This window comes from Longimicrobium sp., from assembly GCF_036399255.1.
Taxonomy (GTDB): Bacteria; Gemmatimonadota; Gemmatimonadetes; order Longimicrobiales; family Longimicrobiaceae; genus Longimicrobium.
Window position 1 is genome coordinate 1 of the sequence record NZ_DASWNM010000047.1, and the last position, 84,347, is coordinate 84,347.

Genomic DNA, 84,347 nt, shown 5'->3' on the forward strand with positions numbered 1-84,347 from the left:
AATCTACTTTCGGATTGCTGGAGGGCAGACGCGGTAGCCGTGCCTGCTTCGCGGCTACGACACGGGCGGACAGAGCCAGTGCCGGAGCGGTGCGGCGGGGCACCAGCAGCAGACAGTAGATTTCTCAGTCGGCGCGCAGGATTTCGTGCGAGCCGATGGTGCGGTGTGGCGCCTCCTTCGAAATGACAGATCGGTGCGAGCGCAGGGGGATTCTTAGACACACTCTGAGGGAGCGCATACGCGTAACCAGAAGTCACACTACAGATTGCGCGCGACCGAAGGACCTGCTCTCCGGCGAAGCGGGGCCGGCTTCATGCCGCGGGACCAGCCCCGTCGTTCTGCTGGCGAGGTCCTTCGGTCGGCGCCAAGGTGCAGTGTACAAGCGAGGTACAGGGCGGCGCCTCCCTCAGGAAGTCAATCACGCAGGAGGTTTGACAACACCCTCTGAGGGAGCGCACTACGTGTAACCCGATTCCATACAACCGCCTGCGCGCGACCGAAGGACCTGCCCTCCGGCGAGGCGGGGCCGGCTCCATGCCGCGGAACCAGCCCCGTCGTTCTGCCCGCGATGTCCTTCCGTCGGCGCCAGGGTGCAGTGTACAAGCGAGGTACGGAGTGGCGCCTCCCTCAGGAAGTCAATCACGGGGTCAGGTTTGGCAACACCCTCTCAGGCCGCCGGTGAGGGCCCGACACCTTTCCTCCCCCCCTGCCCGCCGATAGTTTGCCGCGCGTCCCTGACCACGCGGTGTGCCCAGAACGGAGCGGAGATGAGCGACAGGCGTGTATCGACCATGGCGGGCGGCCTGGTGGGGTCCGAGATCCTGAAGATCGCGGCGGACATCCGCGCCATGGTGGCCGGCGGAACCCAGGTGTGCAACCTGACGGTGGGCGACTTTTCGCCCGCGCAGTTCCGCATCCCCCCCATGCTGGAGCGCGAGATCGTGGACGCGCTGCAGAAGGGCGAAACCAACTATCCGCCCTCCGAGGGCGTGCCCACGCTGCGCAAGGCGGTGGGCGACTTCTACCGGCAGTGGCTGGGGCTGGACTACCCGGTGGAATCCATCCTGGTCACCGGCGGCTCGCGGCCCGGCATCTACTCCGTGTACACGGCGCTGGTGGATCCGGCCGACACGGTGATCTACCCCGTGCCGTCGTGGAACAACAACCACTACGTGCACATGAGCGGCGCGGTGGGCATCCCCGTCGTGTGCCGCGCGGAGGACGCGTTCCTGCCGACCCGCGCCCTGCTGGAGCCGCACGTCCGCGGCGCGCGCCTGCTGTCGCTGAACTCGCCGCTGAACCCGTCGGGCACGGCGTTCACCGCCGAGGCGCTGGGCGAGATCTGCGACCTGGTGCTGGAGGAGAACGCGCGCCGCGGCCCGGACGAGCGGCCGCTGTACGTGATGTACGACCAGGTGTACTGGATGCTCACGTTCGACGGCACCACGCACGTGAACCCGGTGTCGCTGCGGCCCGGGATGCGGGACTACACGGTGTTCGTGGACGGCATCTCCAAGGCCTTCGCGGCCACCGGCGTGCGCGTGGGGTGGACCGTGGGTCCCGAGGACGTGACGAAGCGGATGATGAGCGTGCTGGGCCACGTGGGCGCCTGGGCGCCGCGCGCGGAGCAGATCGCCACGGCGCGGGTGCTGGAGGCCACGGACGCCATCCGCGAGTACCACGCCGGGATGACGGCGCAGGTGCAGGCCCGCCTTCACGCGCTGTACGATGGCGTCCAGGCGCTGGGGGCGTCGGGCTACCCGGTGGAGGCCATTCCGCCCATGGGCGCCATCTACCTCAGCGTGCGCTTTTTCCTGCACGGCTGGCGCACCCCCGCGGGCGCCGAGCTGCGCACCAACGACGACATCCGCAACTACCTGCTGGATTCCGCCGGCCTGGGCGTGGTGGCGTTCCAGGCGTTCGGGATGATGGAGGACACCGGCTGGTTCCGCCTCTCCGTGGGCGCGGTGTCGATGGACGAGATCAAGACCACCTTTGCGCGCCTGGGCCCCGCCCTGGAGGCCCTCGCCCGTCCGGACGCGGCGTAGGACGGAGGGTTCTGCGCGAGCGGCAGGGCGCCCCCACCGGCTCGCCCAGGCTCGCCACCTCCCCCAAAACCGCTGGGGGAGGTTGGGGGGACAGATGGATCGCGGTTCGGCGACGAAGGCCGAACCGCGCCCGACGGGGTGCCCCTCCCCCGGCCCCTCCCCGTTCGTTCCTCACGGAGAGGGGAGAATTCGATCCCGTGCCGGCTGGGTTCTGCGCGAGCCCCGGGCGCCCCCACCGGCTCGCTTAGGCTCGCCACCTCCCCCAAAACTGCTGGGGGAGGTTGGGGGGACAGATGATCGCGGTTCGGCGACGAAGTCCGAACCGCGCCCGACGGGGGCCCCTCCCCCGGCCCCTCCCCGTTCGTTCCTCACGGAGAGGGGAGAATTCGATCCCGCTCCGGAGGCTGTGGATCGCGTCACCCTCCCCCGCGCTGTTTGCGGGGGAGGGCCGGGGTGGGGGGCGCCGGCGGACGCAGTTCGATCCCGATCGACGAACCGCAAACCGGCCCCACACCCAACCTCCCCCGGCAGTTTCGGGGGAGGTGGCGAGCCTGGGCGAGCCGGTGGGGGCGCCCGCGGGTCGCACCCCACCCCGCCGACACACGCACCCTCCCCCGCCCCGCGCGGAAGAGGGTGAATCCCGCCCGACGGCCTGCCGAGCGCGGCTTGCTGTAACCTGTCCCCTGTAACCTGTAACCTATCCGTCCGCCTATTCCGCCGCCGCCTCGGCCACGCTGCGGCCAAAGCGCTGCGACAGGCGGCGCAGCACCAGCTCGCTGATCCCCTTGAGCGTGTCGAAGACGCCGATGCCGCCCAGCGCCTGCGCCTCGAAGCGCGGCAGGTCGCGGTAGTTCAGCAGGTCGTCCATCTCGTCCAGCGACATCACGTCGGGCAGGTCGCGCTTGTTGTACTGGATGACGATGGGGATCGTCCGCGGGTCCACGCCCTGCTCCAGCAGGTTCACCTGCAGGTTGCGGAAGCTTTCCACGTTCTCGTCGCGCTGCGCCCGCTGGCTGTCGGCCACGAACACCACGCCGTCCGCGCCCTGCAGCACCAGCTTGCGGGTGGCGTCGTAGTACACCTGGCCGGGCACCGTGTACAGCTGGAACCGCGTCTGGAACCCCGAGATGGTCCCCAGGTCCAGCGGCAGAAAGTCGAAGAACAGGGTACGGTCGGTTTCCGTGGCCAGCGACACCATGCGGCCGCGCCGGTCCTCGGGCACCTGGCCGTGGATGTACTGCAGGTTCGTCGTCTTTCCGCTGCGTCCGGGACCGTAGTACACGATCTTGGACGTGATCTCGCGGGTGCTGTAGTTGACCAGCGACATAAGCCTCTATCAGTCAGGCGGACGCGCCGCCGAACAGGTTTTCCAGCCCGGCTTCCAGGTCCCGCTCGAACGCCCGCGCATTGGCCGTGGGCCGCACCTCGCTCCACCCCGGCAGCCCCGCCACCTGCGCGGTGAACTGCGCGAAGAACACCTGCACCAGCCCGATGGACGAGTCTTCGCCGAACACCGCGATCACGATCAGGTTCTCGGCCGGCGTGCGAAAGGGGCCGATGAACACCTGCGCCTGCGCGCCGCCCTGGTGCAGGTGCCCGAACCCCTCCATCCCCAGCAGCTCCGCCAGCGCGCGGGACGACGCGTGGATGCCGGCGCCCAGCGCGGCCACCCCCATCACGTCCAGCGCCCGCGCAAAGCCGCGCTGGGCCAGCACCTGCCCGCTCTCGTTGATCAGCAGCACCAGCCGCAGCCCGGCCTCGCGCGCAAAGCGCTCCACCGGCGCCTCCAGCGCGCCCACGAAGTCGGCCAGGTCGCCGCGCCTCATGCCAGCGCCTCGACCACCTTCTGCGCCTCGAGCCGCACCAGGCCCACGTTGGTCCAGCTTTCCGCGATCACCACCAGCAGCAGGTCGCCCAGCTGCGGCGGCGCGGCGGCAAAGAGCAGCCCGTCCTCGCCTTCCACCTGCATGTACGCCGCGCTCCCGAACTCCGCCGCCTGCACCGACCGCCGCGCGCGGCGAAAGAGCGAGGCCACCAGCGCCGCCGCCGCCGGCCCGGGGACGCCGACCATCAGGTCTTCCTCGACGATCAGCCCGTCCTCGGCCGCCACAACCATGGACCCGCGCACGCCGGTGATGCGGTTGACGCGCTGCAGCAGCGCCCCGTACGCGCTCACGCCCCGCCTCCCGCGCCCAGAAAGCGCAGCGCCGCGTCGCGCGCCCGGGCGGCCACGCGCAGCGTCCACCCCGTGGGCACCTCGCGCCGCCCGGCGACGGCGATCATCCCCTCCCCCGCGGGCGCCAGGCGCACGACGGCGTCCGGGGTCTCCACCAGGATCCCCTTCCACGCGCCCAGCCCCAGGTGCCCCAGCGCGCGCCCCGCCTCGGACGACGCGCCGGAGAGCACGGCGGCGATCTCCGCGCCCCGGTCCACGCCGGACACCATCATCTGCCCCGCCAGCACGAAGCCCTGGTCGTCCAGCAGCACCGCGCCCACGATCCCCCGCTCCGCCGCCAAGGCGTCGAACTCCCCCAGCACCGCGTCGAAGTGCGACTCGCCCGGCGCTCCACCCGGCGCGGCCGCCGGGATCGGCTGGACCGCGGACGGAACCGGCGCGGCGGGCGGAGCGGCATCCGGCGTCCTCGCAATCGCGGCCGCCGGCGCGGGCGCCGTCCGCGGCGGCAGGGCGGATTGGGCGCCGCGGCCGGCACCCTTCGACTTTGCCCACGCGTCCTCCAGCGCGCCGCGGACCTCCTGGTCGAAGGCGTCGTTCTCCAGCGCCTTTTCCAGGTGGCGGACGGCGGCGGCATGGTCGCCCCGCGCGTGGGCCACCAGCCCGATCTCGCGCCGCGAGCCGTGGTGCTCCGGGTCCAGCGCCAGGGCGATGTCCCACTCGTCGAACGCCTTGAGCGCGTCGCCACCCTCGCGGTAGAGGAGACCCAGGAGGTAGTGCGCCTCCACGTGGTCCGGATGCTTTTCGAGCCCGCGGATGCACAGCTTGAGCGCGGCGTCGTGGCGCCCCTGCCGGCGGTACGCGTCGGCCAGGGGGAGGAACGAGAGGGAGGCGGGGTCCGCCGCCACCTCGTCGCTCCACTGGCGCACCTGCGCCGGGGTGGCGGCGCTCACTGGCCCTCCTCGTCCATCACGGACAGCAGCGCGTCGGCCGCGTCGCGCGCGCGCTCCGCACGGGCACGGCGGGGGGCGTCGCCCGCGTCGTCCAGGCGCAGGTACGTGTCCCACGCCTCGCGGGCGCGGTGCAGGTCGCCCGTGTGCGCCGCCGCGAAGCCCATCTGGTAGTGCACCTGCCCAGCGAGCGGGTCCAGCCCGGCCGCGCGGCCCAGCGCGATCAGCGCCTCGCCCCAGCGCCCCAGCCGGCGGTGCGCCTCGGCGAGCAGGGTGTAGACCTCGGCGCGGTCCGGGTGCGCCCGCGCCAGGTCGTCCAGGATGCGCCGCGCCCGGTCGGACGCGCCGTCCGCCAGCGCCAGCTGCGCCTCGCCCAGGGCGTCGCGCAGGGGGCGCTCCAGCGGGGCGGCGGCGGCGGGGGCCGGCGCCTCTTCCAGCACGTCCACCACGCCGGTCGAGGCCAGGCCGTAGACGATCTTGGCGACGTCGAAGTCGCTGCGCCCCAGCGCCGCCGCGATCAGCTTGAGCGGCCGGGTGCCGTCGATCTCGGCCAGCACCTCCCACTCCGTCGGGTGCAGGTCCAGCGTGGGCCCGTCCGGCGAATCGGCGACGAGGACCGGGATGACCCCCATGTGGGGGACCTTGGTCTCCAGCGTGGACCACTCGTCCACCCGCCGCGCCGCCTCCATCAGCAGCGATTCGGTGGATACGCGCACCGAGACGTTGCCGTTGGAGCCCGGCGGCCCCTCCTCGAAGCGGAAGTAGCCGTCCTTCCACTGGATGAGCTCGAAGACGATCTCCTGGATCTGGAAGCGCAGCTGGCGGCGGATGTCGTCTTCCGACACGATTCCCTGCTCCACCAGCACCGTGCCCAGCGCGCGCCCGGGGGCGATCTGCTGCGCGCGGCGCGCCGTCTGGATCTGCGCCTCGGTCACCTTGCCGGCACGCAGCAGCAGGTGGCCCAGCCGGTCGTGCACCGACGACAGCTCCGCGCCCACGACGGCGCCCCGGTCGAAGCGCACCAGCGCCGGCCGGTGACGCCCGCCCTCGGGGGCAATGCTCAGCGTTCCCGTCTTGCGCGACAGGTCCAGCAGCTGGAACACGTCGGTCAGCGCCAGCTCGCGCAGCGGCCCTTCGATCGCCATCCGCTACACCCCCACGCCCGCCTCGGTGTGGAACACGCGCGCCATGTCCAGCGCCATCGCCACGTTCTGCCGCGCCCCTTCGGCGTACGGCCCGGCGGGGTCCGCCTGCACCGCCGTGCGCCAGTGCTCGATGGCCTCGCGAAAGCGCCGCTCCTCGGCCGCCAGCACCCCCAGCTGAAAGTGCGCGTCCGCCCGGTCGGGGTCAAAGCGCAGCACGCGCGTGAACGCCCGCCGCGCGTCGTCCTTGCGCCCGTCGTCGCTCAGCACCTGGCCCAGCAGCACCAGCGCCTCGAAGTGGTACGGATCGCCCGCGAGAAGGTCCACCAGCGCCCCCACCGCCTCGCCGAAGCGCCCGCCGCGGCGCAGCGCCGTCGCCAGCAGGTACGCGGCCTCGGAATACGTCGGCAGCACGTCCAGCGCCGCGCGGCACTCCGCCACCGCCTCGTCCACCCGTCCGGCGGAAAGCAGCAGCCGCCCCAGCTCCACGCGCGCCGCCACGAAGTCGGGGTCCAGCTGCACGGCGCGGCGCAGCGCCCGCTCGGCATCCTCCTGCCGCCCGGCGGCCAGCGCGGCGCGGCCCAGGTGGCGCAGCAGGCCGGGGTCGCGGGGAGACAGCTCGCAGGCGCGGGAAAGCACGCGCACGGCGCCCTCGGACTCGCCCTGCAGCAGCAGCACCTCGCCCAGCACCTGCAGGTTCTCGCCGTGGTCGGGCTCGCGCGCGTGCACCACGTCCGCCGCCTCGCGCGCGTCCGCCAGGCGGCCCAGGCGCAGCAGGGCGCGGGCGCGTCCGGAGAGCGCCTGCGCGTGCTCCGGCGTCCAGCCCTGCCCCTCGAGCCTCGCGTGCGCCGCGTCGAAGCGCTCCAGCGCCTCGCCGTCCAGCCCCTGCCGCAGGAAGATGCGCGCGGTGAGCAGCGCCGCCTGCACCGGGTCCGCCCCGGCGACGGCCACGCGGCGGATCTCCGCCAGCGCGCGGTCCAGCAGCCCCTTGCTCAGGTAGTCTTCCGCCAGCGCGAACGCGTCCGCCGCCGGCTCGGGCGCATCCTCCTTCTTCGGCTGCAGCTCGGCGAAGATGGAGTCCAGCGCGCCTTCCTCGAAGCTGAAGCTTTCGACCCCGCGCTCTTCGCCGCTGATGCGCTCCGCCGCGTCCAGCTCCGGCGCCAGCACCTCGGCGTACTCGAACTGCAGGTCGATGGACAGCTTGTAGCGCGGCGTGGTGTAGTACGGGTTCAGCTCCAGCGCCCGCTTGGTCTCGCGCAGCGCGCCTTCGAAGTCGCCCAGGTTGGAGAGGACGAAGGAGAGGTTGTAGCGCGCCTCCGCGTGGTCCGGATCGCTTTCCACCGCACGGACGAAGGCGTTGCGCGCCTCCTCGTAGCGCCGCGTCTCCATCAGCACCGCGCCGATGCCGTTCCACGCGGCGGCGGCCTGCGGGTTGGCGCGCAGGGCGGCCCGGTACGCGTCCAGCGCGGCGCCGTGGCGGCCGCGGCGCAGGTACATCAGCCCGCGGTTGCACCACGCGTCGGTGAAACCCGTGCGCAGCGTCACCGCCTCGCGGAACGACGCCTCCGCGCCGTCGGGGTCGCTGCGATGGAGCCGGACCACGCCCAGGTTGTTCCACGCCAGCGCGTACGCCGGGTCCATCTCCAGCGCGCGCCGGTAGCTGACCTCGGCGTCGGCGATGGAGCCGGACTGGTGCAGGCAGACGCCGCGCTCGTTCCACAGCTTGGGGCTGCGCTCGTCCTCGGCCAGCAGGCGATCGTACAGGTCCAGCGCCTGCCCCGCCTTGCCCTGAAGCAGGTGCACTTCCGCCATGGCCTGGCGGGTGAGCCCCGGCTCTTCGCCCGCCTCGAGCGCGCGGGTGAACTCGCGCAGGGCCTCTTCGTACAGCCCCTTCTGGCGAAAGGCGATGCCCAGGTTGTAGTGGGCCAGCACCTCGCCGGCGGCCACCTCGGGACGGCGGACGCGCCCGCCCACCAGCTCCTGGTAGCGCGCGGACGAGTAGCGGTCCAGCGACAGGTTGGTCTGGGCCTTGGCGTAGTTGGGGTTCAGCACCGTGGCGCGGCGGCTGCTGGCGCCCGCGCGGTCCATGTCGCCCATGTCGCCGTGCACGAAGGCCAGCACGTAGTGGGCGTCGGCCAGGTCGGGATTCAGGTCGATGGCGATCGTCAGCTCGCGCAGCGCCTCTTCGTTGAGCCCGCGGTTGTAGTACAGCTCGCCCAGGGAGAAGTGGAGCACCGCGCTGTCGGGGTCCATCGCCAGCGCGCGGTGGAACCATTCCATGGCCGCCTCGAAGTGCCCCCCCGCCTTTTCGGCCTGCCCCAGCTGAATCAGGGTGGCCAGGTCGTCCTGGTCGGTGGCCAGCACGCGCCGCAGCTCGGCGACCGCGCCCGCGCTGTCGCCGGTGTTCAGGTACGCCTGGGCCAGGCGCCGACGGGCGTCCGCGTCCGTGGGATCTTCGCGCAGCCGCTCGCGCAGCTCGCTGATCATCCGGTCGTAGAAGCCCGTGTTGAAGTAGGCGATCTCCAGGTTGCGCTGGGCCACCTGCATCTTGGGGTCGATGGCCAGCGCCCGCTGGAACTGGGCGATGGCCTCCTCGTACATCCCCTTGTTGAAGTACAGGACGCCCAGGTTGTTGTGGGCGCCCGCGTCGGCCGCGTCGATGCGCTGCGCGAAGCCGCGGAGGATGCGGAGGTCCCGCTCCGAGTGGGGCGGCCGGGCGGCCGCTTCGGGGGCGGCGGGTTCCGTCACGTCAGGCCAGACGGATGGATTGCAGGATGATCTGCAGCGACTCCACGTCGGGAAGCAGCAGGAACTGCCCCATCACCTTGTCCTCGTTGGCCATCTGGAACTCGGTCTGAATGCAGAACACCACGTCGCGCTCGTGCCCGAAGTTGGTGTACGCGGTGGTCATTACCGCGCCGCACAGGTCGATGACCAGCGAGGGCACGCTGGGCAGCAGCATGAGCCCCATGAAGTCGCTGATGGCGTTCATGTAGGCGGCGCTCAGGATGTTGCCCGCCTCCTTGATGGCGCTCTGCTCCAGCTCCCCGAAGACGGTGGCGCTCCCCTTGGGGCGGTGCAGCAGCATCTCGGCCAGGCGCATGGCGGCCGGGCGGGGAAAGATGAGCAGCGTGCGGCCGGTGAGGTCGCCCAGCATGTGCATCAGCACCGCGGCCACCACCTCGTCGGGGCTGCCGATGGCGTCGGGAACCTCCTCCAGCGGCACCACCTGCAGCCGGGGGACGTTGATCATGATGCGGGTGTTGGTCATCTGCGACAGCGCCGTGGCCGCGTGACCCGCGCCCATGTTCGACACTTCGCGAAGCCCGTCCAGCTGCACCGCCTGCAGGTCCCGCAAGTCGATCGTCATCGGACGTTGATTCCCGTGTACAGTTCGAGTGCCGCCGTCGAGTACCACGTATCCACCACCATCACTCCGTCGCGCTCCGGCAGGGTCCGGGCTGCGTCCGCGGGCGCCCCCTCCGCTCGCTCAGGCTCGCACCTCCCCCAAAACTGCTGGGGGAGGTTGGGTAGCCGATGGATCGAGCCTCGGCGAAGGGCATCACACTGCGCCCGCGGGGGTGCCCCTCCCCCGGCCCCTCCCCGTTCGTTCCTCACGGAGAGGGGAGAATTCGACTGCGCTCCGGAGAGTTCCTCGCTGCGTCCGCGGGCGCCCCCTCCGGCTCGCCTAGGCTCGCCACCTCCCCCAAAACCCTTGGGGGAGGTTGATCTTCACGCGCTCCGGGCCCCGTGTCTCGCGTCACCCTCCCCCGCGCAGTTTGCGGGGGAGGACCGGGGTGGGGGGCGCCGGCGGACGCAGCTCGGAGCTTTCTCAAGCGCCCCAAGACCAGCCATGCAGTCCGCGAAGGCGGACTTTGCGCCTTTCCAGCGGCGAATTCATTCGCTCCTGGGGCGGACGCGCGCCGCGGGTTAGCTCAGTCGGTTAGAACACCGGTCTTACACACCGGGGGTCCAGGGTTCGAATCCCTCAGTGCCCGCCGTCGCCCTACCCCGCGTGCGCCGCCGCGCCCAGCAGGCTCCCGGCGTCCAGGATCAGCGCGGGGCGGCCGTCGGAGAGGATGGTGGCGCCGCTGAACAGGCGCAGCGTATCCGCGGTGGCGTCAAAGGCCTTCACCACGATCTCCTGCTGGCCCAGCAGCTGGTCCACCTCAAGCCCCACGCGCTGCTCGCCCACTTCCAGGATCACCGCGGCGCGCTTGCCCTCGGGGCGCGTGCCGTTGGTGCTCAGCAGGGCGCGCAGCGAGTGCAGGGGAATCACCTCGTCGCGCAGGTACGCCACCGGGCGCCCCTTTACCGCGCCGATCTCCTCCGGCTGCAGGTGCACCGTCTCGCCCACGTGCGTCAGGGGCAGCGCGTAGGTCTCGCCGCTCTGGCGAACCAGGAGGGCGCGGACGATGGCCAGCGTCTGTGGCAGCTGCAGCGTCATCGACGTGCCCTGCCCCGGCTGGCTGGCGATCTCCAGCATCCCGCCCAGCGCCCGCACCCGCGTGGCCACCACGTCCAGCCCCACCCCGCGGCCCGACACGTCCGTCACCGTCTCGGCCGTGCTGAAGCCGGGGCGGGTGATGAGGCGCGCCACGTCGTCGTCGCTCATCCCCCGCGCCTCTTCAGGGGTGACGAGCCCGTTGGCGAGCGCCTTGGCCAGCACCTTTTCGCGCATGATGCCGCGGCCGTCGTCTTCGACGCGGATGACGATGCGGCTGCGCTCGCGGGCGGCGGACAGGCGCAGCGTCCCCGTCTCGGGCTTGCCGGCCGCGCGGCGCTCGGCGGGCGACTCGATGCCGTGGTCCAGCGAGTTGCGCAGCAGGTGCACCAGCGGGTCGCCGATCTCGTCGAGCATCGAGCGGTCCAGCTCGATCTCCTTGCCCTCGATCACGAAGTCCACGCGCTTGCCCAGCGACCGCGCCGCGTCGCGCACCAGGCGCGGAAAGCGGTCGAACACCTGCCAGACGGGCGCCATGCGGGCCTGCATGATCTCGTCCTGCAGCTCGCCGATGAGGCGCGCCGCCTGGTCGATGGCGTCGGCCAGCTCCGGCTGCGCCACGGACGAAAGGCGGCGCATGCGGTCGCGTACGATGACCAGCTCGCCCACGCCGTTCACCAGCGCGTCCAGGCGGCGCAGGTCCACGCGGATGTTGCGCGCCCGCGTCGCCGCACCGCCCTGCGCGGCCGCGCCGCCGTCCGCGGCAGCCGCTTCCTCTGCGGCGGCGGGGGCGTCCATCAGCCCCTCGGCGATCTCTACCTCGCGGATCTCGCCCGCGGACCGCAGCGCCGCCTCGATCTCGTGCCCCGGCGCGGAGGAGCGGAGGACGAAGCGCACCGTCCCCGCGAAGCCGGGCTCCTGCATGGCCGCCTCGGACGGCTCCAGGCTGGTCACCGTCCCCAGCGCGCGGGCGGCGCGAACCGCCATGAAGGCGCGCACCCCCGGCAGCGCCGACCCCGGGTCCACGGTGATGCGCACCCGCATCGCCGCGTCCTCGCCCGCCTCCGCCACCTCGTCCGCGGCCCACGCAATGGCCGGAGCCGTAGAGGCCGCCGGCGCGGCGGACGCGATCGGCGGCGCGGGCGCGTCCGACCGCGATGGCGCGCCGGTGCCGCCCAGCAGGGCCCGCAGCCGCGCGACGACGGGGGCCACCGTGCCGTCGTCCTCGCCGTCTTCCACCGCCAGCTCGATGCTCTGCTCCAGCGCGTCGCAGGCGGCGAACAGCGTGTCGATCAGGGGGGCGTCGGCGGTCATGCGCCCCTGCCGCACGCGGTCCAGCAGGTCTTCCATCTCGTGGGCCAGGTCCGCCACGGCGCGGTAGCCCATGGTGGCCGACATGCCCTTGATGGTGTGGACGGCGCGGAACAGCCCCTCCACCGCGTCCCGGGAGCGCGGATCGCCCTCCAGGGTGAGCAGCAGGTGGTTGATCGCGGAGACGTGCTCGCGCGACTCGCTCAGGAAGAGCTCTGCGTACTGGGACAGTTCCACGAGGGCAGTGCGTTAGTGCGTGAGTGCGTCGGTGCGGAAGTGCGTGCGGAGCGGGATGCCGGCTTCCGCGGAGGAAAGCCGGCCGCCGTTCAACTCCCGCACTCACGCACTGCCGCACTCCCGCACTTTCATCCCAGAACCCGCTGCACCGCCTCCAGCACGCGCGACGGCTGGAACGGCTTGACGACGAAGTCCTTGGCGCCGGCCTGGATGGCCTCGATGACCAGCGCCTGCTGGCCCATGGCGCTGCACATCAGGATGCGCGCGGCCGGGAACTCCTTGACGATCTCGCGCACCGCGTCGATGCCGCCCATGTCGGGCATCACGATGTCCATCGTCACCAGGTCGGGCTTGAACTCGCGGTACTTCGCGACGGCCTGTACGCCCGTCTCGGCCTCGGCGACGATCTGGAACCCGGCCTGGGTGAGGATGTCGCCGATCATCGTCCGCATGAAGATCGCGTCGTCGCAGATCAAGACGGTCTGGCTCATTGGGCTTCCGTTGGGGGTGCCGGGTTGGGGCGCAGAGTGCCCGGTTCAGGCAGACAGGATGGGGGCTAGGATCTCGTCGGGATCCACCGCGACGAACAGCTCGCCGTCGGTTTCTCCCACGCCGCGCAGGTACGCGCGGTCAATGCGCAACGCCCGCAGCGCGTCGGCCGCGTCCCGCAGTGCGGCCGTGTCGACGCTCACGATGCGGGCGACCTCTTCGACGGCCAGCCCCGCCAGCTTTCCCCGGTGCTCCACGATGACGATGCTGTGGTCCGGGTTGGCCGACGCGGGCGCAAGGCGAAGACGGGCGCCCAGGTCGACGACGGTGACGATGCGCCCGCGCAGGTTGATGAGCCCGCACACGTGCGGTCCGCTTCCCGGCAGCGGCGTGTACGGCCGGGCCGGGATGATCTCGCGGATGCGGTCGATGGCCACCGCGAAGCGGTGCTCGCCCACCACCAGCAGCGCCATGCGCTCCAGGACGGCCTCGTCCGCGGCTCCCCCCGGCGGTGCCGCCTGCGTGTCGGTTGGGAACATCAGCGCCGTGACGTGTCGCCTGGAATGTGAGCCGACAGTATAGCGGGGGCGCGTGGCGGCGGTCAAGAAAGGTGCGGGAGTGCGGGAGTGCGGGAGTGCGGGAGTGCGGGAGTGCGGGAGTGCGGGAGTGCGGGAGTGCGGGAGTGCGGGAGTGCGGGAGTGCGGGAGTGCGGGAGTGTGGGAGTGCGGGAGTGCGGGAGTGTGGGAGGCTGGATGCGCGACGGGTCTCCGTGCCCGAGGGCGGCGGACACCCGTGCGCTTGGAGACGGACCGCGGTCAGCGCACCGCGGTGCCGGTCGCAGCAGCAGTCAAAGCTGGCCGGGCAGTCGCACGGACGGCAGGTTCCAGCGCGAGACACCGAGGCGGCGTCATGCTCGCCTGGCGCCCGGCGCCCGCACTTCACAACGGGTGGCAACATCCTCTTACGGACGAGGGGCCGCCTGGCTGACGCCAGACGGCCCCTCCAACGGCCACGGCTTTTGCCGCTCCGCTACTGCTGGTAGTCGATGCAGTCGCGCGGCCGGCACGAGTCATAGCACGACGCGCCGCACGTGTCGTAGCAGGTGGCGCCCACGCACGTGCCGTTGCAGCTGGCGGCGCAGGTGGGGCACGCCGGGCAGGTGGCGTCGTCGCAGGTGTACGCGCAGGTGTTGTAGCAGGTGGGGCATCCCGGGCAGGTGCACTGGGTGTTGCAGGTGCAGGTGCCCTGCTCGCCCACCACGGTGCCCTTTTCCCTGACCGTGCAGGTGGTGTCGAAGCTCTCCACCCCCAGGTCGTCCAGTTGCAGCTTCAGCTTCTTCACTGTGGATCTCCGGTCGCAAGGTGATGATCTCCGCCTTCATCCAGGCTAATTTTTTAGCACACCCGCCGGCGGAGCGTGGCGCGTGCAGGTGAACGATGCCGCATCACCTCCATCATGCCAATCTTTGTGTGACGGCCCGTGCAGTGGCATGACGAGAGGCGGCGGGGCTGGGCGAACGGCGCGGACCCTACATGCCGCAGAGGCGTGGGCGGCAGGTTTCGTAGCAGGTACGGCCGCAGGTGTCCCAGCAGGTGAACTCGCACGTCCCGCCGCAGCTCACCGACCGCGTGGCGGTGCGGGTCCGCGGGCGGGGCGCGGGCCCGGCCACCTCGAAGCTCTCCACCTGCACTTCGTCCAGCCTTGGCCTGGACTTGCTCACGAGACGGACTCCGGTCGCGACGAAAGGTGGATGCGGCTCCGGACGCACAGGCGGAGGGGACATCCAGAGAGACCAGACGCAGAGCGGGGCCGCCCGGCGAACGGATCCGGGCGGCCCCATTCATACCTCAGCGCATCACGGGCAGATGGCGCTGGGGTTGCACCGCGGGTTCCAGCAGGTTCCGCCGCACGAGTCCAGGCAGGTGTAGCCGTCGCAGGTGCCGTTGCAGCTTTCCGCGCAGCTGGGATCGTCGCAGGTGTACACGCAGGTGGCGTCGTCGCACGTGATCGCGCAGGTGTGATCGTCGCAGGTGTAGGCGCAGGTGCACTCCTCGCCGAACACCGTCCCCTGGCGCTTCGCGGTGCGGCTGGTGTCGAAGCTCTCCACCGTCAGGTCGTCCAGGTGCAGCTTGAGCTTGTTCATGGTGCCGTCCTTCGCTCGAGGTTCGGTCCGCCCGCGCGGGCGGACCGGGTGGGGAGGGGGCGCCGGCGCTGCCGCCGGGTGCCCCGCTCCGTGGGTCGGGCGTCCTCAGCTTCGGTGAAGATCCCGCGGGCCGTTCGGCGCCGCGGGCGGGCGCCGGTCCGGGGGCCGGCTCAGGGGCAGATGCTGCTGTCGTTGCAGCGCGGGTTCCAGCACGTGCCGCCGCACGACTCCGCGCACGAGTAGTCGTCGCAGGTGTTGACGCAGGTGTCCGCGCAGGTGGGGCACGCCGGGCAGGTGGCGTCGTCGCAGGTGTACAGACAGGTGTTGTAGCAGGTGGGGCATCCCGGGCAGGTGCACTGGGTGGCGCAGGTGCACGTGCCCTGCTCGCCGAACACGGTGCCCTCGCGCTTGCGCGGCTGCGCGGTGGTGTCGAAGCTCTCGATCGCGAGATCTTCCACGGACAGCTTCAGCTTGTTCATGACCGGTCTTCTCCGCGTGAGGAGGGTGGCATTCGCTCCGTCCTGGTTGGCCGCACACGCGTGACGGAGCCCTCGTGTGCAGCTGGATGATGCCACCGTCTGGCGCCGCTCTCTACGCTTGCGTGACGAACGGTGCGGAGGCGGGATGGACGGCGATCCGGCGCGCGGAATGGAGAGCGGACGATGGCAGGATTCCGCCGGAGCGCGCCGTTCAGGGAGATCCGCCGTACGCCGTCCATCACGAGCCGGCGCTCCGGGCGGATGCGATGGGGCCTCATCGGCCCGGAACGAAAAATCTCCGGCGCCGCGGGGGGCGGCACCGGAGACGAGAGGGAGCGGGAGCTACGTGCCTGCCAGCCCCGCGGTCCTGAAAACGACACGACCCACCGGGGCTGATCAGCGCTCCTAGAGCGGTTTGCGATCTGGTTTGCAGTCGGTAGGCCGCGTCGATCTCGCGAATTTCCACGGTTTGTGCCCGGCAGGCGACTACAGACTGCCCTGCAAACCGCTCTAAAGCAGCGGAGCCAACGGAAAGCTTTCCTCCGTTAACTCCGTTGACTCCGTGTGAGGCGATCTTTGGGGGGACTCGCGACGGGATCAGCCGCCGCGCGCCCACTCCGCGGCGGCGGCAAGGTCCGGCGGCAGCGGCGCGTCGAAGCGCATGGGCTCGCCGGTGCGGGGATGGGTGAAGCGAAGCTCGGTGGCGTGCAGGAACTGGCGGGGGACGCGCCGGGCCAGCCCCGCCGCCCACGCGCGCTCCGGCCCGCCGAAGCCGCGATGCCGGTCCGGCGCGTAGGTGCGGTCGCCGACTACCGGGTGGCCCAGGTGCAGCAGGTGCACGCGGATCTGGTGCGTGCGCCCGGTATCCAGCTCCGCGCGCAGCAGCTCCGCCGCCCGCCAGCGCTCCAGGCGAATCCGCACGTGCCGACCGTGAGTGACAAAGCGGCGGAGGCCGCATTCCTGATCGCGGCCGTGCGCCGGGAAGTTGCGCGGAGCTCTATCCGTGCGGTCGCCACGAAGGCGGGGGTAAGCCACGGCGGTATCGCCAATCTCGTGACCGGGAAGTACCGCAGCCTCTACGGAACGACCCTCAGCAAGCTCCGGACTGGTATCTGCGCCAATGGGCCTCCGGCGGCGACGGCCTCACGCCGGAGGTTACCGCCTATTTGATCGAGGAGATGCTTGCAGCGGTTGCACCAGGCGAACGCAAAGCCGCTGCGCTAGAGCTGGTGCAGGGGTTGGAGCGGATCTATGCAACCCACGGCGTACCTCGCCCGGCGTGGCTCAGCGTCGTGCGGAATGAATATCAGGGGACGGCGACACAAGGGCCGGGGACTGAGAGAGAATCCTAGAGGGGGTTCGGGTTCGGCGCCGAGCGGGGGGCTTGTCCCCCCAGCCCGGCGCAACGGTCTTTCGAACCAGCGGGGGCGCCGCGGCGGGTGTGGCGCGCCCCCTCCGCTCGCCTGGGCTCGCACCTCCCCCAAAACTGCTGGGGGAGGTTGAACTTCGATCCCGATACAACACGCACTGGTCTGCGTCAGCGGGGGCCCCTCCCCCGGCCCCTCCCCGCACAAACTACGTGCGGAGAGGGGAGAACGGCGGGTGCGTCAGCGCGCGGGCGGGGGCGGGGAGGCGAGGATGGCAGCTTTGAACGCGTCCCAACGCTCCCAGTCCAGCTCGCGCATGGGCTCAGGGTGCTCGTAGTAGGCGTAGACTACGTTGGTGTCCACGAGTGACGCCACGTAGACCACCACGTACCGGCGGCCGTCCTTCTCCCCCTCCACGATCAGGACCGGGTAGCCGTTGATCCGGTGGCGTTCCAGCGACACGGCCGTAAAGCCCCGCGCCTCGAAGTTGGCCTTCATGGTGCTGACGTCGCGCCCGTCGTCGCCGATGAAGCGGTCGGTGTCCACGTCGTAGCTCACGTTCGGGGTCAGGGCCACGGAGTAGAACCCGTCGTGCATGGTGTGCAGGTTGGCGGCCAAGGCGGCGGTGTCGGCGGGGCTGGCCCAGAACGTCCGCGTCGCCTGGTCTCGGGACCGCACGGCCACGTAGCCGGCCGGGATGCGAAAGCTCACCGGCAGGTCGTACAGAAAGCCGCCGCGCGTAAACTCGCCAAAGCCCACGTCGCGCATCGGCTCGGGATCCTGGGCGCGGCCGCGGGCGCCGCTGCATCCGATCCGCTCCCCGGCGCACCGGTCGCGGTTCGGCCCGCGGGCAGTCGCCCTCACCTGAAGCGTTGCCGCGTCGAGGCGCACCTCGTACGATGCGGTCGCGGTGATCGCCGCCTGGTCGGTGCACGAGCGGCTGGTCCCGCGGGTGCAGTATTCGTTCACGCTGAACGTGAGCACGTCCGTGCTCCCCATCCACTGCGGCTCGCTCGTGAGCCGCCAGATCTTCGTGCCGACGACGCGTTTCAGTTCGTTGGGATCGACCACGGCGGGCTCCCAGCCGAGGTGGTTTCCTATGAGGACTCTCCTCGACTGCAGGTCGATGCTCACGAACGAGTCGCCTGAGTACGAGCAGTGCACGACCATGTGCCGCTGGGACGGGCTCAACAGCGTACGTTGTGGGGTGCAGAGGATTTCCCGCCGCGACACGAACGTCTCGGTATCCAGGAGGTACAATACATTCGCGCCATCGGCGTCGACGGCGATCGCGGCAGCGAGCGGCGAGGACGGAGACTGGGAAATCCTGAAGCGCGCCACGTGGGGGTGGGCGGTCACGGCTGGCGAGAACGCCCTCCCCCGATACTGGAGAGCTCCTTGCTGGGTGTAGGTGAAGCCGTTGAGGGACGCTCCTTTCGTGACTTCGAAGTCGGCGCCCTGGGCGTGCACCAGCGAAGGGGTGGCGATGATGGCCAGGAGCATGATGACGAACCGCATGGCTGCCTCACTTTCGTGCGGATGAAGGCTCGCTCGCGCGTTGAAACACGCAGAAGAGTGCTCGTCACGTGAGCGACGAAAAAATGCTCGCCCGGTCGGTCAAGGCTGGTGCGAGACCCGCTGGAAGGGGTACGGAGTGGGCGATTGGATATATTGGGAAACTCCCCTGGAATCAACGCGAGACCGGTCGAATAAACGGCAGCGATGGAGTGGAGAAGAGTGTAAAGTAGAAATTGATGTTCCGCAATCGAAGGTCCTTGCGTTTCTTCGTCAGTTCCCGTTCCAGGTCCGCCTGTTCCCCTTCATCGGCGTTCAGCAGCTCCATTCCCAGCAGCGACCACGCCCGCGGGCGTTGCGTCTCTGAAGCGGGGAAGGAGGCGGGGTGTTCGCAACCGGCATCGCCCGGCCGGGTTATGGGACAGGTTCTGGGATAGGTTTACCGCAAAAACGCGGCATTTCAGCGCGGGAAGTCCGGTTGGCCCTTCCGGAACATCAAGGATTCACAGGGTTTTCGGCATCCGCGCCGATTCCTTTGACTCCGTGTGAGGCGATCTTTGGGGGGACTCGCGACGGGATCAGCCGCCGCGCGCCCACTCCGCGGCGGCGGCAAGGTCCGGCGGCAGCGGCGCGTCGAAGCGCATGGGCTCGCCGGTGCGGGGATGGGTAAAGCGAAGCTCGGTGGCGTGCAGGAACTGGCGGGGGACGCGCCGGGCCAGCCCCGCCGCCCACGCGCGCTCCGGCCCGCCAAAGCCGCGGTGCCGGTCCGGCGCGTAGGTGCGGTCGCCCACCACGGGGTGGCCCAGGTGCAGCAGGTGCACGCGGATCTGGTGCGTGCGCCCGGTATCCAGCTCCGCACGCAGCAGTTCCGCCGCCCGCCACCGCTCCAGGCGAATGAAGCGCGTGCGCGCTAGGCGGCCGTCCGGCACCACCGCCATCCGCTTGCGCTCGGTGGGGTGCCGGCCGATCGGCGCATCCACCGCCACCTCGTCCTGCGGCAGGTGCCCCCATGCGGCCGTCAGGTACGCGCGCCGGATTCGCCGCGCCTTGAGCTCGGCAGAAAGGGTGCGGTGCGCGTCGTCGTGCTTGGCCACCACCATCAGCCCCGACGTGTCCTTGTCCAGCCGATGGACGATCCCCGGCCGCAGCACCCCGCCGATCCCCGACAGGTCACCCACGGCGTGCAGCAGCGCGTTCACCAGCGTCCCCGTGGGGTTGCCGGGCGCGGGGTGGACGACGAGGCCGGCCGGCTTGTCGATCACCAGCAGGTCGTCGTCCTGGTGGACGATGGCCAGCGGAATGGCTTCGGGGGCAAGGTGCGACGGGGCCGGCGGGGGGATGCGGACTTCGATGCGGTCGCCCGGGGCCGGGCGGTCGCGTTTTTTGGGCGCCGCGCCGTTCAGGGTGACGCGGCCTTCCTCGATGAGCTGCGTGGCGCGCGAGCGGCTTACGTCCAGCTTTGCGGCGAGCCACGTGTCCAGCCGCTCGCCCGCGTCGTCGCCGGCCAGCAGCTCGATGCGCTCCTCAGCCGCCATCGCCGCCACTCGCGACACGGGAACCTGCAGGAGCCCCCGCCGTGTCATCCTGAGAGAGGCGCCCCCCCGCACGCCCGGAGACACGAGGCAGCCGGTGCGCCGACCGAAGGATCCTTGTCCGGAGCGCCCCGGACGTTGCCTTGCGTCGGCCCAAGGATCTTGCCTGCATCACGGAAGCACCGGGCGGGACGCCGCCTCAGACGGTGGCATCCGTCTCGTGCTCCAGCTTCTGCTCTTCGCGCCACAGGCTCACGGCCAGCAGCAGCGCGCCCACGGTAACGCCGATGTCGGCCACGTTGAACACCGGCCAGCGCACCGACCCAAAGCCGATGTCGAAAAAGTCCACCACCCCGCGCGAGCTGCGGATGCGGTCGATCAGGTTGCCGATGGCACCGCCCGTGACCAGCGCGATGGAGACCAGGCGCGTCCGGTCCGCCCAGGGCGTCTGCCGGTACATCATGTACAGCAGCACCGCCGCGGCCACGGGGAGGATGCTGAACGCGATGCGCGACCACTCGCCCAGGTGAATTCCGAACGCGGCGCCGCGGTTGAAGATGTAGGTAAGGCGAAAGAAGTCGCCGATCACCGGCACGGGATCGTACAGGCGCAGCGAGCGCTCCACAATGTACTTGGTGAGCTGGTCGATGGCGATCAGCCCCAGCGTGAGCGCCAGGTACAGCGCGATCTTCTTGCGCGCCTCTTCCGGCGTGTCGGGCCGCACCACCGGCCGCGTATCCGTCATCGTTTCGCTCATCTGGTCACTGTCTGAAGATGCATCCAACCGGCTCGCCCGCCCCGACGTCCCGGGAGAGGTGCCGCACAGGCCTTTCCCCTGCCCCAAGGCGCGCAGGCAGCCGTGTGGCTTCTGCCGGTCGCGCGAGCGCCCCCTGACGTCACTCCTCGCACCCCCATCTGTCATTCCGAGGGAGCACACCCCGGCACCTTGCCCTACCACAGGATCCGGCGCGCGACCGAGGAATCTACTTTCCGTTTCCTCGTGGCGTGTCGCGACACCCCGAACCGGCCCTGTCTGGCCGTTTCGCCGCCGAAGCGATCGTGCGGGCTGCCGCGTCCGGCCTCACCCGAGCCGACGGTAGATTCCTCGGCCCTGCAACCTTCAGCACATTCGTCCGGTCCCAGTGCGGCCGGGCCTCGGAATGACAGTTCCCGGTTCAAATCAGCAGGGGTCCAGTACGCCGCTCACTCAGGAAGTCACTGGACCCACCCCCATCTGTCATTCCGAGGGAGCGCACCCGGCACCCTGCCCTATCACAGAACCGGGCGCGCGACCGAGGAATCTACTGTCCGTTTCCTCGTGGCCGGCCGCGGCACCCCGAACCAGCCCTGTCTGGCTGTTTCGCCGCCGCAGCACTGGCGCGGGGCTGCCGCGTCCGGCCTCGCGCGAGCCGACAGTAGATTCCTCGGACCTGCAACCTGCGGCGCGAGCGTCCGACTGCAGTGTGGCCGGGCCTCGGAATGACAGTCCCCGGTTCAATCAGCATGGGCACAGTACGCCGCTCACTCAGGAAGTCACTGGACCCCACCCCGATCTGTCATTCCGAGGGAGCGCACCCCGGCACCTTGCCCTACCACGGAACCCGGCGCGCGACCGAGGAATCTACTTTCCGTTTCCTCGTGGCCGGCCGCGGCACCCCCGAACCGGCCCTATCCGGCTGTTTCGCCGCCGCGGCACTGGCGCGGGCTGCCGCGTCCGGCCTCGCGCGAGCCGACGGTAGATTCCTCGGCCCTGCAACCTGCGGCGCGAGCGTCCGATTGCGGCGTCGCCGGGCCTCGGAATGACAGACGCTGCTTCGTTCAGCAAGGCGCGACGCGCTGAATGACGCAGGCTTCACCGCATGCGGAGTGAGGAGCGTGCCCCTCCACTCCGCCTGCGCGGTCAGCGCGCCACGCGCGCGATGGCGACGTTGCCCGTCACGCCGTCCAGGTCCACCTCGCGCGAGGCTTCGTATCCCTCGAAGTCCGTCACGGAGCCCGTCTCCAGCTCCACGGCCAGCGTCTCGGCGGCCACGAACTCGCCCCAGGCGCGGGACACGTCCAGGATCTCGCCGTCGCCAAAGATGCCCAGGCGAATGCGGTCCTGCACCTGCAGCCCGCTTTCCTTGCGCAGGTTCTGCACCCGGTTCACCAGCTCGCGCGCCAATCCCTCCAGCCGCAGCTCCGGCGTGATGGTGGGGTCCAGCGCCACGGTGAATCCGCCCTCGTCCATGGTGGCGAAGCTTCCCTTTGCGCTCTGCACCACGTCCAGGTGCTCCGGCGCCAGCGCCACCGACTCACCGTCCGCATCCACCGACAGCGGCTCGCCGCGGCGGAAGGCGGCCAGCGCGGCCGAGTCCAGCGCGCGGATGGCATCCGCGATCTTGGGCGTACGCTTGCCGAACGCCGCGCCCAGCGCCTTGAAGTTGGGCTTGGCGCTCAGCGTCACCAGCTCCTCCGCGCGGTCCATGAACTCCACCGCGTGGACGTTCAGCTCGTCGCGCAAAATCTCCAGCAGCGCCGCGTCCACGCCGTAGCCGTCGGGGACCACCGCGTACAGCGCGCCCAGCGGCTGGCGGACGCGGATGCTCACCGCGTCGCGCGCCGCGCGGCCCAGCGTCGAGAGCGTGCGCACCGCCTGCATCCCCCGCTCCAGCCCGGCATCCACGGCGGCGGAATCCGTCGCCGGGAAGTCCGCCAGGTGCACGCTTTCGCCCGTCAGCGCGCGGTGCAGCCAGTCGGGAAGGAAAGGGGCGAACGGCGCCATCAGCCGCGCCACCGTCACCAGCGCCTGGTGCAGCGTGGCAAAGGCCGAGCGCGTGTCGGCCGCGTCGGCGCTCCCCCAGAAGCGGTCGCGCGAGCGGCGCACGTACCAGTTGCTCAGGTCGTCGATGACGAAGTCGCCGATGGCCCGCACCGCGTGCGTGAGGTTGTATCCCTCCAGGTCGTCCGTGACCTCCGCCGTCACCGACGCCAGCCGCGAAAGCAGCCAGCGGTCCAGCAGCGAGCGCTCCGCCGGCGCGTCCGCGTCCGCCGTCCATCCCTCCAGGTTGGCGTAGAGGGCAAAGAAGCGGTACGTCTGGCGCAGCGTGTCGAACGTCTTGCGCTGCACCTCCTTTACGCCTTCGGGATCGAAGCGCTTGGGAAGCCAGGGGTTGGACGACGACAGCAGGTACCAGCGGATGGCGTCGGCGCCGAACTGGGCTATGGCCTCCGCGGGGTTCACCGTGTTGCCGCGGGACTTGCTCATCTTGAGCCCCTTGGCGTCCAGGATCAGGTCGTTGACGACCACGTTCCGGTACGACGGGCCCCGCCCCAGCAGCGTGCTGATCGCCAGCAGCGAGTAGAACCACCCGCGCGTCTGGTCTACCCCCTCGCAGATGAACTCCGCGGGGAACTGCCGCTCCTGCTCGTCCTTGTTCTCGAACGGGTAGTGGTGCTGCGCAAAGGGCATGGCGCCGCTGTCGAACCACACGTCGATCACCTCCGGCGTGCGCCGCATCGTCCCGCCGCACTGCTCGCACTTCCACTCCAGCTCGTCCACGTACGGACGGTGCGGATCGGGAAGCTCGCTGCGCCCGCTCTTGCGCTTCAGCTCGTCGAACGAGCCGATGAACTCGATGTGGGAGGGCTCCGCGTCGCACACCCACGCGGGGAGCGGCGTGCCCCAGTAGCGGCTGCGGCTGATGGCCCAGTCCACGTTGTTCTCGAGCCACTCGCCAAAGCGGCCGGCGCCCACCTCGGGCGGATACCAGTTGACCTGCGCGTTGTTGGCCAGCAGCTGCTCGCGCACGGCGGTGGTGCGGATGAACCACGAGTCGCGCGCCATGTACAGCAGCGGGCTCTGGCACCGCCAGCAGTGCGGGTAGCTGTGCTCCTCGCGCGACGACTTGAAGACCAGCCCGCGCCCCTTGAGGTCGATGAGCAGGTCCGTGTCCGCGTCCTTGACGAAGCGCCCGCCCACCAGCGGCAGGTCCTCGCGAAACGCCCCGCGGTCGTCCACCGGCCGCAGCACGGGAAGGCCCACGCTCTGCCCCAGCGCATAGTCGTCCGCGCCAAAGGCGGGGGAGATGTGTACGATCCCCGTTCCGTCGTCGCTGCTGACGAAATCCGCCGTGTACACGTGCCACGCGTTGCGCACCTGCTCGTCCGGAACACCCGTGGGCTGCACCCAGTCGAACGGCCGCTGGTACGCCAGCCCCACCAGCTCGTCCGCGCGGTACGAACGCGTGATCTCGGCCTCTTCCGCGAACAGCGCCGGGACGCGGGCGCGGACGAGGATGTAGCGCCGCCCCTCGCGCGCCACCTCCACGTACTCCTCCGACGCGCTGATGGCGAGCGCCACGTTACTGACCAGCGTCCACGGCGTCGTCGTCCAGACGAGCAGCTCGCGGCCGTCCGGCTGCCCGTCGTCACCCAGGACGGGCATCGTCAGGTACAGCGACGGGTCCTTGACGTCCTTGTAGCCCTGCGCCACCTCGTGGCTGCTGAGGCCCGTGCCGCAGCGCGGGCAGTACGGCAGGATCTTGTGGCCGCGGTAGAACAGGCCGCGCTTGTTGATCTCGGCCAGCAGCCACCACACCGACTCCACGTAGTCCGGGTGATAGGTGACGTACGGGTCGCTGTAGTCAAGCCAGTACCCGATGCGGGCCGAGAAGCGCTCCCACTCGTCCGTGTAGGTGAGCACCGACTCGCGGCACACCTCGTTGAAGCGGGCGATGCCGATCGCCTCGATTTCGCGCTTGCCGCTGATCCCCAGCTTTTTCTCGGCCTCGATCTCCACGGGCAGGCCGTGCGTGTCCCAGCCGGCCATGCGGGGCACGTAGCGCCCCTGCATGGTGCGAAAGCGCGCCACCGTGTCCTTGATGGTGCGGCTGAGCACGTGGTGAATGCCGGGGCGCCCGTTGGCCGTGGGCGGGCCCTCGTAAAAGACGAACGGCGTGCCGTCCGCCGTCTTTTCGAGGCTGCGGCGAAAGGTGTCCTCGGCCTGCCAGCGGCCCAGGACGTCGTCTTCCAGCGCGGTAGCGGTCGGAGGCAGCTCGGGAAACTTGCTCATCGGGTCCGGTCTGATCTTTTTCTTGCTGGGATTCAGAACCGCTGAAGTTAACAAGTGGGGGAAGATTCGGACACCGGGGCGGGGGTTGCGCCGGGGGATAGGGGATCGGCGACGGAGTTTGAACTGCGTCGGAGAGTGGCCCCTTCTCCTGACCTCTCCCCCAAACTGCGGGGGAGAGGTGACGCGAGCCGGACGGACAGTGCGTCTGCGGCTGTGTTCAGGTCACGTCCGGGATGGCGCATTTAGCTCATGTGCCAAATGCAAGGCTGAACAGACGAGTGCGGAAGTGCTAATGCAGGAGCGTTGCAGCCGCCATACGCTCATTGAGGAATCGCTCGCGGTCGAACGTATCTTCCCAATTTACAATCCTTGTCCCCTCGACGCTGCGTAGGGCAGCGCCGCCAATCTTCTGCGCATACTCATTCGTGGCTGCTGTTGTGTAGTGCACAATTGCCACTAGATCGACATCGTACGCAGCAGAATTAGCCTGCCTAATGTCTCCGAACATGAATGCGGTTGCAAGCGCGTGCTCCCGTACCTTGTCCTCCCCGTACGCGCTGAAATCCACGTCCTCCATAACGGTTAGCTTTCCGTTCAATTGGGAGAAACTAGGACGGTGGGGCTCCGGAAGGCTGCCAGAGACAGGCGCATTCACCTTGATCAGCGGCGTGAATTCATCAGCAGGCGCACCTCGACGCACTTGATGGATTAATCCGCGCTGCTGAAACGTGCTCTTGACGGCTCGGAACAAGTTCGTCCGCACAACAGGGGCATCTGGAGCTTGATCTACGTCCTCCACACCGCTAGCACCCACCAAACGCCCGTAGAGAATACGCGCCACGTCCTCACATGTAGCTTCATCTTCCTCCGGGACGTACGTGCCGCCGGTATGAACGGAAAACATATCGCCACCATCCGCCAGGAAAGCAGCAATCGCACGATCTGCAAACACACTAGGGAAAAAACGCGCGCTATTAACGCGCTGAACGGTACGCTGCCAATGGGCGTGCCACTCAGCATAAATAGCCCCGTGCTCCTGGAGATCGGGCGTGAGCCGCAAATCTAGATCCCCATTGCGCTCGCCTGCGAAACGCATTGCCGCGCGCGTCTCGCTCGCCACAAACACACCAATGTTCCGGGGCTCGCGTCGGAACAGGTCCGGCGTGTACTTGGCTACGGCATATCTCATGTTGCCCATAGCAGCCCCCAGTCAGTGACCCCTCTGAAAAGTTTTTTGTTTTCACGCACCAATGCGTCAATATTATCCCGTCTATGCAGCAGATAATCGTATCCGTCTCGCTGCACGTGCTTCGGCAAACCTAGGCTATCTGCATTGCTTAGAATCTCCTTAACGTAATCATTGTTCACGTTTTTGATTCTCGCAACCCACTTGTCAAAGTAATCTGGATTTGGTAGTACGTCAAGCAAACAGTGACGGGCACCGAACTGGCCAATTATGCCGAGCTTACCAGCGTGTCGCCTTCGGTAATCCGTGTAATAGAAAAGAGAATGCGAATGATCAAAAATGGTGAGTTTGTGTGGCGGACGCTCACGCTGATAGCTGATATTGCGCCGGTGCCGATCATCGTTTGCAATCCAAATGTCAAACAAGAGCACGCCTGCACAAAGATCCGGCGCTTCGGCCATGGCAATGATGGGATCGATAGGCGGGAGCTTTGCGCCTGCCAACGTGGCGCTGAGCGAACAAAACACCGGGCGGGTTGTCCGCTTGATGTATGCACAAAAGTGCGGGGGCATGGGGAGCCGGATATGCTGCGCCAATTCCGCCGCAATATACTCGTTCGCTACAGCGAAGGGCGGAGGTGTGTCCATCTTGGCATAGATACCCGCCTCCGTGCGAAACGTCTCGAACACCCCCGACTCCTCGGGCGATAGCTCTACTAGCGTTCCGGTCAATTCATAAAATCCAACTGACACAATAGAGTCGGGTGGAGGTGGGAGATTAGAGCGATTCACGGGGTTACTCCAGCCACTCCGCCCGGGCGCCCCTCATTTCCTTATGCGTTGCGCGGAGCACATCCAGCCCCCACCGCCGCACCGAGTTCGGTTCTCGTTAGGCAAAGCATCCACGAGGCTAACTAGCCCTAGCGCCGCATCAGTCCTAGGCGGGCTCTCCGAAATTTGGGTGCAACGGCAGGCCTCCGTCCACTGGACGGCTACAGCCGCTCGACCACGCCCTCCACCAGCGCCGTCAGGCTGGGCTCGGCGCGGCCGGCGGTGGCGATGATCTGCGCGATGTTGGCGGGCTCCAGCGCGTCGGGAAGGCACTGGTCGGTGATGATGGAGACGCCCATCACCCGCATTCCCCCGTGCACCGCCACGATCACCTCGGGCACCGTCGACATCCCCACCACGTCCGCGCCCATCGTGCGCAGCATGCGGTACTCGGCGCGCGTCTCCAGGTTGGGGCCGGGGACGGCGACGTACACCCCGCGGCGCAGCGTGACCTGCCGCTCCAGCGCCACCTCCACCGCGAGCTTCTGCAGCTCCAGGTCGTACGGCTGCGACATGTCCGGAAAGCGCGGGCCCAGGTCGTCCGCGTTGGGCCCGATGAGCGGGTTGTCGCCCAGCAGGTTGATGTGGTCCGCGATGAGCACCAGGTCGCCGGGCCCCCAGAACGGGTGCATCCCCCCGCACGCGTTCGAAACCAGCAGCGTGTCGGCCCCCAGCGCCCGCATCACCCGGACGGGAAAGGTCACCTGCTCCAGCGTGTACCCCTCGTAGCGGTGGAAGCGGCCCTGCATGGCCACGACCGGCTTGCCGCCCAGCGTTCCCAGCAGCAGCCGCCCCGTGTGCGTCTCCACCGTGCTGAGCGGAAAGCCGGGGATCTCCTCGTAGGGGATGGACGCCTCCACCTGGATGCGCGCCGCCAGCCCGCCCAGCCCCGTTCCCAGGATGATGCCGATGCGCGGCTGCGTGGTGCTCCGCGCGCGGATGGCGCCGGCCGCCGCCGCGATGCGCTCCGCCAGGCTCGCCTCCGCCATCACCCCCCCTGCCCGTCGGAAGCCAGCGACGACTCGTCCGCGTCGCCGCGGCCGATGGAGGCGGTGCGGTCCTCCTCCTGCTCGATGTCCTGCAGCTGGCGCTCGACCAGCGTGCGGAACAGGCGCAGAAAGCGCACGCGCTGGCCCTGGATGCGGCGCAGCGCCTCGGCGGCGGCGGTGGCCTGGCGGCGCGCCTCGCCCACGATGCGGTCGGCCTCGGCGCGGGCCTCGCGCAGCACCAGGTCGGCCTCGCGGGCCGCCTGCTCGCGCATCTCCTCGCGCAGCTGCTGCGCGCTCACCAGGGCCTCGTTCATGGCCCGCTCGCGCACGCGGTAGTTGCCGATGGACTCGGTCATCGACTCCAGCCGCGCGCTGGCCATCACGTTCTCGCGCACCAGCTCTTCCATCCGCGCGCTGACGGTGTCCAGGAAGTCGTCCACCGCGGCCGTGTCGTAGCCGCGCACGGCGCGCCGGAAGTCGCCCTTCTTCTTCTTTACGTCCAGTGGTGTAAGGTCGATCATCGCCCGCGTTCTCCGAACAGGGTGGAGCCCACCCGGACGAGGGTGCTTCCCTCCTCCACCGCGGCCTCGAAGTCGTTGCTCATCCCCATGGAAAGGTGCCGCCCGGTGAAGGCCGGCACCTGCCGCCGGGCCTCGTCGCGCAGCCGCCGCGCGCCCGCGAAGGTGCGGCGGACGACGGCCCCGTCGTCCGTGAACGGCGCCATCGTCATCAGCCCCTCCAGCCGCAGCCCCGGCAGCGCCGCCATCCGCCCGATGGCGTCCACCGCCTCGTCCGGCGCCAGCCCGAACTTGCTCTCCTCGCCCGACGTGTTCACCTGCACCAGCGCGGGAACCACCACGCCCCCCTTCACCGCCTCGGCGGAAAGGGCCTCGGCCAGGCGCAGCGAGTCCAGCGAGTGCACCAGGTCGGCGATGGCCACGGCGCGGGCGGCCTTGTTGCGCTGCAGGTGGCCGATCAGGTGCCAGCGCACGGCGCCGCGGCCGATCTCGCCCACCTTGTCGTCCATCTCCTGCACGCGGTTCTCGCCCACGTCGGCCACGCCGGCCTCGATCGCCGCGCGGACGATGTCCGCCGGATGGGTCTTGGTCACCGCCACCAGGGTGACCTCGTCGGACCGGCCGGCGCGCGCCCGCACGGCCTCGATCCGCTCGCGCACCTCCGCCACCCGCGCCCTCAATTCATCTGCGTTCATAGCCCTGGGAACGTACGTGGCGGCGGGAGCGCGAGCAAGCGATCCGGGAGCGGTGCGACACGAGGGCACCGCACGCGGGCCGCGCCGTGCCCGCCCCCCGCGGCTCCCCGGCTCCGAGGAACGAAACAGATGACGATTGCCAGTGCGGCTGTTTTCCGTCATGTTTGTTCCCCCGCCGGGCGTCAACGCCTCACCGCCCGGCCCACCCGGCCGTTGCGCACCTTTCTTTCGCCGCGGCGGGCCGCGACTCCGCGCACGCGTGGAACGCAGCGACGCGACAGGAACATCCTCCATCCCAACCATCAGGTGGGTCCGCCCCGGCAGGCTCCCCGTCCGCCAGGGTCCACGTACAGAAGGAGCTGGAATGCACACGCAGACCCCGCCACCCGTTCCCCCGGGCGCCCCTCGCGCGACCCCCATCCCCGCCCGGCTGCGCGCCGCCGCGGGCGCGCTGGCCCTTCTGCTGGGCGCCGGGTGCGTGGACCGCACCGCCACCGGGCCGGAGCTCCTGCCGCCTCCGGACGCGCCCGGGCGCACGGCCGTGCTGGCCTGCCGCGCGAACGTACGCACGGGCACGGTCGAGTGCGCGTCCCCCGCTCCCGGGCCGGGCGGCGGATCGGCCGTCATCCTGGGCGGGCAGGGGCTCAACGTGCGGCTGCGGAGCAGCAATCCGTCGTATGACGGGGCCGACACGTTCCGCGTGGACGTGACGGTGGAGAACCTTACCGGGCAGGCGCTGGGAACCACGGACGGCGCCACGCCCGCGCCCGAGGGGGTGCGCGTGTTTTTCGCCAGCGGTCCCGTCTCGGCCACGGGCGAGGTGGCGGTGGCCAACGCGACCGGCCAGGCGGCCTTCATGGCGGCCGCGCAGAAGTACTTTCAGTACGACGGACTGCTGGCGCCGGGCGACACCACCGCGCCGCTGGAGTGGCGCTTCAGCATGCCGCCCACGGTGGAGTCGTTCGAGTTCGGCGTGTACGTGGCGGCGGCCGTCCCGCACGAGGAGGGATGGCTGCGCCTTGCCCCCTTCCTGCCCAGCGTGGCGGTGGGGGAGTCGATGCCGCTTTCCGCCCAGCGCATGGACGTCGCCGGGCGGCCGCGGGTGAACGGCCCCGTCACCTGGAGCAGCGCGGACAGCACCATCGCGCGGGTGGCGGCGGACGGCACGGTAACGGGGATGGCCGCCGGCACCACGAAGGTGATGGCCACGGACGGCACGCGCACGTCGAGCGTGGAGGTGCACGTGTTCGCGGGGGGTGGCGACGTCGTCCCGCCCACCGCGCACGGGCTCACGCTGGTCCCGGCGCGCGTCTCCGCGAACGGCGCGGACTCCGTCACCGTGTCGCTGCGCCTGACGGACGGGGGGACGGGAACGCGGTTCATGCAGGTCTCCCTGTCCAGCCCCTCGAGCGCGCACACCGCCTCCTGCTCCAGCTGGGAGCCCGCGACGGGAACGCGCGCGGACGGCACGTTCACCTGCCGGGCGCCCATCGTGCCCCACGCCGAGGGCGGCGCGTGGCGCGTGAGCCAGCTGTGGTTCGAGGACGTGGCGGGCAATCGGCGCACGGCCGGCGTGGGCCAGGTGCGTGAGGCCGGCATGCCCTCTCGCGTGTACGTCCACAGCCCCGCGGCGGACCTGCAGGCGCCCACGGTCGCGGGCGCGGCCTTCACCCCCGACAGCGTGGAGGCGAACGGGGTGGACTCGGTGACGATGACGCTGCAGGTGGAGGACGCCGGCTCGGGTGTGGCGCACGTCCAGGTGTGGTTCCGCAACCCGGCCGGCAACACCTTCGAAGGGTGCGAGACCGCCTCGCCGTTCACCGGGACCACGGCGGCCGGCACCTTCCGCTGCCGGCTCGCCATTCCGTCCGGCGCGGAACCCGGCAACTGGCTGCTGGACGCGGTCGCGACAAAGGACGTCACCGGGAACGCGCAGATCCTCTCCACGGCGGCGCTGGATTCCGCCGGGTTCGCCACCACGCTGCAGGTCACCGGTCCACCGGCAGACACGCAGCCGCCCACGCTCACGGACTTTTCGTTCTCCCCCGACTCGGTCGCGGCCAACGGCGCGGACTCGGTCACCATCCGCATGGAGCTCACGGACGCGGGCTCCGGCGGCTACCGCGCCGAGGCAACCTTCAGAAGCCCCTCCAACCAGACGGTCGACTGCCTGGGCTTCCCCGAGGTGACGCCGCACCCCGGAAGCCAGGAGATCACGTGCCGCGTCGCCATCGCGTCCGGCCGCGAGACGGGCGAGTGGCGCGTGCAGATGGTGTGGGTCGACGACGCGAATGGCAACACCCGCCGCTACGAGGCTGAAGAACTGGAGACGCTGGGCTTTCCCGTCACCCTGACGGTCACGGCACCCTGAACTGGAAAGCCCGGGCGAAATTCGGCTCCCGGTCGTGAACGCCTTGTGAAACAAAGGGGGGATGCGGATGAAGTCATACGCATCCCCCTGTTTCTGCGCCCCCGGTATAACGCCGGATCCGGAACGGCCCGCGTCAGCTCCCCGCCAGGCGGCGCGCGGGCGGGGGTTGATGGGGGGGCAGGCCTCCCATCAGCATCTCCTTCAGCTCCTCGGGAGAGAGGCTGCCGAACAGGCGAGGCGCCGCCACCACCCCCTTGACGACAAACCTGAACCCAATTCCGGGGCAGCGCTGCACCAAGTGCGGCGTGTACGCCTCACATCCTCCCCCGTCAGGACTGCCGCCAAACACCTGCGAAATAATGATTTAGGGGATATGGCACCCCGGTCCGTGCGTTGCATTGGGGCCATTACGTTCCAGACCACTCACCGTCCGGACGTCTCGCCGGCAGCTCCGCCGGCGAATCCCTTTCATGAGACGAGGACCACGGAATGCACCATCGTACGCCGCGCGCCCTTGCGGCCGCCGCCGCGCTCGCGCTCACCCTCGGCGCCTGCTCCGACGTGCCCACCACCGCGCCCGGGCGCATCGCCTCCGCCGGCCAGGTGGCCCACACGGTTTCTCCCTCGGGCGCCACGCTCATCTCCAACACGGTCAAGTACCGCGACGCCGGCGGCAAGCCCGCGAAAGGCCGTTCCGGCTCCGCGGCGCTGAAAGCGTTCGCGCTGCAGGGAAAGGACGGCGTGACCGAACTGGAGATCCAGGCGATCCCGGCAGATCCTTACCAGTGGAGGCCCGGAACCATCACCCGTGCACACGTGCGGGCGCTGGACGTGGACAGCACGCCCATGTTCTCGCTAAACCGCAACCAGATCGATACTTGGGCGCACAGCGAGCAGTTCACCACGCTCATGCACGGCCAATTCCTTCAGGTGCAGGCCAACGTCACCGGGATTGATCCCCATCGCACGGACGTGGTGACCGTCGTCGAGCGCGTCAAGCGGCGCCCCGACATCGCCGTAACGCTGGGCCAGATGGCGCCGGAGGTTCCCACCCTGCAGCCGGTTCCCATGCACGCGACGATCAGCGAGTTGAACGGCGACGTGGGCGCGCACGTCGACTGCATGCTGCTGGTGAACGGCATGATCGAAGACTTTGCCTTCGGCGTGTGGGTGGATGCCGGAGACGCGGTCACCTGCGCGTTTACTTACGCGTTCTCTCCCGGCACTCACAATGTGCAGGTGGAGGTGGGCAACGTGTCGCCGGGCGACTGGGACGATGCCAACAACCGCAGCGAGGTGATGCACGTGGAGGCGGTGGGCGGGCCCACGCGGTTCAGCTACGACGCGCACGTCTCCTCGTCGCAGTCGCAGAGCTACTGGAAGGACGAATACCGGTGGCACAATCCCGTCACGCAGGTCCGCGGCGAGAACCTGTCGGAGCACGACGAGGCCATCATCGAAGAGTTTGCCTCCATGTCCGGCTGGATTCCCCGGGCGGTCTCGGGAGAGTTTTTGCTGGAGGTGTCGCAGGCCACCGGCGGGCGCGTGGTGCACACGGATTCGTGGACGGCGTGGGGGCAGGGCTGCACGTTGCGCTCGAGCGGCGGGGTGGCCTTCTACCTGTGCAGCTTCGGCTCCAGCGGGTGGGCGGACACGTGGTTCAAGTACACCCGGAACGCGGGCTCCGTCACCTATCACAGCCGGTCCTACTACCGCGAGTGGGATGAAGGCACCGGCGAGGACCTCTACTACTACCACGACAACGAGTCGTCGGAACAGGACTTTGGCCCCCTCGCCGGCTTCGGTGACGACTACGCCTTTCACGTCCGCGTGACCGACGGTGACGTGGTGCTCACGGCCGACAGCGAGTTCCCGCTGGTGCCCTACGAAGAGTCGCGGGACGACACGTACTGCAGCGGCTGGACTGATCCCTGGGACGGCTTTACCTCCGAGTGGTGCTCCGTGATCCGGCAGTCCACCCGGGGGCGCAGCGGATCGGACCGCAGCGACTGGTGATCGCGCCCTCCACGTGCCCGTGAAGACGCCCGCCCCCAAACCGGGGGCGGGCGTGATCGTTTTACCGCCGACCGTGCCCGTCAGCTCCCCGCCAGGGCGGCGCGCGGGCCGGGGTTGATGGGGGGCGGGCCCTCGATCAGCATCTCCTTCAGCTCGTCGGGCGAGAGGCCGCGGAACAGGCGGCCGCCGTGGGCCAGGGTGATGGCGCCCGTCTCCTCCGACACCACCACGACCAGCGCGTCCGTCTCTTCCGAAAGGCCCAGCGCGGCGCGGTGGCGCGTGCCCAGCGAGCGGTCGGTGACGGGCTGCTGCGTCAGCGGCAGGATGACGCCCGCCGCCACGATGTCGTCGCCGCGGATGACCGCCGCGCCGTCGTGCAGCAGGGAGTACGGGGTAAAGATGTTCAGCAGCAGCGCGTCGTTCACGCGGGCCTGCAGGGGCGTTCCCGTCTCCAGGTACTCGCCCAGCCCCACCTCGCGCTCGATGGCGATGATGGCGCCCACCTTGCCGCGCGACATCTCTTCCACCGCCTGCACCACCTCTTCGGCCACCGCCGTCTGCTCCAGGCGCGAAAAGAAGCGCAGCAGCCGGTTCTGCCCCAGCTGCGCCAGCGCGCTGCGCAATTCGGGCTGAAAGACGACCAGCGCCGCGATCACGCCGAACTGGAACACCGTCTCCAGCAGGTACTCCACCAGCGACAGGTCCAGCACCCGCGCCGCCGCGTAGATGGCCACCACCACCACCAGCCCCAGCAGCATCTGGATGGCGCGCGTCCCCGCCAGCACCAGCAGCACCCGGTAGACCACCGCCGCGACGATCAGGATCTCCAGCAGGTCCTTCCAATCGGGCGCCAGGAAGCCGATGCGCTCCACCAGCCCGTTCACGGCGCCCTCGCCGGAATGCGGAGGACGGCCCAGGCCACGTCCAGCGCCTGCCGCGCCGCGCGCACGTCGTGCACGCGGAACAGGCGTGCCCCGCGCGCCAGCCCCGCCACGCACGCGCCCACCGTCCCCGCGTCGCGGGCGTCCGCCGGCACGCCGCCCAGCAGTGCGCCGATGAACGACTTGCGCGACGCCCCCAGCAGCATCGGCCGCCCCAGCTGCGCGCCGATGCGGTCCAGCGACGCGATCAGCTCCAAGTTCTGCTCCGCCGTCTTGGCGAAGCCGATCCCGGGGTCCAGCACCACCCGCTCCCGCGCGATCCCCGCCGCGTCCGCGCGGGCCAGGGATTCCGCCAGCTCCGCCGCCACGTCGTCCACCACGTCCCCGTAGTCCGTCAGCCGCTGCATCGTCTCGGGCGTGCCGCGCATGTGCATCAGCACCAGCCCCGCGCCCGAGGGCGCCACCACGGACGCCATCTCCGCGTCCGCCAGCCCCGACACGTCGTTGACGACATCCGCCCCCGCCGCCAGCGCCTCGCGCGCCACCGCCGCCCGGCGCGTATCCACCGACACCGGAAGGTCCAGCGCCTCGCGGAGGGCGCGCAGCACCGGCACCACCCGCGCCGCCTCCTCGTCCGCCGAGACCGGCGGCGCCCCCGGCCGCGTGGACTCGCCGCCCACGTCGACGATGTCCGCCCCCTCCGCCGCCATCCTTCGCGCCTGCGCCACCGCGTCCGCCGGATCCAGGAACCGCCCGCCGTCGCTGAAGCTGTCCGGCGTCACGTTGAGGATGCCCATGACGACCGGGCGCTCCAGGGCCAGCGCGCCGCGGCGAAGCTCCCAGCGCCCGGTCGTGAGTGCCGAGTGCCGAGGATCGAGTGCCCGGTGCCCAGTGCCCAGTGCCCGGTGCGAAGCGCGCGGCGATCCCTCCGCCGCGTCGTCCTGGGCACCTGAACCTTGAACCTGGGCACGGGTCGTCATCATACCCGCGAACCTAGCGAACGCAAAAGCGCAAAGGCAAGCCGTGGGAGAGGATCCAGGGCTCAGTGCCCGAGATTGTGGCGACGGAAGGCGAATCCTCAGACCAGATTCGAACAAACTCTCACCTGAGAGGGGGCGCTACGCGATGCTTCCTTTGCCCGGGAGCGCGACGCCGACCGAAGGATCTTTATACCGAACCGGGAAAAACAACACCTTTAGAGTACAGAGGAACAGAGTCAGACAGAGGAACTAAGATGATATTTCAGCTCGCATTCTCTGTCTGACCCTGTTCCTCTGTACGATCATTCTTTTCAGGATCTGGTATTACGCTGGACGGCGGGATCGTTCCGTGACGCGGGATTTCCGGGCTCTGCCCGGAAAGGGGTTCCGCGCGAGGGGAGGGAGATTCTTCGGTCGCGCCAACCGGCTCCGCGGTTTTCCCGGAAGGCTGGGGCGGGCGCTCCCTCAGAATGACAGGTGTTTCCTCCGGATCTGGTCCACCAACGAAAACGCGAAGGCGAGCATCGCTCGCCTTCGCGTTCCGTGTGCGGCGTACTTCCGCACTCACGCACCTGCGCACTCACGCACTTGTCCCTACGCCAGCCGCGGCTTGAGCTCCGGCGTAGGCGGCTTGGCGCGCTCGGGCGTGGGGGCGGGAAGCTCGGCCACCTCGGGCGGGCCGGGGATGTCGATGCTGCGGATGGGCGGCAGCGGCTTGCCGGCCAGCAGCAGGTCCACCTCTTCGCGCGTCAGCGTCTCGCGCTCCAGCAGGTTGTTGGCGACGGCGTGCAGCAGGTCCACCTGCTCGTGCAGCGTCTGCCGCGCGCGGCCCAGCGCCTCGTTCAGCACCCGCGCCACCTCGGCGTCCACCAGCTCCGCCGTCTTTTCCGACACCTCGCGGCGGTGGCCGATGTCGCGCCCCAGGAACACCTCGTGCTCGCCCTCGGCGATGGCCACCGGGCCGATGGCGTCGGAAAGGCCCCACTGCGTCACGTAGCGGCGGGCCAGGCTGGTGGCCTGCTGGATGTCGCTGCTGGCGCCCGTGGTCACCCGGTCGCGGCCAAAGACCAGCTCCTCGGCCGCGCGGCCGCCGTACGTCATCACCAGCTTGGCCTCCAACTGCTGGCGGGTGATGGAGACGCGGTCGTCCTCGGGAAGGGTGAACGCCAGCCCCAGCGCACGGCCGCGCGGCACGATGGTCACCTTGTGCAGCGGGTCGTTGCCCGGCACCGTCATGGCGCACACCGCGTGGCCCGCCTCGTGGTACGCCGTCAGCCTGCGCTCGTCCTCCTTCATGACGTACGAGCGGCGCTCGGCGCCCAGCATCACCTTGTCCTTGGCGTCCTCGAAGTCCGCCATCTGCACCTTCTCGCGCCCCCGGCGGGCAGCCAGCAGCGCCGCCTCGTTCACCAGGTTGGCCAGGTCGGCGCCGCACATCCCGGGTGTGCCGCGGGCCAGCACGCCCACCTTCACGTCGTCGCCCAGGGGCACCTTCAGCATGTGCACCTTGAGGATCCCCTCGCGGCCGCGCAGGTCGGGCGCGTCCACCACGATCTGGCGGTCGAAGCGGCCGGGGCGCAGCAGCGCGGGGTCCAGCACGTCGGGGCGGTTGGTGGCGGCGATCAGGATGACGCCGTCGTTCCCCTCGAACCCGTCCATCTCCACCAGCAGCTGGTTCAGCGTCTGCTCGCGCTCGTCGTGCCCGCCGCCCAGCCCGGCGCCGCGGTGGCGGCCCACCGCGTCGATCTCGTCGATGAAGATGATGCAGGGCGCGTGGCTCTTCCCCTGCTCGAACAGGTCGCGCACCCGGCTGGCGCCCACGCCCACGAACATCTCCACGAAGTCCGAGCCCGACATGCTGAAGAACGGCCGCCCCGCCTCGCCCGCGACCGCGCGGGCCAGCAGCGTCTTCCCCGTTCCCGGGGGACCCACCAGCAGCGCGCCCTTGGGAATGCGCCCGCCCAGCCGGCCGAACTTCTTGGGGTCCTTCAGGAACTCCACGATCTCCTGCAGCTCGGCCTTGGCCTCTTCGGCGCCGGCCACGTCGTCGAACGTCACCTTGGGGGTGTCGCCCGTGAGCATGCGCGCCTTGCTCTTGCCGAACTGGAAGGCCTTGTTGCCGTTGGCCTGCATCTGCCGGAAAAAGAAGATCCACAGGCCGATGATGAGCAGCCAGGGAAGCGCGCGCACCAGCACCTCGGCCACGCCCACCTGCGGCTCGCGGGCCTTGATGCGCACGCCGGCCGCTTCGAGCCGCTTGATCAGGTCTTCGGAGTCGCTGACCGGCGCGCGGGTGCGAAAGCTGTTCACCGTCAGCTTGCGCTGCTCGTTGCGCCACGGCGTCTTTACGCGGCCCTCCAGCAGCTTGCCGTCGATGACGGTGACCTCCTGGACGTTGCCCGAGGCCAGCTGCGCCAGGAACTCGGAGTAATCCAGGTCGCGCACGGGCTGCGTGCGGCTGCTGGTGACCTGCACCGCCAGGATGGAGACCATCACCAGCAGCAGCCAGAACCCGGCCGTGCGAGACACCTTGCCCAGCCGGGGGGGCTGGGGCTTGGGCGTGCCCTTTTCTTCGTCTGCCATGGACTATCCTTCTGCACGCGGGCGCCGGTGGGGCGCCGCGCTCAAGATTGCGACGAACCCCGCAACGCGCCGTTCAGGGGTCGATGACGCCCACGAACGGGAGGTTGCGGTACTTTTCGGAATGGTCCAGCCCGTACCCGATCACGAACTCCTGGGGGCAGTCGAACCCCACCCAGCGGGGCTCCTTCACCAGCCCCTGGGCGATGTGCTTGTGCAGCAGCGCGCAGATCTCCAGCGACTTCGGCTGGCTGGCCTCCAGGATGGGGAGCAGCCGGTTCAGGGTGGTGCCGCTGTCCACGATGTCCTCCACCAGCACCACGTGCTTGCCGGTGACGCTGGCCTCGCGGGCGTACAGCAGCTTTACGTCGCCCGACGACTCCGTCCCCGCGCCGTAGCTGGAGACGATCAGGAAGTCCACCTCCATGGGCCGGCGGATCTGCCGCACCAGGTCGCTGAGGAAGATGAACGATCCCTTCAGCAGCCCCAGGACCAGGAGGTCTTCGCCCTCGGGGATGTCGCGGGTGATCTGCTCGCCCAGCTGGCGCACCCGCTCGGCGATCTGCTCTTCGCTGAACAGCACGTGCGAAAGGGGCTGCCCGCCGGTGCGGGCCAGGGTTTCTGGGGTGGTCGGCATTCAAAAGACGGACAGGGTGATGAACGGCTCTCCGGGCGCGGGACCGGCGCCCTCGGCACGCGCCACGCCGGGCACCCACAGCACGGCGCCCGCGGCGTCGGCCAGCACGGGAAGCGTGCCCCGCACCCGCACCGGCACGCGCGCCTCGCCCAGCAGCTTTTTCAGCGGGCGCGTTCCGGCGCGGGTGCGTACGCGGTCGCCGGGGGCCCTGCCCCGCAGCGTAAGCGGAAAGCGGACGCGGTCGATGGCCATGCGCATCGTCCGCCCGTCCTCCGCCGCACCGTCCTCCCCCGTCCACCAGCGCGCCGTCCACCGCGCCCCGCCCACGCAAAGGCGCCCCTCACCGGCGGCGTCTTCGCGCGCGATCACCAGCGGCTCGTCCGGCGGCGCATTGGGCGCCTCGCCGGGGTCGCGCTCCACGCGCGCGTGGCCGAACTCGGTGGTAATGCGGATGCCGCCGGGAAGGGTGCAAACCCTTCCGCTGGGTGCATGGCTGATAAACTGAAGCGCCATGCGGGTTCCCGCGCGGTCCGGCGCAATCCCCAGCCGGCGCAGCGCCGCGCGAAGCACGCGCGCGGCAATCCGCGAATCATAAGCCGCAAGACGTTCCCGGACAAGCACAAGCGCCCCTTCCTCCTCAACCGCCGTTTCCGCCAGCAGCGGCTGCAGCACGGCGTCCCACGCGGCCTCGTCCTCCCGCGCGAGCTCCGCCAGGCGGGCCAGGCTGCGGCGGGCGCCCGGCGCCACGTGCCGCTCGATGGCGGGAAGCAGCCGCAGGCGGATACGGTTGCGGGCCGCGTCCACCCGCGCGTTCGTCGGATCCTCGCGCCACGCCAGCCCCGCCGCGCGTGCGTAGCGAAGGATCTCCGCGCGGGGAAACGGCAGCAGCGGGCGCACCAAGCCGCCCGCGCCGCGGGGCGGAATGCCGGCCAGGCCCGGGAGCCCGGTGCCGCGCAGCACGCGAAAGAGCACGGTCTCGGCCTGGTCGTCCGCGTGGTGCGCGGTGGCCAGGAACGCGGCGCCGCACGCCGCCTGCGCGCGGCGCAGAAAGGCGTAGCGGGCGTCCCGCGCCTCCTCCTCCGTCCGCGGCGCCGCCTGCGCCCGCTCCTCGATCAGCGGCACCTCCCACACGCGGCAGAGCCCGCGCACCCATGCCGCGTCGCCCTCGCTCCCGGACCGCATCGCGTGGTCGAAGTGCGCCGCCGTCACCCGCAGCCCCGCGTCGTCCGCGGCAAAGCGGAGAAGGTGGAGCAGCGCGACAGAATCGCATCCTCCCGAGACCGCCACCAGCACGTGCGCACCCGTCCCCCGCACCCCGAGCGCATTCAGGCTGCGGCGGAACCGGTCGGGGAACGTGGAGCGCTGGGGCATGCGGGTGGACGGGTGGATTGGATGGTTTATCGGTGGATCGATGGCGAGATCGCGAGAGGCGGAGTGTGGCGCGACCCGCGGGCGCCCCCTCCGCTCGCTTAGGCTCGCACCTCCCCCAAAACTGCTGGGGGAGGTTGGGGTTGCCGATGGATTGGGGCGCGGCGAAGGGGATCACGCTGGCGCCGGACGGGGCTCCCTCTCCCCTCGGCCCCTCTCCCCCGCTGCGCGGGAGAAAGGGGAGAATTCGATCGCGCTTCGGCAGGTATCGAACTGCGCCGGCGGGGGGCCCCTCCCCCGGCCCCTCCCCGTTCGTTCCTCACGGAGAGGGGAGAATTCGATCCCGCTCCGGACGGATTGTCGGGCGCGTCACCCTCCCCCGCGCAGTTTGCGGGGGGAGGGCCGGGGAGGGGGGCGAGTAATGCGAGCCCGGAGGGGGCGGCCTGCGGGTCGCGCCGATCTCAGCCCTCGCCCCAAACAAAATCGCCGCCCGGGCGGGCGGCGACCAGTGGGCGGGCGATCAGCCGTTGCCGCCCTGCCCGCCGGGGCGCGCGGCGCGGTTCACGCCGTCGACCGGCGGGCGCTTGCCGGAGTTCACGGTCAGTTGGCAGTGCACGCCGTGTACCCCCTCCACGTCCCAGGTGTCGTCGGTGGCGTAGCGCACTTCCTGGTAGTCGGGAAGCTCGCCCTTGAGCGTCACCACCCCGTTCTTCACCTCCACCGTAATGGACTCGGCATCCACCCAGGTGTCGTAGAACAGCGCGTCCTCCACGTCCTTGCGCACGTCGTCGTCCGGGCGGGTGCGGCTGCGCAGGCGCTGGTGGTAGGGGCCCAGGCCGTAGCGCGCCGGCCCGTGCATCGGCCCGCTCTCCCACTCCCCGCCGCCAGAGCCGCCGTCCACGCCGCGGCCGTAGTCCGTCTCCGCGCCGCCCCCGCCAAACCCGGTGTGCGGCCGAAAGTCGCCGCCGTACGGGCCGCCGCGCATGGGCGGGCCGCCGAAGTCACGGCCGTACGGGGGCCACGCGGCGGGGCGCCCGCGGTCCTGGTCGTAGCGCGGCATCCAAACCTCCCGGTCTTGAGCGGAGTGTGGTATTCAGAACGGACGAGCGGGCGCGGCGGATCTCCCTCATCCGCCCTCCCGCAAGGCGGCGTCAGGGCCGCAACAACCGTTCCAGCCAGGGCTCCATCTCGTCCGCGGGCGGGCCGGGGGGGAGCGGGCGGCCCGCGCGCTCGTGCAGCACGCGCGCAAGCCGGTCCGGCCGGTCGCTGATGATGCCGTCCACGCCCCACTCCAGCAGCCGCCGCATGTCGGCCTCGTCATCCACCGTCCAGACGTGGATGGCCACGTTGTGGGCGTGCGCCTCGCGGATCCAGCGCGGGCTCAGCACCTGCCGCCCGCCGCCGCGCTCCGGCATCTGAAAGGCGTCCACCGGGGGCCGGTAGTGCCGCGTGGTCTTCGTCAGATGCAGCGCGTAGAAGGCGTACAGGTCCTGCGCGCCCGCGCTGGTGGGCCCCGGATAGTCGTGGAACAGGGCGCGGTTGCGGCTGTCGCCCGCGGCCACCAGGACGCGGTGCTCGGCGCCCGCCTGGCGGATGGTGCGGCGGACGGCCTGCTGCGCGCGGCCGTCCTTGACCTCCACGTTCACCCGCGCGTCCGGCAGCGCCTGCAGCACTTCGAGGAGCGTGGAGAGATGGATGCCGCGCCCGCGGAACGGGTGCGTGGCGCCGCCGTCGGGGGTAAAGCGGAAGCCCGCGTCCAGCCGCCGCAGCTCGTCCACCGTAAAGCCGGCGACGGGGCCGTGGCCGTCGGTGGTGCGGTCTACGGTGGCGTCGTGGATGACGACGCAGTCGCCGTCGCGGGTGGGGTGAACGTCGATCTCAAGCAGATCGGCGCGCCACCAGCCGATGGCGCGCCGAAAGGCGAAGAGGGTGTTTTCGGGAGCGAGGTGCGATCCGCCGCGGTGGGCGATGAGCAGGGGGGCGCCGGCCAGGTAGCGGTGCCCGGGACGCGCGCTGCCGCCGAGCGGAAGCCGGGGAAAGCGCACGCGGGCCGGGTCAGGCGGCGGATTCCAGCCGCTCCTGCTCGGCCGGGGTCAGGCGGTACAGCCGGTACAGCACCAGGTCAATGAGCCGCGCCGTCATCCGCCGCGCCCACACCAGCTTCTGCGAGTCGGCGCCGCCCTCGATGCGGGCGGTGGCGTCGGCGTACCGCTCGCCCAAAAAGACGAGGATCTCCTGCACCGCGTCGGGGTGCGGGCGCGCCGGGGCCAGCGCGTCGGCGGGGACGCGCTCCACCAGCAGCCCCTCGACGAAGGCCAGGAAGCCGGGAAACACCATCTCCGTCAGGTGCCCGCCGGGGATGGCCTCCTCGTCGGTGAGCTCTTCCCACGACAGCTCGTTCCAGTACAGCTCTTCGGCGTCGCTGCGGATGGACTCCATCCGCTCGGCCGAGAGCGGCTCGGCGCCGGCCGCCGCCACGTCCGCGGGGCGCTGCAGCGCGGCACAGACGTGTGTGCGGCGCCGTTCCACGTAGGCCTGACCGGTCTCGGAAAGCACGGCGTTCCTGCTCATGTACTGCGGGCTCCAGACGTTGCTGCGGAGGTCGCTGCGGTTGCCGGGAAAGTAGACCGGCGCCGGACGGGCCGCAAGGAAGGGGGACGGCAGGGGACAGGTTACAGCGGGAGAGGGAATAGGGAACAGGGAATAGGGAATAGCGGGCAGGGACGTCGGCGGGAACGCGAACAGCCAGCCCGACACCTGTCGCTGCTGGCTGTAACCTGTCCCCTGTAACCTGTCACCCCTCCTCTATCGGCGGCTGGGGCCGGGAACGCGAACAGCCAGCCCACACCTGTCGCTGCTGGCTGTAGCCTGTCCCCTGTCCCCTATCTTTTCTTCACCCGCTCTTCGGCAAGGCGCCAGCGCATGCGGCCGGCCCATCCGCAGCGCGTGCACTGGCGCGCGTCGGCGCCGCTGAGCTGGGCGAACAGGCGGTCGGCGCGGCTGGTGCGCGTGCACTGCGCGGTGACGCGCTTGCAGGCGGGGCACTCCGGCGCATACGGCAGGCTGACCATGTACTGGGCCGCGAACCACGTGGCGGCCAGCATGGCCGCCATCAGCACCACCGAGATCGTAACGGCCACGGAACCTCCTTCGCCGCTTGCGCTTGCGGCCGCAGAGCGACGGCCGTCCCATCCCCCGTTGCAACCGCCGTACCCCCGCGCGCACGCACGGAGCTTGCGAAGGACGGATGGGAACGCGATGCCGAAAGGAGGAAGGGATGGCAGGCAACCGCTACGACGGCGGAGGGAGGGGCGGCCGCGGATACGGACGGGAGTACGGCGCCCCGCGCGGGTCCATGCCGCAGCGCGGACGCTACGACGCCGGGATGCGCGGGCGGTACGACGCGGCGATGCGCCCGCGGTACGACCGCGGGTGGACGGAGTCGATGGCGTACGGGCGCGAGGCGGGGATGGGGATGGCGCAGCCGGGGATGTTCACGCCCTTTGGCTGGGACCCCATGATGCGCTGGTCGGGGTGGGACCCGCTGATGGGCTTCGTTCCCTACCAGGACACACCGCGCCAGTGGTCGTACGGGCTGGCCGGGGACGCCTGGCGGTACGAGCACGATTACTACCGCGGCAAATCGGCGCACGCCTACGGGCGCGACTACGGCCGGCCGCGCTACGACCGCGATCACGGCGCCCTGCCGCCGCGGCAGAGCCCGCTGTACGGCCGCGGCGGCGACCGCGCCGTGCGCGAGTGGGCGCGCCAGCGCGGCTACGACGTGGAGCACACCATTCAGCCGCGCCTGGGGCCGCGGCGCTGACCACCAAACCACACACCGAGGGAGCAGTCGAATGCCCAAGCGCAACGTGGACCCGAGCTTTGACCCGGAAGAGATCGAGAACGACGACCCGCTCGGCGAGCAGATGTTCGCCGAGGGCGGCTTCGAGGACGCGCCGGGCGGCGGCCCCGCCTTCTCCGCGCCGGGGATGGAGGAAGACGACAAGCGCCCCGGCGGCTTTGGCCAGAAGGTGGCCGGCGTGCCCGAGGACCGGCAGCGCATCCTCAACACGCCCAGCGAACAGCACCCCGACAGCGAGAACGTCGTGGTCCACGAGCGCGGCGGCGAAAGCAAGGGCGATCCCGCGGTCGGCGGCACGCGGCCGGACTGAGGGGATAGGGGACAGGTTACAGCCGGCGCGCGCTGCGACGGGCCGCCGGCTGTATCCCCTCCCTCTGGCACCAAACCCTGCGGACGCGAAGCCCCGCGCCACCCAGGCGAATGAATTCGCGGCTGGGACAACGCGATGTCGGCCTTCGCCGACGGGTGGGTGCCCGAGCGGAGGAGACGGTTGGACGCGAAGCCCCGCGCAGTTTGCGGGGCTTTCCGCTTTTCCAGCCGCGGGTTCACCCGCCCGGGACGAGACCCGCCGCCGGCACTGTGGGGATTCCCACGCCCACGCCATTCCCACCGTTCAACTGCCCGCCCGCCGTTCCGCCCGCCCAGGCGAATGAATTCGCGGCTTGGACAACGCAATGTCGGCCTGCGCCGACGGGTCTGTGCCGCACGGAAGGGGTGGTGTTGGTGGTGAAGCCCCGCGCAGTTTGCGGGGCTTTCCGCTGTCGTTGCGGCGAGTTCACTCGCTCCCGGCTCCGAGGCCGGCGGAGGACGCTTTCCCTCACGTCGCCGCCGGGTGTTGCCCGCTGTCCCCTGTCCCCTGTCCCCTGTAACCTGTCCCCTCATCAGTTCACCCCGTGCACTTCCCCGCCCGAAAGAGCCCGTGGACGCCGCCAAGCTCCCCTTCGACATCGACACCGTCGTCCGGCGCATCCGCAAGGCGGTGAAGCCGTATCCCAAAGCCGCCATGTTCGAGCTGGCGGAGCGCGGCTTCCAGACGCCGTTCCAGCAGCTGGTGGCGTGCATCATCTCCATCCGCACCACGGACGAGGTGATGCTGCCCACCGCCATCCAGCTCTTCGGGCACGCCTCCACGCCGGCGGAGGTGGCGCGGATGACCGTGGAGCAGATCGACGCGCTGATCCACGCCTGCGCGTTCCACTACGGCAAGGCGGGGCAGATCCGCGAGATCGCGGAGCGGCTGGTGGCGGAGCACGGCGGCGAGCTGGGGTGCGACGAGGCGCTGATGCTCTCGTTTCGCGGCGTGGGGCCCAAGTGCACCAACCTGGTGATGGGCGTCGCCTGCGGGGAGGCGCGCATTGGCGTGGACGTGCACGTGCACCGCGTCACCAACCGCTGGGGCTACGTGGCCACCGCGGTGCCGGAAGCGACCATGGCCGCGCTGATGGACGTGCTGCCGAAGCGGTACTGGGTGGAGATCAACAAGCTGCTGGTGCCCTTCGGCAAGCACGTCTGCACCGGCCGCCTGCCGAAGTGCAGCACCTGCCCCGTGCTGGCCTGGTGCCGCCAGGTCGGCGTGACCAAGCACCGCTGAGCGCGGCCACCTACGCCGCCGCCTCGACGGCCTGCGCCTCCGCGGCGGCCTTCGCGCCACGCCGCCGGCGGCGCTTGGGCGGCTCGTGCGAGGCCACCAGCTCGCGCAGGGCGTGCACCAGCCCACCCACCTCGCGGATCACCCGCTCGTCGCCCTCGCGCAGCAGGGCGGCGAGGATGTGCTTGCAGACCCGTTCGCGCCACAGGTGGTCGCCGCAGTCGCACCGCGGAACGAAGCGGGAGCGCAGGTCTACCCAGTGCGGCTCCGTTCCGCCCGCCACCAGGTACCGTCCCGGCCCCACGTGCTCCACCGTGAGCCCCAGGCACCGCTCCAGCCGCCCCGCCTCCACCCCGCCCGCCGCATCCACGTCCATTTCAATCGTGCGCATCATCACCGTATCCCGTGTAGAAAGGTTCTCTTCACGCCAGAGATGGTACACCTCTGCAGGTGATTGGTTCGGATTTATTTCGGTTTGCAATGGATCAGCACGGGGTGTACGGACGGATGGAAAACGCGGTCGATGGAGGGAACGCCGGACGCAGAAAGCCCCGTCCGGCGGCGCATTCAGCGCAGCGGGGACGGGGCGGGTGGCGATCCGGCGGCGCGGTTCAACCGCTCGCGCCGCCGGGACTGGGGACTGGGATGCGGCCGACGGGCCTCAGCTGTCTCCGCGCTCCTCGCGGGGGTGGCCGTGGCCCTGGTTCTTGGACTCGCCGGTGGTGTCCAGGTCGCGGTCGGTGCCGCGCGTGGCGCGGTCGCTGGCCCCGAACTCCGCTCCCTGGTTGTTCTCGCCCTGCGTCCCCTCGGGCGTGTTGCCGCTGGTGACGCCGCCGGGGTGCTGGTGCGTGGTCTTCAGGTCCGCCATGCCGGTCCTCCTGCTCAGGTGCGTGCCGCCTCGCGATCCGTTTCGCGAACGCGGCGGGAGAAGCGCAAAACCCGTTCCCGCAACGAGTTGAAATCCCCCGTCGCACCGGTGGCGCACCCGATCCGCCACCCGCTGGCGAGCACCGATCTTGCGTCGGCCACGCGCCGGTGACGGAACCGCGACGAGGGTGTTGCGCGCGCCGTGCACCGCGTATAGCTTCGGATGTGGAGCCGAGAACGGGAGGGCCGGCGGTCGGCCTTTTTCGTGCGCGGCGGTGTGGAAAGGAGGTGGCCGTTTGAAGATTTGTGACCTCATTCGGGACATCGCCCGCGACGCTCCGCATTCGGAACGCCCATGCAGCCGTGCTGCACGGGCGTTTTTCGTTTCCCCGTTTTCAGGAGGGTGACATGCTCGATTCCGGGATGATCAACAAGATCCAGAAGGCCAAGGAGTACGCCTCGGAACCCGAGCGCATCCACTTCAGCAGGCTCGAAGTGGACTTCGACGGGAAGAACGGCAATCACCACGTGGGATTCGACGACGGCAGCTGGCACTGCGACTGCGACTACTTTCGCCACCACCACACCTGCAGCCACACCATGGCCATGGAGCGCGTGCTGGGCGTGATGGCCCCCGCCGAGGCCGAGGCGGCCGCGGTGGCCTAACCGGAAAGCAGACCATGCGGCGCGCCCTGTAGGCGGGCGCGCCCCGCACCCCAGATCGCCGCAGGAGACCCCGCGTCTCCCGCGGCGATTGCGTTTTCGGCGGATCGGCGGAGCGGGTTTCCTCGATCCGGACCTGCAGGCACCTCCCCCGGATGACTCCGCCGTGAAAGTCGCCGCATACCAGGCTCCCCTGCTGCCCTCCGGCTCCGTCGCGGCGATCGGCCTCATCCGCGAGCGGGTCGCCTGGTGCGAAGCGGAGGGAGTGGAGATCCTGTGCTGCCCGGAGGCCATCCTGGGCGGCCTTGCGGACTACGCGCCCCGCCCGGCCGAGATCGCCATCGACGTGGAAGGCGGCCAGCTGAACGCCGTGCTGTCGCCACTCGCATCCGACAGGGTGACCACCATCGTGGGATTCACCGAGATCTCCGCATCGGGTCAGCTCTACAACGCCGCCGCGGTCTTTCACCGCGGAGCCGTGACCGGCCTGTATCGCAAGCTGCACCCGGCGATCCGCAAATCCGTTTACGAGGCAGGCGACCAGCTTCCCGTCTTCACGATCGGCGGGCTGACCTTCGGCATCGTCATCTGCAACGACTCCACCTACCCGGAGCCGGCGAGAATCCTGGCATCGAGGGGAGCGGCCGCGCTGTTCATCCCCACCAACAACGGGCTCCCGCTGGAAAAGGCGGACGTCGTCGCGGACGCCCGGCGTGTCGACGCTGCCCGGGCGATGGAGAACCGCGTGTCGATCATCCGCGCCGATGTCGCGGGCCGCGCCGGTGGCCTGGTCTCCTACGGCTCGTCCGCGATCACCGATGCCGGTGGAACGCTCCTCCAGTCGGCGCGGCGGCTCACAGAGGATCTGCTGGTTGCGGACATCGGCGCTGCCCGCAGGGGGTGACCCGGGCGGAACGCGTCTGATACAAAACGCGGCGCCCCCGCCCGAAGCTCGGGCGGGGGCGCGTGTTCAACGGTGACCGCGGGATCAGCCCTCGGCGCACTGGGGCGCCTGCGTGTAGCACCCCGCCGAGCATCCCTCCGAGCACCCGCAGGTCCCGAAGCAGGTGTCGTACGGCGTCTGGCACCGCGGCTTGGAGATGTTGCACCCCGGGTAGCCGTATCCGGTGCACCACTCCGTCTCGACGGTGTCGTGGCCGCGCACCGTGCCGATGCGGCGATGCTCGTCGCCGGTCTCGAACGAATCCACCTTCAGGTTGTCGATCTTGAGCGTCAGCTTGCCCATGAGTTGCTCCGTCTGAGAGGATGAGAGAGATGACCGCGTGGGACAACGACGGCGGGGTGCCGGACCGGGACCCCGCGGGAGCGGCTAGCAGTAAGGCGCCTGCGTTTCACAGTTCTGGGAGCAGCCCTCCGAGCACCCGCAGGTTCCGTAGCAGGTGTTGTTCGGCGTCTGACACCCCCGCTTGGACACGTTGCAGGTCAGGTAGCCGTACCCGGTGCACCACTCCGTCTCGACCGTGTCGTGGCCACGCACGGTTCCAATGCGGTGATTTCCGCTGCCCGTGGCGAACGAATCCACCTGCAGGTTCTCGATCTTGAGTGTCAGCTTGCCCATGGCGTTGCTCCGGCTGAGAGGAGAGACCGATACTTCGTCGGTGCCGCGGGACGGCCCAATCTCCACGGTGCGGGGGCTCGTACCTGCGCATCCGATGCGTCCCCCAATTTCGCTAATCATGTCTGATTAAGCAACATAAACAAATAACGGCGCCCCGGCGGCTACCCCGCGGAGCACCGAATCCTGAAAAAGAATCATCGTACAGAGGAACAGAGTCAGACAGAGAAAGCGAGCTGAAATATCATCTTGGTTCCTCGGTCTGACGCTGTTCCTCTGTACCCGCGAAGGTGTTGTTTTCCCGGGTCGGTATGCATCGGTTTTTGCCGGAGCACGCAGAAGCACATCCCGTTGGGAACCTTCGCAACGCAGCCGCGCCCCCGCCCGAATCTCGGGCGGGGGCGCGTTGCATGTGCCGGGGAATCCCGATCAGCAGTAGTAGATCGGGGTCATACAGGTCTGCGTGCAGTCGCAGCTGTCGTTGCAGGTGTCCTTGGGTGTCTGGCACTTCTCCGAGACGCAGTCCGGGTACCCCGTGCACCACTCGGTTTCCACCGTGTCGTGGCCGCGCACCGTACCGCGCCGCTGGTGGTCGTCGCCCGTCTCGAACGTATCCACCTTCAGGTTCTCGATCTTGAGCGTCAGCTTGCCCATGCGGTTGCTCCGGCTGAGAGAGACGATCGAATCCTGTCGGTGCCGCAGAGCGACAAGGCCTGATGGAAAGCTCGTGTCCACCGCACCGAACGAGACGCAATATCGCTGAATATGTCCGGTCAAGCAACCGGAATCACAGGCATTGACCCCTCGAATCGCGCAGAATCGATCGCGAAGCCGCGGCCGCAGGTGGCCTTGGTGGGATCGCTGGCGGATCCGGCGGACGCCGGCCGGACGCTCCGGAAACGAACGCGCCGCACCCGGGATGACCCGGGTGCGGCGCGCCGTGCAAGGAGGGGCGGAGCGGCTGCTCCGCACCCTCTCTATCTTCACTCATCCTCGTCGAGGTCGTCGAGATCTACGTCGTCGTCCTCGTCGAGGTCGTCGTCCATGTCCTCGTCGTCGAGATCCTCGTCGTCGTCGAAGTCCACGTCGTCATCCTCATCATCAGGAACGTCGAACAGACGCTCCTCCCATCCCTCGTCTTCATCGTGCAGTCCGCGCCGCGCGACGATCACATCGCTGCCCTCCATCGCCTCCTCCAGTCCGGATGTTCTCTTCTTCCCACCTGCCCATCGCTTCCCTTCCGCACAGTATGGACCAGACGCTTTGCAGCGGCGCCACGACTGGCGTCCGCGCGCAGGAGCAGCCCCCGGCCCGCACCCATCAGGTCCGCGACTCGCGCCCCGGAAGCCCGTATGCCTGCTGCTTTCCGGACGCCGTCGAGCACGTGGTGGCTCAGGTTCATTACGATAGCGCGAACGCATGGTTTTACGAAAGACAAAAGTCCTCGCAACGTTTCCGCTGCGAGGACTTTGTCTTCGTGCAGTAGCAGGGGGGGGGCTCGAACCCCCGACCTTACGATTATGAGTCGTACGCTCTAACCAGCTGAGCTACCCTGCCGACCTCCGACTGAAACCGGGCCGGCCCTTGCGAGCCGGCCCGGCACATAGCGGGGGCGGGATTCGAACCCGCGACCTTCGGGTTATGAGCCCGACGAGCTACCAGGCTGCTCCACCCCGCGACAGTGAGCCATCAATTTAGCATAACTCAGCTATGTCGTCAACCCTCGGCGCGCCTCGAACGCTGGTCCGCGAGAGCGGCTGAAGCCGCCGCAACGAAAGCGGAAAGCCCCGCAAACTGCGCGGGGCTTCACCTGCAATACCACAGCATCCGTGCGGCACACACCCGTCGGCGCAGGCCGACATCGCGTTTTCCCAGCCGCGAATTCATTCGCCTGGACGGAATCGCCCGGACGCACTCGCCCGGGCTGATTCGAATCCCCCGATCCTACTCCTCCACCGGCGCGCCGGAGTCCACGGGGACGAACCGATACAGCAGCTCGCCCTCGCGGATCATCCCGAACCGCTCGCGGGCAATGCGCTCCACGGCGGCATCGTCGCGCTCCAGCTTGGTGGCCAGCGCCTTGAGCGAGTCTACCTGCGCGCGCGTGTGGGCCAGGCGCGACTCCGCCTCGCCCCGCTCCTTCTTGAGCCGCAGCAGGTGAAAGGCGGAGTATTCCCCGCCCCACAGGGCCATGTAGCCGGCAAACGCCAGCACCCCGCCCGCCAGCAGGCGGCGCCCGGTGCCGGGCTTCAGCGCCACAGCGACCGCCCGGGGTAGCGGGCGCTCTCGCCCAGGTGCTCCTCGATGCGCAGCAGCTGGTTGTACTTGGCCACGCGGTCGGACCGGCTGGCGCTGCCCGTCTTGATCTGCCCCACCCCCGTGGCCACGGCCAGGTCGGCGATGAAGGTGTCCTCCGTTTCGCCGCTGCGGTGCGACATCACGGCCGTGTAGCCGGCGCGGCGGGCCATGTCGATGGCCTCCAGCGTCTCGGTAAGCGTGCCGATCTGGTTCACCTTGATGAGGATGGAGTTGCCGATCCCCTCCTTGATGCCGCGCGCCAGCCGCTCGGTGTTGGTGACGAACAGGTCGTCGCCCACCAGCTGCACCCGCGCGCCGATGGACTCCGTCAGCTGCTTCCACCCGTCCCAGTCGTTCTCGGCCATCCCGTCCTCGATGGAGCGGATGGGGTACCGCCGCGACCACTCCTCGTAGAACGCCACCATCTCGGCGGGCGTCTTCTTTTCCTGCGTGCTCTTGTAGAAGACGTAGCCCTTGTCCTTCCACATCTCGGACGAGGCCACGTCCAGCGCCAGCACCAGGTCCTCGCCGGGGCGGTAGCCGGCCTGCTCGATGGCCTGCAGGATGACGGCGAGCGCCTCCTCGTTGTCCTTGAGGTCGGGCGCAAAGCCGCCCTCGTCGCCCACCGCGGTGTTCTTGCCGGCCTTGGTGAGCACCTTCTTGAGCGCGTGGAACACCTCGGTGCCCATCCGCAGCCCCTCGCCAAACGACTCGGCGCCCACCGGCATCACCATGAACTCCTGGAAGTCCACGTTGTTGCTGGCGTGCGCGCCGCCGTTCAGGATGTTCATCATGGGCACGGGGAGCGTGCTGGCCATGGCGCCGCCCAGGTAGCGGTACAGCGGCAGGCCGGCGTCCTCGGCGGCGGCGCGGGCGGTGGCCAGCGACACGGCCAGGATGGCGTTGGCGCCCAGGCGGCTCTTGGTGGGCGTGCCGTCGATCTCGATCATCGCCCGGTCCACGGCGCCCTGGTCGTAGGGATCGTAGCCCACCAGCTCGGCGGCGATCTCCACCTCCACGTTCTCCACGGCGGTGCGCACGCCCTTGCCTGCGTAGCGCTTGGCGTCGCCGTCGCGCAGCTCCACGGCCTCGTGCTCGCCGGTGGACGCACCGCTGGGCACCGCCGCCCGCCCCACCGCGCCGCTGGAAAGCAGCACGTCGGCCTCGACGGTGGGGTTGCCGCGCGAATCGAGAATCTCGCGAGCCCGGATCTCCTGGATGATCGCCATGTATTCGGGTGCTTGTGGATTGCGTGGAAATGTGTGCAGCGACGCGGCGGAACGTAGGTTCGGCGCGGCGGACTGTCAACGTTGGTGAAACGAAGCGGGGGAGTGCGGGAGTGCGGGAGTGCGGGAGTGCGGGAGTGCGGGAGTGCGGGAGTGCGGGAGTGCGGGAGTGCGGGAGTGCGGGAGTGCGGGAGTGCGGGAGTGCGGGAGTGCGGAAGTGCGGAAGTGCGGAAGTGCGGGAGGATGTTGGTGAGCGCCCCAATGGGAACGGCTCCGCGACACCTTGTCGCGGAGCCGCCCCTCAGCGTCCGGCGCGGTTCGTCAGCCCCGCATCACATCGTCTCGATGCAGTCCGGCGAGTTGCAGGTCGGACCGTCGCAGGTCTGCCACTGGCTGGGCCCACTGCAGTACCTGGAGCATTGGTACCCGTTGGAGGGGGTGGTCTCGCACCCCGGGTCGTCCGTGGGAGCGAAGCTTTCATACCCGCCTACCGTTCCCTCCGCCTTTCGCCTGCTGTCGACTGCTTCGAACGAGTCGACCACCAGCGCCTCCACCTGCAGCTTCAGCTTACGCATACGGCCTCCTGGCCAGCGGAGCGGACGCCTTACGGTCAAGCGGCCGGAGAGGACCGCGCCGGGCATCCACAAGAACTGACACGCGAGTCCTCCCCCCACCCCTACGCGGCCGGGGAACACCCCGGAACGCCGACCAGTTCCGCCAGGATCGCCACAAGCAGGAAGCATCGATTCGGAACCGTTTTACGCAGAACCGCCGCTCATCCAGGATCGCCTTCTTCGAATTGACAGATCGGCGGGGGCGGCGTTCATGAACCTTTTCGCCGCAAATCACCGCGCCGGCGGCAGGTCCAGCACGATGCCGGGCAGATCCAGCGCGCTCTCCCGCGCGCTCGGCTCGAGCAGCGCGTCGGGGAGCGCGTCCGCCACGTCCGTGGGGATGAGCCCCCTGCCCCGCCCCGCCAGCTCCGCCGCGCGCCCGGCGAACCAGAGCGCCGCGCCGGCGGCGTCCCAGGGCTCCATCCCGCGTGCCAGAAAGGCGCCGACGACGCCGGAGAGCACGTCGCCGTTGCCGCCGGTGGCCAGGCCGGAGTGGCCCGCGACGTTCACCAGCGTCTCCCGCCCGCGCGTGGCGACCAGCGACGGCGTGCCCTTCAGCAGCACCGTGCAGGTGAAATTTTCCGCCGCCTTCGCCGCCGCGGCGAACGGATCGGCGGTGACCTGGTCGATGGGGAGCCCCAGCAGCCGGCTCATCTCGCCGGGGTGCGGCGTCAGCACCAGCCCTCCGCCGAACGCGCTGCGCAGGTCGGGGTTCTGCGCGAGGAGCGTGACCGCGTCGGCATCCAGCACCACGGGGATGCCGGGCTGCCTGCCGATCCTGCGCAGGATCTCCAGCGCGTCGTCGTCCGTCCCCATCCCCGGCCCCGCGACCACCGCCTTGGCCCCAGCGAGAAAGTCGGGCTCCAGCGCGTCGCGGTCCAGATAGAGCGCTTCGGGAAGCGACGCCTGCAGGATCTCGCGGTTGGCGCCCGGCGACACCAGCGCCACCATCCCCGCACCGGCCCGCAGCGCGCCCAGCCCCGCCAGCACCGCCGCGCCCGCCATCCCCCGCCGCCCGGCGATGATGGAGACCTTTCCCATCGTTCCCTTGTGCGCGTTCGGCGGGACGGGCGGGAGGACGGTGTGCGCCCACGGCGGCGTGATCAGCCGCGCGGACGCGCCGTCCTCCGCCAGCGGCGAAAAGCCGATCTCCACCGCCACGATCCGCCCCGCCCGCTCACGCCCCGGAAAGAGCAGAAGCCCCCGCTTGGGCGCGCCGAAGGTGATCGTCACGCCGGCGCGGACGGCATCCCCCGGCACGGCCCCGGTGGTCAGGTCCACGCCGGAGGGCCCGTCCAGCGCCACGATGGGTGCGGCGGCGGCGTTCATCGCCGCGATGGCGTCCGCGTGAGCCCCGGTGGGTGCGCCGGACGCCCCGGTGCCCAGCAGCCCGTCGATGATCACGGACGCCCCGGGGAGCACCGCCGCCGCCTGCGCCGGGTACAGTTCCCAGCCGTGCAGCAGCGTCTGGTCCAGCAGGCTCTTGCCCACGTGCACCACGTCCACCTGGCGCCCCCACATCCACAGCGTGCGCGCGGCGATCACCGCGTCTCCCCCGTTGTTGCCGCTCCCCGTGAACGCCACCACGCGCCCGGTGGGATACAGCCGCTGCACCACCGCGGCCACCGCGCGCCCGGCAGACTCCATCAACACCCGCTCGGGAACGCCGTACGCGTTGATCGCCTGGTCGTCCCACGCGCGCATCTCGGCGGCGGTGAGCACGGGCACGCGCGCGGCGGCGAAGACGTGGGGATCGGACGCGGTCATGGGAACGGAAGCAGGGCGGATGGCCGAAGGCCCACGGCGCGCGGGGCGCCGTGGGCCTTCATCTCATGAACCGGCGGTCACTTGAAGCTCTGGCCGATGGTGCGGCCAAAGCTGATCTCGCCGTTGTCGATGCGGATGTTGAAGCCGCAGTCGGGGTTGGTGCACACCCACGCCTTGTAGGTGATGGGGGCCCCTTCGCGCCCGTAGTCCGACAGCGGCACCAGGAGCCCTTCGTTGCACTTCTTGCACTGCGGGTAGTCGCGTTCGTCCGGCATGACTCCCTCCCCATCCCCCTGTAGGTTCCCCACCCGGGCGCGCGGCCGCACCCCACACATACACGCGGACGGGGAAAATCGCCGCAAGGCCTGTTCCATCTACAGGCTCAACGACTCGTGGTGCGGGTGATTCGGTCGATGTCGGGGAGAAAAACCGGGTCAGTTCTGCGCCGGCTGGCGGACGGCGGCGCACCAGGGATAGTTCTGCTCGAAGACCTGGTCGAAGCAGAACACGCCTTCGAAGTCGCTCACGCAGTCGCCTTCCTGCTTCACCAGAACGCCGCATTCCACGAGCGCGAACACGATCTCGCCCAGGTCGCGGGTGCTGCGGATGCCCCAGTACTCCAGGACGCTGCGCGCCATGAGCCCAAAGCGCTCGATGGCCAGGTCGCGGCACCCTTCGGCCAGCTCGCGGCCGGTGATGTGCCGTGCCTCGCCCGCGCGCTCGATGGTGAAGTGCAGGGCGGCGAGGATGAAGAGATAGGCGGTTTCGCTGTACGCCGGGTGGCGTTTTCTCAGCCGCTCCATGATGGGATCGGCGAGCACGGCTCCATCCATCCGTGTGTCTCCTTCAGGACTTCCGGCAGTGCGGACCGGCCGCGGGAGAACGGCCGGGGGGTATCTGCGGATCGTGCCGCGGCAGGCTGCCCGCGGCGGTGGCTGCGTAGGAATACGCCGATCATGTATCGGCGTTCCGATAAAGTACGCGATCCCCCGTTTTCTCCGGCGCCACCGCCCCCGCCGTCCCCTCCCGAAGCTCGTCCGCCAGCGCCTGCACGGCGTCCACCGGGACGGAGATTTCCACGATTCCCGCGTCCCCCGACGGGGCGTATCCGTGCTCCACCTCTTCCGCGCGCGCCCGTTCCATCGCCCGCATGACCGCCGCCGTGTGGGCGTAGGGATAGGTGATGGAGAGCCGCGCCGCCTCCACGCCGATCCTTCGCGGCGCCGCCTGCAGCGCCTGCGCCGCCGCGTCGCCGTACGCGCGCACCAGCCCGCCCACGCCCAGCTTGGTCCCCCCATACCACCGCGTCACGATGACGATGCAGTCCGTGAGCCCCGCCCCCTCGATGGCCGCCAGGATGGGCGCCCCCGCGCTCCCCGACGGCTCCCCCGCGTCGTTCGCGCGCCGCACGCCGCCCCGGACCACCCACGCCGAGCAGTTGTGGGTCGCGTCCCAGTGCAGCTTCTCGCGCTCCGCCAGCACCGCGCGCGCCTCCGCCTCCGTGCTCACGGGCGCGGCATAGGCGAGAAAGGTGGAGGCCTTTTCGCGGAACTGGGCTTCGGCGGGGGCGGAGAGGGTGGTGAAGGACAAAGTGCGTGAGTGCGTGAGTGCGTTAGTGCGTGAGTGCGTGAGTGCGTGAGTGCGTGAGTGCGTGAGTGCGTGAGTGCGTGAGTGCGTGAGTGCGTGAGTGCGTGAGTGCGTGAGTGCGTGAGTGCGGGGTCGATACACTTCAGCGGGTGCCGTGTGCGGGGCAGTATCCCGAAGCAGCACGCCAGGACGCGGAGGCGCGGCGGGAAAGTCTCCCTCTGCGCCTCCGCGTCGTTGCGTAATACCAGATCCCGAAAAAAATAATCGTACAGAGGAACAGAGTCAGACAGAGGAAACGAGATCATGCTTCCACTCGCTTTCTCTGTTTGACTCTGTTCCTCTGTACCCCAAAGGCGTTGCTTTTCCGGATCTGGTATAAGACCGTTCAGCTGTCTTGCGGCGGGGGCGAGATCCAGATCTGCTTGAAGTCCGCACCCTGCCAGCTGATGCCGAACACGTCCTTCAGCACGCGCTCTCCGTCTGCGCCGCCCGTGCGGAACGCCCACGAGATGTCCACCTCTTCGGGCGCCTCGCTGTTCAGCAGCACCAGCACCCGCGCCGGCTCGCTTCCCGTATTGTGCAGGTAGTGGAACCAGTTCAGCGGGATGAATCCCACCATCCCGGGTTCCAGCCTGGCCGAAACGTCGGCGCCGGGCTTCTGGCCCTGGGCCGTCGTCATCAGCCCCATGTACACCTCGCCGCTCAGCACGTAGTCCAGTTCCACGGCGTTGGGGTGCCAGTGCGGGACCAGGGCGGCGCCGGGCTCCAGCGTCAGCAGCAGCAGCCCCATCCCCCGCAGGACCGGAAAGGTGGGCTGCACAGCCTGCCGTATCGTGCTGCCGCCGATGACGATCTGCGGGTGCGACGCGCCCAGGTCAAAGCCGAACTCCGAGCTGGGGCGGGTGCCGCCGGGGGTGCCCGGCGCGTTCCAGATCCGCTTGAAGTCCGCGTCCTTCAGCGAGATGCCGAAGACCTGCTCCATCACCTTCCGGCCGTCCCTGCCACCGATCTTCAGGGCCCACGACACGTCCACGTCGTTGGGCGACGCGTTGTTGAAGAAGATCATCATCACCGCCGGCTCGGTGCCGGTGTTCTGGATGTAGTGGTGCCACCCCTGGGGAATGAACCCCACCCATCCCGGCCCCCGCAGCGTGTACGACTTGTCCGTCCCTGGCTTTACGCCGTTCGCGGGCGTGATGAGTCCCACCTGCACGTCGCTGCCGCTGATGAGGTACTGCATCTCGTTACAGTCCGGGTGCCAGTGCGGAATGCGCACCCCGCCCGGGTCCAGCGTCACGATGTACGCCGCAAGCCCGTCCAGCACGGGAAAGGTGCCCGCGTTGCCTTCCTGGATGCTACCGCCGGGCACATCCACCGGCGGCTTCTGCCCGGCAAGGTTGAACGAGAACGACTGGCTCATGGAACGGATCTCCAGATCAAAGGGTGGACAAAAACGGAACACCCAATCTGCACGTGGTGGCGCGAAAGACCAATGTAAAATTCAGGGAAGAAAGGCAGAACGCCGCCGCGAGGTCTATCGATGCCTTTCCGTGCGTCGACAGATGCAGAAAGGCCCGGCTTCCACGCTGGAAACCGGGCCTCCCCTAACTTTCGCACTAACGCACTAACGCACTCACGCACTCACGCACTCCCCTCCTACACCTCCGCCATCGACTCCTCGAGGTAGTAGTCCAGCCCCAGGTGCGTGATCTGGTCCTCGCCCATCATCCACCGCAGCGTGTTCTTCAGCTTCATCTGCTGGATGAACAGGTCGTGCTCGGGGTACAGCCCCTCGCCGAACATGGGGCTCTTGAAATAGAACGAGAGCCACTCCTGGATGCCGCTCATCCCCGCGCGGCTGGCCAGGTCCAGGAACAGCGCCAGGTCCAGCACCAGCGGCGCCGCCAGGATGCTGTCGCGGCACAGGAAGTCGACCTTGATCTGCATCGGGTAGTCCAGCCACCCGCGGATGTCGATGTTGTCCCACCCTTCCTTGGCGTCGCCGCGCGGCGGATAGTAGTTGATCCGCACCACGTGGGCGAACTTGCCGTACAGCTCGGGATAGGTGACGGGCTGAAGGATGTGCTCCAGCACCGACAGCTTGCTTTCTTCCTTGGTCTTGAACGACTGCGGGTCGTCCAGCACCTCGCCGTCGCGGTTGCCCAGGATGTTGGTGCTGAACCAGCCGTCCAGCCCCAGCATGCGCGCCTTGAGCCCCGGCGCGATGATGGTCTTCATCAGCGTCTGGCCCGTCTTGAAGTCCTTGCCGCAGATGGGCACGCCGTTGCGCTCGGCCAGCTCCAGCAGCGCGGGAAAGTCCACCGACAGGTTGGGCGCGCCGTTGGCGTACGGCACGCCTTCCATGAGCGCCGCGTACGCGTACAGCATCGAGGGCGCGACGTCGGCGTGGTTCTCGTCGATGGCGCGCTCGAACGACTCCAGCGTCTGGTGGATCTCGCCGGGCTTGATGTACACCTCGGTGCTTCCGCACCAGATCATCACCAGCCGGTCGCAGCCGTTGCGGGCCTTGAAGGCGCGGATGTCGTCGCGCAGCGACTCGGCCCACTCGCGCTTGCTGGTGCCCGGCTTTACGTGCGTTCCGTCCAGCCGCTTCACGTAGTTCTGGTCGAACACCGCCGGCATGGGCTCGATGCCCATCAGGAAGTCGGCGATGGGCTCCACGTGGGCGTGGCGGTCCAGCACGCCGCTGACCAGCGCGCTCTCGTACGCGTTGGCGGGGAACGGGTCCCAGGCGCCGAACACGATGTCGTCCAGGCCGGCCAGCGGCACGAACTCCTTGATGGGCGGCACGCGGTTCTCGGTGCGCTTGCCCAGGCGAATGGTGCCCATCTGGGTAACGCTGCCGATGGGGCGCGCCATTCCGCGGCGCACCAGCTCCACGCCGGCGATGAAGGTGGTGGAGACCGCCCCCAGCCCGGGAAGCAGGATGCCCAGGCGCCCCTCGGCGGGACGCGGCACGTAACTGTCGCTGCGCACGGTGTGTGTTACCTTTTTGCTGGTGTTCTGTCCGCTCGGCGCGCGGGCCCCCGGGGGGCGGGGGCGGCCGGCGCGCGGGTGTGCTGGTAAACCCAGTGAATCCGGTAGATCAGCGTGAGGTTGGTGAGCACCGCCATCAGCAGCATCACCCAGGTAAGCACCAGCCCCTCGCGCCACGAGCCAAAGAAAAGCGTGGCGATGCCCAGCAGCAGCACCCGCTCGGCCCGCTGCATGAGCCCCACCCGGCAGTCGATCCCCATTCCCTCGGCGCGCGCGCGGGTGTACGAGACCATCAGCGACCCGGCCAGCGCCAGGGCCACCACGTACACCATCCACGGCTCGCCGATGTTGGGCTCGTTGCCGTTGTACAGGCTGAACACGCCGAGGAACACCATCACCTCGCTGATGCGGTCCAGCGTGCTGTCGTAGAACGACCCGAAGCGCGTCACCCGCTCCGTCTGGCGCGCCACGTAGCCGTCCACCACGTCGAAGAACCCGCCCAGCAGCACCAGCGCCCCGCCGATCTGCAGGTTGCCGTAAAAGAACGCGAGCCCCGCCGACATCGTCACCAGGAACCCGAAGGTGGTGACGGCGTTGGGCGAGACCCCGCTGCGGACGAACAGGTCCAGCACCGGGGTGAAGAGCCGGGTTCCCTGCTCGCGGAAGTCGCTGGGCAGCTTGAACATCGGGCGCGGGTCAGGGGGCCAGGATGATGCGGCTCTGCTCGCCCGCCTCGATCCCCTTGGCGATCTCCTCGTTCACCCGCAGCATCAGCCGGTCGAAGTTGCTCTGCGCGGCGGCCAGCGCCTGGTAGCCGGGCATCACCTGCACCTCGCCCACCAGCCGCTCGTACTCCTGCTGCTCCTCGACCGGCGGCTCCTGCCCCTGCTGCATCAGCTGGGTAAAGCTTTCTTCCAGCGCCTGCAGCCGGTTCAGCCGGGTAACGGCCTCGCGGTCGTCGCTCAGCCCCTGGCTGGCGCGCTTGAACGCCTTGTACTCGCTGCTCTGCGCGATCTGGCGCCCCACTTCGCGCGCCCGCTCGGAGATCTGGTCCATCCGTGCCCCTCAGTCCGGATTCAAAAGTCGTTCGGCGAGCACGAAGCGGTCGCGCCCCGCCAGGTCCGGCCGCACCCGCGGCGCGCCGAACGCGTTGGTTTCCTCGATGATCCCCCGCACCGCCGCCCCCTGCGCCGCCCCGATCTCCAGCGCCAGCAGCCCGCCGGGCTTCAGCGCCTCCGCCGCCTGGGGAACCAGCCGGCGGATGACGTCCAGCCCGCCCACGCCCGCAAACAGCGCGGTGGCCGGCTCCCAGTCGCGCACCTCGGGGTCCAGCGACGCGGCCTCCTCGCTGCCCACGTACGGCGGGTTGGAGACCACCACGTCGAACGCCTCGCCCCGCACCGGGGCCAGCAGGTCGCCCAGGCGAAACTCCACCGGCGCGCCGGGGGCGGCGTGCGCGTGGTTCTCGCGCGCGGCGGCCAGCGCGTCCGCCTGCGCGTCCGTGGCGACGATCCGGGAGAACGGGCCTTCGGTGGCCAGCGCCAGCGCGATGGCGCCGGAGCCGGTGCCTACGTCCACGGCGACAAGATCGTTGCGTGGGCGCGCCCAGTCCAGCACTTCCTGAACGAGCACTTCCGTCTCGGGCCGCGGGATGAGCACCCGGGGGTCCACCCGCAGCACAAGGTCACGAAATGCGGCCGTGCCGTCAATGTACTGCAACGGTTCGCGCTTCGCACGCCTGCGGAGCCTTTCCTTGAACTCGGCCAGCTCTTCCGGGCGCAGCGGGCGGTCGAACTGAAGGTACAGGTCCAGGCGCTTGAGCCCCAGGACGCCGGCCAGAAGCAGCTCGGCGTTCAGGCGGGCGTTGTGGACGTTCTTGCCGCCCAGGTACTCCGCCGTCCAGCCGATCAGCTCGACGACGGTCCAGCGCTTGGTGTCGGTGGACAAGAGGGAATAGGGAACAGGGAATAGGGAATAGCGGGCACCCGGGGTGGCCCGGCATCGAGCTGCGCCGGACGGGCCCCGGAACGATCCCGGACGGATCTCGGCGGTTCGATCTGCATCGAGTTGCGCCCGACGGGGCCCCCCTCTCCCGGCCTCTCCCCCATAAACTGCATGGGGAAGAGGAGAATTCGATCGCGCTCCAGCAGCCTTTGTCCCGCGTCACCCTCTCCCGCTTGCGGGAGAGGGTGCGAGCCTGGGCGAGCGGGTGAGGGCCCCCGCGGGCGCAGTTCGATCCCGCTCGCCAACCTCCACCCCCTGCCCCACACCCAACCTCCCCCAGCAGTTTTGGGGGAGGTGGGCGAGTAATGCGAGCCCGGAGGGGGCGCCGGCCGGGCGCCCCACATCCTGCTGAACCGCCTCGACCGCCTCTCCGCCAGCCCCCCTACGCCGCCCGCTCTTCCTGCCGGGTCAGCTTCAGCCGCTCGATCACCTCGTCCAGGCCGCCGTCCAGCACCTGCTGCAGGGCGTGCGTGGTGTAGCCGATGCGGTGGTCCGTCAGGCGGCTCTGGGGAAAGTTGTACGTGCGGATCTTGGCCGAGCGGTCGCCGGTGCCCACCTGCGCCTTGCGGTCGCGGCTGCGCTCGGCCTCCTGCTCGGCGATGCGCGCGTCCAGCAGGCGCGAGCGCAGCACGCCCATGGCCTTGTCCTTGTTCTTGTGCTGCGACTTTTCGTCCTGGCAGGTCACCACCAGCCCCGTGGGCAGGTGGGTAATGCGCACGGCGCTGTCGGTGGTGTTCACCGACTGGCCGCCCGGCCCCGAGCTGCGGTAGACGTCGATCTTGAGCTCGTTGGGGTTGATCTGCACGTCCACCTCCTCCGCCTCCGGAAGCACGGCCACGGTGGCGGCGGAGGTGTGGATGCGCCCCTGCGTCTCGGTGGCCGGCACGCGCTGCACCCGGTGCACGCCGCTCTCGTAGCGCAGGTCGCCGTACGCGTTGGCGCCGCGCACCACGAACACCGCCTCCTTGTAGCCGCCCGCCGTCCCCTCGGACACGCTCACCACCTCCACCTTCCACCCGCGCCGGTCAGCGAAGCGGCTGTACATGCGGAACAGGTCGCCCGCGAACAGCGCGGCCTCGTCGCCGCCGGTGCCGCCGCGCACCTCCACCACGGCGTCGCGGTCGTCCAGCGGGTCGCTGGGAATCAGCAGCAGCTTGAGCTCGCCCTCCAGCCGCTCCACGTCGGCCGTAAGCCCCTGCGCCTCTTCGCGCGCCATGGCGGCCATCTCGGGGTCGCCGCCCGCGTCCGCCAGCATCTCCTGCGCGCCCTGCAGCTCCACGCGGGCGCGGTCCAGCCGCGCCGCGGCCTCGACCACCTGCGCCAGCCGCGAGTGCTCGCGCGAAAGCTCGCGCAGGCGCTTGGGGTCGGCGTGAATGCCGGGGTCGGCCAGCTGAACGGAAAGGTCTTCGTAGCGGGCGCGCGTTTCGGCGATGCGGTCGAGCATGAACGGCGGTGCGAGAGTGCGAAGGAGCGAGCGTGCGAAAGTACAACATGCGGCAAGCGCCCGCACGGGTAGCCGTGCGGGCGATTCCGGACTTCCCCGGTTTCCGGACCCGATATGCGGGGCCTGGATGGAAAAAGAGCCGGGGTTCGTGGCCCCGGCTCTTTTTCGCGGTCGGTGTTACTTGGCGGCGGGGGTCGCGTACCGCTGCCGGAAGCGCTCCACGCGGCCGGCGGTGTCCATCAGCTTCTGCTTGCCCGTGTAGTACGGGTGGCAGTTGCTGCAGACTTCGACGGAGATGTCGCCCTTGGTGGTGCGCGTCTGGAACGTATTGCCGCAGGCGCAGTGCACCGTCGCGGTCTGATAGTTCGGATGGATGTCGGCCTTCATGGATGACCACCTTGAGCTGAGCATGAGTACGGCCCCTTCAGACCATCCCCGCGGATCTGTACGCGCGGGCGGTCAGGGAATCGACAAATGTAATCAATCCTGCCCATCCGGGCAACCTGCGCTCCCCTCCGGGGCGAAGGCTCTCCTCACGCGGGCTGCTGGAGCTTGCGAAGCGCCGCACGGCAGGGATACCGGCGCTCTTCACGGAGCAGTGCACGCTCGGCTTGGCGGTGAAAGTCGTTGAGGCCCAGTAGGCGCACCGTCGCGGCGCCAGTGTCGGTGCGCGGATGGATCGTCAGAACGTCTCGCGAGAGCCTGAAGTGCTCCGTCCAGATATCGCGGCGAGGATTGAAGAGGGCGACCACGCGCCCAGTATCGGGAACGATGGAGGCGAGGTCGGTGCCTTTCCGGCGATTGCACAACGTGCAGGACAGAGCGAGGTTGTCCAGCTCCGTCCGACCGCCATGCTTCTCGCTGACAATGTGATCGACCGCGCATCCCAGCAGCGCGTCGTCCTGGTGGATGAGACAGTATTCGCAGATCTCGCCTGCCCTCCGCACCACCCCCCGCCGGAGCGTGGCGTTGATGTATGCACCACTCACGCAGAGGCGTACCGCCTCGCGCGCGCCTTGATCAGGCGCATCAGGTGCTCGAGCTGAAGGTAGTTGTCCAGCTCGAATTCCTCCTGCGGCAGCAGATCTCCCGTCTTCTGCCGCTGCAGCAGCTCCATTACCCGTCCCTGGGCGGCGTTCGACGGGTGATACGCCGCGATCCGCTCAGGCGTGGGACCGGCGGCGATGAAGTCGATGACTTCCAGGTAGACCGGCATCGTACCCATCGAGGTTCCTCCTGTAAGAGCCGGCCTCAACGATAGCGGCAGCGAAGGAACTGGACAATAAGACCAATCCCGCCACCGCACGAATTTGAGACGGGCACACAGCATTCCGCCGCGCGCCCGTTCGCATCATCCTGCCATTCTCTACACCCGTCCCCCCGCGACCAACCCGTCCGACACCGGTACGCGCGGCTTCTCCGGCGAAAAGCAACCGGCCTTGTCAGGCAATGTCGTGGCCGCAGGGCCGACGCGGGCTGCCGCGTCTGCGTTCGAGCAGCCGGAGAGCAGATCCTTCGGCTTGGCCTGCTCCGGAATGGAGGCAGGTACCGGTGTGGATGGGCCTCAGGATGACATCCGATAGATTGGGCTGAAGCAGCGATGAAGAGCAGGCGGCCCTGTCCGGGGATGTCGTGGCCGCGGGTCCGGCGCGGGCTGCCGCGTCCGCGTTCGAGCAGCCGGAGAGCAGATCCTTCGGCCCGGCCTGCTCCGGGACGGAGGCAGGGACCTGCGCGAATGGGCCTCAGGATGACAATCCGGTGGATTGGGCGAAGAAGCGAGACGGGCGCACGGCATCCGCCGCGCGCCCGTCCTCATCATCCCGCTATTCCCTATTCCCTGTTCCCTATTCCCTGCAGTTCCGCTACTGCGACTCCTTCCAGTCCATCAGCATGCGGCGGATGTCGTCGCGGTGCTGGCTTTCGTCCACCACCAGGTTTTCCAGCTGCACCTTGATGCTGATCTCGCCCAGCTCCTCGGCCTGCTGCAGGCGCTTGGTGTAGCGCTCGATGGTGTCGACCTCGGCCTGCAGGGCGTTCTCCAGCATTTCGCGATTGGTACGCGGGATGGGGACCGGCTTGACCTCGGTGGTGGGAATGCCGCCCAGCGACACGATCTTGTCGGCCAGGAACGCCGCGTGCCCCAGCTCGTCGGGGATCTCGCCCTCAAAGAAGCCCCGCAGCTCCTGCCGCCAGGGGCCGGTCACCAGCGACGCGTAGGTGCGGTACATCACCACGGCCTGGTACTCGGCCGAAAGGTCCTCGTTCATCCCCTCGACCAGCTCTTTCACGTCCGCCATTCTGCCCGTCCTCCGTTTCCGTGTCTTCGGTGAGCCCTCAGCCGGCGTCCGGCGTCAGCTCGATCTCGCGGCGCTCCGTGGCGGAGCGGTACGCGGCCTCGGCCAGCCGCATCAGCACGACGTGTTCCCGCGGCGCGTCAGGGGTGCGCTCTCCGCGCACCACGTCCACGAACTTGGACAGCTCGTTGCGGTAGCTGGCGGTGAACGCGTTCTCGCGCGTGGCGGGAACCGGAGGGGTAACGTCCACCAGCCCCGCCGGCATCTCCTTGAACACCGCCAGCGGCGACAGCGAGCCGGAGCCGTTCGATCCCAGCAGGTGCAGGAACTGGCGGTCGCGCTGGGCCAGCAGGTTCCAGGTGCACTCCAGGTTGATCACCCGGTCGCCCTCCAGCCGCACCACCACGGCCGCCGCGTCCTCCACCTCGCTGTCGGGGCGCGCGTACATGTGCGCGCTCACCCGCTCGGGCACGGGGTAGCCCAGCGTCCACAGGGCCAGGTCCAGCATCTGCAGCCCCAGGTCCATGAAGGCGCCGCCGCCCGCCGTGGCCTTGCGGTCGCGCCAGGTGCGCCCGCGGGGCCGGTAGCGGTTCAGCCAGCCCGTCTTCAGGTAGTACACGTTCCCCAGCTCGCCGCCGGCCACGAACTGCCGCAGGGCGATGGCGTCCGGGCGGTACCTCTGGTTCATGGCGATCATCAGCCGCTCGTCCGCGCCATCGACCTTCAGCAGCGATGCCACGCCCTCGGCCGTGAGCGCCAGCGGCTTTTCGCACAGCACGTACTTCCCCGCCTGCAGCGCCGCACGGACGTGCGCCTCGTGGCGGTTGCTGGGCGTGCAGACGACCACCGCGTCGATGTCGTCCGTCAGCACCTCCTCGAAGTTGGTGGCCACGGCGGGCACTTCGAAGCGCTGGGCGATGGTGCGCGCGGTGTGGGCGTCGCGGTCGGCCAGGGCGGCCACCTGCACGCCGCGCATGCGGGTAAGGATGGGCAGGTGCACCACCTGGGCAATGCTGCCGGCGCCCAGGACGGCCACGCGGACGGGGGGGCGGGCGGCGGCCATCAGCGCTCTCCCGGGGTAGAGGTGGACGGCGGGGGCGGAGGCGGCGGGATGACGGGCCGCTGCATCTGCGGCGGAAAGCGCCACGCGCCGCCCACGCCCAGGCTGATGAAGCGCGTGGTGCCGGTGAGCACCGCCCGCGCCTCGCCCAGCACCCGCAGGTTCCCCGCGACGGGAAACTCCAGCCCGCCCACCAGGTTCAGCCCCGGGGCGATGGCGTCGAGCAGCTCTTCCACGAAGGTGTCGTCGATGAACTCGCCGCTGCCGTTCAGCAGGTGCAGCGACACGCCCGCGCCGGCGTACGGCTCCACGAAGTAGTCGGTGGTCCACAGGTAGTGGGCCTCCACGTCCAGCGACAGGTCGCTGGTCTCCACCTCGCCCAGCTCGATCCCCGGGCAGGGAACGCCGCCGCGGTCGCAGGCGTCCTCGATGCGCGTCTCCATGCGCTCCACCTCGCCCTCGCGCAGCTGCGACGACCAGTAGGTGATGCCGGGCGTGATGCGGACGTTGGGGCCCAGCAGCCCCAGGTCGACGCGCACGTTCATCCCCAGCGCCGGGTCCGTGCGGGCGGGGAACACCTCGCTCAGGTGCACGCCGATGCCGCTGAGCACCAAGTTCTCGTAGTCGTAGTCGGCCATGTCCTGCGCGCGCCCCGTGGCGGGAAGCGCGGCGGCCAGGGCGGCGGCGAGGATCGGCAGGGTGGAGCGCTGCATGGGAGATCGGTCAGGGTGATCTATTTGAGGCGCAGGATCAGGATCGATCCCGGTTCATCCACTGTCATCGCGCTGCGCCGGCGGCGCCCCCTCCGGGCTCGCATTACTCGCCCACCTCCCCCAAAACTGCTGGGGGAGGTTGGGTGGGGCTGAGGTCGAGGTTCGGCGACGGGCATCGATCTGGCGCCGCCGGGGTGCCCCTCCCCCGGCCCCTCCCCGTTCGTTCCTCACGGAGAGGGGAGAATTCGATCGTGCTTCGACGGCCTGTGGGCCGGCTTCCTCTCAGCCCGCAACGTGGCAGGCACTGGCCCTGCCCCGCAGCCGCCAGTCCGCGAAGGCGGACTTCGTGTGGTTGTTGCAGCGAATTCATTCGCCACTACCGCCCGCCGGGGGAGGGCCCGTCAGTACGCCTTGCGGATCTCCGTTCCCGGGTAGTACGTCCGCAGGATGGTGCGGTAGTCCTGGCCGGCGCGGGCGCGGCCCATGGCGCCCACCTGGCACATCCCGATGCCGTGCCCCCATCCGCCGCCGGTCGCCACGACCTCCGTCACGCGTCCGCCGCCGCGAGTGAGCGACACGTCGAACTTGCTGCTGTTCAGGATGCCGGTCGGGCTGCCGTTGCGGATCGGCACCAGGAACCACCGCACGCGGTCCTTGCCCACCGTGAACGAGCCCGCGTCCGTCGTGATCCGCATCGCCCGAACGCGCCCGGACGGCGTGCGCTCCAGCACGCGCATGTCCTCGATGCGGGTGATGCGCCGGCCGCGCAGCGAATCCGCCAGCGAGCGGTTCAGCACGTTCACCATCTGCTCGTGCGTCCAGCGCTCCGTCCAGCTGAAGCGGCTGCTGACGCGGTCGTACGCCTGGCCGCTGGGGTCCACGTCGCGCACGCTCACCAGGTACGGCACGGGCGGGTTGTTCCACACCTCGTCGATGGCCGCCGTCTGCCCCGCGCAGGTGCTGTGATAGTAGGCGGTGATCGGCTGCCCGCCGTACGTCAGGATCTCGCCCGCCGTTTCACGCACGGCGCGGTTCACCGTCTCGTTCTCGGCGCCGGCGCCGCCGTACACCTGGTCCTCGGTCGTGGCGTAGACGTCGAAGCCCTGCTGCTGGCGGCGGCCCAGGTACGTGACCGCGTAGGTGCGCGCCGCCACCGCCTGGGCCTTGATGGCCTCGTAGATGTCGAGCTCGAAGCGGCCGATCTCCCGCGGCACCACGCCCAGCAGGTACGTCTCCATGTCCAGCCGGTTCACCACCGTCAACCCGCCGCCGGTGGCCTGCTGAATGCGCAGCTCGCCGCGGTACGCGTTGCCGCGCACGGAAAGCGTGCCGCCCGCCGCCGCCGGACGGACGATGAGCGGCGGCCGCAGCCCCGCGCCGGCCACGCCGGCGGGCGGCTGCATGGCGCTTCCCGCGGGCCCGCCGCGCGACTCCATGGTCACGGTCGATCCCGCATCGCGGAACGCCAGCGTCTGCCCGCCGCGCAGCCGGCCCAGCTCGCGCCCGTCCTCCGTGTGCACGGTGAAGTCGCCCGTGGACGTGACCTCCACCGCGCTGGTGTCCACGATCAATCCCACGCGCACGGCGGTCGCGTTGGCCGCGGGCGGCGGATTCGTCGGCTGCGTGGGGGTGATGACGACGGTGTCGCGCGGCGGGGGGCGCGTCGCCACGGTGTCGCGGATGACGACCACGGGCACCGTGGGCACACGCGCGCCGCGCGGGGCGCAGGCGGCGGGGGCCAGCAGCGCCAGCACGGCCGCGGCGCTACGCCAGCGCCTCATCCAGGGCCTCGCGTGCGCGGGAGATGGTTTCCTCGACATCCTGCTCCGTGTGGGCGGTGGACATGAACCCGGCCTCGAACGCCGACGGCGCGAAGAACACGCCGCGCCGCAGCAGCGCGTGGTAGAAGCGCCGGAACGTTTCCACGTCCGCCTGCTTTGCGTCGTCGAAGCTGCGTACCGGGCCAGCCGCAAAGAACACGCCCCACATCGACCCGTAGCTGCCTCCGGAGGCCGGCACGCCCCGCTCCGCCATGTTCGCCAGCAGCCCCTCCACCAGCCGCCGCGTCCGCGTCTCCAGCAGGGGATACGGATCCTCCTCGCGCAGAACGCGCAGCTGCGCCAGCCCCGCGGCCATCGCCAGCGGATTTCCCGAGAGCGTGCCCGCCTGGTAGACGGGGCCCACGGGGGCGATCCAGTCCATCACGTCCCGCCGCCCGCCGTACGCGCCCACCGGCAGCCCCCCGCCGATCACCTTGCCCAGCGTGGTCAGGTCCGGGCGCACGCCAAAGCGCTCCTGTGCGCCGCCGGGCGCCACGCGGAACCCCGTCATCACCTCGTCGAACACCAGCAGCGCGCCGTCCGCGTCCGTGATCCGCCGCAGCCCCTCCAGGAACCCGTCGTCCGGCGCGATGAAGCCGGCGTTCCCCACCACCGGCTCCAGGATCACGCAGGCGATGCGGCCGGGGTGCGCGCGAAAGACCGTCTCCACCGCCTCCAGGTCGTTGAACGGCGCCGTCAGCGTGAGCTTCGACAGCGCCTCGGGCACGCCGGGCGAGTTGGGCAGCCCCAGCGTGGCTACGCCGCTGCCGGCCTTGACCAGAAAGCTGTCGCCGTGGCCGTGGTAGCACCCGTCGAACTTCAGGATCATCTCCCGCCCGGTGAACCCGCGCGCCAGGCGCACGGCGCTCATCGTCGCCTCCGTGCCGCTGTTGACGAAGCGGACGCGCTCCATCGACGGAACGAAGCCGCGCACCGCCTCGGCCAGCTCCACCTCGGCCGCGGTGGGCGCGCCGTAGCTGGTGCCGCGCGCCGCCGCCTGTGCCACGGCCTGCACCACGGCGGGGTGCGCGTGGCCCAGGATCATGGGGCCCCAGGAAAGGACGTAGTCGATGTACTCGTTGCCGTCCGCGTCCCACAGCCGCGACCCCAGCGCGCGGTCGACGAAGAAGGGGTCGCCGCCCACGCCGCGAAAGGCGCGCACCGGCGAGTTCACCCCGCCCGGCGTAATGTCGCAGGCGCGGCGAAAGAGGGCGCGGCTGTTCGCGTTGTGGTCCGCGGCTGGCATGTTGGCCGCGCTTTTGCCCTGTCCCGGCGAGTCCGAGTTGGTCATTCTATCCTGCAGAAGGAATCCTGATGACGAAGCGCTTCTTTGCCCTGCTCCTGGGCCTGGTGCTGGCGGCCGGTGCTTCGGCGTGCAACGACAACGCCGAGGACCACAACAACGAGGCCGCCGAGGAAGCCCGCTCGGGCGACACCGAAGAGGCCGCCGAGGAGCAGGCCGAAGCCCGGCAGGACTCCGCGCAGGGCGACAACACCGAAGGCATCAACTAGGCGCTTCTTGAATCGAACGCCCCCGCGTCCTTTCCGGGCGCGGGGGCGTTCGCGTGTCTACGAGCGAAAGTTGCCGAACGCCAGCTCCAGCCCGAAGTCCTGCTTCTTGAGGTGCGCGATCACCGCCTGCAGGTCGTCGATGGAGGCGCTGGTCACGCGCACCTGCTCGTCCTGGATCTGCGCGTTGACCTTCTTGAAGCCCGCCTCCTTGATGGACTTGACGATCTCCTTCCCCTTTTCGGTGCTGATGCTCTGCACCAGGGTGATGGTCTGACGCGCCTTGCCCCCGAACGCCTGCTCGACGGTGCCGTAGTCCAGGTTGCGGATGGGCACGCCGCGCTTGATGAGCTTGCTCTGGATGATGTCGACCAGCGCGGTGAGCTTGTACTCGTCGTCCGCCAGCAGCTTGAGAGTGCCGTCCTTCTTGCTGAACTCGATCTCGACCGTGGCGCCCTTGAAGTCGTAGCGCTGCGCGACTTCCTTGTGCGCCTGGTTCACGGCGTTGTCGACCTCCTGCAGGTCCACGCTCGAGGTGATGTCGAAGGTAGAGGTCTTGGCCATCGTTCTATCCGTCGGATGTCGGTCGGTAGCAGTTCGGCTCGGAAGCGCCAATGTAGGAAGGATGCGCGGGCCGGGGCAACCGGTGCGCGGGACAGATCCCGGCGGGAGCGAGTGAACTCGCCGCAACGACAGCGGAAAGCCCCGCAAACTGCGCGGGGCTTCAACTGCCTGGGGTGCGCACGGACACCTCCATCCACCCCACACCCGTCCGCGCAGGCGGACATCGCGTTTTCCCAGCCGCGAATTCATTCGCCCGGGCTTGGCGGGCCCTGAACCGGCCACCATCACCCATCCCCGCCCCAGCCACAAACCAAAACCCTCCCCCGGCGAGCGGGAGAGGGTTTTCGATATCCTTCGCGGAACCGCCTTCAGGTCAGGAACGTCTCCAGAAAGCGGGCGCGGGACTGGTGGCGAAGGCGAAGGAGCGCCTTTTCCTTGATCTGCCGGACCCGCTCGCGGGTGATGCCAAAGTTCTCGCCGATCTGCTCCAGCGTCATGGGCTCGGTGTCGCCCAGGCCAAAGTACAGGCGCAGCACCTTGGCCTCGCGCTCCGACAGCGTCCCCAGCGCATCGTCGATGCTGCGCTTGAGGGCGTGGTCGTAGACCTCGTCGTCGGGGCCGGGAGAAAGGGAGTCGGAAAGGTAGTCGAGAAGCTGCCCGTCTTCGCCGGGGACCAGCGGGGCGTCGAGCGAAAGGTACACCTGCGACATCGCCAGCGCGTGGCTGATCTCGTCCTCGGGGACGTCGAGCTCGTTGGCGATCTCGGTGAGCGTGGGCTCGCGACCCAGCTCCTGCGTCATGGCCGACGAGCGCTTGCCGATGCGGTGCACCGCCCCGGCGCGGCTCAGCGGCACGCGCACGATGCGCGACTGCTCGGCCAGCGCCTGCAGGATGGCCTGCCGGATCCACCACACGGCGTAGGAGATGAACTTGATCCCCTTGGTTTCGTCGAACTTACGGGCCGCCCGCATGAGCCCGATGTTCCCCTCGTTGATCAGGTCGGCCAGCGATACGCCCTGGTTCTGGTACTTCTTGGCCACGGCGACCACGAAGCGCAGGTTGGCGCGCACCAGCCCTTCCAGCGCCAGCGGGTCGCCCTCGCGTATCTTTCCGGCAAGGCGGCATTCCGCCTCGCGGTCGATGAGCGGGTACGCGCTGATCTCGCGGAGGTACTGGTCCAGCGACTCGGACTCGGCCTGGATTTTTTTGGCGGGGCTGAACGACATCGGCGTGCTCCGGGAGACGGAAGCGGGGGTGCCGTAGGTGCGTGAAAACCCGGTGGGGAATCGCGCGGCAAGCGCGGAAACCGGGAGGTGGGACGAACAATCCCGCACCTGACTTTTTACCTGCACGGAACATGGAAAGGCGGGAGTGTGGTGTCAACCCCCACGAGGGAACTTTTGCCGGGTAAGGTGAATTCCCACCCTTAAACGTCTGTTTTGGGCCACCGCGGGGACGGGTGGCGCACCCCAAACGCGTGCCCCGTCAGCGGATGACTTCGCCGATGCGTTTCCAGCGCACGCTGGTAAGCCAGGGAAGGGCGTTGGCCAGGTCGTGCTCGAACGAGTAGTACACGAACATGGGCCGCCCCTTGACGGAGTGCGCGTCCAGGAAGCCCCAGTAGCGCGAGTCCTCGGACCGGTCGCGGTTGTCGCCCAGCGCGAAGAACTTGCCGGGCGGCACCACCAGCGGCCCCCAGTTGTCGCGCGAGGGGTGGTAGCTGCGCATGCTGAGCGTGGTGTCGACGGTAAAGTCGAGCTGCCACAGCATCTTGGGATCGGCCTGGTCGCCCAGCGGGTCGGTGTGGCGGGCGTACGGCTCGTCCTGCCGCACGCCGTTGCGCAGCAGCACCTTGTCGCGCATCTCCAGCGTGTCGCCGGGAACGCCCACGATGCGCTTGACGTAGTTCTTGTGGGGGTCGTGCGGGGGCAGGAACACCACCACGTCGCCGCGTCCGGGATGGCTGAACGCGGGAAGCCGCCGGTCCGTCAGCGGGATCTCGGCGCCGTAGACGGCCTTGTTCACCAGCAGAAAGTCGCCGATCAGCAGGGTGCCTTCCATCGACCCCGTGGGGATCTTGAAGGCCTCCACCAGAAAGGTGCGGACGGCGAGGAAGAGGAGGATGGCGGTGCTGATGGCCTTGGTCCATTCCCACATCCACCGGCCGGTGCTCATGGACCCGCGCGGCGGCTCCACGCTGCGGCGCCGGTCCAGGGGCGCGGCCTCCATCGCCTCCGCGCGACGGGCGATGGAGCCTTCTGCCGGGGGAGTGCCGGGATCTTCCATGCGATGCATCAGGGTGCTGCTGCGGGACGTGCCTGCGCGGCGGCCGTCGGAAAACGGGCAATTGCTGTACACGCCACGCCAACCGCCGTTCCGTACCTTCCCGCGGCGAAAATCCTTCACGAACCGGGCCAGCCGCACGATCAAGCCGGATGCTCGCCGGGACGCCTCCCTACCCTCCGCACCACCCCCGCAAACCGCGCGACTCGCGGAGAAATGCGATGGTGCAGATCCAGACCCATCCGCCCGCTGGAGCGAATGAATTCGCCGCTGGAAAATCGCAAAGTCCGCCTTCGCGGACTCAGCGGCCCGGCTATCTACGGCGTCCGAAGCACCTGCGCGTCCGCAACCCGGCGATCACCGAATAAGATCCGCAATGGGCATCATTCGCTGCAACAACCACACGAAGGCCGCCTTCGCGGCTGGGGGCTCCGGAGTGTGCGGTGCGCGCCCTGGCCGCTTTAGCGGGCCGGCCGCTCCGGATGCGAGCAGGTGAAGCCCCGTTCGGTGAGCGCTAGCGAGCCGAGACGGGGCTTATGGCATTTCCAGCCTCGGGCTTTAGCCCGTGGCGGGCGCGCGGCACGGATCCCGGCGTGCACACACCCGCCCCTTCACCCCTTCACCCCTTCACCCGTCCACCCGTTCACCCTCAAAACGGCAGCCCCAGCCCCACGTACATCCGCGTCACGTCCCCGCGCGCCACCGTAAGCGTGCCGACGTAGCCCAGCGTCTCGAACCACAGGCCGCCGCCCACGTCCGTGTGCCAGCCGCCGGGCGAGTCGCCGTCTACCCACACCCGGCCCGCGTCCGCCAGCGCGAACACGCCCAGCCGGCCGCGCACCAGCAGCTTGACCTGCCCCAGCGGCTGCCGCAGCTCCGCCGAGCCGAACGCGGCCGACTCGCCCGCGAAGCGCTGGAACGGGTAGCCGCGCAACGACCTCGGCCCGCCGATGAAGGCGGCCTCCTGGAAGGGAACGTCGCCGCGCGCCAGCTCCCCGCCGGCGCGCAGGGCGAGAATCGGCCCCACGCCCAGCGAAAGGTACGTGCGCGCCTCGCCCTCCACCGAGCCGAACGCGCCGATGTCGCCGCCGAAGCCCTCCGCCCGCGCGCCCAGCCACCATCCGCGGTGCGTCACCGGCAGCGTGTCGCGACCGTCCACGTGCAGCTGCGCCATCGCGCCAGCCGCCATCCATCCGTCCGCCCCGCGCGGCTCGCCGCCGATGGTGGTGAACGCCGGATCGCGCACGTCCATCCACCGCACCACCGGTCCAAAGCCGTACGCGGCGCGGCGCCCCATCTGCCCGTACCACAGCGCTTCGGCCCGCACCTCGTTGCTGGTGACCTCGTACTCTTCTTCCGCCTCGCCGGGCGAATCGTTGCCGAAGCCGTGAAAGCGGGTGACGTGGAAGGTGCGCGCGCCGCCCGCCAGCCGCAGGCCACCGCCCGTCCCCGTCCGCTTGAAGTCCGCGGTCCCCTCCACGCCGAATCCATCCTCCAGCGGCGCGTAGAGCGCGCGGACGGCGACCTGCCGCGCGTACGGCTGCCGGCGGAAGCCGTAGCGCGTCCACACCGGCCCGCCGCCGATCACCGGCCCCACGTTGTTGACCCACGCGCCCCACGGCGCCACGGGGGCAAAGTGGCTTCCCCAGTCGCGCAGGGTGGGCTGGTTGCCCCAGGCGCGCACCGCGGGCGGCTCGTACGCGCGCGTGTCCACCCGCGCCTCGCGGCCGGGCGAAAGCTGGTTGTCGCCGCGGTCGTCGTGAAACACCGTCAGCATCCGCCCGCCGCCCGCCGCGGATTCGTCGGTCAGCCGGTCGTCCCCGCCGCCGCCGATGAGCCGCACCTGGATGCTGCGCGGCGCCGTTCCCGTGACCGTGGCGCGGTCGTCGCCGCCGTGCAGGTAGATGCGGATCTCCCGCGTCTCCTCGGGAACGAAGCGGCGGCGGAAGTACGGCGTGCGCGCGTCGGGCGAGGGAAAGATCCGCACGTCCACGGACCCGTCCGCCAGCCGCTCCACCTCGGCGCGCTCGGCCTCGTCGGTGGCGCGCACGTCCACGTCGCTGGCCAGCCATCGGTAGAAGAACGACGACGCCTCCTCCAGCCGGTCGCGGCGGGCACGGAGGGCGGCCTCCATCTCGCGGGCGCCCAGCGGCTGGTACTCGGCCGGCATCTCGCGCACGGCGCGGGCGATCACCGGGTCGGTGATGCGCGCGCGGACGGATGCCGTCACCGAATCCCACGCGCGCCGGTCCAGGTCCGCCAGCAGCCGCCGGTCCAGCTCCGTCGACAGGTGCAGGTACCCCGGCAGGTCGCGCCACTCGGCGCCGTAGCGCGTAAGGTTGGGCGCAAAGGCGCGCGCGGTGGCGGACGCGACCCCCTCGTAGTCCGAGAACGCGTTGTCGCGGTCGCGGGGAATGGGGCGCCAGGTCCAGCGGTCGCCGCGCTCGTACCCCGCCCAGCGCCACTGGTCGGCGTGGCGGTCCCAGTCGCCCACGATCAGGTCCACGAGCCGGGCGGTCAGGTAGTCGCGGCTGTCCACGCGCTCGTCCGGGTCCTCCTCCAGCCGCTCCAGCAGCCGCGGCGTTCCCACGACGCGGTCCGCGTCCGCGAAGCCGCGCGCGGGCCGGGGCGCACCGGGCTGGTCCTCGTCCTCCTCCGCATCTTCCGGCCGCTCCTCCAGCTGCCCCAGGCGGCCGGCGAACTGCGTGCGGAACTCGCCCAGGAACGGGTGGTCGGGCATCACGAACAGACGCGGCACCGCGTGCAGCACGCCCACCGCCTGCAGCAGCGGCGGCACCACCTGCGCGGCGCCGGGGTGCTTTACGCTCACCTGGTCCTGGACGATCCACTCGATGAAGCTGTCGTGCAGGTCCTCGGGCAAGCCGCGCTCGGCGTTCTTGTCCACGGAGCGAAAGACGTACTCGCGGCCGTCCGCGCCGCGCATGCGCAGCGACTCGGTGGCCAGGCCGCCGCCGGCCTGCAGGACGGTGAGCCCGCCAGCGAAGGTGGCGGGGTTCAGAAAGGGGACGCGGAGGGGCGTGGTCCACTCCGCCCGGTACTCGTCGCCGTTGAACGCGCGGACCAGGGGCCCGGCGCGGTACCGCTCGCCCGCGACGGTCGTAGTGTCCTGCGCCGCCAAACGGGACGGGGCCGCCAGGCAGGCGAATCCCGCGGCCAGGATGACTGCAATCGTCCGCAGACGCACGAGTTGCGCTCCGTGGGGGAGGTGTGCCGGAAGGGTGCTCTGCCGATGGGGGATGGAAAAGCAGTGCCAAGTACAAGGGATCAAGTGCCAAGTGCCTGGTGCCCAGTGCTTGCCACCCGCTGGACACCGGGCACTTGATACTTGATCCTGCCCGCTTCAGACCCTCCGGCGGCTGCCGCCCATGAAGTGGCTCACCACCGAATAGACGATGAAGAGAAGGCCGGCGATCACCAGCAGGTGCACCGCAAAGCCGACGATGTTGAACACGATCTTCAGCACGAACCAGGCAACGACCAGCAGCGCGCCGATCTTGAGCCAGCGTTTCCAGTTGTCCATGTGGCCTCTGCTTCGGAAGTGGGAACTGCGCGAAAGGGAGGGTCAAGATCCGGGCCGGGGTTGATTACGGGGCGCTTCGAAGGACGCTGGCCTGCGTCCGCCTGCGCCCCCTCCGGGCGCGCACCACGCGCCCACCTCCCCCAAAACTGCTGGGGGAGGTTGGTTGTCGGTCTGGGCTCACGGCGGTTCGACAGGGCTCGATCTGCGTCGGCGGAGGATCTTACCCGAGAAGACGGGGCACTCCAGCGGCAAGGGCGAATGAATTCGCTGCAACAACCACACGAAGGCCGCCTTCGCGGACTGGCGGCGGCCGGGCAGGGGCAAGTGCCTGCCACGTGGCGGGTTGAGGGGAAAGCGGTCAAATTGTGGCCAGCCAGAGCGGGATCGAATTCTCCCCTCTCGGCGAGGAACGAGCGGGAGGGGCCGGGGGAGGGGCCCCCGTCGGGCACCAGCGTGATCCCCTTCGAAGAGCCTCCATCCCCTGCCCCACCCCAACCTCCCCCAGCAGTTTGGGGGAGGTGGGCGAGTGGTGCGAGCCCGGAGGGGGCGCCGGCGGATCGGGCGAATCCAGCCCTACGCCCCCCACCCCGCGCCATCCAGGCGGCGGTCGATGTCGTAGGCGGCGCTGATGAGGGACAGGTGCGTGAACGCCTGGGGAAAGTTGCCCAGGTGCTCGCCACTGGGGCCCAGCTCCTCGCCAAAGAGCCCCAGGTGGTTGGCGTAGCTCAAAATCTTTTCGAACGCGAAGCGCGCCTGCTGCAGGTCGCCGCCGCGCGAAAGGCACTCGGCGTACCAGAACGAGCAGATGGTGAACGTGCCCTCCTCGTCCGCGAACCCGTCGGTCTTGCCGCCGCGCACGTCGTAGCGGCGCACCAGCGAGTCCTGCACCAGGTCGCGCCGCACGGCGCTCATGGTCTGCACCCAGCGCGGGTCGGTGGGGCTGATGAAGCGCAGCAGCGGCATCAGCAGGGCGCTGGCATCCATCACGCCGCTGCCGGGCGACTGCGTAAAGGCCTTCTTTTTCGGGTTCCAGAACTCGTCGAACACGCTGCGGTAGATCTGGTCGCGCACCTCGAGCCAGCGCACCATGGGCGCGGGAAGCGAGCGGTGCTGCGCCAGGCGCACGGCGCGGTCCACGGCCACCCAGCACATCACCCGCGAGCTCAGGTACGGCCGCTCAGCCTGGCGGATCTCCCACAGGCCGTGGTCGGGGCGGCGCCAGTTCTCGCACACCCAGTCCACCACCTTCACCAGCGTGTTCCACAGGTCGTAGCTCATGGGCTGGCCGTACTTGTCGTGCAGGTACACCGAGTCCATCAGCGCGCCGAAGATGTCCATCTGCAGTTGCACGGCGGCGCCGTTGCCCACCCGCACAGGCTTCGAGCCGCGGTAGCCCTCCAGGTGGTCCAGCTCCAGCTCGGGGACCTGGTGCGCGCCGTCCAGCCCGTACAGCGGCTGCAGCGGCACGCCGTCGCCCTCTTCGCGCACGCGGTCGGCGATCCACCCGATGAAGCGCCCCGTCTCCTCCGTCAGCCCCAGGCGGATGAAGGCGTACAGGGTAAAGGCGGCGTCGCGTACCCAGGTGTAGCGGTAGTCCCAGTTGCGCACCCCGCCGATGGTCTCCGGCAGTCCGAAGGTGGGGGCGGCGATCAGCGAGCCGTGCTCCTGCGAAAAGAGCAGCCGCATCACCAGCGCAGAGCGGTTCACCTCGTCGCGCCAGCGGCCGCGGTAGGTGCTCTTTCCGATCCACCCCCGCCAGAAGTTGACGGTGCGCTTGAAGGCGTCCGCGGCGTAGCGCTGGCTGGCGTGCGGGCCGGAGTGCGCCTCGGTGGCGGCTTCCAGGATGAAGGTGGCCGTCTGCTCGTGGGCCAGCTCGAACTCCGCCACGGCGTCGCCGTCCACGATTCGCAGCGGCACGGAACCGCGCAGGCGGAGGAAGGCCAGCCCCGCGCGCTCCGCGTCGTCTGGGGTGAACATGACGCCCTCTCCGTCGTCCTCCGTCGCGCGGTGTCCCACGGCACCGTAGCCGAAGCGCGGTGCGCAGCGCAGGGTGAACGTTACGCTGCTGCGCACGGCCTTTACCCGCCGCACGATGCGCCGCACGCCCTCGGTTTCGCCGATGGGCATGAAGTCGCTGATCTCCGCCACGCCGTCCGGCGAGAGGGTGCGGGTAAGGAGGACGTTGGTGTCGGGAAGGTACAGCTGCTTGCGGCGCGCGTCAGGGCCCAGCCGGGGATCGACGCGAAAGATGCCGCCGCGCTCGGAATCGAGCAGCGCGGCGAACACGGAGGGCGAATCGAAGCGCGGGGCGCAGAAGAAGCTGATGGCGCCGTCCAGCCCCACCAGCGCAACCGTGTTCAGGTCGCCGATGATGCCGTGGTCTTCGATGGGAAGGTAGCGGGCGTCTGCGGGCATCCGGCTCCGTTCGTCGGCGTTTTCTGCGCCGCCGAGCGCAAAACGCTCGCCACTCAGGGAACCCGCCTTACCTCACGCCCATCAGGGGCAAGCGTCGTATGCGCGAACGTGGCCCTGCCGCGAAAAATGGAGAATCTCTTCGTCGCACGTAAGCAGCACCGCGTTCAGCCGCCGGGCCGTCGCAACGATGAACCGGTCACTGGGATCGCGGTGTTCGGCCCCGTCCCGCGCACGTCGCCACGGAGGCAGCCGCGTGCTGTCCATCGCGATGCGCGCATCCAGCGGCAGCACCCGCACGCCGGGATACTGTCGCTGATCGCGCAGCCACGTGTCCATGTCTCCCGAAATCAGCGCCTGCCCCCGCTCGGCCTTCAGGGCGATTTCCCACACGGATGCCGCGGAAACGAAAAGCCGCCGATCCCGGGCGGCTTCCTCGATCGGCGTCAGGACGGCGGAGGCAAGGCGATCCGGTCCCGCAGCCTCGCCGCTCACCCATACCCATACGTGTGTATCCATCACCAGCCGGTCGGAGGCGGTGAGGCTAGAGGTCAGCATCGACCTCCCAATCCTCACCGACCGGTGCAAGCAGGTCCTCGTCCGAAATCCGGATCACGCCTCGAGAACGCCCGACAAAGGGCCGCAGCTCGCCGGAAACAGGAACCAGCTTGGCAACCGGTTCATTGTGCTTGGTGATGACGATCTCGACTCCGGTCTCCTGCACCTGATCCATCAGGCTCAGGCAGGCGGGCTTGAACTCACCCGCGGGAATGATCCGCCGCCCGGGGAACCGCTCCGAAAGGAAACGCCTCTTGCTGTGCGTCCGCTTCATCTCCCGCTCCTCTTCAGAAATGGTGACCTGAATATATGGTCTTTGGTGAGGTTGTTACAAGAACTCACATCCCGCCGGCCGACGACGACGCCGGGAGGAGGCAGCTCTTCGCGGGCTTGAGCCGGGCGTTGACGGGCGGATCGGGGAAGTGCTGGATGTCAACCTGTGCCTGCTTCGCCACCTTCTTTCCGAACAGCATCACCACCAGCTGCGGTTTCCGCGCAGAGGACGCAGCGTCAAGACGAGAGGGCGCAGAGAACCGCACGGAAGTTCTCTGCGCCTTTCCCTGTTCCTCTGCCTCCTCTGCGTCAAACCGAAGCCCCGCATGGACGCCGTCCTGATCACCACGTAACATCCCCCGTTCCGGGTCACCCGCAGACCGGGCGCGCGTGGGGACGATGACGCTGCGGGCCACGCGCTTTTTCCGCTCGAGACGATCGACGAGCCATGCCGAGGTTGAGACGGATCGTGGTGCGGGCGGTGCTGGCCGGGATCGGCCTGTTCGTGGCGGCGGCGGGGCTGATCGCCCTCAGCGGGCTGCGCGACGACGTCCACCCCGCCGACGCGGCCGTGGTCCTGGGCAACGAGGTGAAGGCGGACGGAACACCGCATCCACGGCTGGCGGCGCGGCTGGACGCGGCGCTCGCGCTGTACGACAGCGGCGTGGTGAAGAACGTGATCGTCAGCGGCGGAGTCGGGGCGTCGGGATTCGACGAGGCCGCGGTGATGAAGTCGTACCTGGCGAAGCGGGGGATCCCGGCGGACCGGATCGTGGCGGACAGCCTGGGCGTGACCACCGGCGCCACGGCCACGAACACCGCCGCCATCCTGCGCCAGAAGGGGTGGTCCAGCGTGGTGGTGGTCTCGCAGTACTTCCACATCCCCCGCTGCCGCCTGGCGATGCGGCGCGTGGGCATCACGCCCGTGTACTCCGCCCACGCGCGCTACTTCGAGCTGCGCGACCTGTACTCCACGGCCCGCGAAGTGGTCGGCTATCCCGCGTATCTCCTGGGCGCGCGAACGTAAGGCGCCCGGAGCGTGGAACGCCCTCCAGGTGCAGGCGCGGCGGAACTCCCGCATCCGGTCGCTGACTCTGTGTGATCGCGGATCCGCAAAAAGATTGGCCTCACACAGAGTCAACAGAGTCAACGGAGTTTTCTCGTGCCGCTTCCTCCGGCATCCGTTGGATTTCAAGTGAGCGGAGGCATGGCGCTCCGGTCGACGAGGCACGAACCAGCGTAGACCGCCGGGAACGGGAGAGGGATGGAAATGCGGCAGGGGGCCATGAGAATTTTTTGGGGAGGGATGCGGATCGCGGGATCATCTCCGGAGCGCACAAGAACAAGCGGTTCTCACCACCTGATGCGCGATCTGGAAACCCTTCCGCCAACCCCACGATCGAGGTGAGCGACACCCGATCTGGTGTGATACCGAATCCGGGAAAACAACACCTTTATGGGTACAGAGGAACAGAGTCAGACAGAGGAACCAAGCCGACAATTCACCACGCTTTTCCTCTGTCTGACTCTGTTCCTCTGTACGATCAATCTTTTCAGGCCCAGGATCCGGATGACGTCCGGATACACGAAGGGCGCGGAGATCTCTCTCCGCGCCCTCCACGTTTCCGCGTGAGACGACCCGTCAGTCCCAGGGCTTGAGGACGACCTTGATGCAGCCGTCCTCCTTGTCGCGGAACGTCTTGTACATGTCCGGGCCCTGGTCGATGGGCACCGTGTGCGTGATGATGAACGACGGGTCGATCTCGCCATTCTCGATGCGGGTCAGCAGCTGGTCGTGGTACGCCTGCACGTGCGTCTGCCCCGTCTTGATGGTCAATCCCTTGTTCATCAGCGCGCCGACGGGAATCTTGTCGGCCACGCCCATGTACACGCCGGGAATGGAGATCGTCCCCGCGGGGCGGCAGCACATGATGGCCTCGCGCAGCACGTGCACGCGGTCGGTCTCCTGCATCAGCATCGTCTTGACCTTGTCGTAGACGGCGTCGATGCTTCCCGTGCCGTGCGCCTCGGCCCCCACCGCGTCGATGCAGCGGTCCGGGCCGCGGCCCCCGGTCATCTCCATCAGCGCGTCGTAGACCCCCGTCTCCTTGAAGTCGATGGTCTCGGCCCGCCCCGCCGAGCGCGCCATGGCCAGCCGCTCGGGCACCGTGTCGATGGCGATCACCCGTCCGGCGCCCTGCATCCAGCAGCTCTGGATGGTCATCTGCCCCACCGGCCCGCACCCCCACACCGCCACCGTGTCGCCCGGCTGGATCTCGGCGTTCAGCGCCGCCATCCACCCCGTGGGAAAGATGTCGGACAGGAACAGCACCTTCTCGTCTGGCAGGTCGCTGTCGATGCGCAGCGGGCCCACGTCGGCGTACGGAACCCGGAGGTACTGCGCCTGGCCGCCCGCGTAACCGCCGTTCATGTGCGAGAAGCCGAAGAGGCCGGCCGTGGTGTGGCCCATCACCTTTTTAGCCACCTCGGCGTCGCGGTTGGTGGTCTCGCACACCGAGTACAGGTCGTGCTGGCAGAACCAGCAGCTGCCGCACGAGATGGTGAAGGGAATCACCACCCGGTCGCCCTTCTTGATGCGCTTGACCGAGCTTCCCACCTCTTCCACGATCCCCATGGGCTCGTGCCCCAGCACGTCGCCGGGCTTCATGAACGGGTTGAAGCCGTCGTACAGGTGCAGGTCCGATCCACAGATGGCCGTGGACGTAATGCGGACGATGGCGTCCGTCGGGGCCTCGATGGTGGGATCCGGTACCTCTTCGCACTTGATCGAAGAGCGTCCGTGCCAGGTAAGTGCCTTCATCCTCTTCCTCCCCCTCCCAATGGTTCCAAACCGCCTCCGCCGCCGCGCGCCGGTGGAGGGGTCCTTTTGCACGGGCGATGCCGCGAAACCGGGCTCATCCCCAACGGGCGAAAAAGACAGGCCTCACGTAGCGACGCGGAGACGCGGAGATGAGGTAAGGGCGGATCTCTCCGCGTCTCCGCCTGAGGCTTGGGTTCGTGCACGTGGCACGTGATTGGAAGATGCGGACGATGCGGCCTGCTTGAGGCCGTGCACAGCCACTCGACCGGGAGCACGGGATGACGACGCTGGCCACCATCGGATACGAAGACACCACCGTGCCGCGCTTTCTGGAAACGCTGCGGGAGGCGGGGGTGGAGCTGCTGGTGGACGTGCGTGCGGTGGCGGGATCGCGCCGCCCCGGCTTCGCGAAGACGAAGCTTTCGGCCAACGTGGGGGAGATCGGCATCGGCTACCTGCACCTGCGCGGCCTGGGCACGCCCGCGGAGGGCCGCGCCGCCGCCCGCGCCGGCCGCCACGACGAGATGCACGCCATCTTCCTCCGCCACCTCTCCACCGCCGAATCGCAGGCGGAACTGCACGCGCTGGCGGACCTGGTGCGCTCGGGAAAGCGCGTGTGCCTGCTGTGCCTGGAAGCCGACCCCGCCCACTGCCACCGCAGCTTGGTCGCCGACGCGCTGGCGGAGCTGGTGCCGGTGAAGGTCGAGCACCTGAGGCCGGGAGGGTGAAGGGGTGAAGGGGTGAAGGGGTGAACGGGTCGGCGCGGATCACTGAGTACCGGCGCGACAACCCGGAAAAGCGAGGGGGTACAGAGGGACAGACAAAAGCCAGAGGAACAGAGGATCCGTGTTCTCTGCTCCTCTGGCTGTTCTCAGCCCCTCTGTACCCCTCGCTTTTTGTTTTTCCAGACCTGCCTCGGGACCGTAGCAGATACGCGCGAACGGGACGCTCTGATCAAGAATAAACAGACTTGACGGGCGCCCGCTTGGCGCCTATCCTGTGCCGCGCAGAGGCGCGCCCCATCGTGCGCGCCTCCTCCGCAGCCTGCCTGGAGGGCCATCGTGACCCGCCCCCGCCTCCTCCGCTCCCTTCCGCTGCTCCTTCTGCTGGCCGCCTGCGTGGACGACCCCACCGCGGCGGTCCGCCAGCCCCAGCCAGAGCCCGCGCCCCGCGTCCTGGGGGTGTACGAGTTCACCCTGACGGGGATCGGCACCTCGCAGATGCGCGCCGGCGTGGCGGCGGTGCCGTCCGGGCCGGGGCAGGCGCTGAACCCGCTGGGCTCCGGCGTGATCTTCGAAAGCATGTCGACGGGTTCCATCACCCACGGCACGCGGGGACAGGGCGGGCAACGGTACATTTCGTACACGTACCGGGTGCGCAACAGCACGGGCGCGAACATCGGCAACCTTACGATGATCCCGGTGACCCGCAGCAACACCATCGCCGGGACGCCGTTCAGCGCGCTTACGCTGCAGAGCGGCACGGCGGCAAGCGCCTCCATCGCGCCGCTGGTGGTGCCCGCGGGGGCGGTGTCGCTGACGGACGTGGGCGGGCTGCGAAGCACCGACGTCGACGTGCTGCAGGTGTTCGAGGAAAGCGAGATCGCGGCCATCACACCGCCGGCCGGGGTCACGGGGATGTTTCCGTACGGCTTCGTGGTGCGGAACCCCTCCACGCCCGACAGCCGCGCCCTGCCCAGCACCACCGACACCAACCAGTTCTCCGGGGCGCTGACCTTCGCCTTCCGCTATCCGCTGCAGTCCAGCGCCAGCGCCGATCCGTACACCATCTCGTTCCAGGCCATCGCCATCGAGGACACGGAGACCCGCGTCACCGAGAGCATCGAGGAAGGGCAGGACTCGTCCGCCGTGCGGCAGGTCCGGGAGCGCGCCGCCGCCCTGGGCGCCACCGTCACCGTGCTGGCGGGAAGCCCCGCGGCGGACGCGGCGGTGACGGACTACCCGGGACAGCGGCAGATCTGCTCGGTGCGCACCGCGGGCACCGCCGGCTCGCCCACCACCACCATCACCGCGCCAGGCGCGTACGCGCTGATCCGCGTGTACCGGCCG

83 protein-coding genes, 2 tRNA genes and 1 pseudogene are annotated in these 84,347 nt (G+C 69.5%); 13 read left to right on the plus strand and 73 right to left on the minus strand.

Translation table 11 applies throughout. From position 1 onward, the window contains the following. Positions 1-767 precede the first annotated feature (767 nt). Positions 768-2,048, plus strand: coding sequence for a pyridoxal phosphate-dependent aminotransferase (locus VGC13_RS07845; protein WP_331124678.1), 1,281 nt, complete (start codon positions 768-770; stop codon positions 2,046-2,048). Between the two features lie 709 nt (positions 2,049-2,757). On the opposite strand, the gene VGC13_RS07850 is transcribed toward VGC13_RS07845, so the two are convergent. The 25 genes from VGC13_RS07850 to VGC13_RS07970 all read right to left on the minus strand — a co-directional run bounded on the left by VGC13_RS07850 (position 2,758) and on the right by VGC13_RS07970 (position 29,101). After that, positions 2,758-3,375: a GTPase domain-containing protein gene (locus tag VGC13_RS07850; protein WP_331124679.1), complete on the minus strand. Its 618-nt coding sequence runs from the start codon at positions 3,373-3,375 to the stop codon at positions 2,758-2,760. 13 nt (positions 3,376-3,388) lie between these two features. Further along, positions 3,389-3,874, minus strand: coding sequence for a hypothetical protein (locus tag VGC13_RS07855; protein WP_331124680.1), 486 nt, complete (start codon positions 3,872-3,874; stop codon positions 3,389-3,391). Further along, a complete protein-coding gene (locus VGC13_RS07860) occupies positions 3,871-4,224 on the minus strand; it encodes a roadblock/LC7 domain-containing protein (RefSeq protein ID WP_331124681.1) in 354 nt (117 codons plus the stop codon). The genes VGC13_RS07855 and VGC13_RS07860 overlap by 4 nt, the downstream gene beginning before the upstream one ends. Then, entirely contained in the window at positions 4,221-5,174 is a 954-nt protein-coding gene (locus tag VGC13_RS07865) for a roadblock/LC7 domain-containing protein (RefSeq protein ID WP_331124682.1), read from the minus strand. Before VGC13_RS07865 ends, VGC13_RS07860 begins: the two co-directional genes overlap by 4 nt. Beyond that, positions 5,171-6,316 carry a DUF4388 domain-containing protein gene (locus VGC13_RS07870; protein WP_331124683.1) on the minus strand — a complete coding sequence of 382 codons (1,146 nt, stop codon included), beginning with the start codon at positions 6,314-6,316 and terminating at the stop codon, positions 5,171-5,173. Before VGC13_RS07870 ends, VGC13_RS07865 begins: the two co-directional genes overlap by 4 nt. A 3-nt stretch (positions 6,317-6,319) precedes the next feature. Beyond that, positions 6,320-9,061 carry a tetratricopeptide repeat protein gene (locus VGC13_RS07875; protein WP_331124684.1) on the minus strand — a complete coding sequence of 914 codons (2,742 nt, stop codon included), beginning with the start codon at positions 9,059-9,061 and terminating at the stop codon, positions 6,320-6,322. 1 nt (position 9,062) lies between these two features. Beyond that, positions 9,063-9,683, minus strand: coding sequence for a chemotaxis protein CheC (locus tag VGC13_RS07880; RefSeq protein ID WP_331124685.1), 621 nt, complete (start codon positions 9,681-9,683; stop codon positions 9,063-9,065). A 636-nt stretch (positions 9,684-10,319) separates the two neighbouring features. After that, a complete protein-coding gene (locus tag VGC13_RS07885; protein ID WP_331124686.1) occupies positions 10,320-12,305 on the minus strand; it encodes a chemotaxis protein CheA in 1,986 nt (661 codons plus the stop codon). 128 nt (positions 12,306-12,433) lie between these two features. Further along, positions 12,434-12,796: a response regulator gene (locus VGC13_RS07890; RefSeq protein WP_331124687.1), complete on the minus strand. Its 363-nt coding sequence runs from the start codon at positions 12,794-12,796 to the stop codon at positions 12,434-12,436. 45 nt (positions 12,797-12,841) lie between these two features. Next, the gene (locus tag VGC13_RS07895; RefSeq protein WP_331124688.1) at positions 12,842-13,333 is read right to left on the minus strand and encodes a chemotaxis protein CheW; all 492 of its coding nucleotides are present in this window, start codon (positions 13,331-13,333) and stop codon (positions 12,842-12,844) included. Positions 13,334-13,823: 490 nt separating this feature from the next. Further along, the gene (locus tag VGC13_RS07900; RefSeq protein WP_331124689.1) at positions 13,824-14,135 is read right to left on the minus strand and encodes a hypothetical protein; all 312 of its coding nucleotides are present in this window, start codon (positions 14,133-14,135) and stop codon (positions 13,824-13,826) included. A gap of 187 nt (positions 14,136-14,322) precedes the next feature. Continuing rightward, on the minus strand, positions 14,323-14,514 hold the full coding sequence (locus tag VGC13_RS07905) for a hypothetical protein (protein ID WP_331124690.1): 192 nt from the start codon (positions 14,512-14,514) through the stop codon (positions 14,323-14,325). 135 nt (positions 14,515-14,649) lie between these two features. After that, a complete protein-coding gene (locus VGC13_RS07910) occupies positions 14,650-14,937 on the minus strand; it encodes a hypothetical protein (protein ID WP_331124691.1) in 288 nt (95 codons plus the stop codon). Between the two features lie 170 nt (positions 14,938-15,107). Further along, positions 15,108-15,416, minus strand: coding sequence for a hypothetical protein (locus tag VGC13_RS07915; RefSeq protein WP_331124692.1), 309 nt, complete (start codon positions 15,414-15,416; stop codon positions 15,108-15,110). 597 nt (positions 15,417-16,013) lie between these two features. Further along, positions 16,014-16,337 (minus strand): hypothetical protein, encoded by a 324-nt coding sequence (locus VGC13_RS07920; RefSeq protein ID WP_331124693.1) that lies wholly within the window; start codon positions 16,335-16,337, stop codon positions 16,014-16,016. Between the two features lie 686 nt (positions 16,338-17,023). Further along, positions 17,024-18,301 (minus strand): hypothetical protein, encoded by a 1,278-nt coding sequence (locus VGC13_RS07925; protein WP_331124694.1) that lies wholly within the window; start codon positions 18,299-18,301, stop codon positions 17,024-17,026. A 172-nt stretch (positions 18,302-18,473) separates the two neighbouring features. Continuing rightward, complete coding sequence (locus VGC13_RS07930) at positions 18,474-18,626, minus strand: hypothetical protein (RefSeq protein WP_331124695.1); 153 nt, start codon at positions 18,624-18,626, stop codon at positions 18,474-18,476. Positions 18,627-18,876: 250 nt separating this feature from the next. Beyond that, the gene (locus VGC13_RS07935; protein ID WP_331124696.1) at positions 18,877-19,833 is read right to left on the minus strand and encodes an RluA family pseudouridine synthase; all 957 of its coding nucleotides are present in this window, start codon (positions 19,831-19,833) and stop codon (positions 18,877-18,879) included. A gap of 196 nt (positions 19,834-20,029) precedes the next feature. After that, on the minus strand, positions 20,030-20,575 hold the full coding sequence (lspA, locus tag VGC13_RS07940) for a signal peptidase II (protein ID WP_331124697.1): 546 nt from the start codon (positions 20,573-20,575) through the stop codon (positions 20,030-20,032). Between the two features lie 1,155 nt (positions 20,576-21,730). Further along, a complete protein-coding gene (gene ileS, locus VGC13_RS07945) occupies positions 21,731-24,883 on the minus strand; it encodes an isoleucine--tRNA ligase (protein ID WP_331124698.1) in 3,153 nt (1,050 codons plus the stop codon). Positions 24,884-25,172: 289 nt separating this feature from the next. After that, positions 25,173-26,081 carry a hypothetical protein gene (locus tag VGC13_RS07950; protein ID WP_331124699.1) on the minus strand — a complete coding sequence of 303 codons (909 nt, stop codon included), beginning with the start codon at positions 26,079-26,081 and terminating at the stop codon, positions 25,173-25,175. Beyond that, positions 26,069-26,758 (minus strand): HipA family kinase, encoded by a 690-nt coding sequence (locus tag VGC13_RS07955; protein WP_331124700.1) that lies wholly within the window; start codon positions 26,756-26,758, stop codon positions 26,069-26,071. The genes VGC13_RS07950 and VGC13_RS07955 overlap by 13 nt, the downstream gene beginning before the upstream one ends. Positions 26,759-27,060: 302 nt before the next feature. Continuing rightward, positions 27,061-27,888, minus strand: coding sequence for a purine-nucleoside phosphorylase (locus VGC13_RS07960; RefSeq protein WP_331124701.1), 828 nt, complete (start codon positions 27,886-27,888; stop codon positions 27,061-27,063). Continuing rightward, positions 27,888-28,409: a DivIVA domain-containing protein gene (locus VGC13_RS07965; protein ID WP_331124702.1), complete on the minus strand. Its 522-nt coding sequence runs from the start codon at positions 28,407-28,409 to the stop codon at positions 27,888-27,890. Before VGC13_RS07965 ends, VGC13_RS07960 begins: the two co-directional genes overlap by 1 nt. Next, entirely contained in the window at positions 28,406-29,101 is a 696-nt protein-coding gene (locus VGC13_RS07970; protein ID WP_331124703.1) for a YggS family pyridoxal phosphate-dependent enzyme, read from the minus strand. The genes VGC13_RS07965 and VGC13_RS07970 overlap by 4 nt, the downstream gene beginning before the upstream one ends. Positions 29,102-29,465: 364 nt before the next feature. Between VGC13_RS07970 and VGC13_RS07975 the strand changes: the two genes are divergently transcribed. Together VGC13_RS07975 and VGC13_RS07980 are read left to right on the plus strand one after the other, a co-directional pair. Then, positions 29,466-31,472 (plus strand): Ig-like domain-containing protein, encoded by a 2,007-nt coding sequence (locus VGC13_RS07975; protein WP_331124704.1) that lies wholly within the window; start codon positions 29,466-29,468, stop codon positions 31,470-31,472. Positions 31,473-31,961: 489 nt separating this feature from the next. Beyond that, the gene (locus VGC13_RS07980; RefSeq protein ID WP_331124705.1) at positions 31,962-33,488 is read left to right on the plus strand and encodes a hypothetical protein; all 1,527 of its coding nucleotides are present in this window, start codon (positions 31,962-31,964) and stop codon (positions 33,486-33,488) included. 80 nt (positions 33,489-33,568) lie between these two features. On the opposite strand, the gene cdaA is transcribed toward VGC13_RS07980, so the two are convergent. From cdaA to VGC13_RS08025, 9 genes are all read right to left on the minus strand, one after another. Next, the gene (cdaA, locus tag VGC13_RS07985) at positions 33,569-34,372 is read right to left on the minus strand and encodes a diadenylate cyclase CdaA (RefSeq protein WP_331124706.1); all 804 of its coding nucleotides are present in this window, start codon (positions 34,370-34,372) and stop codon (positions 33,569-33,571) included. Then, entirely contained in the window at positions 34,369-35,166 is a 798-nt protein-coding gene (gene folP, locus VGC13_RS07990; protein WP_331124707.1) for a dihydropteroate synthase, read from the minus strand. The genes cdaA and folP overlap by 4 nt, the downstream gene beginning before the upstream one ends. A 777-nt stretch (positions 35,167-35,943) precedes the next feature. Continuing rightward, positions 35,944-37,932, minus strand: coding sequence for an ATP-dependent zinc metalloprotease FtsH (ftsH, locus tag VGC13_RS07995; protein ID WP_331124708.1), 1,989 nt, complete (start codon positions 37,930-37,932; stop codon positions 35,944-35,946). A gap of 73 nt (positions 37,933-38,005) precedes the next feature. Further along, positions 38,006-38,566 (minus strand): hypoxanthine phosphoribosyltransferase, encoded by a 561-nt coding sequence (gene hpt, locus VGC13_RS08000; protein ID WP_331124709.1) that lies wholly within the window; start codon positions 38,564-38,566, stop codon positions 38,006-38,008. Further along, positions 38,567-39,937, minus strand: coding sequence for a tRNA lysidine(34) synthetase TilS (gene tilS, locus VGC13_RS08005; protein WP_331124710.1), 1,371 nt, complete (start codon positions 39,935-39,937; stop codon positions 38,567-38,569). It lies immediately after the preceding gene. Positions 39,938-40,454: 517 nt separating this feature from the next. After that, positions 40,455-40,994, minus strand: a complete 540-nt coding sequence (locus tag VGC13_RS08010) for a BON domain-containing protein (RefSeq protein ID WP_331124711.1) — start codon at positions 40,992-40,994, stop codon at positions 40,455-40,457. A gap of 91 nt (positions 40,995-41,085) precedes the next feature. Further along, the gene (locus VGC13_RS08015; protein ID WP_331124712.1) at positions 41,086-41,979 is read right to left on the minus strand and encodes a glycerophosphodiester phosphodiesterase; all 894 of its coding nucleotides are present in this window, start codon (positions 41,977-41,979) and stop codon (positions 41,086-41,088) included. Between the two features lie 10 nt (positions 41,980-41,989). Further along, a complete protein-coding gene (locus tag VGC13_RS08020; protein WP_331124713.1) occupies positions 41,990-42,505 on the minus strand; it encodes a hypothetical protein in 516 nt (171 codons plus the stop codon). 311 nt (positions 42,506-42,816) lie between these two features. After that, a complete protein-coding gene (locus VGC13_RS08025; RefSeq protein ID WP_331124714.1) occupies positions 42,817-43,074 on the minus strand; it encodes a hypothetical protein in 258 nt (85 codons plus the stop codon). Positions 43,075-43,211: 137 nt separating this feature from the next. Between VGC13_RS08025 and VGC13_RS08030 the strand changes: the two genes are divergently transcribed. From VGC13_RS08030 to VGC13_RS08040, 3 genes are all read left to right on the plus strand, one after another. Beyond that, a complete protein-coding gene (locus VGC13_RS08030; protein WP_331124715.1) occupies positions 43,212-43,760 on the plus strand; it encodes a hypothetical protein in 549 nt (182 codons plus the stop codon). Positions 43,761-43,791: 31 nt separating this feature from the next. Continuing rightward, positions 43,792-44,109, plus strand: coding sequence for a hypothetical protein (locus tag VGC13_RS08035; protein ID WP_331124716.1), 318 nt, complete (start codon positions 43,792-43,794; stop codon positions 44,107-44,109). A gap of 609 nt (positions 44,110-44,718) precedes the next feature. Next, entirely contained in the window at positions 44,719-45,390 is a 672-nt protein-coding gene (locus tag VGC13_RS08040; protein ID WP_331124717.1) for an endonuclease III, read from the plus strand. A 10-nt stretch (positions 45,391-45,400) separates the two neighbouring features. Here the strand turns inward: VGC13_RS08040 and VGC13_RS08045 are convergent, their stop codons facing one another. Beyond that, entirely contained in the window at positions 45,401-45,778 is a 378-nt protein-coding gene (locus VGC13_RS08045) for a hypothetical protein (RefSeq protein WP_331124718.1), read from the minus strand. A 270-nt stretch (positions 45,779-46,048) separates the two neighbouring features. Beyond that, complete coding sequence (locus tag VGC13_RS08050; RefSeq protein ID WP_331124719.1) at positions 46,049-46,255, minus strand: hypothetical protein; 207 nt, start codon at positions 46,253-46,255, stop codon at positions 46,049-46,051. Positions 46,256-46,662: 407 nt separating this feature from the next. On the opposite strand from VGC13_RS08050, the gene VGC13_RS08055 reads away from it, so the two are divergent. After that, positions 46,663-46,920 carry a hypothetical protein gene (locus tag VGC13_RS08055; protein WP_331124720.1) on the plus strand — a complete coding sequence of 86 codons (258 nt, stop codon included), beginning with the start codon at positions 46,663-46,665 and terminating at the stop codon, positions 46,918-46,920. 163 nt (positions 46,921-47,083) lie between these two features. Then, entirely contained in the window at positions 47,084-47,821 is a 738-nt protein-coding gene (locus VGC13_RS08060; protein ID WP_331124721.1) for a carbon-nitrogen hydrolase family protein, read from the plus strand. An 84-nt stretch (positions 47,822-47,905) separates the two neighbouring features. On the opposite strand, the gene VGC13_RS08065 is transcribed toward VGC13_RS08060, so the two are convergent. The 4 genes from VGC13_RS08065 to VGC13_RS08080 form a co-directional block, all read right to left on the minus strand. After that, positions 47,906-48,163 (minus strand): hypothetical protein, encoded by a 258-nt coding sequence (locus VGC13_RS08065; protein ID WP_331124722.1) that lies wholly within the window; start codon positions 48,161-48,163, stop codon positions 47,906-47,908. A gap of 84 nt (positions 48,164-48,247) precedes the next feature. Next, complete coding sequence (locus tag VGC13_RS08070) at positions 48,248-48,496, minus strand: hypothetical protein (RefSeq protein WP_331124723.1); 249 nt, start codon at positions 48,494-48,496, stop codon at positions 48,248-48,250. A 426-nt stretch (positions 48,497-48,922) separates the two neighbouring features. Further along, a complete protein-coding gene (locus VGC13_RS08075) occupies positions 48,923-49,147 on the minus strand; it encodes a hypothetical protein (protein ID WP_331124724.1) in 225 nt (74 codons plus the stop codon). A gap of 329 nt (positions 49,148-49,476) precedes the next feature. Next, positions 49,477-49,680, minus strand: coding sequence for a hypothetical protein (locus VGC13_RS08080; RefSeq protein WP_331124725.1), 204 nt, complete (start codon positions 49,678-49,680; stop codon positions 49,477-49,479). Between the two features lie 62 nt (positions 49,681-49,742). Between VGC13_RS08080 and VGC13_RS08085 the strand changes: the two genes are divergently transcribed. Next, complete coding sequence (locus VGC13_RS08085) at positions 49,743-49,979, plus strand: hypothetical protein (RefSeq protein ID WP_331124726.1); 237 nt, start codon at positions 49,743-49,745, stop codon at positions 49,977-49,979. Here VGC13_RS08085 and VGC13_RS08090 read toward each other — a convergent pair. From VGC13_RS08090 to hemL, 23 genes are all read right to left on the minus strand, one after another. Further along, positions 49,977-50,050 (minus strand) — tRNA-Met (locus VGC13_RS08090). The two genes, VGC13_RS08085 and VGC13_RS08090, sit on opposite strands and share 3 nt — an antisense overlap. 47 nt (positions 50,051-50,097) lie before the next feature. After that, positions 50,098-50,171: transfer RNA gene (locus VGC13_RS08095), tRNA-Met, on the minus strand. 266 nt (positions 50,172-50,437) lie between these two features. Further along, entirely contained in the window at positions 50,438-50,752 is a 315-nt protein-coding gene (locus VGC13_RS08100; RefSeq protein ID WP_331124727.1) for a septum formation initiator family protein, read from the minus strand. After that, positions 50,743-52,020 carry a phosphopyruvate hydratase gene (gene eno, locus VGC13_RS08105; protein ID WP_331124728.1) on the minus strand — a complete coding sequence of 426 codons (1,278 nt, stop codon included), beginning with the start codon at positions 52,018-52,020 and terminating at the stop codon, positions 50,743-50,745. Before eno ends, VGC13_RS08100 begins: the two co-directional genes overlap by 10 nt. A 329-nt stretch (positions 52,021-52,349) precedes the next feature. Beyond that, positions 52,350-52,592 carry a hypothetical protein gene (locus tag VGC13_RS08110; RefSeq protein ID WP_331124729.1) on the minus strand — a complete coding sequence of 81 codons (243 nt, stop codon included), beginning with the start codon at positions 52,590-52,592 and terminating at the stop codon, positions 52,350-52,352. 270 nt (positions 52,593-52,862) lie between these two features. Further along, positions 52,863-54,398, minus strand: coding sequence for an NAD(P)H-hydrate dehydratase (locus VGC13_RS08115; RefSeq protein WP_331124730.1), 1,536 nt, complete (start codon positions 54,396-54,398; stop codon positions 52,863-52,865). A gap of 77 nt (positions 54,399-54,475) precedes the next feature. Next, positions 54,476-54,673 carry a hypothetical protein gene (locus VGC13_RS08120; protein WP_331124731.1) on the minus strand — a complete coding sequence of 66 codons (198 nt, stop codon included), beginning with the start codon at positions 54,671-54,673 and terminating at the stop codon, positions 54,476-54,478. Positions 54,674-54,832: 159 nt separating this feature from the next. Beyond that, entirely contained in the window at positions 54,833-55,231 is a 399-nt protein-coding gene (locus tag VGC13_RS08125; RefSeq protein ID WP_331124732.1) for a Minf_1886 family protein, read from the minus strand. 121 nt (positions 55,232-55,352) lie between these two features. Further along, positions 55,353-55,988 (minus strand): YigZ family protein, encoded by a 636-nt coding sequence (locus tag VGC13_RS08130; RefSeq protein ID WP_331124733.1) that lies wholly within the window; start codon positions 55,986-55,988, stop codon positions 55,353-55,355. 382 nt (positions 55,989-56,370) lie between these two features. Then, positions 56,371-57,405 carry a cupin domain-containing protein gene (locus VGC13_RS08135; RefSeq protein WP_331124734.1) on the minus strand — a complete coding sequence of 345 codons (1,035 nt, stop codon included), beginning with the start codon at positions 57,403-57,405 and terminating at the stop codon, positions 56,371-56,373. A 236-nt stretch (positions 57,406-57,641) separates the two neighbouring features. Continuing rightward, positions 57,642-58,982 carry an inositol-3-phosphate synthase gene (locus VGC13_RS08140; protein WP_331124735.1) on the minus strand — a complete coding sequence of 447 codons (1,341 nt, stop codon included), beginning with the start codon at positions 58,980-58,982 and terminating at the stop codon, positions 57,642-57,644. Positions 58,983-58,990: 8 nt separating this feature from the next. Continuing rightward, positions 58,991-59,668, minus strand: coding sequence for a CDP-alcohol phosphatidyltransferase family protein (locus VGC13_RS08145; RefSeq protein ID WP_331124736.1), 678 nt, complete (start codon positions 59,666-59,668; stop codon positions 58,991-58,993). A 10-nt stretch (positions 59,669-59,678) separates the two neighbouring features. After that, complete coding sequence (locus tag VGC13_RS08150) at positions 59,679-60,038, minus strand: YlbF family regulator (protein WP_331124737.1); 360 nt, start codon at positions 60,036-60,038, stop codon at positions 59,679-59,681. A gap of 9 nt (positions 60,039-60,047) precedes the next feature. Continuing rightward, on the minus strand, positions 60,048-60,929 hold the full coding sequence (gene prmC, locus VGC13_RS08155; RefSeq protein WP_331124738.1) for a peptide chain release factor N(5)-glutamine methyltransferase: 882 nt from the start codon (positions 60,927-60,929) through the stop codon (positions 60,048-60,050). A gap of 439 nt (positions 60,930-61,368) precedes the next feature. Continuing rightward, positions 61,369-62,430 carry a peptide chain release factor 1 gene (gene prfA / locus VGC13_RS08160; RefSeq protein WP_331124739.1) on the minus strand — a complete coding sequence of 354 codons (1,062 nt, stop codon included), beginning with the start codon at positions 62,428-62,430 and terminating at the stop codon, positions 61,369-61,371. A gap of 177 nt (positions 62,431-62,607) precedes the next feature. Continuing rightward, on the minus strand, positions 62,608-62,817 hold the full coding sequence (gene rpmE, locus VGC13_RS08165; protein ID WP_331124740.1) for a 50S ribosomal protein L31: 210 nt from the start codon (positions 62,815-62,817) through the stop codon (positions 62,608-62,610). Between the two features lie 146 nt (positions 62,818-62,963). Beyond that, positions 62,964-63,419, minus strand: coding sequence for an HNH endonuclease (locus VGC13_RS08170; RefSeq protein WP_331124741.1), 456 nt, complete (start codon positions 63,417-63,419; stop codon positions 62,964-62,966). After that, a complete protein-coding gene (locus VGC13_RS08175; RefSeq protein ID WP_331124742.1) occupies positions 63,416-63,655 on the minus strand; it encodes a hypothetical protein in 240 nt (79 codons plus the stop codon). Before VGC13_RS08175 ends, VGC13_RS08170 begins: the two co-directional genes overlap by 4 nt. A 637-nt stretch (positions 63,656-64,292) precedes the next feature. Continuing rightward, positions 64,293-64,727 carry a ferritin-like domain-containing protein gene (locus VGC13_RS08180; protein ID WP_331124743.1) on the minus strand — a complete coding sequence of 145 codons (435 nt, stop codon included), beginning with the start codon at positions 64,725-64,727 and terminating at the stop codon, positions 64,293-64,295. Positions 64,728-64,764: 37 nt separating this feature from the next. Next, a complete protein-coding gene (locus VGC13_RS08185) occupies positions 64,765-65,787 on the minus strand; it encodes a Gfo/Idh/MocA family oxidoreductase (protein ID WP_331124744.1) in 1,023 nt (340 codons plus the stop codon). After that, entirely contained in the window at positions 65,787-66,497 is a 711-nt protein-coding gene (locus VGC13_RS08190) for a hypothetical protein (RefSeq protein ID WP_331124745.1), read from the minus strand. The genes VGC13_RS08185 and VGC13_RS08190 overlap by 1 nt, the downstream gene beginning before the upstream one ends. A 401-nt stretch (positions 66,498-66,898) precedes the next feature. Next, complete coding sequence (locus tag VGC13_RS08195) at positions 66,899-68,278, minus strand: SpoIID/LytB domain-containing protein (RefSeq protein WP_331124746.1); 1,380 nt, start codon at positions 68,276-68,278, stop codon at positions 66,899-66,901. Continuing rightward, positions 68,262-69,563 carry a glutamate-1-semialdehyde 2,1-aminomutase gene (gene hemL / locus VGC13_RS08200; RefSeq protein ID WP_349264192.1) on the minus strand — a complete coding sequence of 434 codons (1,302 nt, stop codon included), beginning with the start codon at positions 69,561-69,563 and terminating at the stop codon, positions 68,262-68,264. Before hemL ends, VGC13_RS08195 begins: the two co-directional genes overlap by 17 nt. A 68-nt stretch (positions 69,564-69,631) precedes the next feature. Between hemL and VGC13_RS08205 the strand changes: the two genes are divergently transcribed. Further along, positions 69,632-69,829: a hypothetical protein gene (locus tag VGC13_RS08205; RefSeq protein ID WP_331124748.1), complete on the plus strand. Its 198-nt coding sequence runs from the start codon at positions 69,632-69,634 to the stop codon at positions 69,827-69,829. A gap of 57 nt (positions 69,830-69,886) precedes the next feature. Here the strand turns inward: VGC13_RS08205 and VGC13_RS08210 are convergent, their stop codons facing one another. The 9 genes from VGC13_RS08210 to VGC13_RS08250 all read right to left on the minus strand — a co-directional run bounded on the left by VGC13_RS08210 (position 69,887) and on the right by VGC13_RS08250 (position 79,663). Next, positions 69,887-70,390 (minus strand): YajQ family cyclic di-GMP-binding protein, encoded by a 504-nt coding sequence (locus VGC13_RS08210; RefSeq protein ID WP_331124749.1) that lies wholly within the window; start codon positions 70,388-70,390, stop codon positions 69,887-69,889. A 368-nt stretch (positions 70,391-70,758) separates the two neighbouring features. After that, the gene (locus VGC13_RS08215; protein ID WP_331124750.1) at positions 70,759-71,616 is read right to left on the minus strand and encodes an RNA polymerase sigma factor RpoD/SigA; all 858 of its coding nucleotides are present in this window, start codon (positions 71,614-71,616) and stop codon (positions 70,759-70,761) included. 259 nt (positions 71,617-71,875) lie between these two features. Beyond that, complete coding sequence (gene lepB / locus VGC13_RS08220; RefSeq protein WP_331124751.1) at positions 71,876-72,685, minus strand: signal peptidase I; 810 nt, start codon at positions 72,683-72,685, stop codon at positions 71,876-71,878. 637 nt (positions 72,686-73,322) lie between these two features. After that, a complete protein-coding gene (locus tag VGC13_RS08225) occupies positions 73,323-75,878 on the minus strand; it encodes a BamA/TamA family outer membrane protein (RefSeq protein WP_331124752.1) in 2,556 nt (851 codons plus the stop codon). Between the two features lie 156 nt (positions 75,879-76,034). Next, positions 76,035-76,214, minus strand: a complete 180-nt coding sequence (locus VGC13_RS08230) for a hypothetical protein (RefSeq protein WP_331124753.1) — start codon at positions 76,212-76,214, stop codon at positions 76,035-76,037. Positions 76,215-76,787: 573 nt separating this feature from the next. Next, complete coding sequence (locus VGC13_RS08235; RefSeq protein WP_331124754.1) at positions 76,788-78,629, minus strand: glycoside hydrolase family 15 protein; 1,842 nt, start codon at positions 78,627-78,629, stop codon at positions 76,788-76,790. Between the two features lie 81 nt (positions 78,630-78,710). Next, positions 78,711-79,184 (minus strand): type II toxin-antitoxin system VapC family toxin, encoded by a 474-nt coding sequence (locus VGC13_RS08240; protein ID WP_331124755.1) that lies wholly within the window; start codon positions 79,182-79,184, stop codon positions 78,711-78,713. Further along, positions 79,171-79,458 (minus strand): type II toxin-antitoxin system Phd/YefM family antitoxin, encoded by a 288-nt coding sequence (locus tag VGC13_RS08245; RefSeq protein WP_331124756.1) that lies wholly within the window; start codon positions 79,456-79,458, stop codon positions 79,171-79,173. The genes VGC13_RS08240 and VGC13_RS08245 overlap by 14 nt, the downstream gene beginning before the upstream one ends. 64 nt (positions 79,459-79,522) lie before the next feature. Next, positions 79,523-79,663 (minus strand): hypothetical protein, encoded by a 141-nt coding sequence (locus VGC13_RS08250; protein WP_331124757.1) that lies wholly within the window; start codon positions 79,661-79,663, stop codon positions 79,523-79,525. A 242-nt stretch (positions 79,664-79,905) separates the two neighbouring features. Here VGC13_RS08250 and VGC13_RS08255 point away from each other — a divergent pair, with 242 nt between their 5' ends. Beyond that, entirely contained in the window at positions 79,906-80,484 is a 579-nt protein-coding gene (locus tag VGC13_RS08255) for a YdcF family protein (protein WP_331124758.1), read from the plus strand. Positions 80,485-81,099: 615 nt separating this feature from the next. On the opposite strand, the gene VGC13_RS08260 is transcribed toward VGC13_RS08255, so the two are convergent. Then, positions 81,100-82,278 (minus strand): zinc-dependent alcohol dehydrogenase, encoded by a 1,179-nt coding sequence (locus VGC13_RS08260; RefSeq protein WP_331124759.1) that lies wholly within the window; start codon positions 82,276-82,278, stop codon positions 81,100-81,102. Between the two features lie 278 nt (positions 82,279-82,556). Between VGC13_RS08260 and VGC13_RS08265 the strand changes: the two genes are divergently transcribed. Next, positions 82,557-83,006 carry a DUF488 domain-containing protein gene (locus tag VGC13_RS08265; RefSeq protein ID WP_331124760.1) on the plus strand — a complete coding sequence of 150 codons (450 nt, stop codon included), beginning with the start codon at positions 82,557-82,559 and terminating at the stop codon, positions 83,004-83,006. Between the two features lie 333 nt (positions 83,007-83,339). Next, positions 83,340-84,347: pseudogene (locus VGC13_RS08270) on the plus strand (hypothetical protein); the annotation flags it as partial.

Coding starts and splice junctions, on each gene's coding strand:
- VGC13_RS08120 (WP_331124731.1), bottom strand. CDS start 54,673: ATGCCGGACGAACGCGACTACCCGCAGTGCAAGAAGTGCAACGAAGGG.
- VGC13_RS08145 (WP_331124736.1), bottom strand. CDS start 59,668: ATGTTCAAGCTGCCCAGCGACTTCCGCGAGCAGGGAACCCGGCTCTTC.
- VGC13_RS08240 (WP_331124755.1), bottom strand. CDS start 79,184: ATGCTGACCTCTAGCCTCACCGCCTCCGACCGGCTGGTGATGGATACA.
- VGC13_RS08115 (WP_331124730.1), bottom strand. CDS start 54,398: ATGACCGCGTCCGATCCCCACGTCTTCGCCGCCGCGCGCGTGCCCGTG.
- ftsH (WP_331124708.1), bottom strand. CDS start 37,932: ATGGCAGACGAAGAAAAGGGCACGCCCAAGCCCCAGCCCCCCCGGCTG.
- eno (WP_331124728.1), bottom strand. CDS start 52,020: ATGGCGATCATCCAGGAGATCCGGGCTCGCGAGATTCTCGATTCGCGC.
- VGC13_RS08020 (WP_331124713.1), bottom strand. CDS start 42,505: ATGAGCAGGAACGCCGTGCTTTCCGAGACCGGTCAGGCCTACGTGGAA.
- VGC13_RS08110 (WP_331124729.1), bottom strand. CDS start 52,592: ATGCGTAAGCTGAAGCTGCAGGTGGAGGCGCTGGTGGTCGACTCGTTC.
- VGC13_RS08030 (WP_331124715.1), top strand. CDS start 43,212: ATGGCAGGCAACCGCTACGACGGCGGAGGGAGGGGCGGCCGCGGATAC.
- VGC13_RS08080 (WP_331124725.1), bottom strand. CDS start 49,680: ATGGAGGGCAGCGATGTGATCGTCGCGCGGCGCGGACTGCACGATGAA.
- VGC13_RS08205 (WP_331124748.1), top strand. CDS start 69,632: ATGACGAAGCGCTTCTTTGCCCTGCTCCTGGGCCTGGTGCTGGCGGCC.
- VGC13_RS07950 (WP_331124699.1), bottom strand. CDS start 26,081: ATGGGCAACATGAGATATGCCGTAGCCAAGTACACGCCGGACCTGTTC.
- VGC13_RS07910 (WP_331124691.1), bottom strand. CDS start 14,937: ATGAACAAGCTCAAGCTGCACCTGGACGACCTGACGGTGGAGAGCTTC.
- VGC13_RS08085 (WP_331124726.1), top strand. CDS start 49,743: ATGGACCAGACGCTTTGCAGCGGCGCCACGACTGGCGTCCGCGCGCAG.
- VGC13_RS07975 (WP_331124704.1), top strand. CDS start 29,466: ATGCACACGCAGACCCCGCCACCCGTTCCCCCGGGCGCCCCTCGCGCG.
- prfA (WP_331124739.1), bottom strand. CDS start 62,430: ATGCTCGACCGCATCGCCGAAACGCGCGCCCGCTACGAAGACCTTTCC.
- VGC13_RS08035 (WP_331124716.1), top strand. CDS start 43,792: ATGCCCAAGCGCAACGTGGACCCGAGCTTTGACCCGGAAGAGATCGAG.
- VGC13_RS07850 (WP_331124679.1), bottom strand. CDS start 3,375: ATGTCGCTGGTCAACTACAGCACCCGCGAGATCACGTCCAAGATCGTG.
- VGC13_RS07925 (WP_331124694.1), bottom strand. CDS start 18,301: ATGCGGTTCGTCATCATGCTCCTGGCCATCATCGCCACCCCTTCGCTG.
- VGC13_RS08070 (WP_331124723.1), bottom strand. CDS start 48,496: ATGGGCAAGCTGACACTCAAGATCGAGAACCTGCAGGTGGATTCGTTC.
- VGC13_RS07915 (WP_331124692.1), bottom strand. CDS start 15,416: ATGAACAAGCTGAAGCTGTCCGTGGAAGATCTCGCGATCGAGAGCTTC.
- VGC13_RS08175 (WP_331124742.1), bottom strand. CDS start 63,655: ATGGGTACGATGCCGGTCTACCTGGAAGTCATCGACTTCATCGCCGCC.
- VGC13_RS08135 (WP_331124734.1), bottom strand. CDS start 57,405: ATGAGCCAGTCGTTCTCGTTCAACCTTGCCGGGCAGAAGCCGCCGGTG.
- VGC13_RS07930 (WP_331124695.1), bottom strand. CDS start 18,626: ATGGAGCTGCTGAACGCCGATGAAGGGGAACAGGCGGACCTGGAACGG.
- hemL (WP_349264192.1), bottom strand. CDS start 69,563: ATGCCAGCCGCGGACCACAACGCGAACAGCCGCGCCCTCTTTCGCCGC.
- VGC13_RS08125 (WP_331124732.1), bottom strand. CDS start 55,231: ATGGATGGAGCCGTGCTCGCCGATCCCATCATGGAGCGGCTGAGAAAA.
- VGC13_RS08185 (WP_331124744.1), bottom strand. CDS start 65,787: ATGGCCGCCGCCCGCCCCCCCGTCCGCGTGGCCGTCCTGGGCGCCGGC.
- lspA (WP_331124697.1), bottom strand. CDS start 20,575: ATGACGGATACGCGGCCGGTGGTGCGGCCCGACACGCCGGAAGAGGCG.
- VGC13_RS08190 (WP_331124745.1), bottom strand. CDS start 66,497: ATGCAGCGCTCCACCCTGCCGATCCTCGCCGCCGCCCTGGCCGCCGCG.
- VGC13_RS08065 (WP_331124722.1), bottom strand. CDS start 48,163: ATGGGCAAGCTGACGCTCAAGATCGACAACCTGAAGGTGGATTCGTTC.
- VGC13_RS07880 (WP_331124685.1), bottom strand. CDS start 9,683: ATGACGATCGACTTGCGGGACCTGCAGGCGGTGCAGCTGGACGGGCTT.
- VGC13_RS08010 (WP_331124711.1), bottom strand. CDS start 40,994: ATGCCGCGCTACGACCAGGACCGCGGGCGCCCCGCCGCGTGGCCCCCG.
- lepB (WP_331124751.1), bottom strand. CDS start 72,685: ATGCATCGCATGGAAGATCCCGGCACTCCCCCGGCAGAAGGCTCCATC.
- VGC13_RS07870 (WP_331124683.1), bottom strand. CDS start 6,316: ATGGCGATCGAAGGGCCGCTGCGCGAGCTGGCGCTGACCGACGTGTTC.
- VGC13_RS07935 (WP_331124696.1), bottom strand. CDS start 19,833: ATGGCGGCTGAGGAGCGCATCGAGCTGCTGGCCGGCGACGACGCGGGC.
- rpmE (WP_331124740.1), bottom strand. CDS start 62,817: ATGAAGGCCGACATCCATCCGAACTATCAGACCGCGACGGTGCACTGC.
- VGC13_RS07970 (WP_331124703.1), bottom strand. CDS start 29,101: ATGAACGCAGATGAATTGAGGGCGCGGGTGGCGGAGGTGCGCGAGCGG.
- tilS (WP_331124710.1), bottom strand. CDS start 39,937: ATGCCCCAGCGCTCCACGTTCCCCGACCGGTTCCGCCGCAGCCTGAAT.
- VGC13_RS08255 (WP_331124758.1), top strand. CDS start 79,906: ATGCCGAGGTTGAGACGGATCGTGGTGCGGGCGGTGCTGGCCGGGATC.
- VGC13_RS08210 (WP_331124749.1), bottom strand. CDS start 70,390: ATGGCCAAGACCTCTACCTTCGACATCACCTCGAGCGTGGACCTGCAG.
- VGC13_RS08050 (WP_331124719.1), bottom strand. CDS start 46,255: ATGGCGGACCTGAAGACCACGCACCAGCACCCCGGCGGCGTCACCAGC.
- VGC13_RS08215 (WP_331124750.1), bottom strand. CDS start 71,616: ATGTCGTTCAGCCCCGCCAAAAAAATCCAGGCCGAGTCCGAGTCGCTG.
- VGC13_RS08260 (WP_331124759.1), bottom strand. CDS start 82,278: ATGAAGGCACTTACCTGGCACGGACGCTCTTCGATCAAGTGCGAAGAG.
- VGC13_RS07895 (WP_331124688.1), bottom strand. CDS start 13,333: ATGTTCCCAACCGACACGCAGGCGGCACCGCCGGGGGGAGCCGCGGAC.
- VGC13_RS08195 (WP_331124746.1), bottom strand. CDS start 68,278: ATGAGGCGCTGGCGTAGCGCCGCGGCCGTGCTGGCGCTGCTGGCCCCC.
- VGC13_RS08265 (WP_331124760.1), top strand. CDS start 82,557: ATGACGACGCTGGCCACCATCGGATACGAAGACACCACCGTGCCGCGC.
- VGC13_RS08045 (WP_331124718.1), bottom strand. CDS start 45,778: ATGCGCACGATTGAAATGGACGTGGATGCGGCGGGCGGGGTGGAGGCG.
- VGC13_RS08150 (WP_331124737.1), bottom strand. CDS start 60,038: ATGGACCAGATCTCCGAGCGGGCGCGCGAAGTGGGGCGCCAGATCGCG.
- VGC13_RS07845 (WP_331124678.1), top strand. CDS start 768: ATGAGCGACAGGCGTGTATCGACCATGGCGGGCGGCCTGGTGGGGTCC.
- VGC13_RS08180 (WP_331124743.1), bottom strand. CDS start 64,727: ATGGCGGACGTGAAAGAGCTGGTCGAGGGGATGAACGAGGACCTTTCG.
- VGC13_RS07960 (WP_331124701.1), bottom strand. CDS start 27,888: ATGGCGGAGGCGAGCCTGGCGGAGCGCATCGCGGCGGCGGCCGGCGCC.
- VGC13_RS08245 (WP_331124756.1), bottom strand. CDS start 79,458: ATGAAGCGGACGCACAGCAAGAGGCGTTTCCTTTCGGAGCGGTTCCCC.
- VGC13_RS07980 (WP_331124705.1), top strand. CDS start 31,962: ATGCACCATCGTACGCCGCGCGCCCTTGCGGCCGCCGCCGCGCTCGCG.
- VGC13_RS07890 (WP_331124687.1), bottom strand. CDS start 12,796: ATGAGCCAGACCGTCTTGATCTGCGACGACGCGATCTTCATGCGGACG.
- VGC13_RS07855 (WP_331124680.1), bottom strand. CDS start 3,874: ATGAGGCGCGGCGACCTGGCCGACTTCGTGGGCGCGCTGGAGGCGCCG.
- VGC13_RS08235 (WP_331124754.1), bottom strand. CDS start 78,629: ATGCCCGCAGACGCCCGCTACCTTCCCATCGAAGACCACGGCATCATC.
- VGC13_RS08230 (WP_331124753.1), bottom strand. CDS start 76,214: ATGGACAACTGGAAACGCTGGCTCAAGATCGGCGCGCTGCTGGTCGTT.
- ileS (WP_331124698.1), bottom strand. CDS start 24,883: ATGAGCAAGTTTCCCGAGCTGCCTCCGACCGCTACCGCGCTGGAAGAC.
- hpt (WP_331124709.1), bottom strand. CDS start 38,566: ATGCCGACCACCCCAGAAACCCTGGCCCGCACCGGCGGGCAGCCCCTT.
- VGC13_RS07965 (WP_331124702.1), bottom strand. CDS start 28,409: ATGATCGACCTTACACCACTGGACGTAAAGAAGAAGAAGGGCGACTTC.
- folP (WP_331124707.1), bottom strand. CDS start 35,166: ATGGGCATCCTCAACGTGACGCCGGACAGCTTCAGCGACGGCGGGCGG.
- VGC13_RS08075 (WP_331124724.1), bottom strand. CDS start 49,147: ATGGGCAAGCTGACGCTCAAGATCGAGAACCTGAAGGTGGATACGTTC.
- VGC13_RS08055 (WP_331124720.1), top strand. CDS start 46,663: ATGCTCGATTCCGGGATGATCAACAAGATCCAGAAGGCCAAGGAGTAC.